This window comes from Candidatus Kosakonia sp. 282A-S69, assembly GCF_029433855.1.
Lineage (GTDB): Bacteria > Pseudomonadota > Gammaproteobacteria > Enterobacterales > Enterobacteriaceae > Kosakonia > Kosakonia cowanii_A.
This window is the reverse complement of record NZ_JAROAU010000003.1, coordinates 1-115343: the sequence shown is the minus strand read 5'-3', so window position 1 is coordinate 115343 and position 115343 is coordinate 1. Positions and strand designations below refer to the sequence as shown.

The following is a 115343-nucleotide window of genomic DNA, read 5'->3' as shown; positions in this document are numbered from 1 at the left end:
CAAAATTGCCTGCCTGCGTTAAGTAAATGCCTAAATAATTGAATACTTCAGGCATATCGGGTCGAATTGCCAGCGCTTGTGAAAAATCATTCCGCGCCAACGCTCTCAAACCAAGACTATCATACAACACTCCGCGCTCATATAAAAGCTGCGCGCGTTCGTCATCGGATAAAGCCCGACTGGCAAGAATTTGTTCCATGCGTGCCAGAATCACTTCTTGCTGCAAAGTCGGTTGCAATGGCACCGCGAGGACTTCGCTCTTACGCCAGGCAGAGTTGCTGCATCCTGCCAGCGTTAGAGCTGTCGCAACGAAACACCAGCGCAAAAAAGGCTTCATTTCCTACTCCCGAAGACAACAAATGGATGAACGTCCTGTCCCCCGGCTGCAAACATGGCGTCCTGCCTGAGAATAAGCCCTCCGCCTGCGCGGAGGGCAAAAGGCAAACCTTACTCGCCCAGTTCTGCTTGCGGCGCTTCTGACGCTTCAGCAGGCTGAGTTTGTTCAGTTGCTTCTTTAATGCTTAGACGAATACGGCCCTGGCGGTCAACTTCCAGAACTTTCACCGGTACTTCCTGACCCATCTGCAGGTAGTCGGTCACTTTCTCTACACGCTTATCGGCGATCTGAGAAATGTGCACCAGACCCTCTTTACCGCCACCAATGGCAACAAACGCACCAAAGTCGACGATACGGGTGACTTTACCGTTGTAGATACGGCCCACTTCGATCTCAGCAGTGATCTCTTCGATACGACGAATCGCGAATTTCGCTTTGTCGCCGTCGGTTGCCGCGATTTTCACGGTACCGTCATCTTCGATTTCGATGGTGGTGCCGGTCTCTTCGGTCAGCGCACGGATAACGGAGCCGCCTTTACCGATAACGTCTTTGATCTTGTCCGGGTTGATCTTGATGGTATGGATACGCGGTGCGAATTCAGAGATATCGCCGCGCGGCGCGTTAATCGCCTGCTCCATCACGCCCAGGATATGCAGACGGGCGCCTTTCGCCTGGTTCAGCGCAACCTGCATGATCTCTTTGGTGATGCCTTCGATTTTGATATCCATCTGCAGCGCAGAGATACCGTCGCGGGAACCGGCTACTTTAAAGTCCATGTCGCCCAGGTGATCTTCATCGCCCAGGATGTCAGACAGAACCACAAAGTTGTCGCCCTCTTTCACGAGGCCCATTGCGATACCTGCGACAGCGGCTTTTACCGGTACGCCTGCATCCATCAGTGCCAGCGATGCGCCGCACACGGAAGCCATGGAAGAGGAACCGTTGGATTCGGTGATTTCAGAAACCACACGCACGGTGTACGGGAATTTATCAGCTTCCGGCATAACAGCCAGCACGCCGCGTTTCGCCAGACGACCGTGACCAATTTCACGACGCTTCGGTGAACCGACCATACCGGTCTCCCCTACAGAGTACGGAGGGAAGTTGTAGTGGAACAGGAAGCTGTCAGTGCGCTCGCCCATCAGTTCGTCGATGTTCTGCGCGTCACGTGCGGTACCCAGGGTTGCGGTAACCAGCGCCTGCGTTTCGCCACGGGTGAAGAGTGCGGAGCCGTGAGTACGCGGCAGAACGCCGGTACGAACGTCCAGACCACGAATCATATCTTTTTCGCGACCATCGATACGCGGTTCGCCTGCCAGTACGCGGCTACGAACAACGTTTTTCTCGATAGCGTGCAGGATTTCGCCCAGCTCGTTAGCGTCCAGGGTCTCATCTTCTGCCACCAGCGTCGCGATGGTTTCAGATTTGATCACGTCAACCTGAGCGTAACGCTCCTGTTTGTCGGTGATGCGGTAAGCATCGCTCAGACGAGACTCTGCCAGCGCTGCAACGCGTGCATTCAGCACTTCGTTGACCGCTTCTGGCTGCCAGTCCCAGCGCGGTTTACCGGCTTCTTTCACCAGATCGTTGATGTTCTGAATAACAATCTGCTGCTGCTCGTGGCCGTAAACTACCGCGCCCAGCATCTGATCTTCGCTCAGCAGTTCAGCTTCAGATTCAACCATCAGCACGGCCGCTTCGGTACCGGCAACAACCAGATCAAGCTTGCTGGATTTCAGCTCTTCCTGAGTCGGGTTCAGCACATACTGGTCGTTGATGTAACCAACGCGCGCGGCGCCGATCGGGCCGTTGAACGGAATACCAGACAGAGAGAGTGCAGCAGAAGCGCCAATCATCGCCACGATATCCGGGTTAACCTGCGGGTTAACGGAGACCACGGTCGCGATAACCTGTACTTCGTTAACGAAACCTTCCGGGAACAGCGGGCGAACCGGACGGTCAATCAGACGCGCGATCAGGGTTTCGCCTTCGCTCGGACGGCCTTCACGACGGAAGAAGCCACCCGGGATTTTACCGGCAGCGTAGGTACGCTCCTGGTAGTTAACGGTCAGCGGGAAAAAGTCCTGACCTGGTTTCGCTTTTTTCTGGCCAACAACGGTAACGAACACCGCAGTGTCGTCCATGCTTACCATCACGGCAGCGGTTGCCTGACGGGCCATCATGCCGGTTTCCAGCGTGACGGTGTGTTGACCATATTGGAATTTACGAATGATCGGATTCAGCAAAATTCTATCCTTTCTTAATGAACATCAGCACACCCAGGGCGTGCTGATAATTAAACCGGACCTTCTTGCATCCTCGCGACTAATGACAACCTTAACCCGCCCATTACGGATAAAGCCTCTCATTAGCCGCGCGAACCTCTGCAATGAAGATCATACCTGGCAACAATACATCAGTTTACTGCCAATTGCTGCCGCCTGGTTGAAAAAAGGGGCCGTAAAGGCCCCTTCTTGAAACTCGCCAGACTTAGCGACGCAGACCCAGACGCTCGATCAGCGCGGTGTAGCGTGCAACGTCTTTACGTTTCAGGTAGTCGAGCAGTTTACGACGCTGAGAAACCATACGCAGCAGACCACGACGGCTGTGGTGATCTTTTTTGTGCTCTGCAAAGTGACCCTGCAGGTGGTTAATCTGAGCAGTCAGCAGTGCAACCTGAACTTCGGTAGAACCGCTGTCGTTAGAACCACGACCAAACTCGGAAACGATTTTTGCTTTAGCTTCAACGCTTAGAGACATTTTCAACTCCAGTGATATAAGAATGACAGGGTGCCGATCTCTAATTCAGCTCCCCCAGGTTTAACGCCGGGTATGTTAAATACATAGCCCGGCGTTAAGCGGCAATATTCTACTCGTAGTCGGGCATTCCCGCAAGGTAAGCCCGTCAGTCAGCAGGATACTCAACAACCAGACGACGCGGCGCAACTCGCCCCTCATCATCCATTTCACCCATGCCGATAAACTTGCCCTCTTCGCCTTCCGTCACGCGAACCAGCCCTTCACCCGGCGTTGTGGAAGCGCGCACCGGTTGGCCATTTTTGAAATAGGCGGCAACCACGGTGGGGATGTTTACCACAGGGAAATCGGACGCCGGGCTATCCATCGGCATCAACAGCGGATCAAGCAGCGCTGCCGCGGGAACGTCCTGCTGCTCGGCCTGCTGCACCAGGGCATGCAACTGCTCAAGGGTTACCATCCGCTCAATCGGATAGCGGCTGACCGCCAGACGACGCAAATAGATGACATGCGCGCCGCAGCCCAGCTTCTCGCCCAGATCGTCAATGATGGTGCGAATGTAGGTCCCTTTTGAGCAGTGGATTTCCAGTTCCAGCTCATCCCCTTCATGACGGATAAACAGCAGTTCATACACGGTGATGGGACGTGCTTCACGCGGCACTTCAATGCCCTGCCGCGCATATTCATAAAGCTTCTTGCCCTGATACTTCAGAGCCGAGTACATCGAAGGGATTTGCTGCGTGTTACCGCGGAAACTCTCCAGTGCGCTCGCCAGCTCTGCGGCTGTAAAGGTCACCGGGCGTTCTTCAACCACCTGACCATCCGCATCCGACGTGTCGGTGCGCTGGCCCAGGCGGGCAATCACCCGGTAACGCTTATCGGAATCGAGCAGATACTGGGAAAATTTCGTCGCTTCACCGAGGCAAATCGGCAGCATGCCGGTTGCCAGCGGATCCAGCGCGCCGGTGTGGCCCGCACGGTTGGCGTTATAAAGGCGCTTAACTTTCTGCAGGACATCGTTACTTGATGCGCCCTGCTGCTTATCCAGCAGCAGTACGCCATGCACGTCGCGGCCGCGACGACGAGGACGACTCATTAGTCCTCCTTGCTGTCGTCCGGGTTCACACGACGTTCGTCATCGTGCTTCACCACGCTGGTGACCAGGTTGGACATGCGCATCCCTTCAACTAGCGAGTTGTCGTAGAAGAATGTCAGTTCCGGCACGATACGCAGACGCATCGCTTTCCCCAGCAGGGAACGGATAAAACCGGAAGCGTCATGCAGAGCTTTAATGCCCGCTTTTACCGACTCTTCGTCTTTGTCATTCAGGAAAGTTACGAACACTTTGGCATACGCCAGATCGCGGGAGACTTCGACACCGGATACGGTGGTCATCATGCCCAGGCGCGGATCTTTGATTTCACGCTGCAGAATAGTCGCAATCTCTTTTTGCAACTCCTGAGCGACGCGCTGCGGGCGACCAAATTCTTTCGCCATATTACTTCTCCAGACTAAAAAGGGGCCGCAGCCCCTTTAGATATCTCTTGCCGGGTGGCGCTTCGCTCCCGGCCTACGTTGCGCTAATGCGTCGATTATTCGATAGAGCGCTTAATTTCGATAATTTCGAATACTTCGATCATATCGCCGGTACGTACGTCATTGTAGTTCTTAACGCCGATACCACACTCCATGCCGTTACGGACTTCGTTAACGTCATCTTTGAAGCGGCGCAGGGATTCCAGCTCACCTTCATAGATAACCACGTTGTCACGCAGGACGCGGATCGGGTTGTGACGTTTGACGACGCCTTCAGTAACCATACAGCCGGCAATCGCGCCGAATTTCGGCGATTTGAACACATCACGCACTTCAGCCAGACCGATGATCTGCTGTTTCAGCTCAGGTGAGAGCATACCGCTCATCGCCGCTTTCACTTCGTCGATCAGGTTATAGATGACGGAGTAGTAACGCAGATCCAGACCTTCCGCTTCGATCACGCGGCGCGCAGAGGCATCAGCACGAACGTTGAAGCCAACCAGGATAGCATTGGACGCAGCTGCAAGCGTGGCGTCGGTTTCAGTGATACCACCTACGCCGGAGCCGACAATCTTCACTTTCACTTCTTCAGTAGAGAGTTTCAGCAGCGAGTCGGAGATAGCTTCCACGGAGCCCTGAACGTCAGCTTTCAGCACGATGTTCACTTCGTGCACTTCGCCTTCGGTCATGTTGGCAAACATGTTTTCCAGCTTAGATTTCTGCTGGCGAGCCAGCTTAACTTCGCGGAATTTGCCCTGACGATAGAGCGCAACTTCACGCGCTTTCTTCTCGTCACGTACCACGGTGGCTTCGTCACCCGCCGCCGGAACGCCGGAGAGACCAAGGATTTCCACCGGAATGGACGGACCCGCTTCAGTCACTTCGCGACCCAGCTCGTCACGCATCGCACGCACACGGCCATACTCGAAGCCGCACAGAACGATGTCGCCTTTATGCAGCGTACCTTCACGCACAAGTACAGAAGCTACCGGACCACGACCTTTATCCAGGAAGGATTCGATAACGACACCGCTCGCCATGCCTTTACGGACAGCGTGCAGTTCCAGAACTTCGGCCTGCAGCAGAATAGCATCCAGCAGGTCGTCGATACCGGTACCGGCTTTCGCGGACACGTGAACGAACTGGCTTTCGCCGCCCCACTCTTCCGGAATGATCCCGTACTGAGAGAGTTCGTTTTTAACGCGATCCGGATCGGCTTCCGGCTTATCGATTTTGTTTACCGCAACAACAACCGGCACTTTCGCCGCTTTCGCGTGCTGAATAGCTTCGATAGTCTGTGGCATTACGCCATCGTCTGCTGCGACAACCAGAACAACGATATCCGTTGCCTGAGCACCGCGGGCACGCATTGCGGTAAACGCGGCGTGGCCTGGGGTATCCAGGAAGGTGATCATACCGTTGTCGGTTTCAACGTGGTAAGCACCGATGTGCTGGGTAATGCCGCCCGCTTCACCGGAGGCCACTTTCGTTGAACGAATATAGTCCAGCAGCGAGGTTTTACCGTGGTCAACGTGACCCATGATGGTCACCACCGGCGCGCGCGGTTCAGCCGCAGCACCTGTGTCACGGTCGCTCATTACCGCTTCTTCCAGCTCGTTTTCACGACGCAGGATAACTTTGTGACCCATCTCTTCCGCAACCAGTTGCGCGGTTTCCTGGTCAATGACCTGGTTGATGGTTGCCATCGCGCCCAGTTTCATCATCGCTTTGATGACCTGAGAGCCTTTAACTGCCATTTTATTTGCCAGCTCGCCGACGGTCAGGGTTTCACCGATCACAACGTCACGGTTAACGGCCTGTGCCGGTTTATTGAAGCCCTGCTGCAGTGCAGAGCCTTTACGCTGACGGCCGCCTTTACCACCGCGAATCGCGGCGCGCGCTTCTTCACGGTCAGCTTTGCTTTCAGCATGCTTGTTGCCTTTCTTCGGACGCGGCGCTTTAGCGGTACGCGTACGACCACGGCCACCTTCGACTTCACGATCGTTATCATCTTCCGCCTGACGTGCATGCTGGGAGGTGGTGACGTGATAATCGCCGGTCGTCTCTTCTTCTTCGCCTGGCGTTGCCGTCCAGGTTGCTTCGTTCTGTTCTGCCATTCGACGGGCTTCTTCCGCTACGCGACGTGCATTTTCTTCCAGTTTACGACGAGCCTCTTCTTCCGCTTTACGCTTGAGTTCCTGCGCTTCGGATTCACGACGGGCTTTTTCCGTCTGGGCTGCCCTGGTCACTTCGTCAGTTTGATGGTTGCTCACTTTGCTATTTTCCGCAGCTTCGCGTTTCGTGCTTTCGGCATTTTCGCGTTTAGCTTTTTCTTCAGCTTCACGTTTCAGACGCACTTCGGCTTCACGCTTGGCTTTTTCCTCGGCTTCTCGCTCAGCGGCTTCCTCTGCTTCACGACGGGCCTTCTCCTCCGCTTCACGCATCGCCTCTTCTTCCGCAGCGAGACGTTCAGCCTCTTGTGGATCGCGTTTTACAAAGGTGCGCTTTTTACGGACTTCGATCTGCACCGACTTACTTTTCCCACCGGTGCCCTGAATATTTAATGTGCTGCGCGTTTTGCGCTGCAACGTCAGCTTATCAGGCGCAGAACCGTGTTCACGGTTCAGATGCGCTAACAGCGTCTGTTTTTCCTGCGCTGTCACTGAATCATCAGCAGACTTGCGGATCCCTGCATCAGCAAATTGCTGTACCAGGCGGTCCACAGAGGTTTGAATCTCAGCGGCCAGCGTTTTTACGGTTACATCTGTCATGCTGTTCCTTCCTGCTACAGTTTATTACGCTTCGTCACCAAACCAGCAAATATTACGCGCGGCCATGATGAGCTCACCGGCTTTGTCGGCAGTTAACCCTTCGATATCGCTCAGGTCATCCACACCTTGCTCGGCGAGGTCTTCCAGCGTACAAACACCACGAGCAGCCAGTTTGAAAGCCAGTGCACGATCCAGACCGTCCAGGTTCAGCAGGTCTTCAGCCGGTTCTTTATTCCCCAGGCTTTCTTCCTGCGCCAGCGCCAGAGTAGTCAGTGCGCTTTTCGCACGATCACGCAGGGCTTCGACGGTGTCTTCATCCAGGCCATCGATTTCCAGCAGCTCTTTGATTGGCACATAGGCCAGTTCTTCCAGCGTTGAGAAACCTTCTTCGACCAGTACAGTGGCGAAATCTTCGTCAATATCCAGGTAACGGGTGAAGGTATCAATCGCTGCGTGAGCCTCAGCCTGATGCTTGGACTGCAGATCTTCAACGGTCATAACGTTGAGTTCCCAGCCGCTCAGCTGAGACGCGAGACGCACGTTCTGACCGTTACGGCCAATCGCCTGCGCCAGGTTGCCCGCTTCAACAGCGATATCCATGGTGTGCTTATCTTCATCCACCACGATAGAAGCAACATCAGCCGGTGCCATTGCGTTGATAACGAACTGGGCCGGGTTGTCGTCCCACAGTACGATATCGATACGCTCGCCGCCGAGTTCGGTAGAAACGGCCTGAACACGGGCACCGCGCATACCAACGCATGCCCCAACCGGGTCGATACGCTTGTCGTTGGTTTTCACCGCAATTTTGGCGCGAGAACCCGGATCGCGGGCTGCGGCTTTGATCTCGATAACTTCTTCGCCGATTTCTGGTACTTCGATGCGGAACAGTTCGACCAGCATTTCCGGCTTGGAACGCGTCACGAACAGCTGCGCACCGCGCGCTTCAGGACGGACTGCGTACAGCACGCCGCGAATGCGGTCGCCCGGACGGAAGTTTTCACGCGGCAGCATATCTTCGCGTAGGATCACGGCTTCAGCGTTGTTGCCCAGATCCAGCGTGATGTTGTCGCGGTTCACTTTTTTCACCACGCCGGTGATGATTTCACCTTCGTGTTCGCGGAACTGATCGACAACCATAGCGCGCTCTGCTTCACGTACTTTCTGTACGATAACCTGCTTCGCGGTTTGGGTGGTGATACGGTCAAACGTCACAGATTCAATCTGATCTTCAACGTAATCGTCGAGGTTCAGGCTCTCATCTTCGTAACGTGCCGCTTCGAGAGTGATTTCACGCGTCGGCTGCGTCACTTCTTCGACGATCAGCCAGCGACGGAAGGTGTCAAAATCACCGCTTTTACGATCGATGCTTACACGCACATCAATCTCTTGCTCATATTTTTTCTTGGTTGCTGTAGCCAGAGCACTTTCCAGCGCTTCAAAGATTTTTTCACGCGGAAGCGACTTTTCGTTAGAAACAGCTTCAACAACAGCCAAAATTTCTTTGTTCATTGGGGGCCTTTCACCTCAATCCAGACTGTTAAAAGTGGGGGACCAGGTTCGCTTTTTGAATATTGCTCAAGGCGAACACTTCATCTTTACCTTCGACCGTAACGGTGATCATTTCGCCATCGACATCTTTAATGATGCCCTGCCACTTACGACGGTTCTGCACCGCCATTCGCAGCACCAGCGAAACTTCGTCGCCCTTAAAGCGGGCGTAGTGCTCAGCCGTAAACAAAGGTCGCTCAAGACCTGGTGAGGAAACTTCCAGGTTATACGCAACGGTAATAGGATCTTCAACATCCAGTACCGCACTGACCTGGTGGCTGACATCAGCGCAATCATCAACATTGATGCCATCTTCACTATCAATATAGATGCGCAGCGTAGATGTGCGACCACGCACAAATTCGATACCGACCAGTTCATAGCCCAGTGCTTCAACCGGTGCCGTAATCATCTCTGTTAATTTTTGCTCTAATGTGGACAAGTCCACCCCCAAGACATAAAAAAAGGGCATATAGCCCAGTTATTTCGTACTCAGATAACAAAAAACCCCGATAAATCGGGGCTTTAAATAACTGAACCCTATAGCCGCAACTGCGGCCTGGATAACCTTCCGGAAGAACTCTTTTCAAATCCCGCTAGAGAAGGCGTTAAGTCTTCACAGTATATTTGAAAAAGAACACTAAGGGAAAGTGGTTGCGGGGGCCGGATTTGAACCGACGACCTTCGGGTTATGAGCCCGACGAGCTACCAGGCTGCTCCACCCCGCGCCTGAAACGTGGCAAATTTTACTCGATTGAGCGTCAACTTGCAAATAATGCTGGGATTTGGTACCGAAGACGGGACGTAAAACCGGCTTGCAGTATATTGAAAAACATCACGTTGTGTCAACCGCTCATCCATAGCATCACGTGCTCCGCCGTTATTGCATATTATTAAGAGAGTTTTTATGCACAGATGCCGCTTTTTCTTTCAGTTATACAATGAAAATTGCGCTTCTCTCTTCCGGTACGCGCCAAAAGATGATTAAATGAAAACTCATTAATTTTGCATAACCATTCACTACAGATGTAAGAATGAGTGGTACAAATAGCGTGGCGTGGCTGTTAAGTCTCTCACCATCAGTCTATCAAGCAGGGATTTTTTTATGACAACGATTCTCAAGCATCTTCCCGCAGGTCAACGTATTGGTATTGCTTTTTCAGGCGGTCTGGACACCAGCGCAGCGCTGCTGTGGATGCGTCAGAAAGGCGCAGTTCCTTATGCATACACTGCCAACCTGGGCCAGCCTGACGAGGATGACTATGAGGCGATCCCGCGTCGCGCAAAAGAGTACGGTGCGGAAAATGCTCGCCTGATCGACTGTCGTAAACAGCTGGTCGCCGAAGGCATTGCCGCTATCCAGTGCGGAGCATTTCATAACACCACCGGCGGCTTAACCTATTTTAATACCACTCCACTCGGTCGTGCGGTAACCGGCACTATGCTGGTTGCAGCCATGAAAGAGGATGGCGTCAACATCTGGGGTGACGGCAGCACTTATAAAGGCAACGATATCGAACGGTTCTATCGTTACGGCCTGCTGACCAATGCCGAACTGAAGATCTATAAACCGTGGCTCGATACTGACTTTATTGACGAGCTGGGTGGTCGTCAGGAAATGTCCGAATTCATGACCGCATCAGGCTTCGACTACAAAATGTCAGCCGAGAAAGCCTACTCAACAGACTCCAATATGCTGGGTGCCACCCACGAAGCGAAGGATCTCGAATTCCTCAACTCCAGCGTCAAAATCGTTAACCCGATCATGGGCGTGAAGTTCTGGGATGAGAGTGTGAAGATCCCGGCAGAGGAAGTTACCGTACGTTTTGAACAGGGCCACCCTGTTGCGCTGAATGGCAAAACCTTCAGCGACGATGTTGAACTGATGATGGAAGCCAACCGTATCGGCGGCCGTCACGGTCTGGGCATGAGCGATCAGATCGAGAACCGTATCATTGAAGCGAAAAGCCGCGGTATCTATGAAGCCCCTGGGATGGCGCTGCTGCATATCGCTTACGAACGTCTGCTGACCGGCATTCATAACGAAGACACAATTGAGCAGTATCACGCTCATGGTCGTCAGCTTGGACGCCTGCTCTATCAAGGCCGCTGGTTCGATCCGCAGGCGCTGATGCTGCGTGATGCCCTGCAGCGTTGGGTTGCAAGCGCCATTACTGGCGAAGTGACGCTCGAGCTGCGTCGCGGGAATGACTACTCAATCCTCAACACGGTTTCCGATAATCTGACCTACCAGGCAGAGCGTCTGACCATGGAGAAAGGTGATTCGGTATTCTCCCCGGACGATCGTATTGGTCAGTTGACCATGCGTAACCTCGACATTACCGATACCCGTGCCAAGCTGTTCAACTATGTACAAACTGGCCTGCTCTCCACTTCTGCAGGTAACGGCCTGCCGCAGGTGGAAAACCTGGAGCACAGCGATAAGAAGTAATCGCTGCTACAGAAATAAAAAAAGCGCCTGCGGGCGCTTTTTTTGTTGTCGGTTTAACGGCCAGTAACGTCAGGCATACAAACGACAGGCGAAAAAAAAGACATCTTTCGATGTCTTTCTTTCAGAATGTTGGTACCGAGGACGGGACTTGAACCCGTAAGCCCAATCGGGCACTACCACCTCAAGGTAGCGTGTCTACCAATTCCACCACCTCGGCACGACTTACTTCTTCACAACTTACTGCGGGATATCGCTGGTCGGCTTCGCCGGCGCTGCTGGCTGAGTCTGTTCACTCTTCGCCGGTGCGCTCAGATTTTCCCACTCGCTTCCTTTATTGGTTTTATTGCTGTTAATGTTGCCCAGCACAAGGCTAATAATAAAGAACAGTGTTGCCAGCACAGCAGTTGCACGAGTCATGAAGTTACCAGAACCACTTGAACCGAACAGCGTACCGGACGCGCCAGCGCCAAAGGAGGCTCCCATGTCAGCGCCTTTACCTTGCTGCAGCATGATCAGAGCTACAAGAGCCAGAGCCACAATAAGGAAAACTACTAAAAGAGCTTCGTACATAATCAACCTGTTCCTTGCGGGGTTGCCGCAGCCAATGCTTCAAACCAATAACGCGGGATGTTTCATGCTTTCCCACTGAAGCGGGTGTGAATACTAACTAAAGCGAATGACCTGCGCAAGGGCAATTTCGACGCTTTTTATCAAGTGCGGAAAAAAACAGCAAAAGAGCGCAAGGTGGTGAAGAAAAAGGCAGCAAAAGCTGCCTTTTTAGCCACTTACCGAACCGTTAAACTGCTTTAACGGCGTCGGCGATACGATTAGCCAGCGCGGTAACCTGCGCTTCATCCTCGCCTTCTACCATTACGCGGATTAATGGCTCAGTGCCGGACTTACGCAGCAGCACACGACCACGGTTGCCCAGCGTCGCTTCAACCTCTGCCATCACGGTTTTAACGTTCTCATCTTCAAGCGGATCGCCATTACCAGCGGTAAAGCGCACGTTCACCAGCACTTGCGGGAACATTTTCATACCGCTACAGAGATCGTGTAGCGTCATATGGTTACGCACCATCGCCGCGACTACCTGCAAGCCAGCGACAATCCCGTCGCCTGTGGTGGTTTTATCCAGCAGGATCACATGGCCTGAGTTCTCCGCACCGATGCGCCACCCTTTCTCCTGCATTTTTTCCAGCACGTAGCGGTCGCCCACTTTCGCGCGCGCAAATGGAATGCCCAGCTGCTTAAGCGCCAGCTCCAGCCCCATGTTGCTCATCAGCGTGCCAACCGCGCCACCGCGCAGCTGGCCCTGACGCAGGCCTTCCCGCGCGATGATATACATAATCTGGTCGCCATCGACTTTATGACCTTCGTGGTCAACCATGATCACGCGATCGCCATCGCCGTCGAAGGCGATACCCAGATCCGCTTTTTCCGCCAGAACACGCTCTTGCAGCGCTTTAACATCCGTCGCGCCACATTTTTCATTGATATTTACGCCATCCGGTTCGCAGCCAATCGCAATGACTTTTGCACCGAGTTCGCGGAAGACATTCGGGGCAATGTGGTATGTCGCACCATTGGCACAATCCACCACAATCTTCAGGTTATTGAGACTCAGCTCATTAGGGAATGTCGCTTTACAAAACTCAATGTAACGGCCTGCGGCATCGACGATACGGCTGGCTTTACCCAGCTCGGCAGAGTCAACGCAGGTCAACTCTTTCTCCATCTCCGCTTCAATCGCCTCTTCAACTGCGTCCGGCAACTTAGTACCGTCGATGGAGAAGAATTTGATCCCGTTGTCATAGAACGGGTTATGAGAAGCAGAAATGACGATCCCAGCTTCCGCCCGGAAGGTTCGGGTCAGGTAAGCAACCGCCGGTGTCGGCATCGGGCCGGTGAAAGAAGCAGAAAGACCGGCAGCAGCCAGCCCCGCTTCCAGTGCGGATTCCAGCATATAGCCCGAGATGCGGGTATCTTTGCCGATAATAATTTTACGTGAGCCGTGACGGGCCAGCACCTTGCCTGCGGCCCAGCCCAGCTTCAGAACGAAATCAGGGGTGATTGGTGCGTCGCCAACACGGCCACGAATGCCATCAGTGCCAAAATATTTACGATTACTCATAGCGTTTATTTTCCTTCGCTGACAGTGTGGCTTCCACCACCCGCATAGCCTCTACCGTTTCTTTTACGTCATGGACACGAATAATCTGCGCACCATGCATCGCAGCAATCACTGCACATGCCAGGCTGCCGCTTAACCGCTCTGCGGGCCCGACATTTAACAACTGCCCGATCATCGACTTACGCGACATTCCGACCAACAGCGGTAAGCCGAAGTGGTGAAACTCGCTTAATCGGGCAAGCAGCGCATAATTGTGGGAAAGATTCTTACCGAAACCGAAGCCAGGGTCGAGCAACAATTTTTCTTTTGCGATCCCCGCACGTTCGCAGCGCGCAATATTTTCAGCAAAAAAACGGTTAACGTCGGCAAAGACATCATCATATTTTGGTGCTTCCTGCATCGTCTTTGGTTGACCCTGCATATGCATCAGGCAGACAGGCAATCCGCTTTGCGCCGCCGCCTCAAGTGCGCCAGGCTCCGTCAACGAGCGGATATCATTGATGATATGCGCACCTGCCCGCGCGGCTTCACGGATCACCTCAGGCTTTGAGGTATCAACCGAGATCCACACTTCAAAGCGTTGCGCTATTGCCTCCACAACCGGAATGACGCGCGCCAGCTCCTCTTCAACGCTCACCTCCGCGGCACCGGGCCGCGTGGATTCACCGCCGATATCCACGATGGTCGCTCCTGCGTTAATCATCAGGTTGGCATGTTTGACCGCCTCAATCAGCGTGTTGTGGCTGCCGCCATCAGAAAAGGAGTCCGGCGTGACGTTGAGGATCCCCATCACATGAGGATGAGACAGCTCAAGTGTGGAGCCCTGGGCATGAAGTTTCATGACTGAAGTCCCTGAAGGTATTACGGTTGAACAGAAAAGAAAAACCCCGGAGCAGGCCCCAGGGTTTAGTTACAGACAGTTCATCAACTGCAGAAAGCTTATTTGTCGCCAAACTGCTCTGACATGGTATTGCCCGGGTTCGGCGTACGCGGTTCATCAACCGGACGCGGCGCTCGCGGGGTACCGTTATTGTCAGAGTTATTCGCGCCTGGATCTTCCCAGCCCGCTGGCGGACGTACATCACGACGAGACATCAGATCATCAATCTGCGGTGCGTCGATGGTCTCATATTTCATCAGAGCATCTTTCATCGCATGCAGAATATCCATGTTCTCATTCAGGATCTGACGCGCACGATTGTAGTTACGTTCAATCAGCGCCTTCACTTCCTGGTCGATAATACGTGCGGTTTCATCAGACATATGTTTCGCTTTCGCGACGGAACGTCCGAGGAACACCTCGCCCTCTTCTTCGGCATAAAGCAGCGGACCGAGTTTGTCCGAGAAACCCCACTGCGTCACCATGTTACGTGCCAGGTTGGTCGCGACTTTAATGTCGTTCGACGCACCGGTAGAAACATGTTCGGCCCCGTAGATGATCTCTTCCGCCAGGCGACCGCCATACAGCGTAGAGATTTGGCTCTCCAGCTTCTGACGGCTGGCGCTAATCGCATCCCCTTCCGGCAGGAAGAAGGTTACGCCCAGCGCACGACCGCGCGGAATAATCGTCACTTTATGTACCGGGTCGTGTTCAGGCACCAGACGACCGATAATCGCATGGCCCGCTTCGTGATACGCGGTAGACTCTTTCTGCGCTTCCGTCATCACCATGGAGCGACGTTCTGCGCCCATCATGATTTTGTCTTTCGCTTTTTCGAACTCAACCATTGAGACAACGCGTTTGTTACCGCGCGCAGCAAACAGCGCAGCTTCGTTGACCAGGTTGGCCAGGTCCGCACCGGAGAAGCCCGGAGTACCGCGCGCAATGATCGCAGCGTCAATATCCGGCGACAGCGGCACACGGCGCATATGCACTTTCAGGATCTGCTCGCGACCGCGAACGTCCGGGAGCCCAACGACAACCTGACGGTCGAAACGGCCTGGACGCAGCAACGCCGGATCCAGTACGTCCGGACGGTTGGTCGCAGCAATAACGATAATGCCTTCATTGCCTTCAAAACCATCCATCTCAACCAGCATCTGGTTCAGGGTCTGCTCACGCTCATCGTGACCACCGCCTAAACCTGCGCCACGCTGGCGGCCAACGGCGTCAATCTCATCGATAAAGATGATGCACGGTGCGGCTTTCTTGGCCTGTTCAAACATGTCGCGTACGCGGGATGCGCCCACGCCGACAAACATCTCAACAAAGTCAGAACCGGAAATGGTGAAAAACGGCACTTTCGCTTCGCCAGCGATGGCTTTCGCCAGCAACGTTTTACCGGTACCCGGAGGGCCGACCATCAGGACGCCTTTCGGGATTTTACCGCCCAGTTTCTGGAAACGGCTCGGCTCACGCAGATATTCAACCAGCTCGCCCACTTCCTCTTTCGCTTCATCGCAGCCTGCGACGTCAGCAAAAGTGGTTTTGATCTGATCTTCCGTCAGCATGCGCGCTTTGCTCTTACCGAACGACATGGCACCTTTGCCACCGCCGCCCTGCATCTGGCGCATGAAGAAAATCCATACCCCAATCAGCAACAGCATCGGGAACCAGGAGATGAAGATGTTACCAAGCAGGCTCGGTTCTTCAGGTGGTTCACCCACAACCTTGACGTTTTTGGTCAGCAGGTTGTCGAGCAGTTTAGGATCGTTGACCGGGATGTAAGTCGTGTAACGGTTACTATCTTTCTTGGTAACGTTGATCTCACGTCCGTTGATACGCGCTTCGCGAACCTGGTCCTGGTTGACCTCTTGCAGGAAAGTGGAGTAATCCACCTTACGGCCATTTGACTCGCTGGGCCCAAAGCTCTGGAATACTGACATCAGCACGACGGCAATGACCAGCCAGAGTATTAGGTTTTTCGCCATGTCACTCAAGGGATTAACCTCATATTACAACTGTGTTAAAAACAGCGGCAGGATACAACATATCCCGTTTCATTCAAACCGAAGGCAGAAATCAACGGGGTATCATTTTCGCCCGGTCGCTACAATATACACTTCACGCGAACGAGCACGTGAAGAGTCCGGTTTACGCACTTTAACCTTCGTAAACAGGGAGCGAATTTCCGTAAGGTACTCATCGAAACCTTCGCCCTGGAACACTTTCACTAAAAAATTACCGCCTGGCGCTAACACATCGCGGCACATCTCCAGCGCCAGCTCTACCAGATACATAGAGCGGGGAATATCAACCGCTGGCGTTCCGCTCATATTGGGAGCCATATCTGACATGACAACCTGAACTTTACTGTCACCAACACGCTCCAGTAAGGCTTTCAGAACTAATTCATCACGAAAATCGCCCTGAAGGAAGTCTACGCCGACGATTGGATCCATCGGTAAAAGATCGCACGCGATAATGCGCCCGTTCCCACCAATCTGTGTGACCGCATATTGCGACCATCCACCGGGTGCAGCACCCAGGTCAACCACGGTCATCCCCGGTTTAAAAATCTTGTCACTTTGCTGTATTTCATCAAGTTTAAACCAGGCTCGGGAACGTAACCCTTTTTTCTGCGCCTGTTGAACATATTTATCGCTAAAGTGTTCCTGAAGCCAGCGGCTTGAGCTGGCAGAACGCTTTTTACCTGTCATTTAACTTTCCATCCGGTTTCATCGGCGACACCGAGAAATTTCGACGCGCAATTTGGCGATACAGAGGAGATGGCGGTAGAATGACCCGTTTTCAATCCCAACGTAAGCAAAATATACGATGAATCTGAGTACTAAACAAAAACAGCACCTGAAAGGTCTGGCACATCCGCTCAAGCCGGTAGTTATGCTTGGCAACAATGGTTTGACCGAAGGGGTACTGGCCGAGATTGAACAAGCGCTTGAGCACCATGAACTTATCAAGGTGAAGATCGCCTCTGAAGAGAGAGAAACTAAGACCTTGATCGTGGAAGCTATCGTTCGCGAAACCGGTGCCTGTAATGTCCAGGTCATCGGCAAAACGCTGGTACTTTATCGCCCGACCGCAGAGCGTAAAATTTCGCTGCCGCGCTAAAGGATATCCTGAGTTGAACACAAAATCAGTGTAAAACGAGGGGTTTCCGCCAGCAGATGAGCAAAATGCCACGCTCCTGGAGTTCATAAAAGGCCGCAATGCGGCCTTTTTCTTATCTTTACAATCCGTCAACAATTAACGTTGACGCAGTGATCAAATATATTCCACCTTGATGATTTCGTACTCCACTTCGCCGCCTGGGGTGCGAATGACAACCACATCATCTTGCTCTTTCCCCACCAGGCCGCGGGCGATAGGCGAGTTCACGGAAATAAGATTCTGCTTAAAGTCGGCTTCGTCATCGCCCACAATACGGTAAGTCTGCTCTTCATCGTTATCCAGGTTCAGCACGGTGACCGTGGACCCGAAAATAACGCGGCCATTTTTTGGCATTTTGGAGATATCGATAACCTGCGCATTCGACAGTTTCGCTTCGATATCTTTAATGCGGCCTTCGCAAAAGCCCTGCTGCTCACGCGCGGCGTGGTATTCAGCGTTCTCTTTGAGATCGCCATGTTCACGGGCGTCCGCAATAGCGGCGATGATTTCAGGGCGACGAACGGTTTTTAAAAACTCCAGCTCTTCGCGCAGTTTCTCTGCACCACGTAGGGTCATCGGAATAGCTTGCATTTGTTATACCTCTTAAACATTCCTGTTAGGAGTAGTCCCCCACCCCGTCAGCGTTACCTCCCCGCATTCAGGCGTAAACAGCCGGGCAGGAGCAAAAGAAAACTGACCCGGAGACAAAGCCCCAGGTCAGCGCAATTTTTCAATTTGATACGTATTTTAACCGGAAGTTCACCGTGGGTCATCGTTTACTTTCCGGGTCGATGCGCCGTAGTATGTCGGCCTGTTTCCAGCTTGTTAGCGCGAGATTATGCGATTTCCCAGCTTTATCATCGGATTGTCCACCAGTATAGCCCTGAATGTTCAGGCCGCGAATGTCGACGAGTACATCAACCAGCTTCCGGACGGTGCCAACCTGGCGTTGATGGTGCAAAAGGTCGGCGCCGAGGCTCCCGAAATTGATTACCACGCCAAACAGATGGCGTTGCCGGCGAGTACGCAAAAAGTGATCACCGCGCTGGCGGCACTATTACAACTGGGGCCGGACTTTCGCTTTACAACCACGCTGGAAAGCAAAGGTTCTGTCGATGGCGGTACGCTTAAAGGCGACTTAATTGCACGATTTGGTGGCGATCCGACGCTAAAACGTCAGGATATTCGCAACATGGTCGCATCGCTGAAAAAATCAGGCGTACAGAAAATTGATGGCAACGTGTTAATCGATACCTCGATTTTTGCCAGCCATGACAAAGCACCGGGCTGGCCGTGGAACGATATGACACAGTGCTTTAGCGCGCCGCCAGCCGCCGCCATCATCGATCGCAACTGCTTCTCGATTTCGCTTTATAGCGCGCAAAACGCGGGTGATTTAGCCTACATTCGTGTCGCCTCTTACTACCCGGTAAACATGTTCAGCCAGGTACGTACGCTGGCTCGCGGCTCATCGGAAGCGCAATATTGCGAGCTGGATGTGGTGCCGGGCGATCTCAACCGTTTCACGCTGACAGGCTGTTTACCCCAGCGCGCCGAGCCATTGCCGCTCGCCTTTGCCGTACAGGATGGTGCCAGCTATGCAGGCGCTATTCTCAAGCAGGAACTTACCCAGGCAGGTATCACCTACACCGGCACGCTGCTACGCCAGACACAGGTCAATCAACCCGGTACCGTTATCGCCAGTAAACAATCCGCGCCGCTACACGATCTGCTGAAAATCATGCTGAAGAAATCGGACAACATGATTGCGGATACCGTCTTTCGCATGATTGGCCATGCGCGCTTCGGCGTGCCGGGCACCTGGCGAGCAGGTTCAGATGCGGTCAGGCAGATCCTGCGCCAGCAAGCCGGGGTCGATCTGGGCAATACCATTATTGCGGATGGTTCCGGCCTGTCGCGCCACAACCTGCTCGCACCAGCGACCATGATGCAGGTGCTGCAATATATCGCCCAGCATGATACCGAGCTGAATTTCATCTCCATGTTGCCGTTAGCAGGCTATGACGGCTCACTGCAATACCGGGCCGGGCTGCACGAAGCGGGCGTGGACGGCAAGGTATCGGCGAAAACGGGCTCGCTGCAAGGGGTATATAACCTGGCTGGGTTTATCACCACCGCCAGCGGTCAGCGAATGGCGTTTGTGCAGTATCTCTCGGGGTATGCAGTTGAACCTGCCGATCAGCGCAACCGCCGCATTCCGCTGGTGCGCTTTGAGAGCCGGTTGTACAAAGATATCTATCAGAACAACTAATAAAAAATGCCGGGAGCATCATGCTGACCCGGCATTTTTTTATCTCTTCGACCCGCCTGAGCGAGGGGAAGCAGAGATTAACGTTTGTAGATGAACTCAACGCCCTCTTCGTCGTCTTCGTCCCAATCGTCATCCCACTCTTCGTCATCTTCTTCAGCCGCTTCGGCCTCTGCGAGCTGCTGGCGATGATAATCATCCCACATAAACTCGACTTTCTCCGGCTGCTGCTCTTCCTGCGCCTGCACGATCGGGTTTTCGATGATGAAGGTCATCACATCCCAGCACAGGTCTTTAACGCCCTGCTGACTGGCAGCAGAGATCAGGTAGAACTTATCTTCCCAGCCAAGCGCCTCAGCGATTGCTTTCGCTTTGGCTTCCGCTTCAGCGCGATCCATCAGGTCAATCTTGTTAAATACCAGCCAGCGTGGCTTGGCAGCCAGCTTCTCGCTGTATTTTTCCAGCTCACCCACGATGATACGGGCATTTTCTGCCGGATCGGAACCGTCGATAGGATCGAGGTCGATGAGGTGCAGCAGCACGCGGCAACGCTCAAGGTGTTTGAGGAAGCGGATGCCGAGGCCAGCGCCATCAGCCGCACCTTCAATCAGCCCTGGAATATCAGCGACCACGAAGCTCTTCTCATTATCCATACGAACAACGCCGAGGCTCGGGACCAGCGTGGTAAACGGATAATCCGCAACTTTTGGTTTTGCGGCTGAGACAGCGCGGATAAAGGTGGATTTACCGGCGTTCGGCATTCCCAGCATCCCGACATCTGCCAGAAGCATCAGCTCCAGTTGCAGATCGCGCTTATCACCCGGCGTACCCATTGTCTTCTGACGAGGAGTACGGTTCACCGAGGATTTGAAACGGGTATTGCCGAGACCGTGCCAGCCGCCTTTCGCGACCATCAGGCGCTGACCATGTTTGGTCATATCGCCCATGGTTTCGCCGGTGCCCTGGTCGATCACGCGCGTACCAACAGGGACTTTCACCGTAATATCTTTCCCGCGTTTGCCGGTGCAATCACGGCTCTGGCCGTTCTGTCCACGCTCAGCGCGGAAGGATTTTTCAAAACGGTAGTCAATCAGGGTGTTAAGGTTTTCGTCCGCTTCCAGCCAGACATCACCACCATCACCACCGTCACCGCCATCAGGGCCACCTTTCGGGATATACTTTTCGCGGCGGAAGCTTACGCAGCCGTTACCGCCATCACCCGCTACGACCAGAATCGTAGCTTCATCTACAAACTTCATTTTACTCTCCGTAACTCATTCGCCTGAGCGGGGCACAGTGACGACCACTTCACGACTACGCCTGCGTCCCAAAAGACGATGGCCAATAGCGGAAAACATCGCGCCCGCAACCACGACAAACGCACCGAGATAACCGACAAGGTTTAACATCGGTCTGGCGAAAACATCGGGCCAGGCCATTGATAACAAATCTGAGAAAAACAGTGTAAACAGCGGCGTTAAGGTAATTAACGCGCTTACCTGCGCCGCCTGCCAGCGCGCCATCGCTTCCGCCAGCGCGCCGTAGCCAACCAGCGTGTTGAGCCCGCAAAAAATCAGACAGGCCAGTTGCCAGTCGCTCAGCTGGAATACCACGGCGGGTTTCGCCAGTGGCAACAGCGCAAGCGTACATAAAGTGTACAGCAAAAAGAGGATCTGCTGGGAGGCCAGACGACGCAGAAGAACTTTTTGCGCCACGCCGTAGCTTACCCACACCGTCGCCGCGCCGACGCCGAAAATGACGCCCCAGGTGTAATCCGTCAGCCGGGTGAAGATCTCAATCAGGCTGGTGTTAAAAAACATCACCAGACCGCTTATCAGCATCAGTGCGCCAATCACCTGTGTGATGCGCATCTTCTCTTTGAGGATAAAGACGCTGGCAACCATCATACCGACGGGCGAGAGCTGACCGATCACCTGCGACGCGGTCGGGCTGACGTACTGCAGAGAAGAGCTGAACAATATGAAGTTGCCGAATAGCCCGCCGGTGGCAACCGCCAGCAGCAGTAGCCAGCGCGGCTTGCGGAAAATACGCATTGGCGGCAGTTTTCTTTTCCAGGTCAGGATCAGACCGAGACCAATGCCCGCCATTAAAAAGCGATAAAAGACCACCGTCGGCGGCTCCATCACTTCCAGCACCTGCTTCATTGCAATTGGCAACGCTCCCCAGCACATCGCTGTTGTCAGCGCCAGGAGAATGCCGATGCCCGCCTGCTGTTTCATACGTCTTCCCTGCCCGAATTTTGCCGGGCTTCTAATGTAAAAAGCCCCGCAACGTGTTGCGGGGCTTTCTTCCGTTACCGGGACGCGAAAAACTTATTCAGCAACGATGCTGATGAATTTACGGTTTTTCGGGCCTTTAACTTCGAACTTAACTTTACCGTCAGTCAAAGCGAACAGAGTGTGGTCACGGCCGCAACCTACGTTAGAACCAGCGTGGAATTTGGTACCACGTTGACGAACGATGATGCTACCTGCCAGAACTGCTTCACCGCCGAAGCGTTTTACGCCCAGACGTTTAGCTTCTGAATCGCGACCGTTACGAGTTGAGCCGCCAGCCTTTTTATGTGCCATTTAAATCTCTCCTCAGGTCTTAGGCGCTGATGCCAGTAATTTTCACATCAGTGAACCACTGACGATGGCCCTGCTGCTTACGATAGTGTTTACGACGACGAAACTTAACGATTTTAACTTTCTCGCCACGACCGTGAGCAACAACTTCAGCTTTGATTACGCCGCCATCAACGAAAGGAACGCCGATTTTGACTTCTTCACCGTTTGCGATCATCAGAACTTCAGCGAATTCAACAGATTCACCAGTTGCGATGTCCAGCTTTTCCAGGCGAACGGTCTGACCTTCGCTTACTCGGTGTTGTTTACCACCACTTTGGAAAACCGCGTACATATAAAACTCCGCTTCCGCGCACCTATCCTGATTAATTCAGAGGGCGCTATAAATATTCACAATAGGGCGCGAATATTACGCAAATTGCGAGCCGTTGACAAGTGTGATCATCACTCCTCGCAGAAAAAAAACACAACGTGTAAGGTAACGTTTATCTGGCGCGTTTTTTCAGTACAATCGACAATACTATTCAAACCCGTAACCCTTTGTTATCCCACTTTTGATATGTGGTAAACAGGACTGAAAGCCCGGCTTTTGCGATGAATTTAGAAAAAATCAATGAGTTAACCGCGCAAGATATGGCGGGTGTGAACGCGACGATTCTGCAACAACTCAACTCGGATGTGAAATTAATCAACCAGTTGGGTTATTACATCGTAAGCGGCGGCGGCAAACGCATACGTCCGATGATCGCTGTACTGGCGGCTCGCGCAGTTGGCTATGAAGGGAACGCGCATGTCACCATCGCTGCATTAATCGAATTTATCCACACAGCAACCCTCCTCCACGACGACGTTGTGGATGAATCAGATATGCGCCGCGGCAAGGCAACGGCGAACGCCGCCTTTGGTAATGCCGCCAGCGTACTGGTCGGGGATTTTATCTATACCCGCGCCTTCCAGATGATGACCAGCCTCGGCTCGCTGAAGGTGCTGGAGGTGATGTCAGAAGCGGTGAACGTGATTGCAGAAGGCGAAGTGCTGCAATTAATGAACGTTAACGACCCCAACATTACCGAAGAGAACTACATGCGCGTGATTTACAGCAAAACCGCGCGCCTGTTCGAAGCGGCCGCCCAGTGTTCTGGTTTGCTGGCGGGCTGCTCGGAGGCACAGGAGAAGGGGCTACAGGATTATGGCCGCTACCTGGGCACCGCCTTCCAGCTCATTGACGACCTGCTCGATTACAGCGCGGATGGCGAAACGCTGGGTAAAAATACCGGCGATGACCTTAACGAAGGCAAACCAACGCTGCCGCTGCTGCATGCGATGCATAACGGTACGCCTGAGCAGGCGCAGATGATCCGCGAAGCGATTGAACAGGGAAGCGGACGTCATCTTCTGGAACCGGTTCTGGAAGCAATGGCGCAGTGCGGGTCACTGGAGTGGACGCGCCGCCGTGCCGAAGAAGAGGCGGATAAAGCCATCGCCGCGCTGCAGGTTCTCCCACACTCTGAGTGGCGCGACGCGCTCATTGCTCTTGCCCACATCGCCGTTCAGCGCGATCGTTAATCTTCCTGTTTCCCGCGATTCATCGCGGGAAAGTTCCAGTAAGCTCTCATAACATCCATTATCTGACACCTAAGCCTTGCAGCACAAGCCTTGGCATAATCTGAAAACATAACAATTGGCCTGAACTTTTTAGAACAAATATTCCCATATGCGTATAGTGATCTCCGTTGTTGGCGAACAATGGTTGAAACCGATTCTCATCAGGGAGATGTTATGGAAACGAAATATACTGACTGGCATCAGGCCGATATTATTGCCGGGCTGCGGAAGAAAGGTACGTCGCTGGCGGCTGAATCTCGAAAAAATGGCTTAAGTTCATCCACTCTCGCCAATGCACTGACCCGCCCCTGGCCAAAGGGAGAGTTAATTATTGCCCGGGCGCTGGATACCGATCCCTGGGTTATATGGCCCTCGCGTTACCACGATCCCATCACCCACGCTTTTCTTGATAAAACGAAGCTCATCAGGAGAAAACGGAGCGAAGCGTAGCAATGGCGCAGATAAAAAAAGGGAGCTTTTGCTCCCTTTTTTGCAGCTATAAAGGTTATTCGCCCTTCACGCGCTCAATCTTCGCACCCAGCGCGCTGAGCTTATCTTCGATGCGCTCATAACCACGATCGATGTGGTAGATGCGATCGACATAGGTCGTGCCTTGTGCAATGCAGCCCGCCAGCACAAGGCTTGCCGATGCACGCAGATCGGTCGCCATCACCTGCGCGCCGGAGAGTGTCTCTACGCCGTGGCAAATCGCGGTGTTGCTCTCAATCTCTGCATGAGCACCCATACGGATCAGCTCAGGGATATGCATAAAGCGGTTTTCAAAGATGGTTTCGGTGATCACACCGGTACCTTCAGCTACCAGGTTCAGCAGCGTAAACTGCGCCTGCATATCTGTCGGGAAGCCCGGATGCGGGGCAGTACGCACGTTAACGGCCTTCGGACGTTTACCGTGCATATCGAGGCTAATCCAGTCTTCGCCCAGTTCAATATCCGCACCCGCGTCACGCAGTTTAGCCAGCACAGCGTCCAGCGTATCTGGCTGGGCGTTGCGGCAAACAATTTTTCCGCCAGAGATAGCGGCGGCAACCAGGAAGGTCCCGGTTTCGATGCGGTCCGGCAGCACGCGGTAGACGCCACCACCAAGACGCTCTACGCCCTCGATGGTGATGCGGTCAGTGCCCATGCCACTGATTTTGGCACCGAGCGTATTAAGGAAGTTAGCGGTATCGACGATCTCCGGCTCGCGCGCGGCGTTTTCGATAATGGTCGTGCCTTCAGCCAGCGTCGCGGCGGACATGATCGTCACCGTCGCGCCAACACTCACTTTGTCCATGACAATGTGCGCGCCCTTCAGACGTCCATCGACCGAGGCTTTAACGTAACCCTCTTCCAGCTTAATCTCTGCGCCCAGCTGCTCGAGACCGGTGATATGCAGATCGACAGGACGTGCGCCAATTGCGCAACCGCCCGGGAGTGAAACCTGGCCCTGGCCAAAACGGGCGACCAGCGGCCCCAGCGCCCAAATCGAGGCGCGCATGGTTTTCACCAGATCGTATGGCGCGCAGAAGACGTTCACCTTGCTGGCATCGATCCAAACCGAGCCATTACGCTCAATTTTGGTGCCAAGCTGGCTCAGCAGCTTGATGGTCGTGTCGATATCTTTCAGTTTCGGCACGTTGCGGATTTCGACCGGCTCTTCCGCCAGCAGCGCGGCGAAAAGGATCGGCAGTGCGGCGTTTTTGGCGCCTGAAATTGTCACTTCGCCCTGGAGACGCGTTGGCCCCTGTACACGAAACTTATCCATTTATCTGATCTCTGTTAAGAATTCACACGCGCGGCGGGGTCATACCGCCTGCGCTCAAAAGCCGTTAAGTTTGCGATCGCGCGCCCATTCTTGCGGCGTATACGCTTTGATCGACAGGGCATGAATGCGGTTATCCGCGATGTACTCCATCAGCGGGCCATAGATGGTTTGCTGCTTCTTGACCCGGCTCATGCCGTCAAAAACTTCACCCACAGCGACAACCTGAAAGTGGCTGCCATCGCCAGTGACGTGGGCTTCCTGGAGAGAGAGTGCTTCCATCAGCACGGTCTGGATTTCATGATTTTCCATGGGCGTAATATCATCTAAAAGTGAAAACAGTCACACATCTTAGAGGAAAGTGCGACGGTCTTAAACAAGCAAAAAGCCCCATCCACTCTCTGGACGGGGCTTAAAATAGTAACGTATTGAAAAAATTAGCGTGGCAGAGCACTTTGCGGCAAGTTGTAGAGCGCAGCGAGGGTACTCACATTCTCGCTCACGCCCAGCAGCGTCACTTCCTTGCCCTGCTTTTTACCCAGCTCAACCAGATGAACCAGCAGCGCGACGCCTGCGGTATCAACCCGTGTCACGCCCTGCAGATCGATGGTAGTGACCCCTTTCATCGCCTCTGCGCGCGCATCCCATATGGGATTTAACACGTCCTGATCCAGCTCGCCCAGCAGTACCAGGCGTTCACCGTCACGCGACCAGCTTAGCTGCTGGGTCATTTTTTCTTCTCATCCAGGGTGATTTTCTGGCGAGAAATAGACTGCAGTTCAGCGGTCAGGCCATCGATCCCTTTGGTACGCAGCAGATCGCTCCACTCATTCTGTTTGGTGGTGATCATACTGACGCCTTCGGCGATCATGTCATAAGCCTGCCAGTTACCGGTTTGGCTGTTTTTACGCCACTGGAAATCGAGACGTACCGGCGGACGGCCATTCGGATCGACGATTGTCACGCGGATCGGCACAATAGTGGCATCGCCCAGCGGCTGTTCCGGGGCAATCTGGTAAGTCTGGCCGTGATAAAGCGCCAGTGCCTGGCCATATGCCTGCTTCAGATATTCGCGGAACGCCTTGAAGTAGGCATCACGCTGCGCAGGGGTCGCTTCTTTGTAATAGCGGCCCAGCACCAGCGCACCGGCATATTTCACCTGAACATAGGGCAGCAGTTCCTGATCGACTACATCGCGCAGGTAATCCGGGTTGGCGCGAATTTTCGGCTGTTCGTTTTTAAGGCGATCGAAAGTCTGTTTCGCCGCCCCCTGCATTGCGGTGTACGGATTGCTTTGATCCACAGCCAGAGCCGAGCTCAACGGTGCAACGACCAGCAGAGCAACCATCATGAGACGTTTAAACATTGCGTTACTTCTCCTCGTTAATGCGTCTGATCCGCAGACGGCGCAGGTTGAGTATTCCCTTCATTTTGCGCCGCCGCATCGCCTGAATTCTTATTGTCGCCCCCTTTACTGTTGTAAAGGAATTGACCAATGAGATCTTCCAGCACCATTGCGGACTTGGTGTCCTGAATCGTGCTGCCTTCCTTAAGCATAGATGTTCCCATCTCGGGATCGTCAAACCCGACGTTCAACGCCAGATATTGCTCGCCAAGCAAACCTGATGTGCGGATCGCCAGCGAGCTGGTATCCGGGATCTGGTTGTAACGCTCTTCAATATCCAGCGTCACGCGCGGCAGATAGGTTTTCGGGTCGAGAGAGATATCCTCCACGCGACCAATCACCACCCCGCCGATACGCACCGGCGAATTAGCTTTCAGGCCGCCGATATTGTCAAACGTGGCATAAACGCGGTAGGTCGGCTCAGTACGCATCGAGGTAACATCCGCCGCTTTCAGGCAGATAAAAAGCCCCGCCAGTAATGCCAGCAGAAGAAACAGGCCGACCCAAATTTCACTTTTTTTCGTTTGCATGAACTCAATTCCCAAACATCAATGCGGTGAGCACAAAATCCAGGCCGAGAACGGCCAACGAAGAGTGCACAACGGTGCGTGTTGTTGCGCGGCTAATCCCAGCCGAAGTCGGGATCGCATCATAACCGTTAAACAGTGCAATCCAGGTCACGGTGATGGCAAAGACCACGCTTTTAATCAGACAGTTAACCAGATCCATTCGCAGGTCGACGGCGTTCTGCATGGCGGTCCAGAAAAAGCCGCTGTCGATCCCTTTCCAGTTAACGCCCACCAGCGAGCCACCCCAGATGCCGACCGCGACAAACATAACCGTCAGCAACGGCAAAGAGATGACGCCCGCCCAGAAACGCGGCGAAATGACCCGACGTAAAGGATCGACCGCCATCATCTCGAGGCTGGAGAGCTGCTCGGTGGCGCGCATCAAGCCAATCTCTGCGGTGAGCGCCGAGCCTGCGCGTCCGGCAAACAGCAGCGCGGCGACAACCGGGCCTAACTCGCGCAGCAGCGATAGCGCTACCAACATGCCGAGGCTCGTTTCCGCGCTGTAGGTTGTCAGCACCAGGTAACCCTGCAGGCCCAGCACCATGCCGATAAAGACGCCGGAGACGAGGATAATCACCATCGACAGCACACCGACGTTATAGAGCTGGCGAATCAGCAGCGGCGCATGTTTGCGAAACTCCGGCTTGCCAACCAGGGCGTTGAACAGCATTAACCCGGCACGCCCGAACGTCGCGATCGTTTTGATCCCACGATGGCCAAGCGCAGCCAGTGCATTTAACAGCATGAGTGTATTAACTCCCTGTATCTAAAAGATCGTGCTGGTAATCACCAGCAGGATAGCGGAACGGAACCGGCCCGTCGGCAATGCCATCAAGGAACTGACGCACGCGAGGATCGCTATTCTCCTGCAGCCCCTGCGCGCTGCCGTGGGCGACAATTTTCCGGTCCGCCACAATATAGGCGTAATCCGCGATGCTCAACACCTCCGGCACATCATGGGAAACAACGATACAGGTGACGCCCAGCGCGTTGTTCAGCTCAGAGATAAGCTTCACCAGCACCCCCATGGTAATGGGATCCTGGCCGACAAAGGGTTCATCAAACATGATCAGATCCGGCTCCAGCGCAATCGCGCGCGCCAGCGCCGCACGCCGCGCCATACCGCCAGAGAGCTCGGAGGGCATTAATTTCGCCGCACCGCGCAGCCCGACCGCTTCGAGCTTCATCATCACCGTGCTGTGCAACAGCGCTGGTGGCAAAGTGGTATGTTCGCGCAGCGGATAGGCGACGTTATCGAACACATTCATATCAGTGAAGAGCGCGCCGGACTGAAAGAGCATGCTCATTCTCTTGCGCACGGTGAAGAGGCGTGAACGCGACATTGCCGGCACGTTTTCGCCATCAAATAAGATTTCGCCGCTATCAGGCGGGATCTGCCCGCCAATCAGGCGCAGTAAGGTCGTTTTACCAATCCCTGACGGCCCCATAATGGCGGTAATTTTCCCGCGCGGCACGGTCAGTGAAATATTGTCGAAGATCGGGCGGCTGCCTCGGGAGAAGCTGACGCCACGAACATCGACCAAATTCGCCACTGTCTGGCTCATTTCCTCTTCCTTATCACCCTGTGGGCCGCAAGCATTACGCTTGATATCATCACGAACCCAGCATTTTTACAGAATATTACCCGCCCAGGTTAGCGAAAGCTGGCATTTGTTTTACTTTTGAGCCGCATAAAGTCAAAATTAGGAATCATTACGCTACGCGGAAGTTCCGGTTTTAACCCGGTATAGCGGCCTGCGAAACGGCGAAATTATACCTGAAGAAAGGACGTTAGATGCTCTTAGCGACGGCGCTATTGATAATTGGTTTACTACTTGTGGTCTACAGTGCCGATCGTCTGGTGTTTGCCGCCTCCATTCTTTGCCGCGCGCTTGGCGTTCCGCCGTTAATTATTGGTATGACGGTGGTCAGTATTGGCACCTCGTTGCCAGAAATCATCACTTCTGTCGCCGCCTCGCTGCATGGTCAGCTGGATCTCGCCATCGGCACCGCGATCGGATCAAACATCACCAACATCCTGCTGATCCTCGGTGTTGCCGCGCTTTTACACCCTTTTACCGTGCATTCCGATATTCTGCGCCGTGAATTGCCGTTAACCTTAGTAGCTAGCCTGCTGGCGGGCGTCGTGCTGTATGATGGGCGGCTTACGCCCGTAGACGGCATCTTTTTACTGTTATTAGCCGTGCTATGGCTGGTGTTCATTGTTAAAATCGCCCGCCTGGCCGAACGCCAGGGTAATGACAGCCTGACGCGCGAGCAGCTGGCCGAGCTGCCGCGAGAGGGCAGTGTGTCGGTTGCCTGCCTCTGGCTGGGCGTGGCGCTAATTATCATGCCGATGGCGACGCGCATGGTGGTGGATAACGCCACGGTGGTGGCAAACTTCTTCGCCATCAGCGAACTGACTATCGGCCTGACGGTTATCGCCATCGGTACCGGCCTTCCTGAGCTTGCTACCGCCATTGCGGGTGCGCGCAAAGGGGAAGACGATATCGCCATCGGCAACCTTATCGGCTCCAACATTTTTAATATCGCGATCGTGCTTGGCTTGCCGGCACTGATTGCGCCAGGCAGCTTTAACCCGATGGCGTTCACGCGCGATTACGGGGTAATGGCGCTGGTCAGCGCCCTTTTCGCGCTTATCTGCTGGCGACGCAAGCAGATCGGTCGTGGCATCGGGGGGCTGTTGTTCGGTGGATTTATCATATGGCTGGCGATGCTCTACTGGCTGTCGCCGCTTTTGACGGGATAATCGGATACGCACTATGTCGCAAATAGATTTGCAGCCGGGTTTTGACTTTCAACAAGCCGGCAAAGACGTTCTGGCGATTGAACGTGAAGGCCTCGCACAGCTCGATCAGTACATTAATGAAGATTTCACCCGCGCGTGTGAAAGTATCGTTTATTGTGCTGGCAAAGTCGTGGTCATGGGCATGGGCAAATCGGGCCATATTGGCCGGAAAATGGCGGCGACCTTTGCCAGCACCGGCACGCCCGCGTTTTTCGTACACCCTGGTGAAGCAGCGCACGGCGACCTGGGTATGGTCACTCCTCAGGATGTGGTCATTGCCCTGTCGAACTCCGGTGAGTCCAATGAGATCCTCGCGCTAATCCCGGTACTCAAGCGCCTGAAGGTCGCACTAATTTGCATGACCAGCCGGCCCGAGAGCAGTATGGCGCGCGCGGCGGATATCCATTTATGCGTAAAAGTGCCGAAAGAGGCCTGCCCGCTGGGACTTGCCCCGACATCCAGCACCACCGCTGCGCTGGTGATGGGCGATGCGTTGGCCGTGGCGCTGCTGAAAGCGCGCGGCTTTACCGCGGAAGATTTTGCCCTCTCCCATCCGGGCGGTGCGCTGGGCCGTAAACTGCTGCTGCGTGTGAATGACATCATGCACACCGGGGATGAGATCCCGCACGTCAGCAAAGAGGCCAGCCTGCGTGATGCGTTACTGGAGATCACACGTAAGAATTTAGGTATGACGGTGATCTGCGACGATCTGATGAAGATCGAGGGTATCTTTACCGATGGCGACTTGCGGCGCGTATTTGATATGGGTGCCGATGTACGCAGCCTCGGCATCGCCGATGTGATGACGCCAGGCGGCGTGCGCGTGCGTCCCAATACGCTGGCGGTCGATGCCCTGAACCTGATGCAATCTCGCCACATTACCTCCGTACTGGTTGCCGATGGTGAGCAGTTACTGGGTGTGTTACATATGCATGACTTACTGCGCGCGGGCGTGGTGTAAAGAAGGACACAAGAATGAGTAATGCTGGCGCGTCGCTTGCCACCTGCTATGGGCCGGTTAGCACGCAAGTCATGGAAAAAGCCGCGAAGATTCGCCTGCTGATCCTCGATGTGGATGGCGTGCTGTCCGATGGGCTCATCTATATGGGCAATAATGGCGAAGAGTTAAAAGCGTTCAATGTCCGCGACGGTTACGGCATTCGCAGCGCCCTCACCTCCGGCATCGAGATGGCGATCATTACCGGGCGTAACGCTAAACTGGTAGAAGATCGCTGCGAGACGCTGGGCATTACCCATCTCTACCAGGGGCAATCCGATAAAATGATCGCCTACCGGGAGCTGCTTGCCCGCCTCGATTTGACGGCGGATCAGGTTGCCTATATTGGGGACGATTTGATCGACTGGCCGGTAATGGCAGAGATTGGCCTGAGCGTCGCCGTTGCCGATGCGCACCCGCTGCTCAGCGCACGCGCCGATTACGTGACGCGGATTAACGGCGGTCGCGGTGCGGTGCGTGAAGTGTGTGATTTATTGCTGCTGGCACAGGGCAAGCTGGATGAAGCCAAAGGGCAATCAATATGAGTAAAACCAGACGTTGGGTCATTATTCTGCTGGCGCTGGTCGCACTGGTTCTGATTGGTATTAACTACACCACTCAGGATGCGCCGGAACAGAGCGCGGCAAACAGTTCAGATCCCACTTATAAAAGCCAGCATACAGATACTGTCGTTTACAGCCCGGAGGGCGCGCTGAACTATCGTCTGATTGCGCAAAATGTGGAGTACTACTCCGCGGACAGCATTAGCTGGTTCGCCAAACCGGTGTTAACCACCTTCGATGAGAACAAAATACCGACCTGGTCTATCAAGTCGGATAAAGCGAAGCTCACCGACGATCGAATGCTTTACCTTTATGGACATGTCGAAGTTAACGCGCTGACTGCGGACGCACAATTACGCAGAATCACCACGGATAACGCCCGGATCAACCTGGTCACCCAGGATGTTTTCTCAGACGATCAGGTTACGTTATACGGGACAACATTTAATTCCACCGGCCTGAAAATGCGCGGCAATTTACGCAGCAAAAACGCCGAGCTGATTGAAAAGGTTAGAAGCTCCTATGAAATTCAAAACAAACAAACGCAGCCTTAATCTGATCCTGGCGAGTACGCTCTTCGCTGCCGCGCTTCCGGCGCTCGCTGTGACCGGGGATACCGAACAGCCGATCCACATCGACTCCGATCAGCAGTCGCTGGATATGCAGGGGAATGTTGTCACCTTCACCGGTAATGTCGTCGTGACCCAGGGGACAATTAAGATCAACGCCGATAAAGTTGTGGTCACCCGTCCGGGCGGCCAGCAGGGTAGAGAGATTATCGACGGTTACGGCAATCCGGCCACCTTCTACCAGATGCAGGACAACGGCAAGCCGGTGAAAGGCCACGCCTCGCAGATGCACTACGAACTGGAAAAGGATTTCGTGATCCTGACCGGTAACGCCTATCTCGAGCAGTTAGACAGCAATATTGCTGGCGACAAAATCACCTACCTGGTGAAAGAGCAGAAGATGCAGGCGTTCAGCGACAAAGGCAAGCGCGTGACCACCGTGCTGGTACCGTCACAGTTGCAGGACAAGAGCAATAAATCCACCCCGGCCCCGGCGCAAAAGAAGAGTAACTAATCCGTTATGGCAACATTAACTGCAAAGAATCTCGCCAAGGCTTATAAAGGCCGTCGCGTGGTCGAAGACGTCAGTCTGACCGTTAATTCCGGTGAAATCGTCGGCTTGCTTGGCCCTAACGGCGCAGGGAAAACCACCACCTTCTATATGGTGGTTGGCATTGTTGCGCGTGACGCCGGTAACATCATTATTGATGATGAAGATATCAGTCTGCTGCCGCTGCATGCGCGCGCGCGCCGCGGTATCGGCTATTTACCGCAGGAAGCCTCCATCTTCCGTCGCCTCAGCGTCTACGACAACCTGATGGCGGTGCTGCAAATTCGTGACGATCTCACCGCGGAACAGCGTGAAGATCGCGCCAACGAACTGATGGAAGAGTTCCATATCGATCACCTGCGCGACAGCATGGGCCAGGCGCTCTCCGGCGGTGAACGTCGCCGCGTCGAGATTGCACGCGCGCTGGCGGCAAACCCGAAATTTATCCTGCTCGATGAACCCTTTGCCGGCGTTGACCCGATCTCGGTTATCGACATCAAACGCATTATTGAGCATCTGCGCGACAGCGGGCTTGGGGTGCTGATTACCGACCATAACGTGCGCGAAACGCTCGCCGTTTGTGAACGCGCCTATATTGTCAGCCAGGGGCATCTCATCGCCCACGGCACGCCGCAGCAAATCCTTGAAGACGAACATGTTAAGCGCGTATATCTTGGGGAAGACTTCAGACTCTGATAGGGTAAGGTTTATTGACGTTTTTTGTCGGAGAGTGCTGCTCTGAATATGAAGCAAGGTTTGCAACTACGGCTTAGCCAACAGCTAGCCATGACGCCGCAACTGCAACAGGCTATTCGTCTTTTGCAGTTGTCCACGTTGGAACTTCAGCAGGAACTTCAGCAGGCGCTGGAGAGCAATCCGCTGCTGGAACAAACCGATCTTCACGAAGAAGTGGATAGCGAACAGGTTCAGGAAAAAGATGGCCTGGACACCGCGGATGCGCTCGAACAGAAAGAGATGCCCGACGAACTGCCGCTGGATGCCAGCTGGGATGAGATCTACACCGCAGGCACTCCGTCAGGCAGCAGTAACGATTACATTGATGATGAACTGCCGATCTACCAGGGTGAAACCACCCAGTCACTGCAGGATTACCTGATGTGGCAGGTTGAGCTGACTCCGTTTTCCGATACGGATCGCGCCATTGCGACTTCGATCGTTGATGCCGTGGACGAAACCGGCTATCTCACCGTGACGCTGGAGGAGATCCTCGAGAGCATGGGGAGTGACGAGATCGGCATGGATGAAGTCGAAGCGGTGCTAAAGCGCGTCCAGCGTTTCGATCCCGTCGGCGTTGCGGCGCGCGATCTGCGCGATTGTCTGCTGGTTCAGCTCTCCCAGTTCGCGAAGGCGACGCCGTGGTGCGAAGAGGCGCGGCTTATCATCTGCGATCATCTCGATCTGCTGGCCAACCATGACTTCCGCTCGTTGATGCGCGTCACGCGCCTGAAAGAGGATGTGCTGAAAGAGGCGGTTAATCTGATCCAGTCTCTCGATCCGCGTCCCGGGCAGTCGATCCAGACCAGCGAACCGGAGTATGTGATCCCCGATGTGCTGGTGCGCAAACATAACGGCCGCTGGACGGTGGAACTCAATGCCGACAGCATTCCGCGTCTTAAGATCAACCAGCACTATGCGGCGATGGGCAGCGGCGGGCGTAACGACGCCGATACGCAGTTTATTCGCAGTAATTTGCAGGAAGCGAAGTGGTTGATTAAAAGCCTGGAGAGCCGCAACGACACGCTGCTGCGCGTCAGCCGCTGCATCGTCGAGCAGCAGCAGGCGTTCTTTGAGCAGGGCGAAGAATTTATGAAACCGATGGTGCTGGCGGATATCGCCCAGGCCGTCGAGATGCACGAGTCCACTATCTCTCGTGTTACGACCCAGAAGTACCTGCACAGTCCTCGCGGCATATTTGAACTGAAGTATTTCTTCTCCAGCCATGTGAATACCGAAGGCGGCGGCGAAGCCTCCTCCACGGCCATTCGCGCCCTGGTGAAGAAGTTGATCGCCGCAGAAAACCCTGCAAAACCGCTGAGCGACAGTAAGCTGACGACGCTGCTTTCCAATCAGGGAATCATGGTCGCGCGGCGAACCGTTGCGAAGTATCGAGAATCTTTATCCATTCCGCCGTCTAACCAGCGTAAACAGCTGGTGTGACCCAACCGATAAGGAAGACACTATGCAGCTAAACATCACCGGACAAAACGTTGAGATTACCGATGCTCTGCGCGAGTTTGTAAACAGCAAATTTGCCAAGCTGGAGCACTATTTCGACAGGATTAATCAGGTTTATGTTGTGTTGAAAGTGGAAAAGGTGACGCACATTTCAGATGCCACTCTGCATGTGAATGGAGGCGAACTGCATGCCAGTGCGGAAGGACAAGATATGTATGCTGCTATCGACGGTTTAATTGATAAACTGGCGCGGCAGCTCACGAAGCATAAAGATAAACTGAAACAACACTAATTGTCCGGGCGTCCGTCTGGCGCGTTGCACCCAACCGCAACCCGGTTGGGTGCTGGCTCCGGCGTCGCTTAGGTGAAATTATGATGAATAACGATTCGGCTCTTCAACTGAGCACAGTGCTTAACCAGGAATGTACCCGTAGCGGCGTTCACTGCCAGAGTAAAAAACGCGCGCTGGAAATCATCAGCGAGCTGGCGGCGAAACAGTTAGGACTGCCGCCGCAGGTGGTTTTCGAGGCGGTTCTTACGCGTGAAAAAATGGGCAGTACCGGCATTGGTAACGGTATCGCCATTCCCCACGGTAAACTTGAGGAAGATACACTGCGCGCTGTTGGCGTCTTTGTGCAACTCGAAACGCCTATTGCCTTCGACGCTATCGATAATCAACCCGTCGATCTGCTCTTTGCCCTGCTGGTGCCAGCAGATCAAACCAAAACGCACCTGCACACGCTTTCGCTGGTCGCCAAGCGGCTGGCAGATAAAACCATTTGTCGACGCCTGCGCGCCGCGCAGAGTGATGAAGAGCTCTACGAGATCATCACACAGACAGAAGGCGAGCGCGGCGATGCGTAACCGGGTAAGACTCTACTTATCAGTCCTTCTGAGGAGAAATGACCCATGGTCCTGATGATCGTCAGTGGTCGTTCGGGTTCAGGGAAATCCGTGGCGCTACGCGCACTGGAAGATATGGGTTTCTACTGTGTTGATAACCTGCCGGTTGTGCTGTTGCCGGAACTGGCACAAACCCTCGCCGATCGCCAGATCTCTGCCGCCGTCAGTATCGATGTGCGCAACATGCCGGAGTCGCCGGAGATCTTTGAACAGGCGATGAGCAATTTGCCGGAGGCGTTTTCGCCGCAGCTGCTCTTTTTAGATGCGGATCGCAACACCCTGATTCGCCGCTACAGCGACACGCGCCGCCTGCACCCGCTCTCAAGCAAAAACCTGTCGCTGGAGAGCGCCATCGATGAGGAGAGCAATCTGCTTGAGCCGCTGCGCTCGCGTGCCGATCTGATTGTTGATACCTCGGAGATGTCAGTGCATGAGCTGGCAGAGATGCTGCGCACGCGCCTTTTAGGCAAACGCGAGCGCGAGCTGACCATGGTCTTCGAATCTTTCGGCTTCAAGCACGGCATTCCTATCGATGCCGATTACGTCTTTGACGTGCGCTTTCTGCCGAACCCGCACTGGGATCCGAAACTGCGTCCGATGACCGGCCTCGACAAGCCCGTCGCCGCTTTCCTCGACAGGCACACCGAAGTGCATAACTTCATCTACCAGACGCGCAGTTACCTCGAGCTGTGGTTGCCGATGCTGGAGACCAACAATCGCAGCTACCTGACGGTTGCCATCGGTTGTACCGGGGGTAAACACCGCTCAGTCTATATCGCTGAACAGCTGGCGGACTACTTCCGCTCGCGCGGCAAAAACGTGCAGTCCCGTCACCGTACGCTGGAAAAACGCAAAACATGACCGTAAAACAAACCGTTGAGATCACCAATAAGCTGGGCATGCATGCGCGCCCGGCGATGAAACTGTTTGAACTGGTACAGGGCTTTGACGCGGAAGTACTGCTGCGCAACGAAGAGGGAACCGAAGCGGAAGCCAGCAGCGTGATCGCCCTGCTGATGCTGGATTCCGCCAAAGGCCGACAGATTGAAGTCGAAGCCAGCGGTCCTCAGGAAGAGGAAGCGCTGGCCGCGGTGGTGGCGCTGTTTATCGCCGGGTTCGACGAAGAGTAATCAGCGCAGGTTGTTACTCTGCAGAAAACCCTGGCCACCCAACTGCTGCATCTGGCGCATGATCCACGCCTGACGGTTACGCACATAACCTGAAGGCGCTGCGGCCTTATAGCGAATCGGGTTAGGCAGCACTGCGGCCAGCAGCGCGGCTTCCGACATCGTCAGCCGGCTTGCGGGTTTATGAAAATAGCGCTGCGACGCCTCTTCCACACCAAATATGCCGTCACCAAACTCCGCGATATTCAAATAGACCGTCAGGATGCGCCGTTTCGTCCACACCGCCTCCGTCGCCACGGTCAGCCCCGCCTCCAGCCCTTTTCGCACCCAGCTTTTGCCGTCCCACAAAAAGAGATTTTTCACCGTCTGCTGCGACAGAGTCGACGCGCCGCGAATGCGGTTCTCATGCTTTTCATTATGCGAGAGCGCTTTTTCGATCGCCTCCACATCCAATCCCCAGTGATCGGGAAAGCGCTGATCTTCAGCAGCAACCACCGCCAGTGCCATCCAGGGTGAGATCTCATCCATGCTGACCCAGTCAGAGTGGGCGACATAACCAAAGTCCCCCGTCAGCCACGCACTCAGCTGCCGCTCAACCATCACCGCGGAAAAGGGCACCGGCAGAAAGCTGAACAGCAGAATACCGCCGCCCCAGAAAGCCACCAGCACTAACACCACGCGCAGAATAATACGTTTAAGCGCGGCCTTCAGCGTACCGCGTCCGCCTCGCTTCATTCGCACAGCACCAGCACGCGTGCAACCAGCTTCTCGATCCCCGTTGCCGCCTGGGCAATATCTTCTGCCAGCATATAAGCCGGTGTGGTCACCACTTTGTTCTCTTCATCGACAACGATATCGTCCACCGGGCACGGCACATGTTCTCCCCCCATCTCCTCCAGTACTTCGGCGGTATCGACGTCGGTGCCGATGGTAAGACGCAGCGGGAAGTCAAAAATTTTCGGTAGCGCCGCCGGCGCAATGCACATAAACCCGAGCGGCTTTCCGGCGCGGTGCATCGCCAGTGCCAGCGTTTTCAAATCATTATCCACTTCGCAGTCGCCGCCGAGGCTGGCAAAGCTGCTGAGATTTTTTGCCGCGCCAAAGCCGCCGGGGACAATCAGCGCATCCAGATCGTTTACCGATGCCTGCGCCAACGGCGCGATCTTGCCGCGGGCAATGCGGGCGGCCTCCACCAGCACGTTACGGCTTTCCGCCATTCCTTCGCCGGTGAGGTGATTGATGACATCACTTTGCGCTTTATCGGGCGCAAAACAGACGGCCTCTGCGCCGTTGCGGGCAAGGGCCAGCAGGGTAATTACCGCTTCGTGGATCTCGGAACCGTCATACACGCCAGACCCACTAAGAACAACGCCGACTCTTTTCATGCCAAATATCCTTTCTGCGAATTGCGGTCAATAACTAAAAATTTTGATAAGGGAGCCTTGCTTCACACATTTCGCTGATTGCTGTAACAAATCATTTAAGATTTGCTATCTTATGTGCGTGTGGTCGAATTTTAGTAGACTGCGCCCTTGCAATTAAAACCAAAATTACGGCGCAGCCACGGTTTCCCTGGTGTTGGCGCAGTATTCGCGCACCCCGGTTAATCCGGGGTCATTTTTTTGCAGCGTCTGCCACCCAGGCTTTGAGCACGGCGACATCATTGCGCCACTCCTGCTTCATCTCCTCCACCCAGTCGCCGACATTGTCCCACCAGGCGGGAAGATCCGGAGACTGGATCTGCTGGCCTAACTGCTGCAGATGGCGCAGGCCGACCGATCCGGCAGCCCCCTTAATTTTGTGCCCCTCTTCAACAATCCCTTTCTGATCGCGCGCGGTGAGGTTCGACTCCAGCACGCTCAGGTAGCCCGGCATCATCTTCTCAAACACCGCCAGCCCATCGGTAATGAGCTTCGGCCCAACCAGTTCGAGATACTGCTCAAGCATGGCGGTATCCAGCAGAGTTTGCGCCTTTTCGTTGTCTATCGCTGCCACCTGCTCCTCCTCCTCATCTCCGGCATCCCAGAACTTCTTGATCATCGCCGTCAATGCTGGCACTGCCAGCGGTTTGCTTAAGACATCATCCATACCCGCATCCAGGTACTCTTGCTTATCTTTCAGCACGTTAGCGGTCAGCGCCACCAGCGGCGGCAGTTCGTCACGTGAATAGCGGCTGGTTAGCGCGCGCGAGATATCCAGCCCGGTCATATCCGGCAACTGAATATCGAGCAGTACAAGGTCATATTCGCCCGGCGCGAACATCTCCAGCGCGGCACCGCCAGTCATCGCCACATCGACACTGTTGCCGAGCTTCTCCAGCACCGAGCGCGCGACAATCACGTTGAGTTCGATATCTTCCACCAGCAGCACATGCAGCGCCGGTAGGGGCATCTCATCCTCTTCGAAGGCGTCATCAACTTCTTCAGCCACCGCCGGCGCATGGACGGTCAACGTAAAGAGCGAACCGTTGCCGGGCTGGCTACTGACGGTGATATCGCCACCCATGCTTTTCGCCAGACGGCGTGAGACCGCAAGCCCAATGCCGGTGCCGGTGGCGGGTTTGCCGCCGTGGCTATCTTTCACCTGGTAATACATGGCGAAGATTTTGTCCTGTTCATCTCGCGGAATGCCGATCCCGGAGTCCTGCACTTCGAAATGGAGGATCTCACCCTCGTCGTAGCGCACGCGCACCGTCACCTGCCCTTCGCGGGTAAATTTGACGGCGTTGCTGATAAGGTTCCAGAGGATCTGCCGCAAACGGGTACCATCAGTAATTACCTGATGCGGCAGCGGCAGCGTCGGCTCCAGCTCGAAACGCAGCCCTTTCTGATGCGCCTGCAGCCCGGAGAGGTTCTCCAGATCCGCAAGGAAGCTGGTGAAGTCGAGCGGCTGGTTATCAAGCTGCACTTTGCGCCGCTCCATCTTATCCATGTCGATAATATCGTTGAAAATATTGCCCAGCGTCACCGCCGAGACATGGATCGTTTTAAGGTACTTCTCCTGCTCAGGTGCCAGATCGGTATCCAGCAGGATGCGGCTTAACCCGACGATGCCGTTAAGCGGCGTGCGCAGTTCATGGCTGATGGTGGAAATAAAGGTGGTTTTGTCGCGGCTGGCGCGCTCCAGCGCGTCCTGATAGCGCTTGCGCTCGGTTATATCGCGCCCGAAGCCCATCAATCCGTGGCGTTTACCGACGCGGTCATAATAGGGAACTTTGCGGATTTCAAAGCAAGCTTTACGGCCATCGGGGTAATCAAGCCACTGTTCATAGGTGAGCGAGACATTGTGACGAAACACCTTCTCGTCAGTTTCAATCACTTTTTGCGCCGCTTCCGGCGAGTAGACATCCTGCGGCTTGAGGTGAATCAGCTGCTTTTCGCTTTTGCCGGTGAGCAGCTCCATGGCGCGGTTGCAGCCAGAAAACTCTTTATCTTCATTGCGATAGAAGACCAGGTCCGGCGAAGCATCAAGGAAAGAGCGTAGAAAAGAGGATTGCTGTTCAAGCTGGATCTGCGTCTGCTCGCGCTCCTGCATCTCTATCTTCAGCCGCTCAAACGTTGCCTGTCGTTCCGCTTCGGCTTTTTCGCGGTCGCTGATCTCCTGGTTAAGCTGCATGATGTTGTCTTTAAGCTTCACGTTGAGCTTAAGATCGCGCTCGCGCATCTCTTCCAGCTTCTCCACCAGCCGCGATAAGCGCTGGCGCGACTCCTCCAGTTGCTCAACCACTACCGATAAAAAGTAGACTGCCCAGGGGGTGATCAGCAGGCCAAAGAAGATAGAGCGGATCACGTCTATACGCTCTACCTGCCCCTGCAACACCATCGTGACCGCCATTTGCACTACGATGGCCAGCACCACCAGCGCCAGCGCCAACAGCATGGAAAAGCGCACCAGACCGAGCTTCATCATCAGGTCGACGTAATATTGCGCCAGTAAACGGATTTGCTTCATAGCGTTTTCCTTAAACAAGTCCGCTCAATAATACTCAATTCTGAGCAAGGCGTTGAAGCTTGTGCGAAAAATGCGGCAATAATGTGTGGTTGACCCATTATCAGGTGGGTGGCGTCCAGCAGCGCCCCAGCGCCGAGCCCTGGCCGCCGTGTTCATTAAGGTAGCGGTTGAGTTCGACCATGCCGGTCCAACGGTTTTCGCACCACAGCGGCGCCAGTAGGGTGGGACGGCGCGCGCTGGCACAAACGCGGTGGTAGATTACCTCTGGCGGCGTGTGGCGAATCATCTCACCAGCAATGACGGTGTACTCCTCAAGCCCGATGGCGTTAAGGCGCCCCGCCTCCCAGGCTTTTGCCATAATGCTGCCTTTCACAATATGCAGCGGGTGCAGTTTGATGCCGTCGACGCCGGTTTCGACCACGCGCTCCAGCGTCGCCATGCAATCTGGCAGCCGCTCACCCGACAGACCAACAATCAGATGAGTACAGACCTTCAGACCGTGAGCGCGGGCGAGCCGCGTGGTGTTTTGATAGCAGGCGAAATCATGGCCGCGATTGATGCGGTGCAGGGTTTTATCGTGCGCGCTTTGTAAGCCCAGCTCCAGCCATACCTCAAACCCCTGCTGACGGTATTCACACAGCAGATCCAGCACCGCGTCCGGCACGCAGTCGGGACGCGTTCCGACACATAATCCCACCATATTGGCCTGGCTCAGCGCCTGCTGGTACATCTCGCGCAGCACCTGCACTTCCGCCCAGGTGCTGGTATAGGCCTGAAAGTAAGCGAGATAGCGTCGGGCGCGATTAACGCGCTGTGCCTGTTCGGTAAGCTGCGCCGCGATTGAGCGATACTGCTGCGCCTCATCGGCGAAGGAGGCGACATTGCAGAAAGTGCAGCCACCGCGGCCCAGGGTCCCATCGCGGTTTGGGCAGCTAAAACCGCCGTGCAGCGTCAGCTTATGAACTTTTTCGCCATAGCGACGGGCAAGATCCCCACCAAACATATTGACTAATTTTTGTAACTGCATAATCTGAAAGGCCGCCCAAACCAAAGGGCGTAGCCTGCCACTATTAGCTTTCATCGGCGATGACCTGGATCAATCGCCCGGGAAGGCTTTATCCAATGCATAATCAGTCAACATAACCGCTATTTCATTCACCCTCCGGGCGATTACTTTTCCTTATGCTGAAAGGTAAATTTGCAGAAATAGGTCTCTACCTCAAAAACAGTGGGATTATGCGGTACCAACCACGCAAGCAGGATAATAATCTGCTAATAAAAGTCATGTCAGAACAGAACAGTGGAAACAGCGTATTACTATAGTGAGTCAGATCACACTCTCCCCCTGCTATATGCAGCCATAACTGAATGTAAAAATGATTAAACATCCTTTTAAATCAATGTGATGAATGTCTGTTAGCACATTTCTGGATAAATAAGCTCGGCATTTGACCTGTGTACGGATTCCCGATAAGTTGGAAATCCGCTGGAAGCTTTCTGGATGAGCAGTCTGCTCATCATATTTATGCAGTAATTGAGATTCCCTCTTAAGCAAGTCCTCAACACTTGTGAATCGATGCGAAAAGGAAATTAAAGAGGGCGACATACGAGGCCATTGCCCCGTCGCCATGCTCTTTCTGCGCCTGTGCGTAACGATCTGGAGGGCTCTCGCAGAGCCTGGGGAGGTTCACTGATATGTTGTACGATAAATCTCTTGAGAGAGATAACTGTGGTTTCGGCCTGATCGCCCACATAGAAGGCGAACCTAGCCACAAGGTAGTGCGTACCGCTATTCACGCACTGGCCCGCATGCAGCATCGTGGCGCGATCCTTGCCGATGGTAAAACCGGCGACGGTTGCGGTCTGCTGTTGCAAAAACCCGATCGTTTCTTCCGCATCGTCGCCGAAGAGCGCGGCTGGCGCTTAGCGAAAAACTATGCCGTCGGCATGCTGTTCCTCAATCAGGACCCGGAAAAAGCCGCTGTATCGCGTCGTATTGTAGAAGAAGAACTTCAGCGTGAGACGCTCTCGCTCGTTGGCTGGCGCGACGTGCCGACCAATGAAGGTGTACTCGGTGAAATCGCCCTCTCCTCACTGCCTCGTATTGAGCAAGTTTTCGTTAACGCCCCGGCTGGCTGGCGGCCGCGCGATATGGAGCGCCGTCTCTTTATTGCCCGCCGTCGCATTGAAAAGCGTTTACAGGAGGATAAAGAGTTCTACGTCTGTAGCCTCTCTAACCTCGTCAATATTTATAAAGGTCTCTGTATGCCGGCGGATCTGCCGCGCTTCTACCTGGACCTGGCGGATCTGCGTCTGGAATCGGCCATCTGCCTCTTCCACCAGCGCTTCTCCACCAACACCGTGCCACGCTGGCCGCTGGCACAGCCTTTCCGCTACCTGGCGCACAACGGTGAAATCAACACCATTACCGGTAACCGCCAGTGGGCGCGCGCGCGTACCTACAAATTCCAGACGCCGCTGATCCCCGATCTGCATGATGCTGCACCGTTTGTTAACGAAACCGGCTCAGACTCAAGCTCAATGGATAACATGCTGGAACTGCTGTTAGCGGGCGGGATGGATATTGTGCGCGCCATGCGTTTACTGGTGCCGCCAGCCTGGCAGAACAACCCGGAGATGGATCCGGATCTGCGCAGCTTCTTCGACTTTAACTCCATGCATATGGAGCCGTGGGACGGCCCTGCGGGCATCGTCATGTCCGATGGGCGCTTTGCCGCCTGTAACCTTGACCGTAACGGTCTGCGTCCGGCGCGCTACGTCATCACGAAAGATAAGCTCATCACCTGCGCCTCTGAAGTGGGCATCTGGGATTACCAGCCGGATGAAGTGGTCGAGAAAGGCCGCGTCGGGCCGGGCGAACTGATGGTTATCGATACCCGCGGCGGGCGCATTCTGCACTCTGCCGAAACCGATGACGATCTGAAAAGCCGTCACCCTTATAAAGAGTGGATGGAGAAAAACGTCCGCCGTCTGGTGCCGTTTGAAGATCTCTCCGACGACGAAGTCGGCATCCGCGAGATGGATGACGACCTGCTCACCAGCTACCAGAAACAGTTTAACTACAGCTTTGAAGAGCTGGACTCGGTGATCCGCGTGCTGGGCGAAAATGGCCAGGAAGCGGTCGGTTCGATGGGCGATGATACGCCGTTCGCCGTGCTCTCCAGCCAGCCGCGCATCATATATGACTACTTCCGCCAGCAGTTTGCGCAGGTAACCAACCCGCCTATCGATCCGCTGCGCGAAGCACATGTGATGTCGCTGGCGACCAGCATCGGCCGTGAAATGAACGTCTTCTGCGAAGCGGAAGGCCAGGCGCATCGTCTGAGCTTCAAATCACCGATCCTGCTCTACTCCGATTTCAAACAGCTCACCACCATGACCGAGGAGCACTATCGCGCAGATACGCTCGATATTACCTTCGACGCCACGGCGACGACGCTGGAAGAGACCATTAAAGCGCTGTGCGACAAAGCGGAAGCGATGGTACGCGCGGGCACCGTTCTGCTGGTGCTCTCCGATCGTAATATTGCCAAAAACCGCCTGCCGGTTCCGGCGCCAATGGCGGTAGGGGCGATTCAGGCGCGCCTGGTGGATAAGAACCTGCGCTGCGACGCCAACATCATTGTTGAAACTGCCAGCGCCCGCGATCCGCACCACTTTGCGGTGCTGCTGGGCTTCGGCGCGACGGCGATCTACCCCTACCTGGCGTATGAAACGCTGGCGAAGCTTATCGACAGCAAAGCGATTGAGAAAAATTACCGCACGGTAATGCTGAACTATCGCAACGGTATCAACAAAGGGCTGTACAAGATCATGTCCAAAATGGGCATCTCGACTATCGCCTCTTACCGCTGCTCAAAACTGTTTGAAGCGGTCGGTCTGCACGATGATGTCACAGAGCTCTGCTTCCAGGGGGTGGTCAGCCGTATCGGCGGTGCCAGCTTCCCGGACTTCCAGCAGGATCTGTTGAACCTCTCCAAACGTGCCTGGCTGGCGCGCAAACCGCTGGAGCAAGGCGGCTTGCTGAAGTACGTTCACGGCGGCGAATACCACGCCTATAACCCGGACGTGGTGCGCACGCTGCAAAAAGCGGTTGAGAGCGGTGACTACAGCGACTACCAGCAGTATGCGAAGCTGGTTAACGAGCGCCCGGCGGCAACGCTGCGCGATCTGCTGGCCATTACGCCGGGCAGTGAAGCGGTAAGCCTTAACGAGGTTGAACCGGCGACGGAGCTGTTTAAACGCTTCGATACGGCGGCAATGTCTATCGGCGCACTCAGCCCGGAAGCACACGAAGCGCTGGCGGAAGCGATGAACAGCCTTGGCGGCTTCTCTAACTCCGGTGAAGGCGGCGAAGATCCGGCGCGTTACGGCACCAACAAAGTGTCGCGTATCAAGCAGGTCGCTTCAGGTCGCTTTGGCGTAACGCCAGCCTACCTGGTGAATGCCGATGTTATCCAGATTAAAGTGGCGCAGGGCGCGAAGCCGGGCGAAGGCGGCCAGTTGCCGGGGGATAAAGTTACCCCGTATATCGCCAAACTGCGTTACTCCGTACCGGGCGTGACGCTGATTTCACCGCCGCCGCATCACGATATCTACTCCATCGAGGATCTGGCGCAGCTGATTTTCGACCTGAAACAGGTCAACCCGAAGGCGCTGATCTCCGTCAAACTGGTTTCCGAACCGGGTGTCGGCACTATCGCGACCGGCGTGGCGAAAGCTTATGCCGATCTGATCACCATTGCCGGTTACGACGGTGGCACCGGCGCCAGCCCGCTCTCTTCCGTGAAATACGCTGGCTGTCCGTGGGAGCTTGGCCTGGTGGAAACCCAGCAGGCGCTGGTGGCGAACGGTCTGCGTCATAAGATCCGTCTGCAGGTCGATGGCGGTCTGAAAACCGGCCAGGACATTATCAAAGCGGCGATCCTGGGCGCAGAGAGCTTCGGCTTCGGCACCGGCCCGATGGTGGCGCTGGGCTGTAAATACCTGCGTATTTGTCACCTCAACAACTGCGCGACCGGTGTGGCAACCCAGGATGAGAAGCTGCGTAAGAACCACTATCACGGCCTGCCGTTCAAAGTGACAAACTACTTTGAATTTATCGCCCGCGAAACCCGTGAGTTGATGGCGCAGCTGGGCGTGAAGCGTCTGGTCGATCTGATTGGCCGCACCGACCTGCTGAAAGAGCTTGATGGCTTTACCGCGCGTCAGCAGAAGCTGGATCTCTCCAAACTGCTGGAGACCGCTGAGCCGCACGCCGGTAAAGCGCTCTACTGCACAGAGAGCAACCCGCCGTTCGATAATGGCGTGCTGAATGCCCAGCTGTTGCAGCAGGCGAAGCCGTTTGTTGATGAGCGCCAGAGTAAAACCTTCTGGTTTGATATCCGCAACACCGACCGCTCGGTGGGCGCGCTGCTCTCCGGTTACATCGCTCAGACGCATGGCGATCAGGGCCTGGCATCGGATCCGATTAAAGCCTACTTCAGCGGTACCGCAGGCCAGAGCTTCGGCGTCTGGAACGCGGGTGGCGTTGAGCTCTATCTCACCGGCGATGCCAACGACTATGTCGGTAAAGGCATGGCGGGCGGGCTGCTGGCGGTGCGTCCGCCGGTCGGCTCGGCGTTCCGTAGCCACGAAGCGAGCATTATCGGCAACACCTGCCTGTATGGCGCAACCGGCGGTCGTCTCTATGCCGCAGGCCGCGCGGGTGAGCGTTTCGCCGTGCGTAACTCCGGTGCGATCACCGTGGTTGAAGGCATCGGTGACAACGGCTGTGAATATATGACGGGCGGCATCGTCTGCGTACTTGGCAAAACCGGCGTCAACTTTGGCGCGGGCATGACCGGCGGCTTCGCCTATGTGCTCGACGAAGATGGCGAGTTCCAAAAGCGCGTCAACCCGGAACTGGTAGAAGTGCTGAGCGTCGATGATCTGGCGATCCACGAAGAGCATCTGCGCGGTTTGATTACCGAGCATGTACAGCACACCGGCTCACAGCGCGGCGAAGAGATGCTGGCCAACTGGCCGACCTTTGCCGCCAAATTTGCCCTGGTTAAGCCGAAGTCCAGCGATGTGAAAGCGCTGTTGGGTCACCGTAGTCGTAGCGCGGCAGAGTTGCGCGTGCAGGCGCAGTAAGGAATTGAGATGAGTCAGAACGTTTACCAATTTATCGACTTACAGCGCGTTGATCCGGCAAAGAAACCGCTGAAGCTGCGTAAGATTGCCTTTGTCGAGATCTACGAGCCCTTCTCAGAAGGGCAAGCGAAAGCGCAGGCTGACCGCTGTCTCTCCTGCGGTAACCCCTACTGCGAGTGGAAGTGCCCGGTTCATAACTACATTCCGAACTGGCTGAAACTGGCAAACGAAGGGCGTATTTTTGAGGCGGCGGAGCTGTCGCATCAGACCAACACCCTGCCGGAAGTGTGCGGGCGCGTCTGCCCGCAGGATCGCCTGTGTGAAGGCTCCTGTACGCTGAACGATGAGTTCGGTGCGGTGACCATCGGCAATATCGAGCGCTATATCAACGATAAAGCCTTCGAGATGGGCTGGCGTCCCGACTTGACCGGCGTGAAGCAGACCGATAAACGCGTGGCAATTATCGGTGCCGGCCCGGCCGGTCTGGCGTGTGCAGATGTGCTGACCCGTAACGGCGTAAAAGCGGTGGTTTATGATCGCCATCCGGAGATTGGCGGCCTGCTGACCTTCGGTATTCCGGCCTTTAAGCTGGAGAAAGAGGTGATGACGCGTCGCCGTGAGATCTTCACCGGCATGGGCATTGAGTTCAAACTCAACACCGAAGTGGGCCGCGATGTGCAGATTGACGATCTGCTGACAGAGTACGACGCCGTGTTCCTGGGTGTTGGTACCTACCAGTCAATGCGTGGCGGTCTGGAGAACGAGGATGCGCAGGGCGTGTTTGATGCGCTGCCGTTCCTGATTGCCAACACCAGGCAGATCATGGGCTATGGCGAAACGCCGTCACAACCCTATATCAGCATGGAAGGCAAACGCGTTGTGGTGCTGGGCGGTGGCGATACCGCGATGGACTGCGTGCGTACCTCGGTACGCCAGGGTGCGACTCACGTCATCTGCGCCTATCGTCGTGACGAAGAGAACATGCCGGGCTCACGCCGCGAAGTAAAAAACGCGCGTGAAGAGGGCGTTGAGTTCCAGTTCAACGTGCAGCCGCTGGGGATTGAAGTGAATGCCAACGGCAAGGTGAGCGGCGTGAAGATGGCGCGTACTGAAATGGGCGCACCGGATGAGAAAGGTCGTCGCCGCGCTGAGATCGTTGCCGGCTCTGAGCACGTTGTTCCGGCTGATGCCGTGGTGATGGCGTTTGGTTTCCGCCCGCACAGCATGGAGTGGCTGGCGAAGCATAGCGTTGAGCTCGATTCACAGGGCCGCGTAATCGCCCCGGAAGGGAGCGAGAATGCGTTCCAGACCAGCAACCCGAAAATCTTCGCCGGTGGCGATATCGTTCGCGGTTCCGATCTGGTGGTGACGGCGATTGCTGAAGGGCGTAAAGCCGCGGACGGCATCCTCAACTATCTCGAAGTGTGACGTTGCGAAAACGATAAAAAAAGGAGGCTGCGGCCTCCTTTTTCATTTTCTGCGGGCAATAAAAAAGCAGAACCGGGGTTCTGCTTTTCTCAGGTTATTTCACCACACGCAGTGATGGACGCCCACCACGCGGCGGCGGATCGTCATCCGGATCGTTATCCTGATCTTCTGCATGATCGGGCTTATCACCGTCGATAACCGACATCACCGTCTCGTTCTCCTGCTCGGGCATCTCACCATCATCATTGAGACTGACGAGCTCTTCGTCGTAGGCGGTTTCTGGCTCAAACATGGTGCCGGCACCGTTTTCACGGGCATAAACGGCCAGTACGGCAGCCATCGGCACTTCCACCTGGCGCGGTACACCGCCGAAACGCGCGTTGAAGCGCACTTCGTCGTTGCCCAGCTCCAGGTTACCCACCGCACGCGGTGCGATGTTTAACACGATCTGGCCGTCACGCGCATACTCCATCGGCACGCGTACGCCCGGCAACGTCACATCAACAACCAGATGCGGCGTCAGCTGGTTATCCAGCAGCCATTCGTAAAAGGCCCGCAGCAAATACGGGCGGCGTGGAGACAGTTGCGACAAATCCATGATTAACCCCGACCAAGGCGCATTTCGCGCTCGGCTTCTGTCAGAGAGGCAAGGAAAGAATCACGTTCGAAGACGCGCGTCATATACCCTTTCAGCTCTTTCGCGCCTGTGCCGCTCAGCTCAATGCCCAGTACCGGCAGACGCCACAGCAGCGGCGCGAGGTAGCAGTCAACCAGGCTGAATTCGTCATTCAGGAAGTAAGGCTTCTGGGTAAACAGCGGGCCAATCGCCAGCAGCTCTTCGCGCAGCTGTTTACGGGCGGCATCGGCCTGCGCACCGCTGTTGTTCTCGATGACGTTCATCAGCGAGTACCAGTCTTTCTCGATGCGGTGCATGTAAAGACGGCTTTCACCGCGCGCCACCGGGTAAACCGGCATTAACGGCGGGTGCGGAAAACGCTCGTCCAGATATTCCATAATGATGCGCGATTCCCACAGAGTGAGCTCACGATCTACAAGTGTCGGTACGCTTTGACTCGGGTTGAGGTCAATCAGATCCTGAGGAGGATTATCCTTTTCCACGTGCTCAATTTCAAAGCTGACACCCTTCTCGGCCAGCACGATGCGGACCTGATGACTATAGATGTCCACAGGACCAGAAAACAGCGTCATTACCGAACGTTTGTTGGCAGCGACAGCCATGAAAACCTCCAGGTATATTCAGAAATACTGCTACCGGACTAACTCGACCGGTCAGATGTTAGTTAGCTACCCGCGCGCACTGTCTCTCTTGTTCAAAAAACAAACAAAAAACGAACAATCCCAGCCATTTGGGCAGAAAATTGGATGATAGTTTACCAGATTTTGCGGGCTTTGTGGTGAGGGGATTCGGGAAATGCTGAAAAACAGGAGATAAGATATTGATTGCTGTGGATAACACAATTTTTATCCATAAAAAAACCCGGCTTGCACCGGGTTTTTCGCCAATCGTTCTGCCGAAGCAGAGGACAATTAACGTTTGGAGAACTGCGGACGACGACGTGCTTTGCGCAGACCGACTTTCTTACGTTCAACCTGACGAGCGTCACGAGTAACGAAGCCAGCTTTACGCAGTTCAGAGCGCAGGGACTCGTCGTACTCCATCAGAGCGCGGGTGATACCGTGACGGATCGCACCAGCCTGACCGGAGATACCACCACCTTTAACGGTGATGTACAGGTCCAATTTCTCAACCATGTCGACCAGTTCCAGCGGCTGACGAACTACCATGCGGGCAGTTTCACGACCGAAGTACTGTTCCAGCGAACGCTGGTTGATTACGATTTTACCGTTGCCCGGTTTGATAAACACGCGAGCGGCGGAGCTTTTGCGGCGACCAGTGCCGTAGTATTGATTTTCAGCCATTGCCTATAATCCCGATTAGATGTCAAGAACTTGCGGTTGCTGTGCCGCGTGGTTGTGCTCGTTGCCAGCGTAAACTTTCAGTTTACGGTACATAGCACGACCCAGCGGGCCTTTTGGCAGCATGCCTTTAACCGCGATTTCAATCACACGCTCAGGACGGCGGGCAATCATCTCTTCAAAGGTCGCTTGTTTGATACCACCGATGTGGCCAGTGTGGTGGTAATACACTTTGTCTTCGCGCTTGTTGCCGGTTACAGCAACTTTCTCAGCGTTCAGAACGATGATGTAATCACCAGTATCAACGTGCGGAGTGTATTCCGCTTTGTGCTTACCGCGCAGGCGACGAGCCAGTTCGGTAGCCAGACGACCCAGAGTTTTACCGGTCGCGTCAACAACATACCAGTCGCGTTTTACGGTTTCTGGTTTAGCTGTAAAAGTTTTCATTAAAAGCTTACCCAAATAATTAGTTTCACGTTGGTGAACACCCAAACGTTTGTCAGTTGAGGTTCACACGACAAAGTCCGGCAAACCTACCCCTTCGAATAGCCTATGCCGGCGCATAGAAAGTTTTGGGGAAAAAAAACTTTCCCGTAACGTGGGGTCGCAGGATTATAGAGAAGTCGGGGTCAAAGATCGACCCCTTTTCGTCTTTTGCTGGTGGATTTCTGTGCCTGGCGGCAATGAAAAAAGGATTACGGCATATGCTCGCGTTTCAGATACTCCTCACTCTGCATCTCCTGCAGGCGCGATAAACAGCGCTGAAACTCGAACTGCACCCGCTCGCCCTGATAAATCTCGTGCAGCGGTACTGCCGCACTCACTACCAGCTTCACGTGGCGCTCATAAAATTCATCCACCAGCGCAATAAAGCGGCGTGCCTCATTCTCCATCAGCCTGGTCATCACTGGCACCTCAAACAGCATCACCGTGTGGAAAAGGCGCGACAGCGCGATGTAATCATGCTGGCTGCGCGCATCAACACACAACGTCGCAAAGGAGACCGCTAAGGTCTGATTCTCGACGCCAAGCGTCGCCAGCGGCCGGTGGTTCACCTCCAGCTCCGGCGCATGGCTGCGCGGTGCGCCCGCCAATGCCAGCCACAGTTTATCCATCTGCTGCGAGGTCTCTTCATTAAGCGGCGACAGCCACAAATGCGCCTGCGTCAGCGTGCGTAAGCGGTAATCGATGCCAGCATCGACATTCATCACATCGCAAAACTGTTTGATCGCCTCAATGGCAGGCAGAAAGCGAGCGCGTTGCAGGCCGTTGCGATAGAGCTCATCCGGGGGAATGTTCGACGTCGCCACCAGCGTGATACCGCGCGCGAACAGCGCCTTCATCAGCCCGCCAAGCAGCATCGCATCGGTAATATCCGAAACGAAAAATTCGTCAAAACAGAGCACGTCGGTTTGCGCCTTAAAACGATCGGCGACAATCTCCAGCGGATCGCTCTGCCCCTGCAGCGTGGTTAACTCCTCATGCACGCGCAGCATAAAGCGGTGAAAGTGCAGGCGCTGTTTACGCTCGCCCGGCAGGCTGTGATAGAAGAGATCCATCAGCCAGGTTTTGCCTCGCCCGACGCCGCCCCACATATAGAGGCCGCGTACCGGCTCGTGCGACGAGGTATCGCGTTTGCCCAGCAGCTTGCTGAATTTCGCTATCAGGCCTCTGCTCTGCTGCGCGGCAGGCTCCTGTTCGGCAATCAACTGTTGATAAATCGTATCCAGTCGGGTGACCGCTTCTTTTTGCACATCGTCCGGCTGATGGCTACCCTCTTTCAGGGCGGTAAGATATCGCGATGTCGGGGAAAGGCTTTGCATGGTGTTATTGTTGTTCCTTGAAAATCGATCCGCCCCCACAGGGTTGACGAAAAAAAGGCCGCTCTACACTACGCGATGCAGCGTCAGGATTCCACTTCTGCTCCTTTAGCGGTTATAGTGGCACTCTCCGGCGCAGGCAAGAAGCTTGCAGCCCACCCCCTACGGAATCGAACAACAATGGGAGAAGTCATGACCTGGGAATACGCGCTAATTGGGTTAGTTGTCGGCATTATTATTGGTGCCGTGGGCATGCGTTTCGGAAACCGGAAATTGCGTCAACAGCAGGCCTTGCAGTATGAACTGGAAAAAAACAAAGCAGAACTGGAAGAGTACCGCGAAGAGCTGGTGAGCCACTTTGCCCGCAGCGCTGAGCTCCTCGATAACATGGCAGACGACTATCGTCAGCTTTATCAACATATGGCGAAGAGCTCCTCCAGCCTGCTGCCGGAAATGTCTGCAGAAGAGAATCCGTTCCGCAACCGTCTGTCAGAGTCTGAAGCGAACAACGATCAGGCGCCAGTACAGATCCCGCGTGACTACTCTGAAGGCGCATCGGGTCTGCTGCGCGGTCGCGCCAATCGCAAATAAGTCCTTTCGTCCTCCTTATTTATACGGGCGCGTCTCCTGCGCCCGTCGCAACTGCCCCATCCCAGCTATTATTTAGTCATTCTTCGCATTGTTACCCGGTTGAAATTTCAATAACATCACACTGTTTTGGGCATCTATCCTTCCACTTCAGGTTACTGAGAGCCAGCATCGATGAAGAAACAAATCCAGCTGTTGAGTGCAATCGCGTTAAGTGTCGGCTTATCTCTCTCGACACCGTTGGCAACGGCAGCCATGCCGTCACAGGTGCCTGGCCAGGGGGCGTTACCCACTCTTGCGCCGGTTCTTGAGAAAGTGCTTCCCGCCGTGGTCAGCGTGCAGGTAGAAGGCACCGCGGTGCAGAGCCAGAAGGTTCCTGAAGAGCTAAAGAAATTCTTCGGTGAAGAGGCCCCCGATCAGCCGCAACAGCCGCAGCCGTTCGAAGGTCTGGGCTCCGGGGTGATTATTGATGCTGCAAAGGGCTACGTCCTCACCAATAATCATGTCATCAACCAGGCGCAAAAAATCAGCGTGCAGCTTAATGATGGCCGCGAATTCGATGCCAGGCTGATCGGCGGCGATGACCAGAGCGACATCGCGCTATTACAGCTGCAAAACCCCAGCAACCTGACGCAAATCGCCATTGCCGACTCCGATAAGCTGCGCGTCGGTGATTTTGTCGTCGCGGTCGGCAACCCGTTTGGCCTCGGGCAGACCGCAACGTCGGGGATTGTCTCGGCGCTGGGTCGCAGCGGGCTTAACCTCGAAGGGCTGGAGAATTTCATTCAGACTGATGCCTCGATTAACCGCGGTAACTCTGGCGGGGCGCTGCTCAATCTCAACGGTGAGCTGATCGGCATCAACACCGCCATCCTCGCCCCCGGCGGCGGCAGCGTTGGCATCGGCTTTGCCATCCCCAGCAATATGGCGCAAACCCTCTCCCACCAGCTGATTCAGTTTGGTGAGATTAAGCGCGGCCTGCTCGGTATTAAAGGCACGGAGATGAGTGCGGATATTGCCAAAGCCTTTAACCTTAACGTGCAGCGCGGGGCGTTTGTCAGCGAAGTACTGCCCAACTCCGGCTCGGCGAAAGCGGGGGTTAAATCCGGGGATGTGATTGTCAGCCTCAACGGTAAAGCGCTGAACAGCTTCGCGGAGCTGCGTTCGCGCATCGCCACCACCGAACCGGGCGCAAAAGTGAAGCTTGGGCTACTGCGCGACGGTAAGCCGCTTGAGGTTGAAGTGACACTGGATAAGAGCACCTCCGCTTCCGCCAGCGCAGAGCTAATCTCACCGGCGCTGCAGGGCGCAGAGCTGAGCGATGGGCAACTGAAGGATGGCACCAAAGGCATCCGCGTCGGTGAGGTTGAGAAAGGCAGCTCGGCGGCACAGGCTGGCCTGCATAAAGATGATGTGATCATCGGCGTTAACCGCGCGCGCGTGCAGTCTATCGCCGAGATGCGCAAAGTGCTGGAGACCAAGCCGCCAGTGATGGCGCTGCACATTGTGCGGGGTAACGACAGCCTCTATCTGCTGCTGCGTTAATCCTTTCCTCGTCCGGGCATCACCGCTGCATGTGATGTCCGGATAACTCATGGTATGCTGCTGCGGTCCTTCTTTTAACGACTATCCCATCATGTATGTGAAGCTTTTACGTTCGATTGCAATCGGTATTGTCGTCGGTGGCCTGATCATCGCCGCCATGCCGTCGCTACGTCAGAATAACCCGCTCGCGACGCACCCGTTAGACAGCGCCGATGAGACGCCTGCGTCCTATAACCCAGCCGTGCGCCGCGCCGCGCCCGCAGTGGTCAACGTCTATAACCGTAGCCTGAACAGCTCCACGCACGATCGCCTCGAAATCCGCACCCTCGGCTCCGGCGTCATCATGGATCAGCGCGGGTATATCATCACCAACAAGCATGTGATCAACGATGCGGATCAGATTATCGTCGCCCTGCAGGATGGACGCGTCTTTGAAGCCTTACTGGTTGGCTCAGATACCCTGACGGATCTGGCGGTGCTGAAAGTGAACGCCAACTCCGGGCTGCCGGTGATCCCGATCAATGCCAAGCGCACGCCACATATTGGCGATGTGGTGCTGGCAATCGGCAACCCCTATAACCTCGGGCAGACCATCACTCAGGGGATTATTAGCGCCACCGGGCGTATCGGCCTCAACCCCAGCGGGCGGCAAAACTTCCTGCAGACCGACGCCTCCATTAACCACGGCAACTCTGGCGGCGCGCTGGTCAACTCGCTGGGCGAGCTAATGGGCATCAATACCCTGTCGTTTGATAAGAGCAATGACGGGGAGACGCCAGAGGGGATTGGTTTCGCCATTCCGTTCCAGCTGGCCACCAAGATTATGGATAAGCTTATCCGCGACGGGCGGGTGATCCGCGGCTATATCGGTATCGGTGGGCGCGAGATTGCCCCGCTGCATGCCCAGGGCACCGGCATCGATCCGATTCAGGGCATAGTGGTCAATGAAGTGTCACCGGACGGCCCGGCGGCGCGCGCAGGTATTCAGGTCAATGATGTGATTACTTCCGTTAACGGTAAACCGGCGGTATCCGCGCTGGAGACCATGGACCAGGTGGCGGAGATCCGTCCAGGTTCAGAGATCCCGGTTGAAGTGATGCGTGACGATAAAAAGCTGACGCTGCATGTCACGATTCAGGAGTATCCGGCCACTAACTGATGTCCATAAAAAAACCGGAGCGCAGGCTCCGGTTTCTCATCTCCGCCGCGCTTAGCGGTTAACGAAGTCGACGCCGAGTTCAATATCTTTTTTCAGCGTATCCAGCATGCCTTCCAGCGACTGCTGTTCAAACGCGCTGAGCTGGCCAATCGCCTTGCGCTCTTCTACGCCGTTTTTACCCAGCAGCAGCGGCTGCGAGAAGAAACGCGCATATTCGCCATCGCCTTCAACATAGGCGCACTCAACGATGCCGCTCTCGCCCTGCAAGGCGCGAACCAGCGACAGACCAAAGCGGGCAGCTGCCTGGCCCATCGAGAGAGTTGCTGAACCGCCACCCGCCTTCGCTTCCACCACTTCGGTGCCCGCGTTCTGGATACGTTTGGTCAGGTCAGCAACTTCCTGCTCGCTGAAACTAACGCCCGGGATCTGCGACAGCAGCGGCAGGATCGTGACGCCAGAGTGCCCGCCAATGACCGGCACTTCGATCTCGGCGGGTTTCTTACCTTTCAACTCCGCGACAAAGGTATTGGAGCGAATGATGTCCAGCGTGGTCACGCCAAACAGTTTGTTCTTGTCATAGACACCCGCATTTTTCAGCACTTCTGCCGCAATCGCGACGGTGGTGTTGACCGGGTTAGTAATGATACCGATACAGGCTTTCGGCGCGGTTTTCGCCACCTGAGCCACCAGGTTTTTCACAATACCGGCGTTCACATTAAACAGGTCGGAGCGATCCATACCCGGTTTACGCGCCACCCCTGCCGAGATCAGCACCACATCGGCACCTTCCAGCGCAGGCGTCGCATCCTCACCGGAGAAGCCTTTGATATTTACATCGGTCGGGATATGGCTGAGGTCTACAGCGACACCGGGAGTGACAGGTGCGATGTCGTAGAGGGAGAGTTCTGAACCTGAAGGCAGTTGTGTTTTCAGTAGTAGGGCAAGCGCCTGGCCGATACCGCCGGCCGCGCCGAGGACTGCGACTTTCATCCTAAACTCCTTATTATGGTTAGCTAAATATAGTGTTACTCCGCCGCGGCGACCTTAATTCACCCTGCTCATTATGACAATAAGTGCGCCAAAATAACGCGGCACAGCCTACTGTAGCGATTTTATAAAAGGGTTAAATGTGACCGTCAGATCGGCAAGCTAAGCAACTAACTCAACGAGTTTATAATATAGCTGTAGAATTCACCAAAATAACATCATATTTATAACATTTAATTTACTTTTTACTCTTATTTGCGACGTAAGCCACATGCTGATGTCCTTAACGAAAGAATTTGCTAAACTTCGCGCCCTTCCCCATAACTTTTCAGCATATTTATCTGCAGAATGTTTGCATAAAAATTCATTAATATGCATAATAATGTCGTTTTCACAGCCATATTACGGGTGACTTATGCGAAGCTCGGCTAAACAAGAAGAATTAGTGAAGGCGTTTAAAGCGCTTTTAAAAGAAGAGAAATTCAGTTCCCAGGGAGAAATTGTCCAGGCCTTACAAGAAGAGGGCTTCGACAATATCAACCAATCTAAAGTCTCGCGCATGCTAACCAAGTTCGGCGCGGTGCGTACGCGCAACGCAAAGATGGAGATGGTCTACTGCCTGCCGATCGAGATGGGCGTGCCAACCACCTCCAGCCCGCTGAAAAACCTGGTGCTGGACATCGACTACAACGACGCGGTGGTGGTTATCCACACCAGTCCGGGTGCCGCACAACTGATCGCGCGCCTGCTCGACTCGCTGGGTAAAGCGGAAGGGATCCTCGGCACCATTGCCGGCGACGACACCATATTCACCACGCCAGCCCGCGGTTTTACCGTTAAAGATCTCTACGAAGCGATCCTCGTCCTCTTCGAACAAGAACTTTAACCGCGCATTCCCCTCGGCCCACACTGAGGGGGAATGTTCGGCATTTCTCCCCTTTCAGGCGACTTTCCACCCCATATCATTTAACACTTAGTGCGATTTTTCGCATTATCCCTCTGAAGCAGCCGATAGCACCGCACAAATAATCAAAGCTATCTATCTCGCTGATTTTATTAATCCTCGTTAACTAATTCCGCGCCATAAGCCAAATTTTTATACCCGCAGGTTATAAAAACTGTCGCTCTATATATGTATTCGTCGCAGTTATAATTAGCATGGTATTAATTATTCGCGTGATTAGTGTATACTTAATTTCGTGATGGGGGTCACAAAACGAGCTCCCTGGAAAATCTAAAGAAAAGAATACGACGAGGTAAGCATCATGAATATCAAATCATCAATCGCAACTATGGGTATCCTCTCAGCACTCTCATTCGGCGCCTTTGCCGCTGACATGATCAATGCAGACCAGGCGCAAAACCGCCAGTCTCTGGGTACCGTCTCCGTCGGCGCCATCGCCTCTTCACCGATGGACATGAACGCGCAGCTGAGCAAAAAAGCGGAAGAGCAGGGTGCATCCTCCTACCGCATCATTGAAGCGCACAGCGGTGACCGCTGGCACGCAACGGCTGAACTCTACAAATAAGTTTTACCCTAACCCTATGAATTAATCGCTCAGCGGCACCAGGCATAAGAAAAGACGTTTAACCCTTCTCGCCGTTGAGTCTCTCTTAAGGAGAAACAGTATGAAACGTAATCTGATCATCGCATCCCTTGGTCTTGCTTCCCTGATCTCGTTCGGCGCTGGCGCCGCAACGCTGGTTAACAACGACCAGGCCAGCAACCTGCAATCCGTAGGTACGGTCTCTGTTTCACAGATTGCCGGTGTGCCGATGGATATCCGTCAGGAACTCTCTGCAAAAGCTGACCAGGCTGGCGCAAGCAGCTACCGCATTATTGAAGCCCGTACCGGTTCTCACACCCACGTGACGGCTGAACTGTACAAATAAACCCTCGTCGTCTGTCCGACGACTTGCCCCTGCCTCCCCTGGCAGGGGCTTTTTTTTGCTTAACGAATCAGAAGGTGTAGCGCAGCTGTGCGTTGACAGCCTGATCCGCACCGACTTTGCCAAAAGCGGAGCCGGCAACCTCTAGTGCAAGATGCACCCTGTCGTTCACCTGCCCCTGGAGGCTGGCCTGAATGAGCATCCGGCCATCACGCTTAGCGGCGATCCGCGTTTTCCCTGCCGAATCCTGAAGCACCATGTTGCCTGCGGAATGGAGATCGAACTGATAATGCAGCCCTGCCCGTGTGGTCATCGCCCAGTTTTTACCAGCAAACGCCTTACCAACAGCGATACCCGAACGGCCAACCCACGGTGTCGCGCTCTGTCGCCGTACGGCGAGATCGATCCCGCCATCGCGCCACGTCATGGTGTTGCCTGAGAGCTTGCTCAGCACCAGCTGCGCCTGTGGCTCGATATAGAGATCGTTGGTCAGTTGATAGCGGTAACCGCTCTCAATACCGCCCAACCAGCTATGGGTGGTGTAGTCCCGCGCGCCTAAACCGCTGAACCCCGCCTGGTAGTGATCGAAATTGCGGATATAGCGGGCAGAGAGATCGAGATAAGCGCCGGACTCACTTATTGCCGCGACATAGTATCCCGCGCCAAAGGCTCGCGTATTGCCGCGTAGCGCATCGCCCTTTACCTGATGGCTGGCGTGGCTCATCACTATCCCGCTATAGAGATCGACACCGGACCAGCGCGTTTTCCTGTCTATGCCCGACTCAATCGCGTTATAGCTATCGGTAAAACTCATGCTGGCCGCCCCACCGCCGTTATAACTTCGCGCCCATGCGCCTTCCCGATCTTCACGACTGCGCAGCTGAGCGGCACGCGTGTTCAAATTGGTTATCTCCGTAATCAGCCGTTTGTAGTTCATCGCCAGAAAGCGCCTGGCCGCTCCCACCGCAGCGGGATCGGGCATGCGGCGAAAACCGGTCAGGATCCATTGCGTCTCCTGCGCATGCTCTTTGCGCTCAATGATCGGCTCAAACTGGTTAAAACCGCGCATCGACTTTGCCACTGTCAGCAGGGCGGCTGGCGTATTTCGGGGCGCGGTAACCAGAGGGAGATGCAGCGAACCAGCAGCTTTAAGCGGGGTGATGACATCAAGAAACAGGAGGTTATTGCGCCCCGACGCATGCTGGCTTATCAGCATCCGATCGCTACTTTTTAAATCCGTGCGCAGGGCAAAGCCGGTTTCGTTAGCCGTTAAGGTGCCAATCTTCAATGTATTAAACCGCTGTTGCCCGCCGGAGAGCCCTATTAGCGAGCGTGATGTCACCAGGCTATCAACCTCGGAGTGTCCACGCAGCTCCCAGCGGGTCGAGGTCAGGCTAAGCCGGGCGCGCGGTGCGGCGATAGCGCCGCGCCAGCTACTGCGAAACCCTGAAAACCTGTTGGCCGTACTTTGCTGGTCAGGTGAGAGTCGCCCGGCAAGGCGTTTATCATCCCCCTCGCCGAAACGGACCGTGGACGATCCCGCCCCCTCCATACGCCCCTGTAAAATGGCAAACGGCGAAACGGTAAGCGTGCTCCCCTCTTTTAACTGCCAGGTTGTGCCGGGTTTGAGGGTGTAGATTGAGGGGATAACCTCTCCCGAGGCCACTGGCGTCGCCGCCAGGTTCAGTGTCGCCGCCGGGCCAACAGTGACGTTGGCGTTACTGTTCCAGCCGCCTGTCGCCGTGACTTTCGCGTTTTGCTCCAGCGTCAGCGGAGTCCGATCGAACTGGCTAAATCCTGTTAAGCTGGCGTGCTGCGACTGTAGCGTTACCCTGCTCTGCTGCCCATTGATGCTGCCGGTAAATTTCTCGCGAATAATGAGCTCTGACCCGGCGGAGAGCGAGATATGCCCCTGATAGTGGCTGGCATCGGCTTCCTTACTGGCGTAAGACGCTCCGCGCTGGACGATATTCATCGTTCCGTTGCCATCGTTGCGATCGATATAAGGGAACGGGCTGCCCAGCGTAATTGTCGAGCCTCGCGCCTCGATATTACCGTCGAGAGTGGCATTTCGCGCCAGATCAAACACCGCGTTATCAAGTATTAAACGGTTGACCTTAAAGTGCCGCCGCTCCCAGTCCGGCTGGGAAAAAGAGACCGGTTCAGTGCGTAGGGAGTTATCCCCGAGCGCACGTAATTTTTCTACCATTTCTGGCGTGTTATCGGCGTGAAGCACCGGATGCCCCTGAAAAACCAGGTGCCCATTGCGCTGCGTAAAGTCGCCGGAAATATCCATGGAACCATCAAAGATTAAGGCGCCACGCGTCTCGGCAAGCACCTGATGCTGAACGTTGAGGTTGCCGTTGAGCTGGCCGTGAAAAAGGGTATTTTCCGCTTTATGCCTTTCATAACGGGTGCGCAGAGCCTGCGCGCGGTCATGGCCGATATATTCCCAATACGCATTGCTGCGCTGATCGGTTGGAAACCACTCATACTCAGGCGTTTTCAGAATAAAGTAATCGACCGTACGGGTATTGTTGTTGCGATAACCATACACCTCGCCGACCTGCCCGTACCGCGAGTATGACCAATCCGCAATGGAGAACGCGTCGAAAGGGCGCTGCTCGCTGAGAGTGATATTCGCGCGTGTCGCCGCGCGATTGATCAGCGCAGCACCATAATCCTCGGCGTTAAGTTTGTGAAAGGTCAGGTCATTGCCATTCACATCAACTCTTCCACCGCGGTATCCCCACGTGACGGTATCGGGATCGATCTGCTTATCGTTGCCAAGGATCACCAGCGGGCGACCGCTGACAATACGCAACGCGCTAAAAGCTTGTAGTTTTCCCTGAGCGTCAGGTCGCTGCGCGAGCAGCACGGTACCCTCGCCAACATTTAACCCGCCGGGGTTGATGCCTGAAGCGTTAACCTTAAGCGTGCCTTCACCTATTTTATGCAGGGCGTCCCCCGCTACGCCATTGACCTGCCAGCTCACCGTTGCTCCCTTCGCGATATTGACTCCGCCACCTGTCCAGGTCTGCTTATCCCTCGGCGCGAGGGTGTAATCGCTGTTAAAAGTTATGCTGCCGGCTCCCTGATCCACGCTCTCTTCCAGGGTAATACGGCCACCTGCGCCGCTGAAAACCAGATCTTTTGCACTCTGTGAACCACGGGCATCTTTGCCCTGCATGGCGTAATGCGTGTATTGGTTGGCCAGCGTTCCTCTGCCGCTCGCAGCATCAAATCGCCACACGAACTCCGCATCATTGCCGCGACTCTCAATCGTGGCGCTGATGTATTTCTCTATGGTCTGGCGGATAAATTGCGGGTTCACAAAGGCATAGGCGGTCTGCTCAATCCGTCCGTGGTAGAGCAAGCTGAGAGCACCGACAACCGTCCATTTTTGACGCCAGCTGTCCCACGCATAGAGCGGTGAACCGCTGTCGCCCGGTGCGCCATGGCTGGCAAGAGGACCATTATCAGGATGAGAAATCGCGCCGGAGTTGATGCGCAGAAGATCCAAGGGTTTCACGTGCGGCTGCCCAATAGTGCCGCCGGTAAGATATTTGTACGCGCTCTGCAGATCGATTCTCTCTCCGGAGCCATCGATCACGCTCTGCCTGCCGGAGCCCAGCCGGTAAAAGAGCGGAAAGCGCTCTCTATTATTAAGCGCTTCTATCGGCACCTCTTCCGGCAGCGTCTCGGCAGGTATCGCCTCCGTCACCAGTTTATTTAATCGCACCACGCTAAAATCTTTTTGGTTAATACTCTCCCTCGCCGCTAAGCGGTAAGGAGAGTGTCCAAAATATGAGGTCTCGAGATATGAATCAGGATTATGGTAGACGGTCGTTGCATATTGCGGATGAATAATTGTCGCAATGCCGGTGGTATTACCCACGCTACTAAAGTCCGGCATCGGTGCAATATTCAGCAGGCCAATAGTTTGGTTATATTTATTATAAACAGGTATGTCTTTCGCACCGGGATAAAAGGGACCTCTGTTGGTGGCAAAGTCGCGGTAGGTCTGATAGGGAACCTCTCCTTTCGCTAATGAACGCGACATCGGGTGCGGTTTTGCATACCCGCTGGGTGAAGGGAGTAAAAGGGTTAAACAGCAGAGCGATAGGGTTACTTCAAGCGAATATATCTTTTTCAAACTAACCATCCTTTGGTTTAGTAATAGAAGAAAATATTGCTCAACACTGCAAATATACTAATAACTCTCTGTTAATTATATTTATAACGGCAGACGCTAATGCCTGCCGCCCGTGAACTTTAGCACAGCGGTAATATTGATATATTCCGAAAAATAACCTCAATCAGCGCAAATTAAAACGCAGCGCCCCCTCCAGCTCCTCTTCCGCTTCATCAAACAGCAGGATCAGCGCCCCGAAACGGCGGCGCTTCTTCTCCGGCAGATGGATAAAAGCAATCTCCAGCGGCAGCGGTAATTGACCTTCAACCACCGCATCCCACAGCGAATCGAGATCGTGCACCTTCTCCTCGTTAAGCGCGAACTGGCGACAAAAATCGCGGTAGAAGGCGCGCTGATCGGCGATCTCTTTAAAATCGAAGGTGTAGGTCTTTATGCTCTCCATCATCTGCCGTTCCACTCTTTATAAGCCGCCTAAATGTAGCGTTTTCACTTCCATAAACTCGTCTAACCCCAGCACGGAGCCTTCGCGGCCTAACCCCGACTCTTTCACGCCGCCAAAGGGCGCGACTTCAGTTGAGACGGCGCACTCGTTCACGCCGATCATGCCGCTCTCCAGCGCCTGCGAAACGCGGAACACCCGCTGCAGGTTTTGCGTGTAGAAGTAGGCAGCCAGCCCAAACGGCGTGGCATTCGCGCGCTTGATCACCTCCTCTTCACTGGTAAAGCGGAAGCAGGCGGCAAGCGGGCCGAACGTCTCTTCCTGCGCCAGTTTCATGCCATCGCTACAGTCACCGAGCACCGTCGGCTGCCAGAAGTTACCCCCCAGCGCGTGAGGTTCGCCGCCGGTCAGCACTTTCGCGCCTTTCGCCACCGCATCTTCAACATGCTCACGCACTTTATCGACGGCGGACGACTCAATCAGCGGGCCGACGACCACCCCTTCGTCCATGCCGTTGCCCACTTTCAGCGCTTTAACCGCCTCGCTCAGCTTGCGGGTAAAGTCGTCATAGACCCCTTCCTGGATATAGAAGCGGTTGACGCTGACGCAGACCTGGCCTGCATTACGAAACTTATTCGCTACCGCGCCCTGCACTGCGGCATCAATATCAGCGTCATCAAAGACGATATAGGGCGCGTTGCCGCCCAGCTCCATCGACACCTTTTTCATCGTCTCGGCTGCGTTGCGCACCAGCGTTTTACCCACCGCCGTTGAGCCGGTGAAGGAGATTTTGCGCACCTCCGGGCTTGCCATAATGGCACCGCTGATCTCAGAGGTTGTCCCGGCGACCGCGTTCAGCACACCATCCGGGACGCCCGCTTTTTTCGCCAGTGTTAACAGCGCAAACGCGCTCAGCGGCGTATTGTTGGCGGGCTTGATCACCCCGGTACAGCCTGCGGCCAGGGCTGGGCCAAGTTTGCGGGTCAGCATTGCCATCGGGAAGTTCCACGGCGTAATTGCCGCCACCACGCCAACAGGTTCACGGGTGGCCAGAATGCGCGATCCCGGTTTAATCGGCGGAATAATCTCGCCGTTGGCGCGTTTAGCCTGTTCGGCAAACCACTGAATAAAGCTGGCGGCGTACTCGACTTCGCCCTCCGCCTCTTTCAACGGTTTCCCCTGCTCGCTGGTCATCAAACGTCCCAGCCAGCTTTTGTTCTCGATAATCAGTTCATACCAGCGATAGAGAATGGTTGAGCGCTCTTTGGCGGTTTTTGCCCGCCAGGCGGGAAAGGCACGCGCCGCGGCGGCAATCGCCTCTTCGGTCTCTTTTTTCCCCGCTTTCGCCACGTGCGCGATCGCCTCGCCGCTGGCCGGGTTCAGAACCTCAAAGGTGGTCTCCAGGTTTTTCCAGACGCCATCGACCAGATATCCGGTCTGAAAAAGCGCACTCTCCTGCAATGCCTGCGTGCTCATGAGTTCTCCTGATCTGCGGTGTGTTGATTCTCCAGTGAAGTATAGTCATAAAAAAACCGACGCTTAGGGCGTCGGCTTTGTCATTAATTGCTGGTTAGCGCGTGTTGATACTTATGCAGCATGCCGGTTAGCCGTTCGACCGGCTCCGTCACCTGCGGCGAGGCATTCCACTCGCGCAGCTTCTGCTGGTACACCGCCAGCTCCTCCAGCAACTGGGTAAAGTAGCGATGCCGCTTGGTATCGGATCCAGCGGCAATCACCTGGGAGGCGGTGCGGCGCAGTTGCCGGTGGAAGGCCGAGAGATCGTCATTGATCGGCACCGGTGCATCGCGCAGGCGCTGGTGGGCGATGATCAGCGTCAGCGCGAGGCGAAACTTCGCCACGTCGCCGGGAAATTTATTCAGCAGCAAGAAAAGCTGCTGATAGAGCGCCGGGAGATGGTTCTCTTTACGCCGGGCGGTGTTGGTGGTCATCGCCGAGACCGCTGCCGAAACAAACTGGTTAAGCAGCACCCGCCCGGTGCGCGCCTGCGAGTTATCGCGCACCAGCAGGATCACCGTTATCGCCAGCACCACGCCCACCAGCTGCCCCAGCGCGCTGTCGAGGAAGAAGCTGAATTTGAAGGTCATCGGGTTATCCAGCACCAGAATATTGATGGTGCCTGCCAGCGTCGCCATCGATCCCAGCCGCCGTTTTTGCACTTCGATACCAATAAAGAAGGCGAGTACCGCAAGGCTGATACAGAGCAGCAGCATGCTTTGCTGCGTGGCGGGCAAAATAACGAGGAAGTAGAGCGCGCCTATCGGTAACGCCCACAGCATGCCGTAGACAAAATCCTTCGCCACCATAATCGGGTTGGGCAACCGCATCGCCAGCGAGGTGACAACGGCGATCATCACCATCGCCCCGCTGCCGGAAGTCCAGCCGGTCCACAGCCAGAAGAGCGTGCCAAGGGCGCAGGAGAGCGTAGTGCGCCAGAAGTTAATCATCGCATGGTGGCGCTCGGCGGACTCCGCTTTCACCACCGCTTCGCCCTGTAGCACCTCCTCTTCGATGGCGCTGATTTTGGTATTGCCAATCACGCCGCGCTTAAGCAGCAGGTAGCGCGTCGCTGCCCCGACCCAGCTGTAGAGCGTCACCGGCGTGTCGCGCTCGCCGGTCCAGATAATCACCCGGCGCATGCGTTTTAACTGTCGGTGTACGTCCTGCACCGTTTCAACTGGCTCATCGAACAGCTCACGAAAGGTATCGGTGATGAGTTCCGGGCGCGTGTTCTGAATCAGGTAGGTTTCGCACGCCTGGGTAATCAGCGTCAGTGAGAGGGTGTTAATCACTTTCAGTCGGCGGTTCGCCAGTCCCCAGCGGGAGGATTCGATTTTCAGATTGCTGCGCATGCCGTCCAGCCCGGCGGTGCGGCGAACCAGCGCCGCCCAGGCGGCATCGACCTCTTCGCTGTCACCATGCTTGATGCAGAGTTGCATTAACTGATAGTGCGCCACCAGCAGGCTGTCGAGCTCCCGGTCGATCACCTGCTTCACCGAGCGCGGGGAGAAGAGCAAATCGGCAACAATCGCGCACAAAATCCCCACCACGATCTCACTACAGCGCTCCACCGCGTATTGCGGTGCCAGCAGCGGGTTGGGCTCAATGGTGATGACAATGATCAGCGCCGTGTAGCCCGCCAGCCCCCAGGCGTAGGAGTTCTCAACGCGAATCAGCGAGGAGACCCAGGTACAAAAGCCCGCCCAGATACAGCTCACCAGCAGCATCAGCAGCGGCGTACGGATCAGCATAATAATGATGGTCAGCCCGGCGATACAGCCGATAAAGGTTCCGGCAATACGCAGCATGCCCCGGTAGCGGATCGCGCCGGAGTAAGGCTCGCCGCCCGCCGCAAAAGCGGGGCCGGCGGCAACAATCGCGGCGGTCAGCACCGCCCAGCGCGGCGTTTCAAGCTGGAAGTGAAAGCCGACAAACAGCGCCAGCACCACCGCGCCGGCCAGTTTGCAGGCAAAGCGCAGATGCTGGCTGGCGATAGAGAACAGCCCCATAGCGATTATCCCAGCTCACGCAGACGGTGGGCGATTTTACGAAACAGCGAATCCTGGCTGGCGTCGCGATCGGTTTTGCCGGTGACCACGACGGTTGCAGTGGTGCCGGCCGGCCACAGGTTGCCCTGCTGTTGGTCCAGGCGGATACGCACCGGCACACGCTGGGCCAGACGGACCCATTCGAGGTTAGAGTCGACGGTCGCCATCCCTTTGCTGTCATTGGTGCTGCTGGAGTTAGTCACCCCGGCGGCGACACTGTCGACGGTGCCCTTCAACACCTGGTTGCTGCCTAACGGTGTGATCTCGGCGCGATAACCGGCGCGCACGCCCTCAAGCTTGGTCTCTTCCATATAGGCCAGCACATAGAAGCTGTTCTGTTTCACCAGCGCCACGGCGGTAGAGCCGCGGGTGATGAACTCACCGGCGTAAACGTTAAGGTTGGTGACCCAGCCATCGGCCGGAGCACGAATAATGGTGCGCTCGAGATCGAGCTTCGCCAGATCGCGCGTCGCCTGCGCTTTCGCTAACTGATGCAGTTCAGTTTGCAGGGTGTTATTCGCCTGCTCTATCTCTTCACGCGACATCGCCTGGATGCCTAACTGGTTACGGCGACCGGCCTCGCGTCGCTTCTCATTGACTAAAGCCTGGTAATAAGCGACATCGGCTTCATCCTGCTCAAGCGCTTTTTGGTAGCGCGGCTGGTCGATGGTGAAGAGCACCTGGCCCTGTTTGACCAGCTGGTTATCATGAACATTGACGCTGGTGACAAGCCCGGTGACATCCGGAGCGATCGCCACCACATCGGCGGTGAAGCGCGCATCGCGCGTCCACGGAGATTCAGTGTAGTAAACCCAGGCGCGGAAAATGGCGATAAACGCCAGGATAACCAGCGCTACGGTGATGGCGGTACGGGTGATATTTCTTGTTAGTGTTTTCACTTCTACCTCAAACAAATAAACGCGACAGCAGGTAAAACAGGCAGCAATAGAGCGCGGTGTTAAACAGCGCAGGATGCCAGACAAAATCGTAGATCCCGGTCGGGACCAGCATCCGGCGCACCAGCCAGAAAATCGCCAGCGACAAAATCAGCTCGAAAAAAATCGGTGGGAACGACAAACCGAACACCACGATGACGGGAAACAGACTCATGTTGACCTTGGTTTTTTTATGCTTGCAGGTGATAAATCGTTCGTACGCCACCGCAGGAAAGGGCAAGGAGAGCCAGGCGAGAGTGACGTGAATATTATTGATAGATAGTATATTAACGTAACTGTTATGCTGTTATCTATATTATGTGATCTAAATCACTTTTAAGTCAGAGTGAATAATGGAACGTTTAAAACGCATGTCGGTGTTCGCCAAAGTGGTGGAACTGGGCTCCTTTACCGCCGCTGCCCGCCAGCTGCAGATGAGCGTTTCGTCCATCAGCCAGACCGTGGCGAAGCTGGAGGATGAGCTACAGGTTAAGCTGCTGAACCGCAGCACGCGCAGTATCGGGCTAACTGAAGCGGGAAAGATCTACTATCAGGGCTGTCGCAGGATGCTCCATGAGGTGCAGGATGTACACGAGCAGCTCTACGCCTTTAACAATACCCCCATTGGCACGCTGCGTATCGGTAGCTCTTCAACCATGGCGCAAAATGTGTTGGCAAAAATGACCGCCGAGATGCTGAAAGAGCACCCGGGTTTGTCGGTTAATCTGGTGACGGGCATCCCGGCGCCGGATCTCATCGCTGACGGTCTGGACGTGGTGATCCGCGTTGGCGCATTGCAGGACTCGAACCTCTTCTCCCGCCGCCTCGGCACCATGCCGATGGTGGTCTGCGCGGCAAAAAACTATCTATCCCAGTACGGTACGCCGGAAAAACCAGCCGACATGGTGAACCACTCGTGGCTCGAGTATAGCGTGCGCCCGGATAACGAGTTTGAGCTGGTAGCCCCGGAAGGGATCGCCACTCGCCTGATCCCGCAGGGGCGGTTTGTCACCAACGATCCGATGACCTTGACCCGCTGGTTAACCGCCGGCGCAGGGATCGCCTACGTGCCGCTGATGTGGGTGATCGAAGAGATCAACAGCGGCCAGCTTGAGATCCTGCTCCCACGCTACCAGTCGGATCCGCGCCCGGTCTATGCGCTCTATACGCAGAAAGATAAGCTGCCGCTGAAAGTGCAGGTCTGTATCAACTACTTAACGGATTATTTTATCGAGGTGGCGAAGGTCTATCAGAGCATGCAGGGGCGCAGGGTGTGAAAGCATTCACCCTCTTTGCGCAAAGAGGGTGAACGGTAACGCTTAGGCCGTGCCGCCGACGGTCAGGTTGTCGACCTTCAGCGTCGGTTGCCCCACGCCAACCGGCAGACTCTGCCCCTCTTTACCGCAGACACCAACGCCATTATCGAGCTTCAGATCGTTGCCGACCATGGAGATCTGCTGCATCGCTTCGATGCCGGAGCCAATCAGGGTCGCGCCTTTAACCGGTTTGGTCACTTTGCCTTTTTCAATCAGGTACGCCTCCGAGGTCGAGAAGACGAACTTACCGGAGGTGATATCCACCTGGCCACCGCCGAAGTTCGGCGCATAGATGCCGTACTCCACAGATTCGATGATCTCCTGCGGCGTTGATTTGCCCGCCAGCATATAGGTGTTGGTCATACGCGGCATCGGCAGATGAGCATAAGACTCACGACGCCCGTTACCGGTCGGCTGCATGCCCATCAGGCGCGCGTTCATCTTGTCCTGCATATAGCCTTTCAGCACGCCATTTTCGATCAGCGTATTGTACTGGCCCGGCGTCCCTTCATCGTCGATGGCGACCGAACCACGGCGATCGGCAAGGGTACCATCGTCAACGACGGTACAGAGCTCGGAGGCTACCAGCTGGCCCATCTGGCCGCTGAACACAGACGTACCGCGACGGTTGAAATCCCCTTCCAGGCCATGCCCGACCGCTTCATGGAGCAGCACGCCCGGCCAGCCAGCGCCCAGCACTACCGGCAGCGTACCGGCAGGCGCGGCAACGGCGGAGAGATTGACCAGCGCCATACGCACCGCTTCCTGCGCCCAGGCGTCGGCGCGAACGTCGCCATCCACTTCTTGCAGGAACCAGTCATAGCCGAAACGACCGCCGCCACCACTGGCACCACGCTCGCGTTTGCCATCCTCTTCAACCTGTACACTCACAGAGAGACGCACCAGCGGGCGCACATCGGCCGCCAGCGTGCCGTCGGTCGCCGCCACCAGAATCAGTTCATAGACGCCGGTCAGGCTGGCGGTCACTTCCTGCACGCGCTTATCGGCAGCGCGCGCCGCTTTATCGACGCGGCGCAGGATATCGAGCTTCTCTTCACGGCTCATGCTCTGCAGCGGATCGATGCTGGTATAGAGGTTGTGATGCTCAACCGCGCCGAGGGTTTTGACTTTACCGTCGCCCGCTTCGCGGACGATGGTGCGCGCGGCCTGCGCGCTCTGCTCTAGCGCCAGCAGGCTGATCTGGTCTGCGTAAGCAAAACCGGTTTTCTCGCCGCTGATGGCGCGCACGCCCACGCCCTGGTCAATATTGTACGAACCATCTTTAATGATGCGGTCTTCTAAAACCCAGGATTCGTGATAGCTCGACTGGAAATAGAGGTCGCCGTAGTCAAGACGACGCGCGGTCAGTTGACCGAGAATGGCAAACAGATCCTGATGATTCAGGCCATTCGCTGCCAGCAGTTGTTCACTCACCAGATTAAGACTCATCATGTTTTCTCGTCGTTGCCGCCACAGCGGGCAATAAAAAAGTGCGATACAAGGAGCTTGAGGCAATTCGCCGATGCCGTCAAATCATTGCTTTTTGTCGGTGCGCGGCTGGCGCATCACTTCGTTAATCTGCGGCTGGTCTACCGGGCCCGTAATGCGGTAGCGCAAAATAGAGACTTTATTCCACAGCGGTCCCAGCACTTTACTGGCCGCAAACACCGCCGCGCCGACGATGGGGTTAACGGCAAACGCCGCCGCCACGCCAACGGTCGCAGAGATTTCCGGTGCCACCACCGCTTCTACATCAAGCTGGCGACGCACCAGATCCACTGAGCCTTTCATCGCGATATCCGCTTCCAGCCCATCAACCAGCGTGTCATCGGTGTGCAGGACGCCATCCTTGATCCACGCCGTGCTGCGAATGGAGTCAAACCAGAAGCCCTCATTACTGAAGGTGTCGCTGAAATCAAAACGCAGCTTGCGCAGCAGTGAATCGACGCTGAAAAGGCGCAGGATCTGCCCGGCATGCCCGGTGCTGATATCGTCGATTTTACCTTTGCCAAGGCGCGTGCGCAGGATGCCATTGAGCGACGCTTCCTGCGGCTGCCACGGCGCGCTGCGCCAGTGGAGATCGTAATTGACGTTGAACGGCGCATCGCGCACCGGCGTCGGCACACCGAAGAAGCCCATCGCCGAATCGAGCTTGTCGCCGCGCAGAATGCCCTTAATGGAAGTCCGCTCGCCGCCCGCACGGTTCACCCACTCGCCGTCGGCGGTCAGGCGCGCGACGCCGCTGTCGACCAGCCCATTTGCCAGCGTCAGCGTATCGCCTTTAATGGCAAAATCGCCCTCAATACGCCCATATTTCTGCCCCCACAGCCAGCACTCTTTACAGCGCAGCTGCAAATCGGGCCAGCCGCTGAAATCAATGCGCTGCTGCTCGCTGAAAAGTGTCGTCGGCGAAGAGCTATCGTTTGTCTTCGCAGCGCTCGCCGGGTTGTAGTAGAGGTAACGAATATCGGCCTGCCACGGGGCATTGTCACTGATCTTCAGCGTGGCGTTGAGTTCGCGACCCTGCGCGTCAATAGTGGTGCCCGCAAACTGCGGCTGCGAGACGATGCTCAGGTTATTCCACTGCTGCCCGCCGAGCGTCAGGGCAGGTGTACGCAGCGTGATACGCGACGGCAGCGAAGCGCTGCTGCTGACATGGCTCGCCGCACCCTGATTAAAGAGCGCCAGCCACTGTGCGCCGTCCAGCGGCGGCAGGTTAAGCTCCAGCCCACTCTGCTCCGGCAGCGGCGGCGTGGTTTTACTCTCCGAGGTCCAGATCCCCCGATCGAGCGCCAGCTTGCTGCCGAGCAGCCAGCGACTATTGAAGTGATTATTCGCACCTGCATTGCCGGTCAGCGTAAAGCTGTGCAGGTTGCCGTCCACTTTCACCTTCACCGGCAGCGCATGGCCTGCCCGCTTGTCGAGCGGCGGCGGTAAGGTGCTGACGATATTAGCCAGATCGCCTGCGAGGTTGACCTTATAGCTCGCTTCGCCGCGGTAAGGCAGCGTCACGCCAACATCCCCTTTCCACGTCACATTCCCGCGTAGCGCATCGTTAAGCTGCTCCGGCAGTACGCCGGTGCGCGATGGCTGCCAGTTGCCATTGAGATTTACCGCCACCTCATAGGCTTTAGCGCCCTCGGTGGTGGTGAAATCGACATTCAGCGGCTGGTTAAACCAGGTGGCCGTCAGCGGCTCACTTTTCAGGTTGCCATTCTCGAAGCTGAATTTTCCGCTGAGGTTTTTCAGCGTGCTGCTGATGGGCTTGATAAACAGCGAATTGTTCTTTAGCGCAACCTCGCCTTTGGCCAGCGTCATCTCGCCGTCCAGCGGAATATCGAGATGTAAGCGAGCGCTCACATCACCGTCAATTTGCAGCTCATCTAACGCGTTGCCGAGCGAGTCATGCAGCGGCGTTTCGTTGAAATAGGGGCCGACCGCTTTGCCGGGCCCGTTGATATCGGCATCAATGATCAGCTTCTCTTTGATGTAATCCGGAATGGCGGCGGCAAGGTTACTGGCGGTCACGCCGCCGAGCATCACCTTGTCGCTCTTCATCCATAAACCGTCATTGAGGAAGTCGAGGCTAATATCGAGGTTTTGCAGCGCGGGCCAGTCAGGCTGGAAGGCAAAGGTGGCATTGCGCAGCGGCACCAGTACTTCAAACTGCCCTTCATTGTGTTTATAGGGGAAGAGGCTCGGGTTACCGGCGAAGACCAGCGTGGCGTTTTCCGTCTGCCCGCCTTTGATGGCACCGCTGAGATAGTCCACCAGCGCTTTGCCCATCAGGTTTTCCGGGAAGTAACGCCACGCTTGCCCGGCGTCGGAGACGTTGATTCCCGCCAGAATGCTGAGCCACGGCTCTTTGCCTTCAGGTTGCAGATAACGGAAATCCCCGCGCGCATGCAGCCCGGTGGCTTGCACATCAATATTGCGCCCGTCCAGCTGGAAGCCCTGGTCGTTCTTCTGCCAGTTGAGCGTGGCCAGCCCCTTTTCGATCTCCAGCGGCGCGCGAAAAACCGTTTCATACGGCATCTTCGCCTGCGAAATATCGGCAGTTAAGCGCCCGTTTCCAACGCTCCCTTCAAGCGTGCCGGCGAAGTGCTCCATACCGGGCAGCAGCTTCCACTGATGCCAGCTAAGGTCCTGCCAGCGCGCCTGGAAGCGGCTCTTTTCCGGCGCTTTTAATGGAATATCGACCGCCAGCCGCTCGAGTTTGCCCGCCGGTTGCAGAGTGTTCCAGATGTCATACATCGCCGGGGAGATTTTCTGCGCAATTGGCATCAGCCCGTCGAGGCTGTTCAGTTCAAGATTGGTGGCGCGAACGCGTAGCTCATCGCTCGCCTCTTTCGCTTCCTGCGCCGGAACCCAGGCGAAGCTGAGGGCGCCCTGCGGCCAGGGTTTATCATCAATCGCAATGCGCGTCACCGGCACATCAAACTGCCAGCCCGCTTTCTGCCGGCTGATATGGGTGGTCAGGTTGTCGACGGTCATGCGATGGGTGGTGTTATTCCCAAGCCAACTGGCACCGCCTTTCTTCAGCCACACATCGCCACTCTCAATTTCGCCCTTGTTGAGCGTCATCCACCCTTCAAGGCTAAAGCGGGCCGAGGTGAGCGCGACCTTATCCTGCATCCACTGGCTGAGCCACGGTTTGACATCGATATCATCGGCCTGCAGCCAGACGCGACCGTTATTCAGCAGGCCGTTGTCATCGCGCAGATCCATGCGCACCTGCATCACGCCATGCTGCCCGGTCAAGCTGGTGAGGCTCACCTGCCCTTCGGCACGGTGGCGATCGTCGCCGTTAAGCCAGGTGAGCTGCGGGATCGCCAGTTCGGCGCGTTGACCCGATGGGGTTAAAAAGCTGACGCGGCTGTCGCGCAGATCGAAGTGATCGAACTGGCGCAAAAAGAGATCGCTGATGCGATCTCTGCCGAGAGTGTTGCCCTCTTCGCTGCTCTCAAGCGGGGTGTTGCTGTTTACAGCGAATTGGTAGAAGGTGAGATCGCGAAACTGCCAGCGCAGGTGCAGCAGGCTCTGCCAGACGTCGAGCGCCAGCGTAACCCGCTTAACCTCAACGCTGCCGCCATCTTTCAGCGTGGCCTGAATATCGCGCACCTCCAGTTCCGGGCCGAAGGTTTGCCAGCGCGCCTGAAACTCGCTGGCCTTAAGCGGAAGACCGGTTTGCGCGGAGATGCGCGCCAGGATCGGCTCGCGCCACTCATTAAGGTGGGGTAACACAAGGCGCAACCCGCTTACCAGCAGCGCCGTGATAACGATCAGCGTCGCGCCTGTAAGCAGTAATATCCCCGGCAGTCGCCTCACGCCTCTCTCCTTGTCACACCAATCAGACCCGCTTGTTTCGCAGCAAAGCTGCGAATTACATCATGACTACGTCAAACTGCTCCTGATTATAGAGCGGCTCGATTTGTACTTTGACCTGCTTACCGACGAAGATCTCCACCTCCGCCAGCGCATGGGACTCCTCGCTCTTCAACGCTTCCGCCACGGCCGGAGAGGCGTAAACCAGGAAGCGGTCGGAGTCGTAGGCATGATGCACGCGCACGATTTCGCGCATAATTTCATAGCACACCGTTTCGACCGTCTTTACCGTGCCGCGCCCGTGACAGGTTGGACACTCGTTGCACAGCACATGTTCAACGCTTTCGCGGGTGCGTTTGCGGGTCATCTCCACCAGGCCAAGCTGGGAGAAACCGTTGATGCTGGTTTTTACCCGATCTTTGCTCAGCGCCTGCTCCAGCGAATGCAGCACGCGGCGGCGGTGATCTTCATTATTCATATCGATAAAGTCGATGATGATAATACCGCCGAGATTGCGCAGCCGTAGCTGGCGGGCGATCGCCTGGGTGGCTTCGATGTTGGTGTTAAAGATGGTGTCGTCGAGATTGCGATGGCCGACAAACGCGCCGGTGTTGATATCGACGGTCGTCATCGCTTCGGTTTGATCGATGATCAGGTAGCCGCCCGATTTCAACTCGACTTTGCGCTCCAGCGCGCGCTGGATTTCATTCTCGACGTCAAAGAGATCGAAGATCGGCTGGCGGCCGCTGTAGTGCTCAAGCTTGCTGGTCATTTCCGGGATGTATTCGGCGGTAAACTCCAGCAGCGCTTCAAAGGTCAGGCGCGAGTCGACGCGAATACGATCGAGATGAGCATCGGCGAAATCACGCAGTACGCGCTGGGCTAACGCCAGCTCGCCATAGAGTTTATAACGCGTCTGCTGGCGCTTTTTGCGCTCCATTACCTTCGTCCAGACGCGCTTCAGGTACGCCGCGTCAGAGGCGAGATCCTCTTCGCAGACGCCTTCCGCGGCGGTACGAATGATAAACCCGCCCTGCTCATCGCAGTAGCCCGCGACCACCTGCTTAAGGCGATCGCGCTCTGCTTCGCTCTCAATGCGCTGGGAGACGCCAACATGAGCGGCGCCCGGCATAAAGACCAGGTAACGGGAGGGTAAGGTGATGTCGGTGGTGAGACGCGCGCCTTTGGTGCCGAGGGGATCTTTCACCACCTGCACCATCAGGTCCTGGCCCTGACGCACCAGCTCGGAGATATCGCGCACGGTAAAGTTCTTCTGCTCTTCACCGGCAACGCATTCGGTGTGCGGCATAATGTCGGAGGCGTGAAGAAACGCCGCCTTTTCCAGACCAATATCTACAAAAGCCGCCTGCATACCCGGTAGCACCCGGCTGACCCGACCTTTGTAGATATTGCCTACTATCCCGCGCCGTGCTTCGCGCTCAATATGAATTTCCTGCAGAATGCCGCCGTCAATATAGGCAACACGCGTTTCAGATGGTGTAACGTTGACCAGTAATTCAGCCGTCATGATTATCTCTCCCTTCACGCACTGCATTGAAATTGCTCAGCAATTCAAAGGTTTCTACCAGCGGCAAGCCAACGACAGCGTGATAACTCCCGTTAATTTTCCTGACAAAACAGCCGCCCAGCCCCTGAATACCATACGCACCGGCTTTATCCAGCGGTTCCCCGCTCGCTACATAGTCGGCAATATCCTTTTCTGATAACGCTCTGAAGGTCACTTCGGTTTCCACCAGACACTCCAGCACCTGCTCACGATCTGCAATCGCGACGGCGGTCATCACCTGGTGAGTCTGCCCGGAGAGTTGACGCAGCATAGTGGCAGCATGCGAGGAGTCTTGCGGTTTTTCAAGCACTTCCCCATTTAATATGACGATGGTGTCGGCGCCCAGCACCGGCAGATCGCGCGATACCATCGCCACGCCCGCCTGCGCTTTTTCCCGCGCCAGCCGCGCCACGTACTGCCTGGCGCTCTCACCGGCCTGCCGCTGCTCCTCAATACCCGGAACAATACGCTCAAATGAGACCCCAAGCTGCGTCAGCAATTCCTGACGGCGGGGAGAACCAGAAGCAAGCCAGATAGCTGTCATATTAACCTTTATTGCACCGCAAACTGCTGACGGATCTTACGCATAAGCAGGAAGATCCACGGCCAGAGCACGCCATTGACCAGGCTGCTCCAGAAAATTTCTGGTTTAAACGAGACGTTGATCACCAAAAATTCGGCCCAGAAGACAATCACTTCTGTTGCCAGCGACAATAACATGACCACCAGCGCCTGTTGCCAGAGCGCCAGATTACGGAATAACTGAAATTTCAGTGCGACCAGATAGGCGACGATGCTCAGGGAGAGCGCCCGAACGCCGAGGGTGGACCCGCTAATGAGATCCAGTATGGCACCCATCGCGAAACCCGTACCGACATTTACGCGGTGCGGTAACGCGAGGATCCAGTAGAGCAAAATCAGCAGCACCCAGTTTGGCCGGTAGACAATGATGTCATCCGGCCAGGGCATGATTTGAAGCAATAGCGCAATGAAAAACGAGAGCCAGATGACCCAGCGCCCCTGGCTACGGTAACTTGCCACTACTGCCCTCCCGACGATTGTTGCGGCATCGGCTGCGTTAAGCCGGTCGCCGGTGCGGGCATCGGTGCAGGCGGCCCCATGGTATCCGGTGAGGGCAAGACCTGCGGCATCATCTGCAGCAGACGCTCGTTCGCCACGCGGTGAACATCTTCCGGCGTACGCGGGTTAGCGCCGTTGCGATCGGAGCCCCAGAGCAGCAACAGATAACGTAAACGTTGCAGACCGGCGGTTGGACGCGCCTGAATCACCGTGTATGCACGCTGGGTGTCGAGTTTCACCGAGGAGACCACAGCAACCGGGTAGCCTTCCGGGAAACGCCCGCCGAGGCCAGAGGTCACCAGCACATCACCAACGCGAATATCGGTATTCGCCGGCAGATGCTCAAGCTGCAGATCGTCCGTACAGCCGTTACCGGCAGCAATCACGCGGATATCGTTACGCAGCACCTGGATCGGCAGCGCATGAGTCGCATCGCAAATCAGTAACACGCGGCTGGTCATTTTGGCGACCGCGATGACCTGGCCAACAACGCCTTTATCGCTGATTACCGGCTGGCCTTCATAAACGCCATTGACGCTGCCTTTATCGATAACCACCTGATCACTGTAGGGATCGTTAACCGTTGAGATCACCTGGGTGACCATTTTCTGCTCATCCTGACGCAGCGGCGAGCCGAGCAGTTCGCGTAGCCGCGCGTTCTCCTGCTTGTACTGCCCTAACATCAGCAGCTCGCTGTTTTTCAGCAGCAGCTCCTGGCGCAGCGCCCGGTTTTCAAGTTCGAGCTGATCGCGCGAGGCCAGCGTTTGCGACACGCTGTCTAATAATTCGCGGGGACCATTAGAAATAAAATAGAAAGGGCTGACGGCCGTATCCATGTACGTCCGGATCTGGCTGAACGTACCGAGGCGGCTGTCGGCGATAATGACTCCAAGCGCCACCAAAACCGCCAGGAACAGGCGAATCTGCAGTGACGGGCCACGGCTAAAAATTGGCTTCATAGGCTTTGCGTATTCTCAGGCCAGACAGATACGGAGCGCGAGGCTCCGTATCTGACGCGGATTACTCTTCGCTGAACAAGTCGCCGCCGTGCATATCGATCATTTCCAGCGCCTTGCCGCCGCCACGCGCTACGCAAGTCAGGGGATCTTCTGCTACTACCACAGGAATGCCCGTCTCTTCCATCAGCAGACGATCGAGGTTGCGCAGCAGCGCGCCGCCGCCGGTCAGCACCATACCGCGCTCGGAGATATCGGATGCCAGCTCCGGCGGGCACTGCTCCAGCGCGACCATGACCGCGCTGACGATGCCGGTCAGCGGCTCCTGCAAGGCTTCAAGGATTTCGTTGGAGTTCAGGGTGAAACCGCGCGGTACACCTTCAGCCAGGTTACGACCGCGCACTTCGATTTCGCGCACTTCGTCGCCCGGGTAGGCAGAGCCGATTTCGTGTTTGATACGCTCTGCGGTGGCTTCACCAATCAGCGAGCCGTAGTTGCGGCGCACATAATTAATGATCGCTTCGTCGAAGCGGTCGCCGCCGATGCGGACAGAGGAGGAGTAAACCACGCCGTTTAGGGAGATAACGGCGACTTCGGTGGTACCACCACCGATATCGACGACCATTGAGCCGGTCGCTTCGGAAACCGGCAGACCTGCGCCAATCGCGGCAGCCATCGGCTCTTCAATCAGGAAGACTTCACGGGCGCCAGCGCCCTGTGCGGATTCGCGGATCGCACGGCGTTCAACCTGCGTTGCGCCAACCGGCACGCAGACCAGTACGCGCGGGCTTGGGCGCATAAAGCTGTTGCTGTGTACCTGCTTGATAAAGTGCTGCAGCATCTTTTCGGTCACAAAGAAGTCAGCGATTACGCCATCTTTCATCGGGCGGATTGCAGCGATATTGCCCGGCGTACGGCCAAGCATCTGCTTCGCTTCATGACCGACTGCGGCCACGCTTTTCGGTGAACCGGCACGATCCTGGCGAATGGCCACTACGGAAGGCTCATTCAGTACGATGCCTTGTCCTTTTACATAAATCAGGGTATTCGCGGTACCCAGGTCAATGGACAGGTCATTGGAAAACATGCCACGAAATTTTTTCAACATACTAAGGGATAATCCTGAAAGCTGGGGCGGAAAGAAAAATCCGCTTACTTTACCAACCACACGCAGCAGCGACAAGGCACAAGAAGTCTCAGCTACGGTGAAAATTAGTGCAGTTTGTTTCCTTTGTTGCAAAACGACATGACTCTGTCCGGAAGCGTAAAAAAGCCGTCGTTCCGGCACGTTGCGCCTGCAAGCTGGCAAAGGTCAAACCGGCATTTTTACTGCAACAATCTGGCGGGCAGGCTCGCACGCCCCCCAACCACGGCAGCGCGCGTTATTCTACGTGAAAACGACTCAAACAGCAGTTCAAACCGAGTATCTTTGTGAATATTTTTTCACATTGGTGTCGAGCGGCTGAGACGCCGCGAAGAAATCGCCCTGTCCGCCCGCAACGCCTCGCTCCACCAGCATCTGCCATTCGCCGCGTGTGCGAACGCCGGTCGCAAAGACGCGGGTTCGCGTGCCTTTACACGCTTCGACAAGGCTCTGAACCAGCAGCTGGTTTTCGGTGCGCTTTTCAATGTTCCTGACCAGCCCCGGATGCAGCTTCAGTAACTCGACATCCAGGGCTTTAATCCAGCTGGTGCTGACCAACGTCAGACCCGCCTGAACCACCGCCACGCGCGCGCCTAATCCATTGATCAATCGCACGACCGACTGCAATCGGCTGATGTGTTGACAAACATCCGCCTCTGCAAGTTCAAAAATAATCCGTTTGCGTTGCGATTTTTCGCATTGCATCAGAGTATCGCGCAGCCAGCGCTGGAAGCGCGGGCGGATCAGCGACTCGACGGTGACTTCAATGGCGAGGTTCTCCTCCGGCCAGTAGCCGAGGAACGGCATTAACCGCGTGATCTGCAGCCGGTCATACTCTTCTGACAGGCCAAATTGCAGCACCATCTGCATATACTCTTCGGCGATCACCTCCTGTTCGCCATCAAAAATGCGGCACATCAGCTCCCGGTGATGCACTTGCCCGTCGCGGTTAACAGCCGGTTTCTGGTAGACGCGCGGCCCGCCGCGGCTCAGCATCTGCTCAATCAGCGTGCGCCAGCGCACATTGCCACGCCCCTGCTCGGGTAATGAGTCGTCATAGACCGACCAGCTGTTGGTGCCCTGTAGCACCGCGTTGCGTGCCGCCGCTTCCGCATGCTCCATGACCTGCCGGGTCGACTGCCCGCCGCGCCAGCTGCAAATGCCGATATGCATAATATCTTCGCGAGTCAACATCTTGGTCGGCGGCAAGCCATCCACCGCTTTCAGGATCTGCCCGGCGATGCTCTCCGCTTCTTTTAATGTGCGGTGCGGAAGCAGAACCGCGAAGTCGCTGCGGTGATAGCGCGCCAGCAGCGCGCCGGGGTAACGCATAATAAAGGTGGAGAGTAAGTTGATAAGGGTAAAGAGGTACTCTTCAGCGGCGGAGGCAAGCCCGTCGCTGTCGCGCAGCAGGTCAAAATCGGGCAGGCGGATCATCATCACCACGCCGTGCGAGCCGACCTTTTCCTGATCTTCTAATAGGGTTGCCAGTTGATTATCGAAAAAGAGGCGGTTATTGAGTCCGGTGCGCGTGTCCTGCGCCGCATAAGAGCGAATCAGCGTATCCATGCGGCTGCGCTGATCGCTGGCAAACTGAATATCCGTTAACAGCACGTCCAGCGCGCTGCTGGTGCGCGAAGGCCACTCATAGATGCTGCCGCGTACCTGCGCACCGCGCTCGCCGTTGAGGATACGCGTCGCCCGCAGCTCAAGGAGTTCCTGCCCGGAGAGCTGCCGCCGCAGCCAGCGCACCGCGAGGAAGATAATAACGATCATAAAACCGATCGCCACCGTCAGCGGCGCGGTGGTCATCATAGAGCGGAAGTAGTTGGCCATCGGATCCTGATAGACCAGCGTAAAGGTGACGCCGGGGATCTTCATCGACGGCATTTCAATCTCACGCACCGCAGAGTTACTGCCCGCCGGGCGATAACTCCCTTTGCGGGTATGGCTTAAGAGGATATGACGGCCCTGCTTAATTTCAATCGAGGTGATGTCTACCGGCACCATCATCTCATCAAGCTGCGTTGACAGGCGCGGAAGGGGTGTGAAGATCAGGCGAGTGTCGATTACAGCGGCGACGGCCTGCACGCGATTGGCGACTTTATCCTGTATGGCGTTATAAAAGCTGAGTGAGCAGCCGACCAGGGTCATAAAAATCGCCAGACCGGTCAGAAGTGTTACAAAAGCACTAAATTTCGTCGTTAATCGCATCCCTGATTTAACTCCGCGCGGGTAAAGAACAGAACGATATCGCCTGAAAAGGGTCAATAAAGTAAGTACTAACTTTTTCGCTTCGCCGCGACACGCGCGCGCTGCGGTGAAGCCGAAAAATGGCACACCGTTTCACCCAGCGAGTATAGTCTTCAGAAATTTTTTTCCAATCATCAATAAGCTTAAAGAATGTCTTTAACACGCAATTTTGACTAATTGCTAACTTACTCTTCTTCGCGTTAACGTAGTTTTCCCTACGCCTACCGCGACGCCCTCAGAGGATGTTATGACGAAAAAATTAACAGAAGCAGATGTCACAGCGGAATCCATCTTTTTTATGCAGCGCCGCCAGGTATTAAAGATGCTGGGCATCGGTGCAACAGCTGCCACACTCCCTTCAGTGGCGCATGCCGACCTTCTTGACTGGTTTAAAGGCAATGACCGCCCAAAAGCGCCTGCCGGTAAACCGCTGACGTTTACACAGCCTGCCGAATGGCAGAGTAAATTGCCGTTGACGCCGGAAGAGAAAGTGACCGGCTACAACAACTTTTATGAGTTCGGGCTGGATAAAGCCGATCCTGCCGCCAATGCCGGCAGCATGAAGACCGATCCCTGGACATTGACCATTGATGGCGAAGTGGCGAAACCGCTGACGCTCGATCACGCGGCGTTGACCTCGCGCTTTCCGCTGGAAGAGCGTATCTATCGCATGCGCTGCGTAGAAGCCTGGTCAATGGTGGTGCCATGGGTAGGCTTTCCGCTGCATAAATTGCTGGCGCTGGTTGAACCCACCAGCAAAGCGAAGTATGTCGCTTTTGAGACGCGCTACGCTCCCGATGAGATGCCTGGCCAGAAGGATCGCTTTATTGGCGGCGGTCTGGCCTACCCCTATGTAGAAGGGTTGCGTATAGATGAAGCGATGCACCCGCTCACGCTGCTCACCGTTGGGGTGTATGGTAAAGCGCTCCCACCGCAAAACGGTGCGCCGATCCGCCTGACCGTACCGTGGAAATATGGCTTTAAAGGCATTAAGTCTATTGTCAGTATCAAGCTCACCAGCCAGCGCCCGCCAACGACGTGGAACCTCTCCGCGCCGAATGAGTATGGTTTCTATGCCAATGTGAACCCCCATGTCGATCACCCCCGCTGGTCGCAGGCGACGGAGCGGTTTATCGGTTCGGGCGGCGCACTGGATGTGAAACGCCAGCCGACGCTGCTGTTTAATGGCTACGGTGAAGAGGTGGCTTCCCTCTATCGCGGTCTCAATTTGCGGGAGAATTTCTAAGTGCGGTTAACGGTGAAACAGGTCACATGGCTTAAAGTTGCGCTACATCTTGCCGGCTTTCTGCCTCTGCTCTGGCTCTTCTGGGCTGCCAACCAGGGCTACTTCAGCGCCGATCCGGCAAAAGATATTCAACATTTTACCGGCAGGATGGCGCTGAAGTTTCTGCTTGCCAGCCTGCTGATCGCTCCGCTGGCGCGCTACGGCAAACAGCCGCTGCTGATCCGCACACGCAGGCTGCTTGGGTTATGGTGTTTTGCGTGGGCCAGCTTACATCTGGTCAGCTACACGCTGCTGGAATTAGGCATTAATAACCTGGCGTTGCTGGGACAGGAGCTGACTACCCGCCCCTATTTAACCCTTGGCGCAATCAGCTGGCTGATTTTGCTGGCGCTGGCAGCCACCTCGACGCAGTGGGCGCAGCGTAAACTGGGCAGACGCTGGCAAACGCTGCACAACGTCGTCTATCTGGTGGCGATCCTCGCCCCTGTCCACTATCTCTGGTCGGTTAAAATCCTCTCTCCGCAGCCTGTTCTCTACGCCGCTGCCGCGCTGGCATTGTTAGCGTTACGTTACAAGAAGTTCCGCCAATGGTGGCGTTAGCCACCGTTTTTGCGGGGTTCCCCGCAGAAAAAGCGCCTTTCGCGACGCGTTCCCGCAACATGGATTAGAATCTTCTCAGATAAGACCAGTATTTAGCTGCCAAATGCAACGAAATGGTTATAATGTGCGACTTTGATTTGCTTATCGGACTTTTTTAAGCTCCGAAAAGGTGACAAGCGCGAATCGAAGGTATATTTTGTTTTTTGTCGAAGAATCGCAGGAGATAGCAGCATAATGGCTGATAAGTTCCAGATACTGGTTTTGAACGGACCGAACCTGAATATGCTCGGAACGCGAGAGCCGGAGAAGTACGGCACGCTGACGCTTGAGGAGATTGTTAATTCTTTGAGAACAGAAAGCGTGTCGCTCAATGTGGAACTGGCGCATTTTCAGTCAAACGCGGAGTACGCAATCATCGACCGTATTCATCAGGCTAAAGACGTAATTGACTTCATCCTGATCAATCCGGCCGCGTTTACGCACACCAGTGTTGCTATCCGTGATGCGTTGCTGGCGGTGAATATCCCGTTTATCGAGATCCACCTCAGCAATGTACATGCGCGGGAGCCGTTCCGCCACCACTCCTATCTCTCGGATATTGCCGTTGGCGTTATCTGCGGGCTTGGTGCGGACGGTTATTCATACGCTTTACAGACGGCGGTAAAACGCCTGTCACAATCACACTAAACAAGAGTACGGAACCCACTCATGGATATTCGTAAGATTAAAAAGCTGATCGAGCTGGTTGAAGAATCAGGCATCTCCGAACTGGAAATTTCCGAAGGCGAAGAGTCTGTGCGCATCAGCCGCAGCGCCCCTGCCGCAAGTTTCCCGATGATGCAGCAGGCTTACGCCGCGCCGATGATGCAACAACAGCCTGCCCTGGCGAATGCTGTCTCCTCGACAGCCGCTACCGTAAGCGAAGCGCCGGCAGCCACAGCAGAAATCAGTGGTCACATCGTACGTTCCCCGATGGTCGGAACCTTCTATCGCACCCCGAGCCCGGATGCGAAAGCCTTTATCGAAATCGGCCAGAAAGTTAACGTGGGCGACACCCTCTGCATCGTTGAAGCGATGAAAATGATGAACCAGATCGAAGCCGACAAATCAGGCGTGGTGAAAGCCATTCTGGTCGAAAGTGGCCAACCGGTTGAATTTGACGAGCCGCTGGTCGTCATCGAGTAACGAGGCGCACATGCTGGATAAAATTGTTATCGCCAACCGCGGCGAGATTGCACTGCGAATCCTTCGTGCCTGTAAAGAGCTGGGCATTAAGACCGTCGCTGTGCACTCCACGGCGGATCGCGATTTAAAACACGTATTACTGGCGGACGAAACGGTCTGTATCGGTCCGGCACCGTCCGTTAAAAGTTACCTGAATATTCCGGCGATCATCTCTGCGGCCGAAATCACTGGCGCAGTGGCGATTCACCCGGGTTATGGCTTCCTCTCCGAGAACGCCAACTTCGCTGAGCAGGTTGAGCGCTCCGGTTTTATCTTCATCGGCCCGAAAGCCGACACCATTCGCCTGATGGGCGACAAAGTGTCTGCGATCACGGCAATGAAGAAAGCGGGCGTACCTTGCGTGCCGGGCTCTGACGGCCCGCTGGGCGACGACGTTGACGCTAACCGCGCCCATGCAAAACGCATCGGCTACCCGGTTATCATCAAAGCCTCCGGCGGCGGCGGCGGTCGCGGCATGCGCGTTGTACGCAAAGACGCCGACCTGGCGCAGTCCATTGCCATGACGCGCGCGGAAGCGAAAGCGGCGTTCAACAACGACATGGTCTACATGGAGAAGTACCTGGAAAACCCTCGCCACGTCGAGATCCAGGTGCTGGCAGATGGTCAGGGTAACGCGATCTATCTGGCCGAGCGAGACTGCTCCATGCAGCGTCGCCACCAGAAAGTGGTTGAAGAGGCACCGGCTCCGGGCATCACGCCGGAACTGCGTCGCTATATCGGTGAGCGTTGTGCGAAAGCCTGTGTTGATATCGGCTATCGCGGCGCGGGTACCTTCGAGTTCCTGTTTGAGAACGGCGAGTTCTACTTTATTGAGATGAACACCCGTATTCAGGTAGAGCACCCGGTAACCGAAATGATCACCGGCGTTGACCTGATTAAAGAGCAGCTGCGTATCGCTGCCGGTCAGCCACTCTCCATCACTCAGGAAGAGGTAGTGATCAAAGGTCATGCGGTCGAGTGCCGTATTAACGCTGAAGATCCCAACACCTTCCTGCCGAGCCCGGGCAAAATCACGCGCTTCCATGCGCCAGGTGGTTTTGGCGTGCGCTGGGAATCGCATATCTACGCCGGTTATACCGTACCGCCGTATTACGATTCCATGATCGGCAAGCTCATCTGCTACGGCGAGAGCCGTGATGTGGCCATTGCACGCATGAAGAATGCGCTGCAGGAGCTGATCATCGACGGAATTAAAACCAACGTCGATCTGCAGATGCGTATTATGACCGACGAGAACTTCCAGCACGGTGGAACCAACATCCACTACCTGGAGAAGAAACTCGGTCTGCAGGAAAAATAATCGCGATGACGCGCAAAAGGCCGGTTCTTCCGGCCTTTTTTCTTTTTCTCTCCCCTCATCTTTCCCTTAAGGTACAATCCCCGCTTTCTTCATCCATAAGGGAATAAAATGGACAACCGTTTTGTTCAGGCACACATTGAGGCCCGCTGGGCGCTGTGGCTGACCCTTCTCTATCTTGCTGCCTGGTTAGTGTGTGCTTACCTACCTGATTCGGCGCAGGGCATCACCGGTTTACCCCACTGGTTTGAGATGGCCTGCCTGTTAACGCCGCTGGTGTTTGTGCTGCTCTGCTGGGCGATGGTGCGTTTTATCTTCCGTGATATCCCGCTGGAGGATAAGGATGCAAACTGAAATTATTGCCGTGCTGGTGATCTACCTGTTCATCGTTTTCGGCCTCTCCTTCTATGCCATGCGCCAACGCAGCAGCGGCACCTTCCTGAGCGAGTATTTCCTCGGTAGCCGCTCAATGGGCGGATTTGTGCTGGCGATGACCCTGACGGCGACCTATGTCAGCGCCAGCTCCTTTATAGGCGGCCCGGGGGCTGCCTATAAATTCGGCCTTGGCTGGGTGCTGCTGGCGATGATCCAGGTTCCGACCATCTGGCTCTCGCTCGGAATCCTCGGCAAAAAATTCGCCATTCTTGCCCGGCGGTATAACGCCATTACTCTCAACGATATGCTGATGGCCCGCTACCAGAGCCGGGCGGTGGTGTGGCTCGCCAGCATCAGTTTGCTGGTGGCCTTTGTCGGGGCGATTGCCGTGCAGTTTATCGGCGGCGCGCGCCTGCTGGAGACCGCTGCGGGTATTAAGTATGAATCTGGCCTGCTGATTTTCGGCATCACCATTGCGCTCTACACCGCGTTTGGCGGTTTTCGCGCCAGCGTACTGAACGACACCATGCAGGGAATGGTGATGCTGATCGGCACACTTGTGCTGCTGGCGGGCGTGATCCACGCGGCGGGCGGCCTGCATCATGCGGTTGATACCCTGCGGCAGATCGACCCGAAACTGGTCAGCCCCCATGGTGCCAGCGATATCCTGACCCCGGCTTTTATGACCTCCTTCTGGGTGTTGGTCTGCTTTGGCGTGATTGGCCTGCCGCATACCGCCGTGCGCTGCATCTCTTATAAAGACAGCAAATCGGTGCATCGCGGCATTATTATCGGCACCATTGTCATTGCGCTACTGATGCTCGGTATGCATCTGGCAGGCGCGCTGGGCCGGGCGGTGCTGCCACATCTGTCGGTGCCGGATCAGGTGATCCCGACTTTAATGGTGGAAGTGCTGCCACCGTGGGCGGCGGGGCTATTTCTCGCGGCCCCGATGGCGGCGATCATGTCCAACGTCAACGCCCATCTGTTGCAGGCTTCAGCAACCCTCATTAAAGATCTGTGGCTCAGCGCCCAGCCGACTAAAATTCGTCATGAGCCGCGCCTGAAGCGCATTTCAACGGCAACCACGCTGATCCTCGGCGTGCTGATGATGCTGGCAGCATGGCGTCCGCCGGAGATGATCATCTGGCTGAACCTGCTGGCGTTCGGCGGTCTTGAGGCCGTGTTCCTGTGGCCGCTGGTGCTGGGGCTTTACTGGGAGCGCGCGAATGCCGCAGGCGCGCTTAGCGCGATGATTGTCGGCGGCGTGCTGTATGCCGTGCTCGCCACCCTGAATATTCAGTACCTGGGCTTTCATCCGATTGTGCCCTCGCTGCTGCTGAGTTTGTTGGCCTTTGTGGTCGGGAACCGTTTTGGTCGCCCGGTACCGCAGGCTGCTTCACTTTCTGCTAATCAATAAAGAGTAACGCCATGCCATGGATCCAACTGAAACTGAACACCACCGGCGCGCATGCTGAAGATCTGAGCGACGCTCTGATGGAAGCAGGCGCAGTCTCCATTACCTTCCAGGACACGCACGATACCCCGGTATTTGAGCCACTGCCGGGCGAGACCCGCCTGTGGGGCGATACCGATGTGATCGGCCTGTTTGACGCTGAAACAGAAATGGCGGAGGTGGTGGCCCAACTCGCCTTCCATCCGCTGCTGGGCGAAGGCTTCGCGCACAAAATTGAGCAGCTGGAAGATAAAGACTGGGAGCGCGAGTGGATGGATAACTTCCATCCGATGCGCTTCGGCGAGCGTCTGTGGATCTGCCCAAGCTGGCGCGATGTGCCGGATGAAACTGCCGTCAACGTGATGCTCGATCCCGGCCTGGCATTTGGTACCGGCACCCATCCGACCACTTCGCTCTGCCTGCAGTGGCTTGATGGCCTCGATCTGGCGGGCAAAACGGTGATCGATTTTGGCTGCGGCTCTGGCATTCTGGCGATCGCCGCCCTGAAGTTGGGTGCGGCAAAAGCGATTGGGATCGATATCGATCCGCAAGCGATCCAGGCAAGCCGCGATAACGCCGAGCGCAACGGCGTCTCTGAGCGCCTTGAGCTCTATCTGCCGGACGACCAGCCTGCGGAGATGAAAGCCGATGTTGTGGTCGCGAATATACTTGCCGGTCCGCTGCGCGAACTGGCACCGCTGATCAGTGTTCTGCCTGTTACCGGAGGCCTGCTGGGGCTATCGGGCATCCTTGCCAGTCAGGCGCAGAGCGTCTGCGAGGCTTACGCCGATCTTTTCAACCTCGATCCGGTGGTTGAAAAAGAGGAGTGGTGCCGGATCACCGGCCAGAAAAAGTAGTTCCAGAACGTGGCCAACTGGCCACGTTTTTTAATGCCCACACATCCTGTAGTGATTTATTTCCGTCGAAGTTTATAATTAACCACCGCCGCAGAATTCGCGGCAAGGTATTGATTTATAAAAATTCATTGGACGAATAATATGTCACTTCGTATAGCAAAAACAGCGCTTGCGATAGCAAGCCTGTTTCCTCTCTTTGCCTGCTCCGCTCAATGGAGCTATGAAGGCGCAACCTCGCCAGAACACTGGGGCGAGTTAAGTCACGAGTTTGAGACCTGCAGGATGGGTAAAAACCAGTCGCCGATTGATATTGATAATATCGTCACTGCCCATCTCACGCCGTTTAACACCCACTACCGTGAAAGCCCCACGCTGTTGATAAACAATGGCCATACTCTGCAAGCCAACTTCATCCACAACCTCAATACCATTGAGCTGGCGGGCACCGTCTCGCATCTGCAGCAGTTTCACTTCCACGCGCCGAGTGAACATACCCTGCATGGCAAGCATGCGCCGCTGGAGATGCATCTGGTTCATACCTCCGCAAAGGGTGACATCACCGTTGTCGCGGTGCTGTTTGAAACGGGGGCAGTAAACCGCGAATTGGCAGCGCTGGGGGAGCATCTCCCTGAGCGGGGCGCCTCTGGCTCGCTGACGGCGCAGCGCATCGATATGGCGGCGCTGCTGCCGCGTGACAAGACCTACTGGCGTTTTAGCGGGTCGCTGACCACACCGCCCTGTTCAGAAGGGGTCACCTGGCTGGTGATGAAACAACCCCTGACCCTCTCCCCCCAGCAGCTTGCCCACTTTAAATCGGCGATGGGGCACGCCAATAATCGTCCAACACAGCAGCTATATGGCCGGTTGGTCATCGAATAGCAGGCTGAAAGTATCGGCATAAAAATGAGAGCGGGTTCGCAAAATCCGCTTTTTTTTGGCTTAAAAATCAGCAGTTATGCTGCTTATAGCCCCATTAAAAACGATAAATGTCGTGAATTTATCGGCAAGCTAAAAATTTTAGCTTTGCCATAACTCAATGAAATTTATGATGTAATGCTTGTTTCCCCCTCCGGGACTGGCTATTCCTTGATCTACAACAGTGGATTGCTCAAAGTTTGGCCTTTCATCTCGTGCAAAAAATGCGTAATATACGCCGCCTTGCAGTCACAGTATGGTCATTTCTTAACTCATGCGCATCGGACACCACCAGCTTAGAAATCGCCTGATCGCAGCGCCCATGGCTGGCATTACTGACAGACCTTTTCGGACGCTGTGCTATGAGATGGGAGCCGGTTTAACCGTATCCGAGATGATGTCGTCTAACCCGCAGGTCTGGGAGAGCGACAAATCACGACTGCGGATGGTGCACATTGATGAGCCCGGTATTCGCACCGTGCAAATCGCGGGCAGCGACCCGGAAGAGATGGCGGAAGCCGCACGTATTAACGTGGAAAGTGGCGCTCAAATTATTGATATCAATATGGGCTGTCCGGCTAAAAAGGTGAATCGCAAGCTTGCTGGTTCCGCCCTGTTGCAGCACCCGGATTTGGTGAAATCGATCCTTACCGCGGTGGTTGGCGCAGTGGATGTTCCTGTAACCCTGAAGATTCGCACAGGCTGGGCGCCTGAGCACCGTAACTGCGTAGAGATTGCCCAACTGGCTGAAGAGTGTGGCATTCAGGCTCTGACCATTCATGGACGCACCCGCGCCTGTTTGTTCAATGGAGAAGCTGAGTACGACACGATTCGGGCAGTTAAGCAGAAAGTTTCCATTCCGATTATCGCGAATGGCGACATTACTGACCCGCTTAAAGCCAGAGCTGTGCTCGACTATACGGGGGCGGATGCCCTGATGATAGGCCGCGCAGCTCAGGGAAGACCCTGGATCTTTCGGGAAATCCAGCACTATCTGGACACTGGGGAGCTGCTGGCTCCGCTGCCACTGGCAGAGGTTAAGCGCTTGCTTTGCGCGCACGTTCGGGAACTGCATGACTTTTACGGTCATGTAAAAGGTTATCGAATCGCGCGTAAACACGTCTCCTGGTATCTCCAGGAGCACGCCCCGAATGACCAGTTTCGGCGCACATTCAACGCCATTGAGAATGCCAGCGAACAGCTGGAGGCGTTGGAGGCATACTTCGAAAATTTTGCGTAAACAGAAATAAAGAGCTGACAGAACTATGTTCGAACAACGCGTAAATTCTGACGTACTGACCGTTTCTACCGTTAACTCTCAGGATCAGGTAACCCAAAAACCGCTCCGTGACTCGGTAAAACAGGCACTGAAGAACTATTTTGCTCAACTGAATGGTCAGGATGTGAATGACCTCTATGAGCTGGTACTGGCTGAAGTAGAACAGCCACTGTTGGACATGGTGATGCAATACACCCGTGGTAATCAGACCCGCGCGGCGCTGATGATGGGCATCAACCGCGGTACGCTGCGTAAAAAACTGAAAAAATACGGCATGAACTGATAAACATCAGCTATGTTGTTGACTTAAAAGGCACTACTCGGCATGGGATAGTGCCTTTTTTATTTAACTGACTACACGACTGACTACATGGCTCGGCGAACACCGCCGCACCTTGATGAACAAACCCCGGTAGATCTATACTTAAGTCCATAAACTATGTGGGTTAAGTTCAATTCGCAACCACGAGGTATTAATGACTCAAGAGCCAGAAGTAGAAAGCTTGGGGAAATTCCTCAATGAATTTAATAAAGAATCAGACCGGGGATCTGTACTCTTAGCCGCTTCGATTCTGGATGAATGGCTTAAAGAAATTCTTGAAGCATATCTAATAGATGACAAAAGCACAGAAACACTTTTGAATGGCTTTAGTGCCCCTTTGGGAACCTTTTCCTCACGCGCAGCAATGGCACATTCACTTGGCCTTATCATGCCCCATGAATACAAGGAAATTTCAGTACTACGTAAGATTAGAAACGAATTCGGCCATAGCTGGGATGGAGTGTCTTTCCAAAGTGCAAAAGTAGCATCTTTACTAGAACAACTTCCTTGGCTCGGTCCTGATATTGCTGAGCGAACGCCTAGAAGTAAGTTTAATTTTTTTGTTGCAATATTTTTATGTGACCTGCTTTATCGGAAGCGCTTAGTATCCAAAACAAAACTACAAAAAAGAACTTGGGGAAACACAGCGCGAAACAGCATTATTGGTCATTCATCGAAGTAGAACATTTTATTTGATCACATTTTATTAAAATTACATTGCTGATAATCAGCCTTCTAACTCTTTAGGTTTTTTATCTACTGATATGCAGTATTCATTAGCTGGCGGTATCGCTCTTTAGCATATTAGAATTGGCAACGCTCGTACGGATGAATTGTCTGTCTTGCTCATTCAGCTCATGGCCCAACTGATGGGCCATTTCGATTAATACTGTATCCAGCGCGTTTTTACTAGTTTCAAAATTACTGCCTGTCTTCGATGTAGATCCCTGCCGAAATAATTGCACCGCCTATTCGGCGCTTACCGTATAGCAACGGTACCGGGTAGCCTTGGGCGGCAGTGTTGGTGACACCTCCAAACGCATACGAGGCTTTATTATCGGCGCTTTGCTTGCTGGCAAGGCCTTGCGCCTGCGGAGATATCATTTGCATTACACCTCCTACTGCCATTGCTGAACCAGCAGCAAACATCATGTTACTGGTTGCAATGCCAACGCCAGGCATCCAGATTGACGCCGCCACCAGCACCGCGCCTAGAATAGTTTGCATCACCCCTGCTTTTTTGCTCCCGATTAACACAGGCACAATATGAATCTCGCGCCCGTTATTCGAAAACTCCAGGTCATCTGCTCCAATGTTCTTTTTCCCGACATAAATCGCATACGTTAAACCGCGAGCCCTGCTTGTATTCATGTATTTTTCGAATCCGGGAATCGTTACGGCCAAAGCGCGGAAAGCCTCATGTGTAGTCCGTACCATTCGCTGGTGAGTTTTCCCGAAGGTCTTGCCTAGCGGGCCAAACATACGGATGTTAGCAAGTGTTTCATTGTTAGCTGTATTCATCGTATTACTCCTGTCATATACCGTTAAATGTCGCCAGCCGCTGTTTGTGGCTGGCGCTCATATCAAAAGCAAAATCCTCATGCTCAGCTTGGAATGTGCCGAATGCCATCAGCGCGGATACTGCCGGGTCTATCTTGTTGGAAGATTTCTTCTTATTGGGCTTGATGTTGGCGTTTGCGTCAGACTCCATCACCACGTTACCAATCGCCCAGGCCAGAACTGGATCGCCACGGTGGCGCACAACTTTGCGATTCACGAACACCTCAAAGGATTTCGCTACCGGACTGAATTTGAGATAGGTTTGCGGGAAAGGCTCCACATCGAGGCCCGCCCCCTGTAGCTGGGTGCGCAGGTGTGTGGCGTTCCACGTATCGAAGCCCACCAGCCGGATATTGAAGATTTCAGCGTCGCGCAGGATATCGTCACGGATGCGGTCATAGTCGATGCAGTCGCCTGGTGTGGTGCGTATCCAGCCCGCTTTCACCCACTGGCGGTAGATGGTGCGGTTTTTGTTGGCGACGTTAAGCAACTGCGCTTCCGGCAGATAATGGCGGGTCAGGAGTCGGATCTCCCTGTCGAACGGGAAAGCGTAGCTAACGCTGGTAATGTCGCTGGTTGAGGACAGGTCAAACCCGGCGTAGCACTCCATTCCGGCCAGATCGTCTTCGGTATAGTCGAGCGCACAGGCATCCCATGCACCGGCACCCATCCACGGCGTGGAGCCCTGGCACCAGATATTGAAACGCTTGGTCAGCATTTCCACCCATTGCGACGGTATGCCCCGCGCTTTTTGGATGGTGGACTCCAGTTTCGCCGCATCAACGGACACATGAAGGTTGGGGTTAGCCTTGATCCACATTTCCGGCTGCTCAACCTCGCTTTCGTCGTCCAGCTCGTAGATCAGTACAAACAGCGAATCGTTGCTCTCTTCCCCGGCCAGAATCTGGCAGCAGTAGTCATAATGCTGTTTACAGGCAGAGACCACGTTACTTCCGGCGGTCGTGATGGCGAACAAAATCGCCTCAGGACGTGCGCCCATACCCAGCTCAAGCGCGGAATAAACGCCGTTATCCGGGTGAAGATGGTATTCATCGACAATCGCCAGGCTGGGGTTAGTCCCTTCAATGGTGGCCGCTTTCGCCGCCAGCGGCTTTAACAGGCTGTTGCTCTTCGGGAAAATGACCTTATGCGCCTGAATATTGACGCGCTTTTTCAGCGGTTTTGACAGCAGGCACATCTGGCGGGCATCGTCGAATACGATTCGGGCCTGATCCCGGCTAACCGCCGCCGTGTAGATATCCTGCTGGCCCTTCTCCATTACCAGAAACCAGTTAGCCAGCATGGCGGCTACGGTGGATTTGGCATTCTTGCGCGGCACCTCAATAAAGGCGCTGCTGTACTTACGGCGGCCTGTCTCTCTGACTTTAAAGCCCAGCAGGTTAGCAAAAGCGAACTGCTGCCACGGTTCCAGATCGATTGGCTGGCCCCGCAGCGGGCCTTTGACGTGTGGACAGAGCCGGGAGAACGCGATAAACCGCTCTACGGTCGCCGTATCGAACTCATAACGGGGATCATTCAGGTCTAAAAAGTACCTTTCAACGGCCTGTTTTACACGCTTACAGGCCGGAGTTTCGCCTGTTTTTATCGCATTTGCGTACTCATTCCAGACAGTCAAGCTCGTCTTCCTCTTCCGTTTCTACCGGGTTACGGCGGCGGCTTACCGGATCAAAGCCCAGCAGCGACGACATTTTAATCATGATTTTTTCAGCGTCGGCCTTTGCGCTCAGCGCCGGATTGCGGCTCTCGCCGCCCTGACTGTTCACAATGCTGAATCCACGTCTGGCAAGGTCTCCCACGGCCTTGCGGTACATCGAATAGTTAACGCAAAAAAGCTCAAGGTTGTTCCAGTCGGCAGGAGTCAGATCACCGCGTTCGGCCAGTTGCTTTGCCTTTGCTTTCCACTGCTGCGCGGCTAATTCATCAAGGTAAGCGGGCGGTTTTGGTGGTCTTGCCATAAAAATTTCTCGTTCCCATCGCGTTTTATTTTCAAAAAAATCACCGTGTGTAAAAATTTGAGGGGGCGGGTGGTGCCGGGCAATCCGGGGTTTGTCCTGAAATACCCCCCCCACCCCGGCGGTGCGGCCTGACAGCGGTTGCGGAAGCACTCCATCACCTCCCGCTCACGTTCACTCCTGCGCTTCGCTGGCTGGTGTTCATTGCGTCTGGTACGGGCCTGTATGAAGCCATCACGGCATCGGGCCAGCGACTGATACAGATTCGCCACATCTTTCTCATTCATGGCTGGCCTCATACATCCAGTCAGTACGCTGTGCTGCCCGCACTTCCTGCTCGCAGTACATACCCGCTTTGCGGTTGGCTTTGGTGATAGGGTCTCGCTGTGTGGTCTTCTGGCTATGATGTGTCTGGCATAACGGCTGATGATTCCACTCAGGCCAGAACAGAACGTCATCGCCACCATCGACAGGAATGATGTGATCGACAATCTTTGCAGGGACGTAGAGGCCCAGCCTCTGGCACTCAACACACAGGGGATAACGTTTCAGAAACTGCGCGCGATATTTCTCCCATGAGGCTGAGTAACCACGGGCACGGCGGTGGCCGCGTCTGGCATCTTCAGCCCGCCACGCTTCCCGCTGATGCTCATCACACTTCCCTGACTTCACCCGCTTATTGCACCCCGGCGCAGTGCACCGGCGCAGTGGTTGCCATGGCATCAGTACACTCCCACATCACGGTAGGCAGACCACAACGCAGAGACAGCCATCGGTATCTCTTTGGCGTCGGTGTCACCAATCATCGTGCGATACTCGTATAGCTGAGAGACGTACATCAGACAGCCAATCTTGATAGCTGGCGTAAATTCCAGCCCGTTATCGAACCGCTTGCCGATATGCTTCTGGCAGACCTCCAGCGCCGCATCGATGTATGCCTGTATCAACGTATCTTCGTAATCATCATCAATACGGCAATGCAGTTTTGCTTCATCCACTGTGATTTCTGCTCTCATTTTTCCGTTCCTGTCTTGCAGAGAATTTCCAGCCGGGTACCTTCCGCATCAGGTACAGGAGGCCCGATAATATTGAGAGTGCTGCCAGCAAACGGGCCAGTAAGCACTTTCAGACGACTGGCGGCCGTAATATCACGGCGAAAACGCACCCACACGCGGATCGTCGCTTCGGCAAGCTCAGCACCTGACGCCATTAATTCACGGCCGCTGATCGCCTTTACCTCCGCCCAGATGGTTTCCCCGTTTTCCCACTTCTGGATAACCTGCCCGGAAGGTGATCTTGATGAGGTAAAAGTACGGATAGTGATGCGGTTTCTCAGGCCACCAGCCCTCATTCTTCGCCATCCTTGCTGTCTTTGCTGATCTTCACTTCCTGTTTCCATGCCTGACTGAACTCATCACCACCATCACGCGGCGGCATCCCCTCGCGCTCCCGGGCTTCATTGGGGTTCATGATCCCGTTCTTGATGCCACGCTCATAGGTTGCATAGCGTTCGGTAGGGGTGGCGCGGAGAAGATCGGCAGAATCGAACTCCACCTGATATCGGATACCCGGCGCAGGTGAAGCCACCAGCAGCGCAGATTTGATCTGCTGCTCAAAGTTCGCCAGCCAGGGGCGCATCGTCATGGTGAGAAAAGCGCGGCTTGCCTCGCTGAAGTTGCTGTAGGTACTGTTGCTGTATTCCTGCAGGAAGATAGGCGACACGTTGAACATGCGGGCAATATCCTCGATGGTGAAGCGGCGGGAGGCCAGCCACTCGGCATCCTGATTGCTCATGCCCAGTTGCTTGTAATCCATGCCCCCTTCAAGGATCGGCGTTTTACCGGCGTTTCTGGCACCTTTGTAGCGTTCCAGCGCATCCATTGCCTGCTTGCCTTTAACACTGTCCAGCCATTCTTTAGCCGTGATAACGCCCGATGCCATCATGCCGTCTTTCATAATGCTGGCACCGTGGCGCTGCTGGGCCAGACCTAACCCCAGCGCCTCACGGCAGATGGTGATCGGCGAACGCCCCAGAAAACCATCGTCGGTGGAGTAACGCAGGTGAAGGACTTCCTCCTGCAGGCAGGTGCGCACCGCTCCGGTAAAAGGCTCAGTGATGCTGTACCTGTATTTATGCTCGCCGATACGCTCGGGCACCACCGCACCGGGCGCATACGGATGCAGTGATTGTGGCTGACCGTCGCGGCCCCACTGGATCACCGCGTAGGCGTTACCGTTCAGCAGACAATGGCGCATCATCGTGCGTTTGAACTGGTAAGGTGTCTGGCAGTCGTTAGGCTGCTCATTCAGCAGAAAATCGACCGGATGATTGCTAAGCCATTCCCGCGCCTCGCGTCCGTTATCGTTGCGTACCCGGTACAGATAGCAGGGCATGGTTGCCACCGCTTCGCTGATAACCGCCACGGCATTCATGACTGCCGGCAGGGATTCCGCAGTGCCGGCAGACACATATTCACCGGATCCGGTATTCGGGATCCCTGCCATGGCCATAAATTCATCGATAGTCATGCTGCGCTGCTCTGCCTTGCGGCTAAAAGGCCAGATATTCCACATATCACAGCCCCGCCAGGTCAGCCCAGCGTCGGCGGTTATCACCGGCACAGCGCAGTTCAGGATGCTGGGAGAAAAGAGAACGGTGTGCGATTTCAACACCTGATTCCGGGTACGCGGGCATTGATGTTACGGTAATCTCCCGCAGTTCAGCGGCAGTGACGGTTCGCAGGTAAGGCGACTGCGCAATATCCCAGGATTCCTTTAGCGCGCGGAAACCGAAGCTCATGCCGGAAATGTCCCCTCGCTCCACCAGCGCCAGCACATCATTGCCAAGCTGGGTATCCGGTGGCTCCAGCTCGAAGCGCAGCCCGGTATCATCTTCTGATAACACCAGCGTGCCGGATTTGGTACGGCCCAGCAGCTGGGTATAGTTATGTTCGTACAACGCGCGCACATCAATACCGGATGCCAGGCTGTCTTTGAACGCCCCTGGCGCGAACTGCTCGCGGAACTCATCCCAGATAATTTCTGAAAGGCTGTTCCAGCGCACGGCATAGCCCACCAGCTTTTTGTTGCTGGCGCTCAGATCGGTCGTGCGGATTTCAAAATCGATTGTTTTCATTACGGGACTCCACAGAGGGCAAAAAGGGGCCGGAGCCCCTTCAACGTGACATCAGGAACCGGAGCCGGAAAGCTCAAGCACCTTAATGGCACTGGAATCCACCACGCCACCGCCCAGGTATTTATCGGTATGCACTTTGTAGAAACCGGGTTCGGTAATGTTATCGGGGCGGGTACGCACACCAGTGGTGTGATCCACAATGAAGTAACCGCGTTTGAAGTCGCCCACGGCCAGGAATGCATTTCCAGGCAACGCATCAGGCATGGTTTCGAGATACTGAACCGGGCGGCCCAGCAACGTGTCAGGGGAGCCAGCAACGAGACGATCGCGCCAGATGTAATCCCCGTTGCCGTTTTTCAGTTTTTGCAGCGTGGCGGCGGTGCCGGAATTCATCACCCATACAGCATTTTTACGGTATCTGGCTTTCAGCTTGTAGAGTAGATCGATTAGGCCATCAGAGGAAACGGCCAGGGTTTCCACCTTCTCCAGCGTGCCGAACGGGCGTGTTTTGTCGCTGGTAGCTGCGCGTGGATAAGCCAGGAAACCTCTGGATTTTTTATCGCCATCGCCATTCACCAGATCGTTTTCTTCGGTTATGGTGAACGTGTCGGCCACTTCCGAGGCCAGCCATCCCAGAATATCCACTTCAGAGAAGTCGAGGATCTCCTGAGTGGTTTTCGGGTAGGCGTAGATCGGATTCAGCTTTATATCAACACGCTCAAGCTTCGGCGTGGCGGTTTCGGTGCGCTCTTCACCTTCGGTACCACGTTTAACAGCCGCGCTCCCCACGGAAACAAGCTTCTGGTATTCGTTGGTTTTGGTTGTTTTCACCGTGGCGATGGAGCGCATAACGCTTTCATCCTGCAGCTGGCGCATGATCTCTTTGTCCAGCTCGGGGATAACGGTATAACCGCCCTCAGCCGGAACCAGCGTACTGAGAGAGCGGGTATCACCCGTCATGATGTAATGACGCAGCTCATCGTTGCTCACGCTTTTACCTTCAACAGACGTGCCTGGCAGATTACGCTGATCATCGGCAACGGCTTCAAGGCGGGTAAGTTCTACTTCGATGGCATCAGCCCGGGCGCGGAGTTCGTCGAACTGCTTCCCCTCTTCATCATTCAGGCTGCGCTTTTCACTGTCGGCTTTCTCCAGCATGGATCGCATCTGCGTTTTGAGGACGGCTTTATGCTGGCGTAATTCGAGTAATTTCTTCATGGAGTGGTTTCCGTAACAATTAACGTTGAGACGTGAAACCAGCGCTTGTAGGGGATGTCCACCTGGAAAGGAAACCGTCGCAGAACGGAAAACCAGGTGGACAGTGGCGGCTCACGTCTGAGTGCCACTCATCAATCTATATATGAAAATACACGAGTAAATATTATTTTTGGAAGCTGAACCACAACGAAAAGCAACGAACAAAAGATTTACAAATCACCTAAACCTTATGTAACCAACCTCGAGCTTCTGCAATTGCTTTTAATGTCTTTGACATTCTGGTTATTGGCCCATTTTCATAAGGGGTAAAATCTAACAGTACATGCTCAGGGAACGGTTCAGGATCAGGAACGACAGGAAGCCCATTTCCCGAGCATTCTTCCTGCGTTAACCCCATGACACCAACAGAATTAAGCTCGAGTGTAGTAGTGTAGTGTTCAAAAGCTTTCTCAGCCGAAATCATACTACCATCATAAGCAGACAGTTTTTTCTCGTCTTTGGGAGTGGGCCGAAAAGCTTGCGAAGTGACTCTGCCATTTTGCACAAAGCTGGAATTAATCTGCCGAAAAATCAAATCATCACTCTTCATTATTTTGCTCCCGTAATTCTGATAATTTACCGTTTAAATCGGCCCACCCAGCGTCTTCATCAAGTGAAATCTCACACGCAAGATCAGAACTATTTATCATATTAAGAACATGATAAAAGCCAATTTTACTTTTAGGATCAATTTCTAAGGAGACATCGTTATTAGCGAGATCCCATTCAGCTAAAACGCCACCTTCAGGTGTTGGGAATAAGTAAGGCCACGGCAAACTTTCGTCATAAGCGGTTGAAAAACAGTCAGAAAGCCATTTCAAAAACTCTCTTTCAGGCGCTAATCCTTTTCCGTCCAACCAACCATTTTCTAAAATGGAAAGTTCCTCAATCCTGGCAAAAACATCGTTCTGCTCAAGAGAAATAATATGCTCAATGCTCTCAATTACTTCCAAACGCCCTAGTCGGGTATAACGCCCCACTCCCTCTATAGTAACTTTGGCATTGTCACCATAGCGTTCAAAAACATCCATTATAATAGGCTTGTGCTGAAATGACATTGGTGCGCTTATTCTATTTCCACTCACCAATGCAATAGTAAAACTCATCTTCTCTTGATCTACTTCTGGAATAGTTCCTGTCAAAGTAACACTATCGGTTAAAGCCTGAACCTGTGAAGCTAAAATCAATTTCCTTCTAACTGAAAGATCGAATTTTGCTTTTCTACTTTGAGATTCCGGCCGAAATTCTATTAATTCATCCTCGAGCAAGCTTCGACCAAACCTATCAAACATACCCAATAAATTACCGGGAAGATGCTGATGGAAGTCTTCCGAATTAGCCGCAGCATCAATGACATTTATAAAAGTTTCTCTTGCCTTTTCAAAATAAGAAAGGTTTTGCGGAAACATATCATTGCTTGAAACGGAAAGGTTTATATTAGGAACGGCACTCCCCTCTTCCACGTTCGAGAGCTGAAGAGATATACCATCGGTGAATCCTCTTGGTGTTCTTTTCCTTGCAGAATGATCTTGTAAATAAAGCCATTTAGCGATTTCGATAATCATTTCTTCTAGAACAGATAAATCTTTGAGCAACTCAAACGGAATTGAGTGCTCTTCAAATCTTTTACCCACCATTCTAGGCTTGAGAAACAATGATGTTCTCTTCATAGTCAGTTCCTTCGAAGCTTATAGTCCCCAGCTCATTAGCATAACGTAGCATTTTTCTTTTTTTCTTCCAGTAAAATTTGGATGGCTCGAATTCAAGAGACCATGCCACCTTCAAGAAAAGGGCTATTAATCAACCACACACATCATCTTTTCTCGTAGAGAACTAAGTTGCTCTATCAGAACATCAAGCTGGTGGCGGTTAGTCGCAAAAATTTCGCCAGAAAGCGTACTGCGTAAAAAGTCATGGTGGTCAATCCAGAAGTACGCCCCATCGTACAGAGCGCGGCGATAGTCCTCTATGTTCATGGTGATAAGATTACTAATCCCAAACTGGTCATGATGCTCTTTTATTTCCTGAATACTCATTGGCATAAATTACCTTTTTGTTGTCTCATTTGCCGCACTTAACGCCGCATTTATATACGCCGCACTTTATGCCGCACTTATTTTTGTAAAAAATGCCGCAAATCCAGCAACCATAAGGGTTAGAGCGCAATGCCGCACTTAGCCTGCATATACATGGACTAAGTGCGGCATTCGGCTAAACCCCCCCCCTTCGCGCCGCACCTGCCGCATTTAACGCCGCACTTATTCCAGTGTTACCGGGCAAAGTTCATTGCCATCGATGCGGATAATCCCTTCGCTTTCCAGCTTATCTAGCCAGCGGGGAAAAGACTTTCTCACCTTCTCCGCGCCAAGCGTTGCCCTCAGATCGTCTTTAACCACCGCAATAGTGCATGGCTCTCCCCTTGCAGTACGGCTTCGGACAGCCTGCCACAGAGCCTGGTGGTTATCGGTGAGCCGGGAAACACCAGCCAGATCAGGATCAACCTCTTTAGCCTCGCGGGGGATATCGCGAACCACCAGCGAGCAAACCATCTCTCCATCTTCATCGGTGTACAACTCAGCAGCGCGCAGATCATATGCACGGCGTTCCGGCTCTTCTGCATCCTTCATCTTGGTACATGACAGGATCAGCGCCTGCCCTTCCCCCTCCCGTTTCACGTTAAATTCAGCATCCAGTGCTGCCCGGAAAGAACTGGAACCGCGCGCGCCTTTGGCCTCATCCTTGCCCGAGTGATGAACCACCAGTACGGTAGCTCCGGTTCTCTGTTTGATAACGTCGCAGCCCTCTATAAACGCCCCCATATCGCGGGCATCGTTTTCATCATTGCCACCGAAACAGCGGGCAAGCGTGTCGATCACCACCAGGCGAACAGGCATACCACAGTCCGCTGTAATCTGCCTGGCGGCAAGAACCACCTCTGATACCTCAGATTCACGTACCGGGAACACCGGGCGATTCACCAGCCAGAGGTTATCCACCTGCAGGCCGTGCGCCTGTTCCCAGGCCCTGATCCGCCGCGGGACACCCACACCACCTTCACCAACCACATAAAGCACGGCCCCCTGTTCTACCTTCCTGCCTGACCAGGCGGCACCGGCAGCGATGTGACAAGCCCAGGACACCGCGAGGAAACTCTTATATGAACCGCTGGGGCCGTAGATGCTGCACAGAGACTGCGCCGGGAGCATATGCTTGATCACATAGTCCTGCCGGACGTTGTAGCCCTCAGAACCACGTGTAAGAGGCAGTTTAGTCCGTCGCTCACCAGTAGTGGCCTCAGGAAAAGCACGCTGTATACGCTGCATGTCTGCCAGCCAGGCATTCATCTCGTCCTCGCCGATCTCATCTACGAGTACAGAACGGCGAGCATTAATCATCTGCTTTCGATTAGTATCGAGAAAACCGGCATCGCACAGCTCCTCATACGGCATTTCAACTATCTCTTTTAACCGCACCGCCAGCTTGCCATAGCGGGTTGTCGGATCTTTATGCTGGTGGATGGCTTTATCCGCATCCGTGCGGCTATAGTTTCGTCCATGCGCCCACAGATAGGAGCAGGTAAACAGGGCATCAGATACTGTTTCTATTGCTGCGAGTTGAATAGTCATTGCGGTATACCTCCGCTCATCTGGAACTTACCAAGCAAAGGATGGAACCAGTAGGCTGAGCCGTATTTACGTTTGGCACTGCGAAGCACCAGCCGCGCCGCCTCCCTGAATTTCTCATCAGGGGCAATGAAGCCACCAGCTTTCATTTTGACCAGCATCACGCCAGTGTTTTTAGCCAGCTCCTCGGCTTTTTTGGTCGATATTCCAAACTCGGCCGCCAGCGTAACAACAGGCGTCATTCCCGGCGGGATCTCACCGCCCTGGCTGTCAGTTAATGAGCGAACATGCTGCTCAAGTTCCAGCACCCGGTTCACCAGCAGATCAACGCGCTTTTCAAGCTCGTTAAATTTGACGTTACTGATCATGACTGAGCCTCCCCGCGACGCTTACTGAGCACATAACTCGCCGTCGTGCTGTTTTGCTCCAGCGCCTGGGCTAATCGTGGAAGATGGCGCAGCGCATCACCGACCAGCACTAAATCTCTCCGGGCGTCTTCGTCTGAATAGTCCTCTGATTGCACAGCATCGAGAGTCAGATTGCCGATCAGGGTTAAAACGCTGGTTATGGCAAAGACTCCTGCGCCATAAACGTCACTGGACTCCGATAAATCTTCATCACTGTGGCCTCTAAAATCAGGAGCCTGCTTAACCAGCTGGTGGTAAATATCACGCACTGCGCACCTCCACGTCTTTCAAGGCATGAATGGCCGTGAAAATATCAGCGGCGATTGAGCGAATCCCTCCAATTGCTGTTTCGATATCACCCGACTCCATTTCATTACAGGCAATCTCAAGCGCAACCATCAGCGCTTCTACCTGGCTGGACCGCGCCAATAAATCAGTGAAATGAACATTGCTCTCTATGGTCTGCTTAGCCATGGCGCACCTCCGACGCTGGCAAGCGTGCTGCCAGTGATAGGATAAAGTGCGGGGCAAGAATGCTGCGGGCTTCAAGTTCGGTTGCAGCCTCAACAGACAGGCGGCAGGGCCTGGATTTTTTGTCGTGGCGGTTGAGGGCGAGAAAACGCCATGTAAATTTTGGGCGAGTTTGGGTAGACTGATTGTCAGCCATAACTGTTACCTCGAATAACGGTTTGTGGTAAGAGGCCCGGTTAGTGCTGGTAACACTTCCGGGCTTCGCTGTATCTGTGTTAAGGCAACACAAGGTGTTGAACACCAATTTAAGCAAAGGTGTTGAACACGTCAAGTGTTGAACACTTTTTTTATTTAGGCCATACTGTCCAACACCTTTTGGGGAGCGAAACAACATGGCAACAAAAGCAATTAATCGTAAATCGCAAACTATCGCCGCACGAGTTCCACATGACATTGCAGGCGCAATTGAGCAATTGAAAGAACCTGGCGAAAGTACGGGGCAGTTTGTCGTGGCAGCCTTAGAAGGCGAGATCAAGCGCCGCCTCCGTACACAGAGCAAGCAATTAGTTAAAGGGGATACTGAATAATGACCAGAAATCGTCTTAGCAGAGAGCAAGCTATAGATAAAATGAAGACTGAACTTTCCCCCTTCATTGTCGAAACCGATAACGCATACGAAACAGATCCAATAAGTTATAGAATACTCGCCTCTGCTGAAGATGATAATTATATTGAGCATGGCGAGTTTGGTTATAAAGACTACTCGAGACCAGAGGTGTTGCTTCCCCGTCTCAAGCGAATAAAAGAATGGCTCGAGGGACTTTAAAAGGAATTGATGCTGAGTATCGAGGTGATAATTGGCAGAATTCAGTCCTCGGATAATATTCACCTCATCCAATATTGTGGAGATGATATTAAAGGTGTATGGCATCAGCGCATACTCCTGCTGGATGCAAGTAGCGAGTTGCATATTCGCAACTCGGTTACTCGGTAACTTCCACCAGCGGTGTAAGTTAATAATCTCTAAAATTTCGGCGGTCAACTCACTGCAATGGAGGACGTTAGAATCGGCTGAAATTTCAATGCCCAACAACTCACCCCATTGGGGGAAGTTAAAAGCTCCTGTATTTGCAGGAACGGTTAGGCTTTGACCACCAGCGCAACGCCTGGTGTGCTGATCCTGTTTCGTTGTAATGAATTGGCGGTCATGCGGGGCCGCCTTTGTTTTATCTGACATAGCCTACCCCTTACACCACTTTGCGGCTGTGCTGCCAAGCAGTAACCTCAGAAAGAAGCCAGCCAACAGCGCGACCACCTAATTTACGACGAGCGGGAAACTGTCCTGATTTTTCCATCATGTATCGGGTTGTGCGACAGATTCCGGTTAACTGACGGCACTCAGCTTCACGGATAACACGCTCCGCGGGTAAGGATGGATGCTTAAAGTGATTCATATAAAAACGCCCTCGTTCGTTACAGTTCGAGGGCATTAAAGATGGTTTGTTAAAAGGAGTTGGCGATATCAACTAACTCAAGGGTGATATCACTTTCTTCCTAAGTATCTCGCCCATGTCTGTTTATCTGTTTTGGGCATTTCAATACCTTGAGCGGCGGCGACTGATTCGACTAAAGAGATTATCTTTGCAACTGGCACCGTATCAACATCGATGCCCTTCAATTCAGGAATCATTTTTATAAGCTGAGGAATAATTTCAGCCTTTTTAGCTATTGTTTTATTTGATTCGCCTGTGCCGGATTTATTAAAGAGCGCTATATCTTTTTCCAAAACACATAGTCGACTCTTTTCAATTACAACAGGTTTATTAAGAAAATTAATATCTAAAGGATAGCCTCCCACCCCAGCATCCTTTTCCGAAGAAACCTGCTGCACAGATATACTTCGCTCACCAAACTCTAAAGGAGAAACATTATAACCATCAAGATAAAACAACCCATCAATCATTCCAGAATAATAGCCAGATGGTCTAAATGGCTGATGGTCATCTATTTTCATAATGTCATAAACAGACCATTGCTCACCAGCTATAGAATTAAAGGAATCAATACACCCCTCTAATTCATCCGTCATATTTAGATGCATTAACTTACCATCATCTAATCTAAAGCTATTCATATATACATATACATCTAATTCACCGATAGAAATAAGATGTAATACATCACTTTCTTGGCATTGCATCCTTTTTGCTGCTTCAGCTATTGGATAATATTTCCTTGTGGGTAGGTTCATTTAATTATCCTCATCAAAACAACATTATCTGGATTTTCAGAAAGTAGATTTAAGCGATCCATCCATTTATTCAGCGCATCCAGCTTCTCCGGCAGATACTGACTACGGTTGTATACGGCCATGACACCGCCGAGCGTATGCCCCAGCAGCTGCTCAACTACATGTGGAGCAATCCCCATATTGTTAAGCGTGGTGGCAAAAGTCCGGCGCAGGTCGTGAAGCGTCCAGGGTTCGGCGTGGCCAAGACGTTTATAGATACCCCGCCCCCACTGGCTGACAGCTTCCGGTTTCTTCATTTCGCCCAGCAGCAGGCCGCTATCCCGGTTTTGCTCTATCAGAGAAGTGATATATGGCCTCATGGCGCCTGGTATCGGTCGCAATATTTTCTCGCCGCCCTTGCTGTGCTCTTTAGGAACCGTCCAGATCCAGTCATGCAGATCCCACTCCTTAATTGCTGATAACCTAAGTTCCTGGGTGCGGCAGCCGAACACTACCAGCAGGCGCAGCAGCGAGGCATAGTAAGGTTTGAATTTCAGGGCGGTACTCTCGCGCCAGATATCGGCAAGCTCCTGCCGGGTATGCTCCCTGTCGCGCTTCTCCTGCTTTTTACCCACATCATCAATGGTCAGATCGCTTAGCGCATTGCTCGATGCGTAGCGGTGAACACGGCAGAATTTCAACGCCTGTTTGCACATCTGCAAGAGGTAGCCGGCGGCAACCGGTGCATCTTTGCTGATGCGGGAAAAACATTCCAGCCAGTGCCGGGTTTCGCACATGGAAAGCGGGTAATCGCCTATATAAGGAAAGATGTGCTTATTGAGTTGCTCAACGTGCTTACTAACGTTCGCACGCCGCCGGGAAGCATACTCACGGATCCAGTAATCAAGTGCTTCTTTTACCGTGACCGGCTTTAAAGCTTCCTGAGTGGTGATGTTGAGATGGTGCTTCGGATTTTTACCCTCGGCCAGCCATGTGCGGCACTGCTCCCGCTTTTCACGTGCTGCTTTTAGAGACAGATCTGGGTAATTACCCAGCTTCATACGCTGCGGCGCTGTAGTTCGACCGCCGATACGGTACGTGTAATACCAGGTCATGATGCCAACCTTCGACACTTTCACGCTCAGGCCGTCTCCATCAGCGTAAAAGTTGTCGCCGGGACTCTCCCTTCCGACCATCTTACGCAGCGATGTATCGCTTAATTTATTCGTACCACCAGCCATAAAAACCTCAGTTCATTCGCAGGACTGACTACACCACTGACTACACATCTCAATGTTACCTCATGAACAACAATGAACAAAGGCGAGCAGAAAAAGATAATTTTTACTTTCATATCATAAAGATGGGTAAGCACTACTAAACCAGTACGAACCATGTAAAACGTAGGTTTTGAAAATACGGCATGAACTGATTCGTCAGTGAGTGGTGTTGATAAAAAGGCGCTGACCGGCATGGGTAAGCGCCTTTTTTATTGCCTGAAATGACGCTAAAAAGAGCGCTTTCATCGGCATTACCTCAGTGCAAAATCGTGTATATTTTCCGCAAATGGTTGCAAGAAAGGGAGAGATGGAATGATTCGCAAATATGGGTGGCTGCTGGTTTTCGCTCTCTCGATCTTTGCGCTGGATGGCTTAATCATGCAGTGGATCGAGTATCTGACTACTGACATTAATAAATGCCGCAATATGAATTCCGTCAATCCACTCAAACTGGTTAACTGCGATTCTCTCTAAGTGATTGCTTGTTGCGATATTTCGAAAAAATGCAGCGATCGCCCTGATTAGCGCAGGGATTTAAATCGATTTGAGTCCTTCCCAGACAGTGATAATGTCTCAGCCCTTTTCGCCTCTACGCCCGTAGCAATACGTATCGCCCTTAGTGAGTGAGTTGATGACATCATGCTGGTTAGCCAATACGACTATATCCTTGTTGTTGTTTCGTTTGTTGTAGCCATTTTGGCCTCTTATACCGCCCTGAATATGGCTGGACGCGTCTCCACCAGCACCGGAACCGCATCCTGGGTGTGGCTGAGCGGCGGCGGCGTGGCGATGGGGATCGGCATCTGGGCCATGCACTTTATCGGCATGCTGGCGATGAATATGTCGATGAACATGCGCTACGAGCCCGTTCTCACCGGCTTATCGATGGCGATCGCGATTGGCTCTTCGCTGTTTGCGCTGTGGCTGGTGAGCTCGCCAAAACTCCACCTGCGTCGGCTTATCCCCGGCTCTGTTGTGATGGGTCTCGGCATTGCCGCGATGCATTACACCGGTATGGCGGCGCTGCAGGTCTCGCCGGCGATTGTCTGGCATAAAGGGTGGATTGCGCTCTCTATACTCATTGCCCTCGCGGCCTCGTTTGCGGCGTTATGGCTCACCTTCCGCCTGCGCCACGAAGCAGCACAGGTTGCGCTTATGCGCTTTGGCGCGGCCATCTTAATGGGGCTGGCTATCACCGGCATGCACTACACCGGAATGATGGCGGCGCAGATCCCCTTCCAGCACCATCACATTGCCATGGCGCATCACGGTTTCAATAACAACTGGCTCGCCGTGCTGGTCAGCATGATGGCCTTTTCCGTGCTCGGCATTACCTTGCTGGTGTCGATGTTTGATGCCCGTTTACAGGCACGGACCTCGCTGCTTGCCACATCGCTTGCGGCTGCAAACCGCGAGCTGGCGAGGCTGGCGCTGCACGACACGTTAACGCGCCTGCCCAACCGCGTCCTGCTGGAAGATCGCATTGAGCAGGCGATCAATAAAGCCTGCCGTGAAGGGCGCATGTTTGCGCTGATGTTTATGGATCTCGATGGCTTTAAAACAGTCAACGACGCATGGGGCCATGATATCGGCGATAAGTTACTGATAGCGGTGACCGAGCGGCTCACTCAGCAGCTACAGGGGCAATATACGCTGGCGCGCATTGGGGGTGATGAATTCGTGCTGCTGGCGGAGATTGCCGCGCCGGACGATGCCGCAACGATCGCCAGCTCGCTTATCCGCGCAGTCGATCGTCCTTTTACTATCGATCCTTATGATGTGATGGTGACACTGAGTATCGGTATCGCTCTCTACCCTGACGATGGCAAAAATGAGCGCGAGTTGATGTTCAATGCCGATGCGGCGATGTATCACACCAAACATATGGGTCGTAACGGGTATCACTTCTTTCAGCCCTCAATGAACCGGCTGGCGCAAACCCAGCTGCAGCTGCTTAATGATTTGTGGATGGCGCTGGAGCGTCATGAGTTCCGCCTCGTTTACCAACCTAAATTTCAGGCCCCTTCCGGTCCGGTTGTCGGTTTTGAAGCGCTGTTGCGCTGGCATCATCCCCATCAGGGTGTGTTAAGCCCGGATCTCTTTTTGCCGCTGGCGGAGAAAACCGGCCTGATTGTTCCGCTCGGTGACTGGGTAATCGATGAGGCTTGCCGCCAGCTCAGCGAGTGGCGTCAGCAGGGGCACACGGAGTGGTCGATAGCCGTTAACCTCTCGACGCTACAGTTCGAGCACAGCGCGCTGGTAGAAACGATTCTGGGCGCGCTAAGCAAGCATAATGTTCCACCTGAGAAACTGATCCTTGAGGTCACTGAAACGACGGCAATGAGTAACCCCGACGAGAGCGTGCGGGTATTGACCGAACTGAGCGACGCGGGCGTAAAAGCATCAATTGATGATTTCGGTACCGGTTACTCAAGCTTGCTTTACCTTAAGCGTCTGCCGGCATGCGAGCTGAAGATCGATCGCGCCTTTGTCCGCGAGCTGGGTCAGGAGGGTGAAGATGCCACAATTGTCTCCGCCATCGTCGCGCTAGCCAGAACCCTGAATCTCAAAGTGGTGGCTGAAGGTGTCGAGACGGAGCAGCAGCAGGCATTTCTCACCGAACTGGGCTGTAATACGTTGCAGGGTTATCTGTTAGGGAAACCAGTCAGTGCAGAAACGATTACCGCTCAGGGGAAAAACTTCACGCCTGTCGAAAAGGGAGTGTGAGTTTCAAAGATTAAATGAAGGCGTCTGCGGACGCTTTTATTTTACGTCAGTGACAAATTAGATTATTCTCATGCTCTTAAACGTAGATTGCGGTTTTTAAACGCTGTTTTTATCTTCCATTTTTCTGAATCTCACTTTTATTTATCTCTCCTCCATAATTTCTGCACGATTTCGCTTAAATTCCTTTTTTAACTTCATTAATTTTACACAGGACATATCTGGACATTATTGCCCCGATGAATCTGTTTTAGCGAATGATAAAATCAAGCAATAGATACAGACCAGATATTGCGACTGTTGATATCAGGAGTCGCCGTTACATAGAGGTAATTACAATGAAAAAAATGATCTCCGTCGCACTGCTGGCAACCTTCCTCGCGGGCTGTGCACATGACTCCCCTTGCGTACCGGTCTACGACGATCAGGGCCGCCTGGTGCATACTAATACCTGCATGAAAGGCACCACCCAGGATAACTGGGAAACAGCAGGCGCGATTGCCGGCGGTGCGGCAGCCCTTGCCGGCTTAACGCTCGGTATTGTGGCTCTCACCAAATAGTCCTCTTAAGCGCGGTTTTCCGCGCTTTTGCTTTATTACGGTGCAGCAATTTTTCATTTCGTCGCTTTTGCTATCGTAAACGTGCATTGATTTATGCAATAAGCATCGTTTTTTTATATTTCATCACCTCATTTCGACCCCATGGTTTCTATTACGTGATTACATTAACAAATCAACCTCATCCTATTTGATGCTTATATTCACCTGCGAAACTTGTCTGGCAGAAATAGCGTATTAACGGCGCTGTTTTGCTCCATTTTGTGGAGTGCGTTCTATTTTTGCACCAGCCCGGGGCATTGCTTCTTCACTTTCCTGTCTACACTCTTCCTGAAACCTGTTTGATTCCTTTAATACCCTGCATAAATCAACCTGGCATCACCTTTGCTTTATCCACTGCGGCCTTCGCCACAGACAGGTTCAGGCGTTACCCGGACGCCTCATATAACGATAATTTTCGCCACACAGGATGCATTATGAAAAAGATGATGATCGCCAGCCTGGCCGCTGCCGGCGCGCTGTTTGCTGTCGCCAGTCAGGCGCATGCAGGTACGACACTTGATGCTGTTAAAAAGAAAGGGTTTGTTCAGTGCGGGATCAGTGATGGTTTGCCTGGTTTCTCTTATGCAGATGCAAACGGAAAATTCAGCGGTATCGACGTGGATATCTGCCGTGGCGTTGCCGCTGCCCTTTTCGGCGATGACAGCAAAGTGAAATATACCCCGCTGACGGCGAAAGAGCGTTTTACCGCGCTGCAATCCGGTGAAGTGGATATGCTTTCGCGCAATACCACCTGGACCTCCTCGCGTGATGGTGGGATGGGTCTCTCCTTTACCGGCGTGACCTACTATGACGGCATTGGCTTCCTGACCCATAACAAAGCGGGCCTGAAAAGCGCTAAAGAGCTTGATGGCGCAACCGTTTGTATTCAGGCCGGTACCGATACCGAGCTGAATGTGGCGGATTACTTCAAATCCAACAAAATGAGTTACACCCCGGTGACGTTTGATCGCTCTGATGAGTCGGCGAAGGCGCTGGAGTCCGGCCGCTGCGATACGCTGGCTTCCGATCAGTCTCAACTCTATGCGCTGCGTATTAAGCTGAGCAACCCGGCAGAGTGGCTCGTCTTGCCGGAAGTGATTTCGAAAGAGCCGCTAGGCCCGGTGGTGCGCCGCGGTGACGATGACTGGTTCGCCATCGTGCGCTGGACGCTCTTCGCCATGCTGAATGCTGAAGAGATGGGCATTACCTCGAAGAACGTCGATGAGAAAGTGGCAAACCCTGCTACGCCGGATATGGCGCACCTGCTCGGGAAAGAGGGTGACTTCGGCAAAGATCTTAAACTCGATAACAAGTGGGCTTACAACATTATTAAGAAGGTCGGTAACTACTCCGAAGTCTTCGAACGTAACGTCGGTTCTGAAAGCCCACTGAAAATCAAACGAGGCCAGAACAACCTCTGGAACAACGGCGGGATTCAGTACGCTCCGCCGGTGCGTTAATTCGCCGCTGCCGTAACGGGCGTCGCCCAGTGGTGACGCCCAGCCCAGAATTATGGTTACTGAGGTTTTCTCTATGCCCCATCGCCGCCCAACCGTGAAAGGCGCGCTCTCCCTTTCAAACCCTGCGGTTCGCGCCTGGCTGTTTCAAATCCTGGCAATTATCGCCGTGGTTGTTGTTGCCCTCTATTTGCTCCATAACGCGGTGACTAACCTCAACAACCGGGGAATTACCTCCGGCTTCGCCTTCCTCGACCGCGCGGCCGGTTTTGGCATTGTTCAGCACCTGATTGATTATGAACAGGGCGATACCTACGGACGGGTGTTCCTGGTTGGTTTACTGAATACCCTGCTGGTCTCAGCGCTCTGTATTGTTTTCGCCTCACTGCTGGGCTTTTTCCTTGGCCTTGCAAGGCTCTCTGAAAACTGGCTACTGCGAAAGCTGTCGACGATCTATATCGAGACCTTCCGCAATATCCCGCCGCTATTGCAGATCTTCTTCTGGTACTTTGCAGTGCTGCGCAACCTGCCCGGTCCGCGTCAGGCGGTAAATGCCATGGAGCTGGTCTTTCTGAGCAACCGTGGCCTCTATATCCCCTCACCACAAATGGGCGAAGGGATGTTTGCCTTTATCGGCGCGCTGACATTAGCGGCGGCGATCACCGTTGGCCTGTTCCGCTTTAACAAAGCGCATCAGATCAAAACCGGCCAGCTGCGGCGAACCTGGCCGACTGCGCTGGGGCTGATTATCGTCCTGCCGCTGATAGCGCATGCCCTGTTCGGGGCAGCGCTGCATTGGGAAGTACCACAGCTGCGCGGTTTTAACTTCCGCGGCGGTATGGTGCTGATCCCGGAGCTGGCGGCGCTGACCATCGCGCTTTCGGTTTATACCTCCGCCTTTATCGCTGAGATTATTCGCGCCGGGATCCAGTCTGTGCCGCACGGGCAGCATGAGGCGGCACGCTCGCTTGGGCTGCCTCATCCGGTCACGTTGCGGCAGGTGATTATTCCCCAGGCGCTGCGGGTGATCATTCCACCGCTGACCAGCCAGTATCTCAATATTGCTAAGAACTCCTCGCTGGCGGCGGCGATCGGCTACCCCGATATGGTGTCGCTGTTTGCCGGTACGGTGCTGAATCAGACCGGCCAGGCGATTGAAACCATCGCCATTACGATGTCGGTCTATCTGCTTATCAGCCTGTCCATTTCGCTGCTGATGAATATCTATAATCGCCGAATTGCCCTGATTGAGCGCTGAGGATCCATGATGACAAAAGCTATTGTGTCGCCCTCCACGCGCCCACTGCCAGCTGGCAATAACGGCATGCTGCTGTGGGTACGTAAAAATCTCTTTTCAAGCTGGTCAAACTCGCTGCTGACGCTCTTTTGTCTGTGGATGATGTGGGAGCTTATCCCGCCGCTGCTGCAGTGGACGCTGTTCCAGGCGAACTGGGTCGGCTCCACTCGTGCGGACTGCACCAGAGCGGGCGCTTGCTGGGTTTTTATCCATCAACGCTTCGGTCAGTTTATGTATGGGCTCTATCCACACGATCAGCGCTGGCGTATCAACCTGGCGCTGGTTGTTGGCCTGCTCTCTATCGTACCGATGTTCTGGAAAGGGATGCCGCGACGCGGGCGTTACATCGCCTGCTGGGCAGTGCTCTATCCGCTGGTTGTATGGTGGCTGATGTTTGGCGGTTTTCTCGGGCTGGAGCGCGTTGAGACACGTCAGTGGGGCGGGCTGACGCTAACGCTGATTATTGCCTCGGTCGGCATCGCCGGCGCGCTGCCGCTGGGGATTTTACTCGCACTGGGGCGCCGCTCAACGATGCCGGTGGTGCGGATCTTGTCGGTGATGTTTATTGAGTTTTGGCGTGGCGTACCCTTGATTACGGTGCTGTTTATGTCGTCAGTGATGCTGCCGCTATTTATGTCTGAAGGCACTTCCATCGATAAGCTGATCCGTGCACTGGTTGGGGTGATCCTCTTCCAGTCTGCCTATGTGGCAGAAGTGGTACGTGGCGGTTTACAGGCGCTGCCGAAGGGGCAGTACGAAGCGGCTGAGTCACTGGCGCTGGGCTACTGGAAAACGCAGGGGCTGGTGATCCTGCCGCAGGCGTTAAAGCTGGTGATTCCAGGACTGGTGAACACCATTATTGCGCTGTTTAAAGATACCAGCCTTGTGATCATCATCGGCCTGTTTGATCTCTTTAGCAGCGTGCAGCAGGCGACGGTCGATCCCGCCTGGCTTGGGATGTCGACGGAAGGGTATGTCTTCGCTGCGTTAGTCTATTGGGTTTTCTGTTTCAGCATGTCGCGCTATAGCCAGCACCTGGAGAAGCGCTTTAACACCGGGCGTACACCGCACTGAGGATGATGATGAGTAATACAACAATGCAATCTGGCGACGCGATGATCACGCTCGAAAATGTGAATAAGTGGTATGGGCAATTCCATGTATTGAAAGATATTAATCTGCATGTGAAGCAGGGGGAAAGGATCGTACTTTGTGGCCCATCAGGATCAGGGAAGTCGACTACTATTCGCTGTATCAACCACCTGGAAGAGCATCAGCAGGGGCGTATTGTGGTCGACGGTATTGAGCTGAATGAAGATATTCGCAATATCGAGAAGATTCGCCAGGAAGTGGGCATGGTTTTCCAGCACTTCAACCTGTTTCCCCATCTGACCGTTCTGCAGAACTGTACGCTGGCGCCAATATGGGTGCGCAAGATGCCGAAGAAAGAGGCGGAAGCGTTGGCGATGCACTATCTGGAACGGGTACGTATTGCCGAGCATGCGCACAAATTCCCTGGGCAGATATCGGGCGGGCAGCAGCAGCGCGTAGCGATTGCGCGATCGCTCTGTATGAAGCCAAAAATCATGCTTTTTGATGAGCCCACCTCGGCGCTCGACCCGGAAATGGTGAAGGAGGTGCTTGATACCATGATTGGGCTTGCGCAGTCAGGTATGACGATGCTGTGCGTGACCCATGAGATGGGGTTTGCCCGCACCGTCGCGGATCGGGTGATCTTTATGGATCGCGGCGAGATCGTAGAGCAGGCGGCGCCTGACGAGTTCTTTGCGCAGCCGAAATCAGAACGTACACGTGCGTTTTTATCGCAGGTTATTCACTAATTACCGCGTCCTTTCGGCTAAGGCTGCCCAGTGGGCGGCCTTTTTTATCGTCGGGTTGAGCGGGATCCAGAATGACAAAAGGCCCCGTCTTTCGACGAGGCCTTCTGCTTTGTTTTATGCCTGGCAGTTCCCTACTCTCGCATGGGGAGACCCCACACTACCATCGGCGCTACGGCGTTTCACTTCTGAGTTC

115 protein-coding genes, 2 tRNA genes, 1 rRNA gene and 1 pseudogene (1 of these 119 running past the window's edge) are annotated in these 115343 nt (G+C 54.5%); 46 read left to right on the top strand and 73 right to left on the bottom strand.

What is annotated here, in order from left to right; all coding sequences use genetic code 11:
- From nlpI to PU683_RS06255, 9 genes are all read right to left on the bottom strand, one after another.
- Positions 1–337 carry the 5' portion of a lipoprotein NlpI gene (gene nlpI, locus PU683_RS06295; RefSeq protein ID WP_277170686.1) on the bottom strand. Its footprint begins 548 nt before the window's first position, so 337 of the gene's 885 nt are visible here — the first part of the coding sequence; the start codon lies at positions 335–337; the stop codon falls past the left edge of the window.
- 110 nt (positions 338–447) lie between these two features.
- A complete protein-coding gene (gene pnp / locus PU683_RS06290) occupies positions 448–2583 on the bottom strand; it encodes a polyribonucleotide nucleotidyltransferase (protein WP_277170685.1) in 2136 nt (711 codons plus the stop codon).
- A gap of 244 nt (positions 2584–2827) precedes the next feature.
- Positions 2828–3097, bottom strand: coding sequence for a 30S ribosomal protein S15 (gene rpsO, locus PU683_RS06285; protein ID WP_017457357.1), 270 nt, complete (start codon positions 3095–3097; stop codon positions 2828–2830).
- Between the two features lie 145 nt (positions 3098–3242).
- Entirely contained in the window at positions 3243–4190 is a 948-nt protein-coding gene (gene truB / locus PU683_RS06280) for a tRNA pseudouridine(55) synthase TruB (protein WP_277170684.1), read from the bottom strand.
- Positions 4190–4591, bottom strand: coding sequence for a 30S ribosome-binding factor RbfA (gene rbfA, locus PU683_RS06275; RefSeq protein WP_277170683.1), 402 nt, complete (start codon positions 4589–4591; stop codon positions 4190–4192). The genes truB and rbfA overlap by 1 nt, the downstream gene beginning before the upstream one ends.
- Before the next feature lie 95 nt (positions 4592–4686).
- Positions 4687–7401, bottom strand: a complete 2715-nt coding sequence (gene infB, locus PU683_RS06270) for a translation initiation factor IF-2 (RefSeq protein WP_277170682.1) — start codon at positions 7399–7401, stop codon at positions 4687–4689.
- Between the two features lie 24 nt (positions 7402–7425).
- Positions 7426–8913: a transcription termination factor NusA gene (gene nusA, locus PU683_RS06265; protein ID WP_187800237.1), complete on the bottom strand. Its 1488-nt coding sequence runs from the start codon at positions 8911–8913 to the stop codon at positions 7426–7428.
- Positions 8914–8941: 28 nt separating this feature from the next.
- On the bottom strand, positions 8942–9394 hold the full coding sequence (rimP, locus tag PU683_RS06260; protein ID WP_017457352.1) for a ribosome maturation factor RimP: 453 nt from the start codon (positions 9392–9394) through the stop codon (positions 8942–8944).
- A 209-nt stretch (positions 9395–9603) separates the two neighbouring features.
- Positions 9604–9680, bottom strand: a tRNA-Met gene (locus tag PU683_RS06255).
- Between the two features lie 377 nt (positions 9681–10057).
- Here PU683_RS06255 and argG point away from each other — a divergent pair.
- The gene (gene argG / locus PU683_RS06250; protein WP_277170681.1) at positions 10058–11404 is read left to right on the top strand and encodes an argininosuccinate synthase; all 1347 of its coding nucleotides are present in this window, start codon (positions 10058–10060) and stop codon (positions 11402–11404) included.
- A gap of 130 nt (positions 11405–11534) precedes the next feature.
- On the opposite strand, the gene PU683_RS06245 is transcribed toward argG, so the two are convergent.
- The 6 genes from PU683_RS06245 to rlmE form a co-directional block, all read right to left on the bottom strand.
- Positions 11535–11621 (bottom strand) — tRNA-Leu (locus PU683_RS06245).
- Between the two features lie 20 nt (positions 11622–11641).
- On the bottom strand, positions 11642–11974 hold the full coding sequence (gene secG, locus PU683_RS06240) for a preprotein translocase subunit SecG (RefSeq protein WP_054802976.1): 333 nt from the start codon (positions 11972–11974) through the stop codon (positions 11642–11644).
- Positions 11975–12200: 226 nt separating this feature from the next.
- Positions 12201–13538 carry a phosphoglucosamine mutase gene (gene glmM, locus PU683_RS06235; protein WP_277170680.1) on the bottom strand — a complete coding sequence of 446 codons (1338 nt, stop codon included), beginning with the start codon at positions 13536–13538 and terminating at the stop codon, positions 12201–12203.
- Positions 13531–14379, bottom strand: coding sequence for a dihydropteroate synthase (folP, locus tag PU683_RS06230; protein WP_277170679.1), 849 nt, complete (start codon positions 14377–14379; stop codon positions 13531–13533). The genes glmM and folP overlap by 8 nt, the downstream gene beginning before the upstream one ends.
- 98 nt (positions 14380–14477) lie before the next feature.
- Complete coding sequence (gene ftsH / locus PU683_RS06225; RefSeq protein ID WP_187800242.1) at positions 14478–16409, bottom strand: ATP-dependent zinc metalloprotease FtsH; 1932 nt, start codon at positions 16407–16409, stop codon at positions 14478–14480.
- Positions 16410–16511: 102 nt separating this feature from the next.
- Complete coding sequence (gene rlmE / locus PU683_RS06220) at positions 16512–17138, bottom strand: 23S rRNA (uridine(2552)-2'-O)-methyltransferase RlmE (RefSeq protein WP_076769254.1); 627 nt, start codon at positions 17136–17138, stop codon at positions 16512–16514.
- 118 nt (positions 17139–17256) lie between these two features.
- On the opposite strand from rlmE, the gene yhbY reads away from it, so the two are divergent.
- Positions 17257–17550: a ribosome assembly RNA-binding protein YhbY gene (gene yhbY, locus PU683_RS06215; protein WP_023480872.1), complete on the top strand. Its 294-nt coding sequence runs from the start codon at positions 17257–17259 to the stop codon at positions 17548–17550.
- 153 nt (positions 17551–17703) lie between these two features.
- Here the strand turns inward: yhbY and greA are convergent, their stop codons facing one another.
- The gene (greA, locus tag PU683_RS06210) at positions 17704–18180 is read right to left on the bottom strand and encodes a transcription elongation factor GreA (RefSeq protein WP_277170678.1); all 477 of its coding nucleotides are present in this window, start codon (positions 18178–18180) and stop codon (positions 17704–17706) included.
- 247 nt (positions 18181–18427) lie between these two features.
- Here greA and dacB point away from each other — a divergent pair, with 247 nt between their 5' ends.
- Positions 18428–19861, top strand: coding sequence for a serine-type D-Ala-D-Ala carboxypeptidase (dacB, locus tag PU683_RS06205; RefSeq protein ID WP_277170677.1), 1434 nt, complete (start codon positions 18428–18430; stop codon positions 19859–19861).
- Positions 19862–19938: 77 nt separating this feature from the next.
- Here dacB and cgtA read toward each other — a convergent pair whose 3' ends face one another.
- From cgtA to rplU, 4 genes are all read right to left on the bottom strand, one after another.
- A complete protein-coding gene (gene cgtA / locus PU683_RS06200; protein WP_277170676.1) occupies positions 19939–21117 on the bottom strand; it encodes an Obg family GTPase CgtA in 1179 nt (392 codons plus the stop codon).
- Between the two features lie 15 nt (positions 21118–21132).
- Positions 21133–22098, bottom strand: coding sequence for a DMT family transporter (locus PU683_RS06195; RefSeq protein WP_277170675.1), 966 nt, complete (start codon positions 22096–22098; stop codon positions 21133–21135).
- Positions 22099–22191: 93 nt separating this feature from the next.
- On the bottom strand, positions 22192–22449 hold the full coding sequence (rpmA, locus tag PU683_RS06190; protein WP_017457338.1) for a 50S ribosomal protein L27: 258 nt from the start codon (positions 22447–22449) through the stop codon (positions 22192–22194).
- Between the two features lie 19 nt (positions 22450–22468).
- Complete coding sequence (rplU, locus tag PU683_RS06185; RefSeq protein WP_003025032.1) at positions 22469–22780, bottom strand: 50S ribosomal protein L21; 312 nt, start codon at positions 22778–22780, stop codon at positions 22469–22471.
- 260 nt (positions 22781–23040) lie between these two features.
- On the opposite strand from rplU, the gene ispB reads away from it, so the two are divergent.
- Together ispB and sfsB are read left to right on the top strand one after the other, a co-directional pair.
- On the top strand, positions 23041–24012 hold the full coding sequence (gene ispB / locus PU683_RS06180; protein ID WP_023481026.1) for an octaprenyl diphosphate synthase: 972 nt from the start codon (positions 23041–23043) through the stop codon (positions 24010–24012).
- Positions 24013–24225: 213 nt separating this feature from the next.
- Positions 24226–24501 (top strand): DNA-binding transcriptional regulator SfsB, encoded by a 276-nt coding sequence (gene sfsB, locus PU683_RS06175; RefSeq protein ID WP_277170674.1) that lies wholly within the window; start codon positions 24226–24228, stop codon positions 24499–24501.
- Positions 24502–24556: 55 nt separating this feature from the next.
- On the opposite strand, the gene murA is transcribed toward sfsB, so the two are convergent.
- The 7 genes from murA to mlaF form a co-directional block, all read right to left on the bottom strand.
- Complete coding sequence (murA, locus tag PU683_RS06170; RefSeq protein ID WP_277170673.1) at positions 24557–25816, bottom strand: UDP-N-acetylglucosamine 1-carboxyvinyltransferase; 1260 nt, start codon at positions 25814–25816, stop codon at positions 24557–24559.
- A 54-nt stretch (positions 25817–25870) separates the two neighbouring features.
- On the bottom strand, positions 25871–26125 hold the full coding sequence (gene ibaG, locus PU683_RS06165; RefSeq protein WP_023480818.1) for a BolA family iron metabolism protein IbaG: 255 nt from the start codon (positions 26123–26125) through the stop codon (positions 25871–25873).
- 125 nt (positions 26126–26250) lie between these two features.
- Positions 26251–26544, bottom strand: coding sequence for a lipid asymmetry maintenance protein MlaB (gene mlaB / locus PU683_RS06160; RefSeq protein WP_277170672.1), 294 nt, complete (start codon positions 26542–26544; stop codon positions 26251–26253).
- Positions 26541–27179 (bottom strand): phospholipid-binding protein MlaC, encoded by a 639-nt coding sequence (gene mlaC, locus PU683_RS06155; protein WP_277170671.1) that lies wholly within the window; start codon positions 27177–27179, stop codon positions 26541–26543. Before mlaC ends, mlaB begins: the two co-directional genes overlap by 4 nt.
- Before the next feature lie 17 nt (positions 27180–27196).
- Positions 27197–27748: an outer membrane lipid asymmetry maintenance protein MlaD gene (mlaD, locus tag PU683_RS06150; protein ID WP_277170670.1), complete on the bottom strand. Its 552-nt coding sequence runs from the start codon at positions 27746–27748 to the stop codon at positions 27197–27199.
- 4 nt (positions 27749–27752) lie between these two features.
- On the bottom strand, positions 27753–28535 hold the full coding sequence (gene mlaE / locus PU683_RS06145) for a lipid asymmetry maintenance ABC transporter permease subunit MlaE (RefSeq protein WP_023480856.1): 783 nt from the start codon (positions 28533–28535) through the stop codon (positions 27753–27755).
- Positions 28536–28542: 7 nt separating this feature from the next.
- A complete protein-coding gene (gene mlaF, locus PU683_RS06140; protein WP_277170669.1) occupies positions 28543–29355 on the bottom strand; it encodes a phospholipid ABC transporter ATP-binding protein MlaF in 813 nt (270 codons plus the stop codon).
- Between the two features lie 230 nt (positions 29356–29585).
- On the opposite strand from mlaF, the gene PU683_RS06135 reads away from it, so the two are divergent.
- The 11 genes from PU683_RS06135 to npr all read left to right on the top strand — a co-directional run bounded on the left by PU683_RS06135 (position 29586) and on the right by npr (position 37507).
- A complete protein-coding gene (locus PU683_RS06135) occupies positions 29586–30560 on the top strand; it encodes a calcium/sodium antiporter (protein WP_277170668.1) in 975 nt (324 codons plus the stop codon).
- 13 nt (positions 30561–30573) lie between these two features.
- Positions 30574–31560 carry an arabinose-5-phosphate isomerase KdsD gene (gene kdsD / locus PU683_RS06130; RefSeq protein ID WP_277170667.1) on the top strand — a complete coding sequence of 329 codons (987 nt, stop codon included), beginning with the start codon at positions 30574–30576 and terminating at the stop codon, positions 31558–31560.
- A 14-nt stretch (positions 31561–31574) separates the two neighbouring features.
- Positions 31575–32141 (top strand): 3-deoxy-manno-octulosonate-8-phosphatase KdsC, encoded by a 567-nt coding sequence (kdsC, locus tag PU683_RS06125; protein ID WP_023480796.1) that lies wholly within the window; start codon positions 31575–31577, stop codon positions 32139–32141.
- Positions 32138–32713 (top strand): LPS export ABC transporter periplasmic protein LptC, encoded by a 576-nt coding sequence (lptC, locus tag PU683_RS06120; protein WP_277170666.1) that lies wholly within the window; start codon positions 32138–32140, stop codon positions 32711–32713. Before kdsC ends, lptC begins: the two co-directional genes overlap by 4 nt.
- Complete coding sequence (gene lptA, locus PU683_RS06115; protein WP_277170665.1) at positions 32682–33242, top strand: lipopolysaccharide ABC transporter substrate-binding protein LptA; 561 nt, start codon at positions 32682–32684, stop codon at positions 33240–33242. Before lptC ends, lptA begins: the two co-directional genes overlap by 32 nt.
- A 6-nt stretch (positions 33243–33248) precedes the next feature.
- Positions 33249–33974 carry an LPS export ABC transporter ATP-binding protein gene (gene lptB / locus PU683_RS06110; RefSeq protein WP_023480831.1) on the top strand — a complete coding sequence of 242 codons (726 nt, stop codon included), beginning with the start codon at positions 33249–33251 and terminating at the stop codon, positions 33972–33974.
- Between the two features lie 48 nt (positions 33975–34022).
- Complete coding sequence (rpoN, locus tag PU683_RS06105) at positions 34023–35456, top strand: RNA polymerase factor sigma-54 (RefSeq protein ID WP_277170664.1); 1434 nt, start codon at positions 34023–34025, stop codon at positions 35454–35456.
- A 22-nt stretch (positions 35457–35478) separates the two neighbouring features.
- Positions 35479–35766, top strand: coding sequence for a ribosome hibernation promoting factor (hpf, locus tag PU683_RS06100; RefSeq protein ID WP_023480744.1), 288 nt, complete (start codon positions 35479–35481; stop codon positions 35764–35766).
- 80 nt (positions 35767–35846) lie between these two features.
- A complete protein-coding gene (ptsN, locus tag PU683_RS06095; RefSeq protein ID WP_277170663.1) occupies positions 35847–36338 on the top strand; it encodes a PTS IIA-like nitrogen regulatory protein PtsN in 492 nt (163 codons plus the stop codon).
- Positions 36339–36383: 45 nt separating this feature from the next.
- Positions 36384–37238: an RNase adapter RapZ gene (gene rapZ, locus PU683_RS06090; RefSeq protein WP_023480906.1), complete on the top strand. Its 855-nt coding sequence runs from the start codon at positions 36384–36386 to the stop codon at positions 37236–37238.
- Positions 37235–37507 (top strand): PTS phosphocarrier protein NPr, encoded by a 273-nt coding sequence (gene npr, locus PU683_RS06085; protein ID WP_023481048.1) that lies wholly within the window; start codon positions 37235–37237, stop codon positions 37505–37507. The genes rapZ and npr overlap by 4 nt, the downstream gene beginning before the upstream one ends.
- Here npr and mtgA read toward each other — a convergent pair whose 3' ends face one another.
- The 4 genes from mtgA to mnmL form a co-directional block, all read right to left on the bottom strand.
- Positions 37508–38239 (bottom strand): monofunctional biosynthetic peptidoglycan transglycosylase, encoded by a 732-nt coding sequence (gene mtgA / locus PU683_RS06080; RefSeq protein WP_277170662.1) that lies wholly within the window; start codon positions 38237–38239, stop codon positions 37508–37510.
- Positions 38236–38889: an isoprenoid biosynthesis glyoxalase ElbB gene (gene elbB, locus PU683_RS06075; protein ID WP_277170661.1), complete on the bottom strand. Its 654-nt coding sequence runs from the start codon at positions 38887–38889 to the stop codon at positions 38236–38238. The genes mtgA and elbB overlap by 4 nt, the downstream gene beginning before the upstream one ends.
- A gap of 229 nt (positions 38890–39118) precedes the next feature.
- Complete coding sequence (gene arcB, locus PU683_RS06070) at positions 39119–41455, bottom strand: aerobic respiration two-component sensor histidine kinase ArcB (protein ID WP_277170660.1); 2337 nt, start codon at positions 41453–41455, stop codon at positions 39119–39121.
- 100 nt (positions 41456–41555) lie between these two features.
- Positions 41556–42482 carry a tRNA modification radical SAM protein MnmL/YtqA gene (gene mnmL, locus PU683_RS06065; RefSeq protein WP_277170659.1) on the bottom strand — a complete coding sequence of 309 codons (927 nt, stop codon included), beginning with the start codon at positions 42480–42482 and terminating at the stop codon, positions 41556–41558.
- Positions 42483–43150: 668 nt separating this feature from the next.
- Between mnmL and gltB the strand changes: the two genes are divergently transcribed.
- Positions 43151–47611: a glutamate synthase large subunit gene (gene gltB / locus PU683_RS06060; RefSeq protein WP_277170658.1), complete on the top strand. Its 4461-nt coding sequence runs from the start codon at positions 43151–43153 to the stop codon at positions 47609–47611.
- A 9-nt stretch (positions 47612–47620) separates the two neighbouring features.
- On the top strand, positions 47621–49039 hold the full coding sequence (locus PU683_RS06055; RefSeq protein ID WP_277170657.1) for a glutamate synthase small subunit: 1419 nt from the start codon (positions 47621–47623) through the stop codon (positions 49037–49039).
- Positions 49040–49133: 94 nt separating this feature from the next.
- Here PU683_RS06055 and sspB read toward each other — a convergent pair whose 3' ends face one another.
- The 5 genes from sspB to zapE all read right to left on the bottom strand — a co-directional run bounded on the left by sspB (position 49134) and on the right by zapE (position 52800).
- The gene (gene sspB, locus PU683_RS06050) at positions 49134–49637 is read right to left on the bottom strand and encodes a ClpXP protease specificity-enhancing factor (protein WP_277170656.1); all 504 of its coding nucleotides are present in this window, start codon (positions 49635–49637) and stop codon (positions 49134–49136) included.
- Between the two features lie 2 nt (positions 49638–49639).
- Positions 49640–50278 carry a stringent starvation protein SspA gene (gene sspA, locus PU683_RS06045; RefSeq protein WP_023480809.1) on the bottom strand — a complete coding sequence of 213 codons (639 nt, stop codon included), beginning with the start codon at positions 50276–50278 and terminating at the stop codon, positions 49640–49642.
- A 309-nt stretch (positions 50279–50587) separates the two neighbouring features.
- Positions 50588–50980 (bottom strand): 30S ribosomal protein S9, encoded by a 393-nt coding sequence (gene rpsI, locus PU683_RS06040; protein WP_000829818.1) that lies wholly within the window; start codon positions 50978–50980, stop codon positions 50588–50590.
- Between the two features lie 15 nt (positions 50981–50995).
- A complete protein-coding gene (gene rplM / locus PU683_RS06035; RefSeq protein WP_023480976.1) occupies positions 50996–51424 on the bottom strand; it encodes a 50S ribosomal protein L13 in 429 nt (142 codons plus the stop codon).
- A 248-nt stretch (positions 51425–51672) separates the two neighbouring features.
- Positions 51673–52800 carry a cell division protein ZapE gene (zapE, locus tag PU683_RS06030; protein WP_277170655.1) on the bottom strand — a complete coding sequence of 376 codons (1128 nt, stop codon included), beginning with the start codon at positions 52798–52800 and terminating at the stop codon, positions 51673–51675.
- A gap of 189 nt (positions 52801–52989) precedes the next feature.
- On the opposite strand from zapE, the gene zapG reads away from it, so the two are divergent.
- The 3 genes from zapG to degS all read left to right on the top strand — a co-directional run bounded on the left by zapG (position 52990) and on the right by degS (position 56089).
- Positions 52990–53388, top strand: coding sequence for a Z-ring associated protein ZapG (gene zapG / locus PU683_RS06025; protein ID WP_023480758.1), 399 nt, complete (start codon positions 52990–52992; stop codon positions 53386–53388).
- A 171-nt stretch (positions 53389–53559) separates the two neighbouring features.
- Positions 53560–54930 (top strand): serine endoprotease DegQ, encoded by a 1371-nt coding sequence (degQ, locus tag PU683_RS06020; RefSeq protein ID WP_277170654.1) that lies wholly within the window; start codon positions 53560–53562, stop codon positions 54928–54930.
- 91 nt (positions 54931–55021) lie between these two features.
- Positions 55022–56089 carry an outer membrane-stress sensor serine endopeptidase DegS gene (gene degS / locus PU683_RS06015; RefSeq protein ID WP_277170653.1) on the top strand — a complete coding sequence of 356 codons (1068 nt, stop codon included), beginning with the start codon at positions 55022–55024 and terminating at the stop codon, positions 56087–56089.
- Positions 56090–56140: 51 nt separating this feature from the next.
- Here the strand turns inward: degS and mdh are convergent, their stop codons facing one another.
- A complete protein-coding gene (gene mdh, locus PU683_RS06010; RefSeq protein ID WP_277170652.1) occupies positions 56141–57079 on the bottom strand; it encodes a malate dehydrogenase in 939 nt (312 codons plus the stop codon).
- Positions 57080–57491: 412 nt separating this feature from the next.
- On the opposite strand from mdh, the gene argR reads away from it, so the two are divergent.
- The 3 genes from argR to yhcN (PU683_RS05995) all read left to right on the top strand — a co-directional run bounded on the left by argR (position 57492) and on the right by yhcN (PU683_RS05995) (position 58969).
- Complete coding sequence (argR, locus tag PU683_RS06005; protein WP_023480960.1) at positions 57492–57962, top strand: transcriptional regulator ArgR; 471 nt, start codon at positions 57492–57494, stop codon at positions 57960–57962.
- Between the two features lie 379 nt (positions 57963–58341).
- The gene (gene yhcN, locus PU683_RS06000; protein ID WP_277170651.1) at positions 58342–58605 is read left to right on the top strand and encodes a peroxide/acid stress response protein YhcN; all 264 of its coding nucleotides are present in this window, start codon (positions 58342–58344) and stop codon (positions 58603–58605) included.
- Positions 58606–58705: 100 nt separating this feature from the next.
- Positions 58706–58969 (top strand): peroxide/acid stress response protein YhcN, encoded by a 264-nt coding sequence (gene yhcN / locus PU683_RS05995; protein ID WP_277170650.1) that lies wholly within the window; start codon positions 58706–58708, stop codon positions 58967–58969.
- Between the two features lie 67 nt (positions 58970–59036).
- Here yhcN (PU683_RS05995) and PU683_RS05990 read toward each other — a convergent pair whose 3' ends face one another.
- The 6 genes from PU683_RS05990 to aaeX form a co-directional block, all read right to left on the bottom strand.
- Positions 59037–63122, bottom strand: coding sequence for a S6 family peptidase (locus PU683_RS05990; protein WP_277170648.1), 4086 nt, complete (start codon positions 63120–63122; stop codon positions 59037–59039).
- A 163-nt stretch (positions 63123–63285) separates the two neighbouring features.
- Positions 63286–63555: a barstar family protein gene (locus PU683_RS05985; protein WP_277174225.1), complete on the bottom strand. Its 270-nt coding sequence runs from the start codon at positions 63553–63555 to the stop codon at positions 63286–63288.
- A 27-nt stretch (positions 63556–63582) separates the two neighbouring features.
- The gene (locus tag PU683_RS05980; protein WP_277170647.1) at positions 63583–65037 is read right to left on the bottom strand and encodes an NAD-dependent succinate-semialdehyde dehydrogenase; all 1455 of its coding nucleotides are present in this window, start codon (positions 65035–65037) and stop codon (positions 63583–63585) included.
- Between the two features lie 83 nt (positions 65038–65120).
- The gene (gene aaeB / locus PU683_RS05975) at positions 65121–67088 is read right to left on the bottom strand and encodes a p-hydroxybenzoic acid efflux pump subunit AaeB (protein ID WP_277170646.1); all 1968 of its coding nucleotides are present in this window, start codon (positions 67086–67088) and stop codon (positions 65121–65123) included.
- 5 nt (positions 67089–67093) lie between these two features.
- Positions 67094–68026 carry a p-hydroxybenzoic acid efflux pump subunit AaeA gene (gene aaeA / locus PU683_RS05970; RefSeq protein ID WP_277170645.1) on the bottom strand — a complete coding sequence of 311 codons (933 nt, stop codon included), beginning with the start codon at positions 68024–68026 and terminating at the stop codon, positions 67094–67096.
- Positions 68027–68033: 7 nt separating this feature from the next.
- Positions 68034–68237 carry a p-hydroxybenzoic acid efflux pump operon protein AaeX gene (gene aaeX, locus PU683_RS05965; protein WP_187800278.1) on the bottom strand — a complete coding sequence of 68 codons (204 nt, stop codon included), beginning with the start codon at positions 68235–68237 and terminating at the stop codon, positions 68034–68036.
- A 178-nt stretch (positions 68238–68415) separates the two neighbouring features.
- Here aaeX and aaeR point away from each other — a divergent pair, with 178 nt between their 5' ends.
- Positions 68416–69339, top strand: coding sequence for an HTH-type transcriptional activator AaeR (gene aaeR / locus PU683_RS05960; protein ID WP_277170644.1), 924 nt, complete (start codon positions 68416–68418; stop codon positions 69337–69339).
- A gap of 42 nt (positions 69340–69381) precedes the next feature.
- Here aaeR and tldD read toward each other — a convergent pair whose 3' ends face one another.
- From tldD to csrD, 8 genes are all read right to left on the bottom strand, one after another.
- The gene (gene tldD, locus PU683_RS05955; RefSeq protein ID WP_277174224.1) at positions 69382–70827 is read right to left on the bottom strand and encodes a metalloprotease TldD; all 1446 of its coding nucleotides are present in this window, start codon (positions 70825–70827) and stop codon (positions 69382–69384) included.
- An 84-nt stretch (positions 70828–70911) separates the two neighbouring features.
- Positions 70912–74706 (bottom strand): AsmA2 domain-containing protein YhdP, encoded by a 3795-nt coding sequence (gene yhdP / locus PU683_RS05950; RefSeq protein WP_277170643.1) that lies wholly within the window; start codon positions 74704–74706, stop codon positions 70912–70914.
- Between the two features lie 55 nt (positions 74707–74761).
- Entirely contained in the window at positions 74762–76231 is a 1470-nt protein-coding gene (rng, locus tag PU683_RS05945) for a ribonuclease G (RefSeq protein ID WP_277170642.1), read from the bottom strand.
- A complete protein-coding gene (locus PU683_RS05940) occupies positions 76221–76814 on the bottom strand; it encodes a Maf family protein (RefSeq protein ID WP_200579760.1) in 594 nt (197 codons plus the stop codon). Before PU683_RS05940 ends, rng begins: the two co-directional genes overlap by 11 nt.
- An 8-nt stretch (positions 76815–76822) precedes the next feature.
- Entirely contained in the window at positions 76823–77311 is a 489-nt protein-coding gene (gene mreD, locus PU683_RS05935; RefSeq protein WP_187800282.1) for a rod shape-determining protein MreD, read from the bottom strand.
- Positions 77311–78309 (bottom strand): rod shape-determining protein MreC, encoded by a 999-nt coding sequence (gene mreC, locus PU683_RS05930; RefSeq protein ID WP_023480946.1) that lies wholly within the window; start codon positions 78307–78309, stop codon positions 77311–77313. The genes mreD and mreC overlap by 1 nt, the downstream gene beginning before the upstream one ends.
- 61 nt (positions 78310–78370) lie before the next feature.
- Complete coding sequence (gene mreB / locus PU683_RS05925; protein ID WP_006818047.1) at positions 78371–79414, bottom strand: rod shape-determining protein MreB; 1044 nt, start codon at positions 79412–79414, stop codon at positions 78371–78373.
- Positions 79415–79720: 306 nt separating this feature from the next.
- A complete protein-coding gene (csrD, locus tag PU683_RS05920) occupies positions 79721–81664 on the bottom strand; it encodes an RNase E specificity factor CsrD (RefSeq protein ID WP_277170641.1) in 1944 nt (647 codons plus the stop codon).
- Positions 81665–81950: 286 nt separating this feature from the next.
- Here csrD and msrP point away from each other — a divergent pair, with 286 nt between their 5' ends.
- The 12 genes from msrP (at position 81951) to PU683_RS05860 (ending at position 91977) form a co-directional block, all read left to right on the top strand.
- Positions 81951–82949, top strand: coding sequence for a protein-methionine-sulfoxide reductase catalytic subunit MsrP (gene msrP, locus PU683_RS05915; RefSeq protein ID WP_277170640.1), 999 nt, complete (start codon positions 81951–81953; stop codon positions 82947–82949).
- Complete coding sequence (msrQ, locus tag PU683_RS05910; protein WP_277170639.1) at positions 82950–83549, top strand: protein-methionine-sulfoxide reductase heme-binding subunit MsrQ; 600 nt, start codon at positions 82950–82952, stop codon at positions 83547–83549. It begins immediately after the preceding gene.
- A 234-nt stretch (positions 83550–83783) separates the two neighbouring features.
- Complete coding sequence (aroQ, locus tag PU683_RS05905; RefSeq protein ID WP_277170638.1) at positions 83784–84236, top strand: type II 3-dehydroquinate dehydratase; 453 nt, start codon at positions 83784–83786, stop codon at positions 84234–84236.
- Positions 84237–84257: 21 nt separating this feature from the next.
- Positions 84258–84734 carry an acetyl-CoA carboxylase biotin carboxyl carrier protein gene (gene accB / locus PU683_RS05900; protein ID WP_277170637.1) on the top strand — a complete coding sequence of 159 codons (477 nt, stop codon included), beginning with the start codon at positions 84258–84260 and terminating at the stop codon, positions 84732–84734.
- A gap of 10 nt (positions 84735–84744) precedes the next feature.
- Positions 84745–86094, top strand: coding sequence for an acetyl-CoA carboxylase biotin carboxylase subunit (accC, locus tag PU683_RS05895; RefSeq protein ID WP_277170636.1), 1350 nt, complete (start codon positions 84745–84747; stop codon positions 86092–86094).
- A 108-nt stretch (positions 86095–86202) separates the two neighbouring features.
- On the top strand, positions 86203–86445 hold the full coding sequence (locus tag PU683_RS05890; protein ID WP_023481056.1) for a YhdT family protein: 243 nt from the start codon (positions 86203–86205) through the stop codon (positions 86443–86445).
- Positions 86435–87886 carry a sodium/pantothenate symporter gene (panF, locus tag PU683_RS05885; protein ID WP_277170635.1) on the top strand — a complete coding sequence of 484 codons (1452 nt, stop codon included), beginning with the start codon at positions 86435–86437 and terminating at the stop codon, positions 87884–87886. The genes PU683_RS05890 and panF overlap by 11 nt, the downstream gene beginning before the upstream one ends.
- Positions 87887–87897: 11 nt before the next feature.
- Positions 87898–88779: a 50S ribosomal protein L11 methyltransferase gene (prmA, locus tag PU683_RS05880; protein ID WP_277170634.1), complete on the top strand. Its 882-nt coding sequence runs from the start codon at positions 87898–87900 to the stop codon at positions 88777–88779.
- A gap of 141 nt (positions 88780–88920) precedes the next feature.
- Positions 88921–89658 carry a carbonic anhydrase gene (locus PU683_RS05875; RefSeq protein ID WP_277170633.1) on the top strand — a complete coding sequence of 246 codons (738 nt, stop codon included), beginning with the start codon at positions 88921–88923 and terminating at the stop codon, positions 89656–89658.
- 310 nt (positions 89659–89968) lie between these two features.
- The gene (dusB, locus tag PU683_RS05870) at positions 89969–90934 is read left to right on the top strand and encodes a tRNA dihydrouridine synthase DusB (protein ID WP_277170632.1); all 966 of its coding nucleotides are present in this window, start codon (positions 89969–89971) and stop codon (positions 90932–90934) included.
- A 25-nt stretch (positions 90935–90959) separates the two neighbouring features.
- Entirely contained in the window at positions 90960–91256 is a 297-nt protein-coding gene (gene fis / locus PU683_RS05865; protein ID WP_000462905.1) for a DNA-binding transcriptional regulator Fis, read from the top strand.
- 193 nt (positions 91257–91449) lie between these two features.
- Complete coding sequence (locus tag PU683_RS05860) at positions 91450–91977, top strand: hypothetical protein (protein WP_277170631.1); 528 nt, start codon at positions 91450–91452, stop codon at positions 91975–91977.
- Between the two features lie 239 nt (positions 91978–92216).
- Here the strand turns inward: PU683_RS05860 and PU683_RS05855 are convergent, their stop codons facing one another.
- The 18 genes and pseudogenes from PU683_RS05855 to PU683_RS05770 all read right to left on the bottom strand — a co-directional run bounded on the left by PU683_RS05855 (position 92217) and on the right by PU683_RS05770 (position 103918).
- A complete protein-coding gene (locus PU683_RS05855) occupies positions 92217–92816 on the bottom strand; it encodes a tail assembly protein (protein WP_277170630.1) in 600 nt (199 codons plus the stop codon).
- A 13-nt stretch (positions 92817–92829) separates the two neighbouring features.
- Positions 92830–94491 carry a terminase large subunit gene (locus tag PU683_RS05850; RefSeq protein WP_277170629.1) on the bottom strand — a complete coding sequence of 554 codons (1662 nt, stop codon included), beginning with the start codon at positions 94489–94491 and terminating at the stop codon, positions 92830–92832.
- Positions 94475–94831: a phage terminase small subunit P27 family gene (locus tag PU683_RS05845; protein WP_277170628.1), complete on the bottom strand. Its 357-nt coding sequence runs from the start codon at positions 94829–94831 to the stop codon at positions 94475–94477. Before PU683_RS05845 ends, PU683_RS05850 begins: the two co-directional genes overlap by 17 nt.
- 134 nt (positions 94832–94965) lie before the next feature.
- Positions 94966–95115: pseudogene (locus PU683_RS05840) on the bottom strand (hypothetical protein); the annotation flags it as partial.
- Positions 95108–95551 carry an HNH endonuclease signature motif containing protein gene (locus PU683_RS05835; RefSeq protein ID WP_277170627.1) on the bottom strand — a complete coding sequence of 148 codons (444 nt, stop codon included), beginning with the start codon at positions 95549–95551 and terminating at the stop codon, positions 95108–95110. The pseudogene PU683_RS05840 and the gene PU683_RS05835, both read right to left, overlap by 8 nt.
- Positions 95551–95844 carry a head-tail connector protein gene (locus PU683_RS05830; RefSeq protein WP_200134749.1) on the bottom strand — a complete coding sequence of 98 codons (294 nt, stop codon included), beginning with the start codon at positions 95842–95844 and terminating at the stop codon, positions 95551–95553. Before PU683_RS05830 ends, PU683_RS05835 begins: the two co-directional genes overlap by 1 nt.
- Positions 95841–96179 (bottom strand): phage head closure protein, encoded by a 339-nt coding sequence (locus PU683_RS05825; RefSeq protein ID WP_277170626.1) that lies wholly within the window; start codon positions 96177–96179, stop codon positions 95841–95843. The genes PU683_RS05830 and PU683_RS05825 overlap by 4 nt, the downstream gene beginning before the upstream one ends.
- On the bottom strand, positions 96176–97402 hold the full coding sequence (locus PU683_RS05820; protein ID WP_277170625.1) for a phage portal protein: 1227 nt from the start codon (positions 97400–97402) through the stop codon (positions 96176–96178). Before PU683_RS05820 ends, PU683_RS05825 begins: the two co-directional genes overlap by 4 nt.
- Position 97403: 1 nt before the next feature.
- A complete protein-coding gene (locus PU683_RS05815) occupies positions 97404–97964 on the bottom strand; it encodes an HK97 family phage prohead protease (protein ID WP_277170624.1) in 561 nt (186 codons plus the stop codon).
- A 51-nt stretch (positions 97965–98015) separates the two neighbouring features.
- The gene (locus tag PU683_RS05810; protein WP_277170623.1) at positions 98016–99182 is read right to left on the bottom strand and encodes a phage major capsid protein; all 1167 of its coding nucleotides are present in this window, start codon (positions 99180–99182) and stop codon (positions 98016–98018) included.
- 220 nt (positions 99183–99402) lie between these two features.
- A complete protein-coding gene (locus PU683_RS05805) occupies positions 99403–99771 on the bottom strand; it encodes a hypothetical protein (RefSeq protein ID WP_277170622.1) in 369 nt (122 codons plus the stop codon).
- Complete coding sequence (locus PU683_RS05800; protein WP_277170621.1) at positions 99761–100891, bottom strand: hypothetical protein; 1131 nt, start codon at positions 100889–100891, stop codon at positions 99761–99763. The genes PU683_RS05805 and PU683_RS05800 overlap by 11 nt, the downstream gene beginning before the upstream one ends.
- A 126-nt stretch (positions 100892–101017) precedes the next feature.
- Positions 101018–101257, bottom strand: a complete 240-nt coding sequence (locus PU683_RS05795; RefSeq protein WP_346771059.1) for a hypothetical protein — start codon at positions 101255–101257, stop codon at positions 101018–101020.
- Between the two features lie 222 nt (positions 101258–101479).
- Entirely contained in the window at positions 101480–102847 is a 1368-nt protein-coding gene (locus tag PU683_RS05790) for a helicase RepA family protein (RefSeq protein ID WP_277170619.1), read from the bottom strand.
- A complete protein-coding gene (locus tag PU683_RS05785; protein ID WP_216296058.1) occupies positions 102844–103212 on the bottom strand; it encodes a hypothetical protein in 369 nt (122 codons plus the stop codon). The genes PU683_RS05790 and PU683_RS05785 overlap by 4 nt, the downstream gene beginning before the upstream one ends.
- Complete coding sequence (locus tag PU683_RS05780; protein WP_277170618.1) at positions 103209–103520, bottom strand: hypothetical protein; 312 nt, start codon at positions 103518–103520, stop codon at positions 103209–103211. The genes PU683_RS05785 and PU683_RS05780 overlap by 4 nt, the downstream gene beginning before the upstream one ends.
- On the bottom strand, positions 103513–103725 hold the full coding sequence (locus PU683_RS05775) for a hypothetical protein (protein WP_277170617.1): 213 nt from the start codon (positions 103723–103725) through the stop codon (positions 103513–103515). The genes PU683_RS05780 and PU683_RS05775 overlap by 8 nt, the downstream gene beginning before the upstream one ends.
- Complete coding sequence (locus PU683_RS05770; RefSeq protein ID WP_277170616.1) at positions 103718–103918, bottom strand: host cell division inhibitor Icd-like protein; 201 nt, start codon at positions 103916–103918, stop codon at positions 103718–103720. The genes PU683_RS05775 and PU683_RS05770 overlap by 8 nt, the downstream gene beginning before the upstream one ends.
- 196 nt (positions 103919–104114) lie before the next feature.
- Between PU683_RS05770 and PU683_RS05765 the strand changes: the two genes are divergently transcribed.
- Together PU683_RS05765 and PU683_RS05760 are read left to right on the top strand one after the other, a co-directional pair.
- A complete protein-coding gene (locus PU683_RS05765; RefSeq protein ID WP_277170615.1) occupies positions 104115–104309 on the top strand; it encodes a YlcI/YnfO family protein in 195 nt (64 codons plus the stop codon).
- Positions 104309–104548 (top strand): hypothetical protein, encoded by a 240-nt coding sequence (locus PU683_RS05760; protein WP_277170614.1) that lies wholly within the window; start codon positions 104309–104311, stop codon positions 104546–104548. Before PU683_RS05765 ends, PU683_RS05760 begins: the two co-directional genes overlap by 1 nt.
- Before the next feature lie 421 nt (positions 104549–104969).
- Here the strand turns inward: PU683_RS05760 and PU683_RS05755 are convergent, their stop codons facing one another.
- The 3 genes from PU683_RS05755 to PU683_RS05745 form a co-directional block, all read right to left on the bottom strand.
- Complete coding sequence (locus PU683_RS05755; protein WP_277170613.1) at positions 104970–105176, bottom strand: helix-turn-helix transcriptional regulator; 207 nt, start codon at positions 105174–105176, stop codon at positions 104970–104972.
- Between the two features lie 89 nt (positions 105177–105265).
- Entirely contained in the window at positions 105266–105973 is a 708-nt protein-coding gene (locus PU683_RS05750) for a hypothetical protein (RefSeq protein ID WP_277170612.1), read from the bottom strand.
- Positions 105970–107193, bottom strand: coding sequence for a tyrosine-type recombinase/integrase (locus tag PU683_RS05745; RefSeq protein ID WP_277170611.1), 1224 nt, complete (start codon positions 107191–107193; stop codon positions 105970–105972). The genes PU683_RS05750 and PU683_RS05745 overlap by 4 nt, the downstream gene beginning before the upstream one ends.
- Positions 107194–107544: 351 nt before the next feature.
- On the opposite strand from PU683_RS05745, the gene PU683_RS05740 reads away from it, so the two are divergent.
- From PU683_RS05740 to PU683_RS05710, 7 genes are all read left to right on the top strand, one after another.
- On the top strand, positions 107545–107706 hold the full coding sequence (locus PU683_RS05740) for a DUF2556 family protein (protein WP_187800293.1): 162 nt from the start codon (positions 107545–107547) through the stop codon (positions 107704–107706).
- A 165-nt stretch (positions 107707–107871) separates the two neighbouring features.
- Positions 107872–109959 carry a putative bifunctional diguanylate cyclase/phosphodiesterase gene (locus PU683_RS05735; RefSeq protein ID WP_277170610.1) on the top strand — a complete coding sequence of 696 codons (2088 nt, stop codon included), beginning with the start codon at positions 107872–107874 and terminating at the stop codon, positions 109957–109959.
- Positions 109960–110294: 335 nt separating this feature from the next.
- Complete coding sequence (locus PU683_RS05730; RefSeq protein WP_187800295.1) at positions 110295–110516, top strand: lipoprotein; 222 nt, start codon at positions 110295–110297, stop codon at positions 110514–110516.
- 473 nt (positions 110517–110989) lie between these two features.
- Positions 110990–112015, top strand: a complete 1026-nt coding sequence (locus PU683_RS05725; RefSeq protein WP_277170609.1) for an amino acid ABC transporter substrate-binding protein — start codon at positions 110990–110992, stop codon at positions 112013–112015.
- A gap of 73 nt (positions 112016–112088) precedes the next feature.
- Positions 112089–113270 carry an amino acid ABC transporter permease gene (locus PU683_RS05720; protein WP_277170608.1) on the top strand — a complete coding sequence of 394 codons (1182 nt, stop codon included), beginning with the start codon at positions 112089–112091 and terminating at the stop codon, positions 113268–113270.
- A 66-nt stretch (positions 113271–113336) separates the two neighbouring features.
- On the top strand, positions 113337–114383 hold the full coding sequence (locus PU683_RS05715; RefSeq protein ID WP_431190952.1) for an amino acid ABC transporter permease: 1047 nt from the start codon (positions 113337–113339) through the stop codon (positions 114381–114383).
- An 8-nt stretch (positions 114384–114391) separates the two neighbouring features.
- Entirely contained in the window at positions 114392–115150 is a 759-nt protein-coding gene (locus PU683_RS05710) for an amino acid ABC transporter ATP-binding protein (RefSeq protein WP_054803019.1), read from the top strand.
- 118 nt (positions 115151–115268) lie between these two features.
- Here PU683_RS05710 and rrf read toward each other — a convergent pair.
- A 5S ribosomal RNA gene (gene rrf / locus PU683_RS22410) occupies positions 115269–115343 on the bottom strand; the annotation flags it as partial.

Bases quoted from the DNA above. Each gene is read 5' to 3' on its own strand.
- mlaC (WP_277170671.1), bottom strand. From the start codon at position 27,179: ATGTTTAAACGTCTCATGATGGTTGCTCTGCTGGTCGTTGCACCGTTG.
- PU683_RS05805 (WP_277170622.1), bottom strand. From the start codon at position 99,771: ATGAAGAGTGATGATTTGATTTTTCGGCAGATTAATTCCAGCTTTGTG.
- PU683_RS05980 (WP_277170647.1), bottom strand. From the start codon at position 65,037: ATGAGCACGCAGGCATTGCAGGAGAGTGCGCTTTTTCAGACCGGATAT.
- rng (WP_277170642.1), bottom strand. From the start codon at position 76,231: ATGACGGCTGAATTACTGGTCAACGTTACACCATCTGAAACGCGTGTT.
- yhbY (WP_023480872.1), top strand. From the start codon at position 17,257: ATGAATCTGAGTACTAAACAAAAACAGCACCTGAAAGGTCTGGCACAT.
- degQ (WP_277170654.1), top strand. From the start codon at position 53,560: ATGAAGAAACAAATCCAGCTGTTGAGTGCAATCGCGTTAAGTGTCGGC.
- cgtA (WP_277170676.1), bottom strand. From the start codon at position 21,117: ATGAAGTTTGTAGATGAAGCTACGATTCTGGTCGTAGCGGGTGATGGC.
- greA (WP_277170678.1), bottom strand. From the start codon at position 18,180: ATGCAAGCTATTCCGATGACCCTACGTGGTGCAGAGAAACTGCGCGAA.
- ibaG (WP_023480818.1), bottom strand. From the start codon at position 26,125: ATGGAAAATCATGAAATCCAGACCGTGCTGATGGAAGCACTCTCTCTC.
- ptsN (WP_277170663.1), top strand. From the start codon at position 35,847: ATGATGAATAACGATTCGGCTCTTCAACTGAGCACAGTGCTTAACCAG.
- PU683_RS05785 (WP_216296058.1), bottom strand. From the start codon at position 103,212: ATGATCAGTAACGTCAAATTTAACGAGCTTGAAAAGCGCGTTGATCTG.
- lptB (WP_023480831.1), top strand. From the start codon at position 33,249: ATGGCAACATTAACTGCAAAGAATCTCGCCAAGGCTTATAAAGGCCGT.
- csrD (WP_277170641.1), bottom strand. From the start codon at position 81,664: ATGCGATTAACGACGAAATTTAGTGCTTTTGTAACACTTCTGACCGGT.
- mreC (WP_023480946.1), bottom strand. From the start codon at position 78,309: ATGAAGCCAATTTTTAGCCGTGGCCCGTCACTGCAGATTCGCCTGTTC.
- zapG (WP_023480758.1), top strand. From the start codon at position 52,990: ATGACCTGGGAATACGCGCTAATTGGGTTAGTTGTCGGCATTATTATT.
- panF (WP_277170635.1), top strand. From the start codon at position 86,435: ATGCAAACTGAAATTATTGCCGTGCTGGTGATCTACCTGTTCATCGTT.
- PU683_RS05735 (WP_277170610.1), top strand. From the start codon at position 107,872: ATGCTGGTTAGCCAATACGACTATATCCTTGTTGTTGTTTCGTTTGTT.
- mlaF (WP_277170669.1), bottom strand. From the start codon at position 29,355: ATGAGCCAGACAGTGGCGAATTTGGTCGATGTTCGTGGCGTCAGCTTC.
- msrP (WP_277170640.1), top strand. From the start codon at position 81,951: ATGACGAAAAAATTAACAGAAGCAGATGTCACAGCGGAATCCATCTTT.
- mdh (WP_277170652.1), bottom strand. From the start codon at position 57,079: ATGAAAGTCGCAGTCCTCGGCGCGGCCGGCGGTATCGGCCAGGCGCTT.
- PU683_RS05890 (WP_023481056.1), top strand. From the start codon at position 86,203: ATGGACAACCGTTTTGTTCAGGCACACATTGAGGCCCGCTGGGCGCTG.
- PU683_RS05760 (WP_277170614.1), top strand. From the start codon at position 104,309: ATGACCAGAAATCGTCTTAGCAGAGAGCAAGCTATAGATAAAATGAAG.
- rbfA (WP_277170683.1), bottom strand. From the start codon at position 4,591: ATGGCGAAAGAATTTGGTCGCCCGCAGCGCGTCGCTCAGGAGTTGCAA.
- ispB (WP_023481026.1), top strand. From the start codon at position 23,041: ATGAATTTAGAAAAAATCAATGAGTTAACCGCGCAAGATATGGCGGGT.
- PU683_RS05770 (WP_277170616.1), bottom strand. From the start codon at position 103,918: ATGGCTGACAATCAGTCTACCCAAACTCGCCCAAAATTTACATGGCGT.
- PU683_RS05830 (WP_200134749.1), bottom strand. From the start codon at position 95,844: ATGAGAGCAGAAATCACAGTGGATGAAGCAAAACTGCATTGCCGTATT.
- PU683_RS05775 (WP_277170617.1), bottom strand. From the start codon at position 103,725: ATGGCTAAGCAGACCATAGAGAGCAATGTTCATTTCACTGATTTATTG.
- hpf (WP_023480744.1), top strand. From the start codon at position 35,479: ATGCAGCTAAACATCACCGGACAAAACGTTGAGATTACCGATGCTCTG.
- PU683_RS05825 (WP_277170626.1), bottom strand. From the start codon at position 96,179: ATGAGGGCTGGTGGCCTGAGAAACCGCATCACTATCCGTACTTTTACC.
- mlaE (WP_023480856.1), bottom strand. From the start codon at position 28,535: ATGCTGTTAAATGCACTGGCTGCGCTTGGCCATCGTGGGATCAAAACG.
- rplU (WP_003025032.1), bottom strand. From the start codon at position 22,780: ATGTACGCGGTTTTCCAAAGTGGTGGTAAACAACACCGAGTAAGCGAA.
- aaeX (WP_187800278.1), bottom strand. From the start codon at position 68,237: ATGAGTCTGTTTCCCGTCATCGTGGTGTTCGGTTTGTCGTTCCCACCG.
- mtgA (WP_277170662.1), bottom strand. From the start codon at position 38,239: ATGAAGCGAGGCGGACGCGGTACGCTGAAGGCCGCGCTTAAACGTATT.
- fis (WP_000462905.1), top strand. From the start codon at position 90,960: ATGTTCGAACAACGCGTAAATTCTGACGTACTGACCGTTTCTACCGTT.
- PU683_RS06135 (WP_277170668.1), top strand. From the start codon at position 29,586: ATGCTCTTAGCGACGGCGCTATTGATAATTGGTTTACTACTTGTGGTC.
- PU683_RS05940 (WP_200579760.1), bottom strand. From the start codon at position 76,814: ATGACAGCTATCTGGCTTGCTTCTGGTTCTCCCCGCCGTCAGGAATTG.
- sspB (WP_277170656.1), bottom strand. From the start codon at position 49,637: ATGGATTTGTCGCAACTGTCTCCACGCCGCCCGTATTTGCTGCGGGCC.
- mlaB (WP_277170672.1), bottom strand. From the start codon at position 26,544: ATGACCCAGCAGCTAAGCTGGTCGCGTGACGGTGAACGCCTGGTACTG.
- PU683_RS05715 (WP_431190952.1), top strand. From the start codon at position 113,337: ATGCTGCTGTGGGTACGTAAAAATCTCTTTTCAAGCTGGTCAAACTCG.
- degS (WP_277170653.1), top strand. From the start codon at position 55,022: ATGTATGTGAAGCTTTTACGTTCGATTGCAATCGGTATTGTCGTCGGT.
- dusB (WP_277170632.1), top strand. From the start codon at position 89,969: ATGCGCATCGGACACCACCAGCTTAGAAATCGCCTGATCGCAGCGCCC.
- murA (WP_277170673.1), bottom strand. From the start codon at position 25,816: ATGGATAAGTTTCGTGTACAGGGGCCAACGCGTCTCCAGGGCGAAGTG.
- folP (WP_277170679.1), bottom strand. From the start codon at position 14,379: ATGAAACTTCATGCCCAGGGCTCCACACTTGAGCTGTCTCATCCTCAT.
- secG (WP_054802976.1), bottom strand. From the start codon at position 11,974: ATGTACGAAGCTCTTTTAGTAGTTTTCCTTATTGTGGCTCTGGCTCTT.
- arcB (WP_277170660.1), bottom strand. From the start codon at position 41,455: ATGAAGCAAATCCGTTTACTGGCGCAATATTACGTCGACCTGATGATG.
- kdsC (WP_023480796.1), top strand. From the start codon at position 31,575: ATGAGTAATGCTGGCGCGTCGCTTGCCACCTGCTATGGGCCGGTTAGC.
- accB (WP_277170637.1), top strand. From the start codon at position 84,258: ATGGATATTCGTAAGATTAAAAAGCTGATCGAGCTGGTTGAAGAATCA.
- PU683_RS05740 (WP_187800293.1), top strand. From the start codon at position 107,545: ATGATTCGCAAATATGGGTGGCTGCTGGTTTTCGCTCTCTCGATCTTT.
- PU683_RS05800 (WP_277170621.1), bottom strand. From the start codon at position 100,891: ATGAAGAGAACATCATTGTTTCTCAAGCCTAGAATGGTGGGTAAAAGA.
- rpoN (WP_277170664.1), top strand. From the start codon at position 34,023: ATGAAGCAAGGTTTGCAACTACGGCTTAGCCAACAGCTAGCCATGACG.
- rpsO (WP_017457357.1), bottom strand. From the start codon at position 3,097: ATGTCTCTAAGCGTTGAAGCTAAAGCAAAAATCGTTTCCGAGTTTGGT.
- dacB (WP_277170677.1), top strand. From the start codon at position 18,428: ATGCGATTTCCCAGCTTTATCATCGGATTGTCCACCAGTATAGCCCTG.
- PU683_RS06055 (WP_277170657.1), top strand. From the start codon at position 47,621: ATGAGTCAGAACGTTTACCAATTTATCGACTTACAGCGCGTTGATCCG.
- argG (WP_277170681.1), top strand. From the start codon at position 10,058: ATGACAACGATTCTCAAGCATCTTCCCGCAGGTCAACGTATTGGTATT.
- PU683_RS05790 (WP_277170619.1), bottom strand. From the start codon at position 102,847: ATGACTATTCAACTCGCAGCAATAGAAACAGTATCTGATGCCCTGTTT.
- mnmL (WP_277170659.1), bottom strand. From the start codon at position 42,482: ATGCAGTTACAAAAATTAGTCAATATGTTTGGTGGGGATCTTGCCCGT.
- PU683_RS05860 (WP_277170631.1), top strand. From the start codon at position 91,450: ATGACTCAAGAGCCAGAAGTAGAAAGCTTGGGGAAATTCCTCAATGAA.
- PU683_RS05765 (WP_277170615.1), top strand. From the start codon at position 104,115: ATGGCAACAAAAGCAATTAATCGTAAATCGCAAACTATCGCCGCACGA.
- aaeB (WP_277170646.1), bottom strand. From the start codon at position 67,088: ATGGGGCTGTTCTCTATCGCCAGCCAGCATCTGCGCTTTGCCTGCAAA.
- PU683_RS05755 (WP_277170613.1), bottom strand. From the start codon at position 105,176: ATGAATCACTTTAAGCATCCATCCTTACCCGCGGAGCGTGTTATCCGT.
- PU683_RS05725 (WP_277170609.1), top strand. From the start codon at position 110,990: ATGAAAAAGATGATGATCGCCAGCCTGGCCGCTGCCGGCGCGCTGTTT.
- yhcN (WP_277170650.1), top strand. From the start codon at position 58,706: ATGAAACGTAATCTGATCATCGCATCCCTTGGTCTTGCTTCCCTGATC.
- gltB (WP_277170658.1), top strand. From the start codon at position 43,151: ATGTTGTACGATAAATCTCTTGAGAGAGATAACTGTGGTTTCGGCCTG.
- PU683_RS05710 (WP_054803019.1), top strand. From the start codon at position 114,392: ATGAGTAATACAACAATGCAATCTGGCGACGCGATGATCACGCTCGAA.
- sfsB (WP_277170674.1), top strand. From the start codon at position 24,226: ATGGAAACGAAATATACTGACTGGCATCAGGCCGATATTATTGCCGGG.
- PU683_RS05815 (WP_277170624.1), bottom strand. From the start codon at position 97,964: ATGAAAACAATCGATTTTGAAATCCGCACGACCGATCTGAGCGCCAGC.
- PU683_RS05845 (WP_277170628.1), bottom strand. From the start codon at position 94,831: ATGGCAAGACCACCAAAACCGCCCGCTTACCTTGATGAATTAGCCGCG.
- infB (WP_277170682.1), bottom strand. From the start codon at position 7,401: ATGACAGATGTAACCGTAAAAACGCTGGCCGCTGAGATTCAAACCTCT.
- mlaD (WP_277170670.1), bottom strand. From the start codon at position 27,748: ATGCAAACGAAAAAAAGTGAAATTTGGGTCGGCCTGTTTCTTCTGCTG.
- nusA (WP_187800237.1), bottom strand. From the start codon at position 8,913: ATGAACAAAGAAATTTTGGCTGTTGTTGAAGCTGTTTCTAACGAAAAG.
- PU683_RS05810 (WP_277170623.1), bottom strand. From the start codon at position 99,182: ATGAAGAAATTACTCGAATTACGCCAGCATAAAGCCGTCCTCAAAACG.
- glmM (WP_277170680.1), bottom strand. From the start codon at position 13,538: ATGAGTAATCGTAAATATTTTGGCACTGATGGCATTCGTGGCCGTGTT.
- PU683_RS05745 (WP_277170611.1), bottom strand. From the start codon at position 107,193: ATGGCTGGTGGTACGAATAAATTAAGCGATACATCGCTGCGTAAGATG.
- truB (WP_277170684.1), bottom strand. From the start codon at position 4,190: ATGAGTCGTCCTCGTCGTCGCGGCCGCGACGTGCATGGCGTACTGCTG.
- ftsH (WP_187800242.1), bottom strand. From the start codon at position 16,409: ATGGCGAAAAACCTAATACTCTGGCTGGTCATTGCCGTCGTGCTGATG.
- rpsI (WP_000829818.1), bottom strand. From the start codon at position 50,980: ATGGCTGAAAATCAATACTACGGCACTGGTCGCCGCAAAAGCTCCGCC.
- kdsD (WP_277170667.1), top strand. From the start codon at position 30,574: ATGTCGCAAATAGATTTGCAGCCGGGTTTTGACTTTCAACAAGCCGGC.
- sspA (WP_023480809.1), bottom strand. From the start codon at position 50,278: ATGGCTGTCGCTGCCAACAAACGTTCGGTAATGACGCTGTTTTCTGGT.
- PU683_RS05820 (WP_277170625.1), bottom strand. From the start codon at position 97,402: ATGTGGAATATCTGGCCTTTTAGCCGCAAGGCAGAGCAGCGCAGCATG.
- lptC (WP_277170666.1), top strand. From the start codon at position 32,138: ATGAGTAAAACCAGACGTTGGGTCATTATTCTGCTGGCGCTGGTCGCA.
- argR (WP_023480960.1), top strand. From the start codon at position 57,492: ATGCGAAGCTCGGCTAAACAAGAAGAATTAGTGAAGGCGTTTAAAGCG.
- tldD (WP_277174224.1), bottom strand. From the start codon at position 70,827: ATGAGTCTTAATCTGGTGAGTGAACAACTGCTGGCAGCGAATGGCCTG.
- PU683_RS05835 (WP_277170627.1), bottom strand. From the start codon at position 95,551: ATGCCATGGCAACCACTGCGCCGGTGCACTGCGCCGGGGTGCAATAAG.
- accC (WP_277170636.1), top strand. From the start codon at position 84,745: ATGCTGGATAAAATTGTTATCGCCAACCGCGGCGAGATTGCACTGCGA.
- rapZ (WP_023480906.1), top strand. From the start codon at position 36,384: ATGGTCCTGATGATCGTCAGTGGTCGTTCGGGTTCAGGGAAATCCGTG.
- prmA (WP_277170634.1), top strand. From the start codon at position 87,898: ATGCCATGGATCCAACTGAAACTGAACACCACCGGCGCGCATGCTGAA.
- elbB (WP_277170661.1), bottom strand. From the start codon at position 38,889: ATGAAAAGAGTCGGCGTTGTTCTTAGTGGGTCTGGCGTGTATGACGGT.
- zapE (WP_277170655.1), bottom strand. From the start codon at position 52,800: ATGCAAAGCCTTTCCCCGACATCGCGATATCTTACCGCCCTGAAAGAG.
- rlmE (WP_076769254.1), bottom strand. From the start codon at position 17,138: ATGACAGGTAAAAAGCGTTCTGCCAGCTCAAGCCGCTGGCTTCAGGAA.
- PU683_RS05855 (WP_277170630.1), bottom strand. From the start codon at position 92,816: ATGAATACAGCTAACAATGAAACACTTGCTAACATCCGTATGTTTGGC.
- PU683_RS05720 (WP_277170608.1), top strand. From the start codon at position 112,089: ATGCCCCATCGCCGCCCAACCGTGAAAGGCGCGCTCTCCCTTTCAAAC.
- aaeR (WP_277170644.1), top strand. From the start codon at position 68,416: ATGGAACGTTTAAAACGCATGTCGGTGTTCGCCAAAGTGGTGGAACTG.
- lptA (WP_277170665.1), top strand. From the start codon at position 32,682: ATGAAATTCAAAACAAACAAACGCAGCCTTAATCTGATCCTGGCGAGT.
- npr (WP_023481048.1), top strand. From the start codon at position 37,235: ATGACCGTAAAACAAACCGTTGAGATCACCAATAAGCTGGGCATGCAT.
- yhcN (WP_277170651.1), top strand. From the start codon at position 58,342: ATGAATATCAAATCATCAATCGCAACTATGGGTATCCTCTCAGCACTC.
- PU683_RS05750 (WP_277170612.1), bottom strand. From the start codon at position 105,973: ATGAACCTACCCACAAGGAAATATTATCCAATAGCTGAAGCAGCAAAA.
- aroQ (WP_277170638.1), top strand. From the start codon at position 83,784: ATGGCTGATAAGTTCCAGATACTGGTTTTGAACGGACCGAACCTGAAT.
- PU683_RS06195 (WP_277170675.1), bottom strand. From the start codon at position 22,098: ATGAAACAGCAGGCGGGCATCGGCATTCTCCTGGCGCTGACAACAGCG.
- PU683_RS05795 (WP_346771059.1), bottom strand. From the start codon at position 101,257: ATGAGTATTCAGGAAATAAAAGAGCATCATGACCAGTTTGGGATTAGT.
- rpmA (WP_017457338.1), bottom strand. From the start codon at position 22,449: ATGGCACATAAAAAGGCTGGCGGCTCAACTCGTAACGGTCGCGATTCA.
- mreB (WP_006818047.1), bottom strand. From the start codon at position 79,414: ATGTTGAAAAAATTTCGTGGCATGTTTTCCAATGACCTGTCCATTGAC.
- PU683_RS05730 (WP_187800295.1), top strand. From the start codon at position 110,295: ATGAAAAAAATGATCTCCGTCGCACTGCTGGCAACCTTCCTCGCGGGC.
- PU683_RS05875 (WP_277170633.1), top strand. From the start codon at position 88,921: ATGTCACTTCGTATAGCAAAAACAGCGCTTGCGATAGCAAGCCTGTTT.
- rplM (WP_023480976.1), bottom strand. From the start codon at position 51,424: ATGAAAACTTTTACAGCTAAACCAGAAACCGTAAAACGCGACTGGTAT.